Annotated in this window: 109 protein-coding genes (1 of these 109 only partly in view); 51 read left to right on the plus strand and 58 right to left on the minus strand. The window is 74.0% G+C overall.

The features are described 5' to 3' along the window. Positions 1-234 precede the first annotated feature (234 nt). A complete protein-coding gene (locus ACIA8R_RS20040) occupies positions 235-3,183 on the minus strand; it encodes an AfsR/SARP family transcriptional regulator (protein WP_397039665.1) in 2,949 nt (982 codons plus the stop codon). A 277-nt stretch (positions 3,184-3,460) separates the two neighbouring features. Between ACIA8R_RS20040 and ACIA8R_RS20045 the strand changes: the two genes are divergently transcribed. The 5 genes from ACIA8R_RS20045 (at position 3,461) to ACIA8R_RS20065 (ending at position 14,947) form a co-directional block, all read left to right on the plus strand. Beyond that, the gene (locus ACIA8R_RS20045; protein ID WP_397039666.1) at positions 3,461-6,676 is read left to right on the plus strand and encodes a DNRLRE domain-containing protein; all 3,216 of its coding nucleotides are present in this window, start codon (positions 3,461-3,463) and stop codon (positions 6,674-6,676) included. A 13-nt stretch (positions 6,677-6,689) separates the two neighbouring features. After that, the gene (locus ACIA8R_RS20050; RefSeq protein ID WP_397039668.1) at positions 6,690-12,776 is read left to right on the plus strand and encodes an RHS repeat-associated core domain-containing protein; all 6,087 of its coding nucleotides are present in this window, start codon (positions 6,690-6,692) and stop codon (positions 12,774-12,776) included. After that, positions 12,773-12,931, plus strand: coding sequence for a hypothetical protein (locus tag ACIA8R_RS20055; RefSeq protein ID WP_357709501.1), 159 nt, complete (start codon positions 12,773-12,775; stop codon positions 12,929-12,931). The genes ACIA8R_RS20050 and ACIA8R_RS20055 overlap by 4 nt, the downstream gene beginning before the upstream one ends. A gap of 97 nt (positions 12,932-13,028) precedes the next feature. After that, complete coding sequence (locus ACIA8R_RS20060) at positions 13,029-14,504, plus strand: MFS transporter (RefSeq protein WP_357709504.1); 1,476 nt, start codon at positions 13,029-13,031, stop codon at positions 14,502-14,504. Further along, entirely contained in the window at positions 14,501-14,947 is a 447-nt protein-coding gene (locus ACIA8R_RS20065) for a MarR family transcriptional regulator (protein WP_357709507.1), read from the plus strand. The genes ACIA8R_RS20060 and ACIA8R_RS20065 overlap by 4 nt, the downstream gene beginning before the upstream one ends. Before the next feature lie 2 nt (positions 14,948-14,949). On the opposite strand, the gene ACIA8R_RS20070 is transcribed toward ACIA8R_RS20065, so the two are convergent. After that, positions 14,950-15,510, minus strand: coding sequence for a GNAT family N-acetyltransferase (locus ACIA8R_RS20070; protein ID WP_364103645.1), 561 nt, complete (start codon positions 15,508-15,510; stop codon positions 14,950-14,952). A gap of 26 nt (positions 15,511-15,536) precedes the next feature. Further along, positions 15,537-15,950, minus strand: a complete 414-nt coding sequence (locus ACIA8R_RS20075; RefSeq protein ID WP_364103648.1) for a MerR family transcriptional regulator — start codon at positions 15,948-15,950, stop codon at positions 15,537-15,539. 54 nt (positions 15,951-16,004) lie between these two features. Here ACIA8R_RS20075 and ACIA8R_RS20080 point away from each other — a divergent pair, with 54 nt between their 5' ends. Next, positions 16,005-16,955, plus strand: coding sequence for an SDR family NAD(P)-dependent oxidoreductase (locus ACIA8R_RS20080; RefSeq protein ID WP_397039670.1), 951 nt, complete (start codon positions 16,005-16,007; stop codon positions 16,953-16,955). A gap of 90 nt (positions 16,956-17,045) precedes the next feature. On the opposite strand, the gene ACIA8R_RS20085 is transcribed toward ACIA8R_RS20080, so the two are convergent. Continuing rightward, complete coding sequence (locus ACIA8R_RS20085) at positions 17,046-17,480, minus strand: peptidase inhibitor family I36 protein (protein WP_364103653.1); 435 nt, start codon at positions 17,478-17,480, stop codon at positions 17,046-17,048. 125 nt (positions 17,481-17,605) lie between these two features. Between ACIA8R_RS20085 and ACIA8R_RS20090 the strand changes: the two genes are divergently transcribed. The 8 genes from ACIA8R_RS20090 to ACIA8R_RS20125 all read left to right on the plus strand — a co-directional run bounded on the left by ACIA8R_RS20090 (position 17,606) and on the right by ACIA8R_RS20125 (position 24,879). Then, the gene (locus tag ACIA8R_RS20090; RefSeq protein ID WP_397039672.1) at positions 17,606-18,091 is read left to right on the plus strand and encodes a MarR family winged helix-turn-helix transcriptional regulator; all 486 of its coding nucleotides are present in this window, start codon (positions 17,606-17,608) and stop codon (positions 18,089-18,091) included. 79 nt (positions 18,092-18,170) lie between these two features. After that, the gene (locus ACIA8R_RS20095) at positions 18,171-19,610 is read left to right on the plus strand and encodes an MFS transporter (RefSeq protein ID WP_397039674.1); all 1,440 of its coding nucleotides are present in this window, start codon (positions 18,171-18,173) and stop codon (positions 19,608-19,610) included. A gap of 30 nt (positions 19,611-19,640) precedes the next feature. Further along, entirely contained in the window at positions 19,641-20,120 is a 480-nt protein-coding gene (locus tag ACIA8R_RS20100; protein ID WP_397039675.1) for a TIGR03618 family F420-dependent PPOX class oxidoreductase, read from the plus strand. A gap of 68 nt (positions 20,121-20,188) precedes the next feature. Continuing rightward, positions 20,189-20,527 carry a hypothetical protein gene (locus ACIA8R_RS20105; RefSeq protein WP_397039677.1) on the plus strand — a complete coding sequence of 113 codons (339 nt, stop codon included), beginning with the start codon at positions 20,189-20,191 and terminating at the stop codon, positions 20,525-20,527. A 55-nt stretch (positions 20,528-20,582) separates the two neighbouring features. Further along, positions 20,583-21,665 (plus strand): dihydrodipicolinate reductase, encoded by a 1,083-nt coding sequence (locus ACIA8R_RS20110; protein ID WP_357709534.1) that lies wholly within the window; start codon positions 20,583-20,585, stop codon positions 21,663-21,665. Next, entirely contained in the window at positions 21,662-22,198 is a 537-nt protein-coding gene (locus ACIA8R_RS20115) for a carboxymuconolactone decarboxylase family protein (protein WP_357709537.1), read from the plus strand. The genes ACIA8R_RS20110 and ACIA8R_RS20115 overlap by 4 nt, the downstream gene beginning before the upstream one ends. A 1-nt stretch (position 22,199) precedes the next feature. Then, on the plus strand, positions 22,200-23,798 hold the full coding sequence (locus tag ACIA8R_RS20120) for a GMC oxidoreductase (RefSeq protein WP_397039679.1): 1,599 nt from the start codon (positions 22,200-22,202) through the stop codon (positions 23,796-23,798). 97 nt (positions 23,799-23,895) lie between these two features. Continuing rightward, the gene (locus tag ACIA8R_RS20125; RefSeq protein WP_357709543.1) at positions 23,896-24,879 is read left to right on the plus strand and encodes an alpha/beta hydrolase; all 984 of its coding nucleotides are present in this window, start codon (positions 23,896-23,898) and stop codon (positions 24,877-24,879) included. Positions 24,880-24,927: 48 nt separating this feature from the next. Here ACIA8R_RS20125 and secD read toward each other — a convergent pair whose 3' ends face one another. The 3 genes from secD to ACIA8R_RS20140 form a co-directional block, all read right to left on the minus strand. Continuing rightward, positions 24,928-27,165, minus strand: a complete 2,238-nt coding sequence (gene secD, locus ACIA8R_RS20130; protein WP_397039680.1) for a protein translocase subunit SecD — start codon at positions 27,163-27,165, stop codon at positions 24,928-24,930. A gap of 39 nt (positions 27,166-27,204) precedes the next feature. Further along, the gene (locus ACIA8R_RS20135) at positions 27,205-27,582 is read right to left on the minus strand and encodes a hypothetical protein (protein ID WP_357705425.1); all 378 of its coding nucleotides are present in this window, start codon (positions 27,580-27,582) and stop codon (positions 27,205-27,207) included. Between the two features lie 80 nt (positions 27,583-27,662). Beyond that, positions 27,663-29,279 carry an amidase gene (locus ACIA8R_RS20140; RefSeq protein ID WP_357705426.1) on the minus strand — a complete coding sequence of 539 codons (1,617 nt, stop codon included), beginning with the start codon at positions 29,277-29,279 and terminating at the stop codon, positions 27,663-27,665. 189 nt (positions 29,280-29,468) lie between these two features. Here ACIA8R_RS20140 and ACIA8R_RS20145 point away from each other — a divergent pair, with 189 nt between their 5' ends. Continuing rightward, positions 29,469-31,331, plus strand: a complete 1,863-nt coding sequence (locus ACIA8R_RS20145; protein ID WP_364103680.1) for an ABC transporter ATP-binding protein — start codon at positions 29,469-29,471, stop codon at positions 31,329-31,331. 3 nt (positions 31,332-31,334) lie between these two features. Here ACIA8R_RS20145 and ACIA8R_RS20150 read toward each other — a convergent pair whose 3' ends face one another. Both ACIA8R_RS20150 and ACIA8R_RS20155 read right to left on the minus strand, forming a co-directional pair. Beyond that, positions 31,335-32,144 (minus strand): SGNH/GDSL hydrolase family protein, encoded by an 810-nt coding sequence (locus ACIA8R_RS20150; protein ID WP_397039682.1) that lies wholly within the window; start codon positions 32,142-32,144, stop codon positions 31,335-31,337. Beyond that, on the minus strand, positions 32,141-32,359 hold the full coding sequence (locus ACIA8R_RS20155) for a hypothetical protein (protein WP_397039684.1): 219 nt from the start codon (positions 32,357-32,359) through the stop codon (positions 32,141-32,143). The genes ACIA8R_RS20150 and ACIA8R_RS20155 overlap by 4 nt, the downstream gene beginning before the upstream one ends. 234 nt (positions 32,360-32,593) lie before the next feature. Here ACIA8R_RS20155 and ACIA8R_RS20160 point away from each other — a divergent pair, with 234 nt between their 5' ends. The 8 genes from ACIA8R_RS20160 (at position 32,594) to ACIA8R_RS20195 (ending at position 39,671) form a co-directional block, all read left to right on the plus strand. Next, on the plus strand, positions 32,594-33,595 hold the full coding sequence (locus ACIA8R_RS20160) for an ABC transporter substrate-binding protein (RefSeq protein WP_397039685.1): 1,002 nt from the start codon (positions 32,594-32,596) through the stop codon (positions 33,593-33,595). Continuing rightward, a complete protein-coding gene (locus ACIA8R_RS20165) occupies positions 33,592-34,632 on the plus strand; it encodes a methyltransferase (RefSeq protein WP_364103692.1) in 1,041 nt (346 codons plus the stop codon). The genes ACIA8R_RS20160 and ACIA8R_RS20165 overlap by 4 nt, the downstream gene beginning before the upstream one ends. A 160-nt stretch (positions 34,633-34,792) precedes the next feature. Then, on the plus strand, positions 34,793-35,875 hold the full coding sequence (locus ACIA8R_RS20170) for a hypothetical protein (RefSeq protein WP_397039687.1): 1,083 nt from the start codon (positions 34,793-34,795) through the stop codon (positions 35,873-35,875). Beyond that, positions 35,872-37,161: a hypothetical protein gene (locus tag ACIA8R_RS20175; protein ID WP_397039688.1), complete on the plus strand. Its 1,290-nt coding sequence runs from the start codon at positions 35,872-35,874 to the stop codon at positions 37,159-37,161. The genes ACIA8R_RS20170 and ACIA8R_RS20175 overlap by 4 nt, the downstream gene beginning before the upstream one ends. Continuing rightward, positions 37,158-37,544 carry a FixH family protein gene (locus ACIA8R_RS20180; protein WP_397039689.1) on the plus strand — a complete coding sequence of 129 codons (387 nt, stop codon included), beginning with the start codon at positions 37,158-37,160 and terminating at the stop codon, positions 37,542-37,544. Before ACIA8R_RS20175 ends, ACIA8R_RS20180 begins: the two co-directional genes overlap by 4 nt. 48 nt (positions 37,545-37,592) lie before the next feature. Next, positions 37,593-38,201, plus strand: a complete 609-nt coding sequence (locus tag ACIA8R_RS20185) for a helix-turn-helix domain-containing protein (RefSeq protein ID WP_364103704.1) — start codon at positions 37,593-37,595, stop codon at positions 38,199-38,201. Continuing rightward, complete coding sequence (locus tag ACIA8R_RS20190; RefSeq protein ID WP_357705436.1) at positions 38,198-38,398, plus strand: ferredoxin; 201 nt, start codon at positions 38,198-38,200, stop codon at positions 38,396-38,398. Before ACIA8R_RS20185 ends, ACIA8R_RS20190 begins: the two co-directional genes overlap by 4 nt. A 1-nt stretch (position 38,399) precedes the next feature. Continuing rightward, on the plus strand, positions 38,400-39,671 hold the full coding sequence (locus tag ACIA8R_RS20195; protein ID WP_397039691.1) for a cytochrome P450: 1,272 nt from the start codon (positions 38,400-38,402) through the stop codon (positions 39,669-39,671). Positions 39,672-39,683: 12 nt separating this feature from the next. On the opposite strand, the gene ACIA8R_RS20200 is transcribed toward ACIA8R_RS20195, so the two are convergent. Together ACIA8R_RS20200 and ACIA8R_RS20205 are read right to left on the minus strand one after the other, a co-directional pair. Next, positions 39,684-40,457, minus strand: a complete 774-nt coding sequence (locus ACIA8R_RS20200) for a methyltransferase domain-containing protein (protein WP_397039692.1) — start codon at positions 40,455-40,457, stop codon at positions 39,684-39,686. 175 nt (positions 40,458-40,632) lie between these two features. Beyond that, on the minus strand, positions 40,633-41,745 hold the full coding sequence (locus tag ACIA8R_RS20205; protein ID WP_397039694.1) for a methyltransferase: 1,113 nt from the start codon (positions 41,743-41,745) through the stop codon (positions 40,633-40,635). 310 nt (positions 41,746-42,055) lie between these two features. Between ACIA8R_RS20205 and ACIA8R_RS20210 the strand changes: the two genes are divergently transcribed. Further along, positions 42,056-43,132, plus strand: a complete 1,077-nt coding sequence (locus ACIA8R_RS20210) for a hypothetical protein (protein WP_397039695.1) — start codon at positions 42,056-42,058, stop codon at positions 43,130-43,132. Between the two features lie 25 nt (positions 43,133-43,157). Here the strand turns inward: ACIA8R_RS20210 and ACIA8R_RS20215 are convergent, their stop codons facing one another. The 8 genes from ACIA8R_RS20215 to ACIA8R_RS20250 form a co-directional block, all read right to left on the minus strand. Then, entirely contained in the window at positions 43,158-43,613 is a 456-nt protein-coding gene (locus tag ACIA8R_RS20215) for a MarR family transcriptional regulator (protein WP_364097995.1), read from the minus strand. Between the two features lie 7 nt (positions 43,614-43,620). Then, a complete protein-coding gene (locus ACIA8R_RS20220; RefSeq protein WP_397039697.1) occupies positions 43,621-43,830 on the minus strand; it encodes a hypothetical protein in 210 nt (69 codons plus the stop codon). Further along, entirely contained in the window at positions 43,827-44,516 is a 690-nt protein-coding gene (gene narI / locus ACIA8R_RS20225; protein WP_364098000.1) for a respiratory nitrate reductase subunit gamma, read from the minus strand. The genes ACIA8R_RS20220 and narI overlap by 4 nt, the downstream gene beginning before the upstream one ends. After that, positions 44,516-45,130, minus strand: a complete 615-nt coding sequence (gene narJ / locus ACIA8R_RS20230) for a nitrate reductase molybdenum cofactor assembly chaperone (protein ID WP_364098003.1) — start codon at positions 45,128-45,130, stop codon at positions 44,516-44,518. Before narJ ends, narI begins: the two co-directional genes overlap by 1 nt. Further along, positions 45,127-46,707, minus strand: coding sequence for a nitrate reductase subunit beta (gene narH, locus ACIA8R_RS20235; protein ID WP_397039699.1), 1,581 nt, complete (start codon positions 46,705-46,707; stop codon positions 45,127-45,129). Before narH ends, narJ begins: the two co-directional genes overlap by 4 nt. Further along, entirely contained in the window at positions 46,707-50,384 is a 3,678-nt protein-coding gene (locus ACIA8R_RS20240) for a nitrate reductase subunit alpha (RefSeq protein ID WP_397039701.1), read from the minus strand. The genes narH and ACIA8R_RS20240 overlap by 1 nt, the downstream gene beginning before the upstream one ends. A 274-nt stretch (positions 50,385-50,658) precedes the next feature. Beyond that, positions 50,659-51,075, minus strand: a complete 417-nt coding sequence (locus ACIA8R_RS20245) for a MarR family transcriptional regulator (RefSeq protein ID WP_357705447.1) — start codon at positions 51,073-51,075, stop codon at positions 50,659-50,661. Positions 51,076-51,420: 345 nt separating this feature from the next. Beyond that, positions 51,421-52,200: an SAM-dependent methyltransferase gene (locus ACIA8R_RS20250; protein ID WP_357705564.1), complete on the minus strand. Its 780-nt coding sequence runs from the start codon at positions 52,198-52,200 to the stop codon at positions 51,421-51,423. Between ACIA8R_RS20250 and ACIA8R_RS20255 the strand changes: the two genes are divergently transcribed. The 9 genes from ACIA8R_RS20255 (at position 52,120) to ACIA8R_RS20295 (ending at position 60,570) form a co-directional block, all read left to right on the plus strand. Beyond that, positions 52,120-52,296 carry a hypothetical protein gene (locus tag ACIA8R_RS20255; protein WP_357705571.1) on the plus strand — a complete coding sequence of 59 codons (177 nt, stop codon included), beginning with the start codon at positions 52,120-52,122 and terminating at the stop codon, positions 52,294-52,296. The genes ACIA8R_RS20250 and ACIA8R_RS20255 overlap by 81 nt on opposite strands. Before the next feature lie 168 nt (positions 52,297-52,464). Then, the gene (locus ACIA8R_RS20260) at positions 52,465-53,670 is read left to right on the plus strand and encodes a CoA transferase (protein WP_397039702.1); all 1,206 of its coding nucleotides are present in this window, start codon (positions 52,465-52,467) and stop codon (positions 53,668-53,670) included. Positions 53,671-54,072: 402 nt separating this feature from the next. Beyond that, entirely contained in the window at positions 54,073-54,756 is a 684-nt protein-coding gene (locus ACIA8R_RS20265) for a hypothetical protein (RefSeq protein WP_397039704.1), read from the plus strand. Between the two features lie 5 nt (positions 54,757-54,761). Then, entirely contained in the window at positions 54,762-55,550 is a 789-nt protein-coding gene (locus ACIA8R_RS20270; RefSeq protein ID WP_357705450.1) for a glycosyltransferase family 2 protein, read from the plus strand. Then, positions 55,547-56,710, plus strand: a complete 1,164-nt coding sequence (locus tag ACIA8R_RS20275) for a 2-phospho-L-lactate transferase CofD family protein (RefSeq protein ID WP_397039705.1) — start codon at positions 55,547-55,549, stop codon at positions 56,708-56,710. The genes ACIA8R_RS20270 and ACIA8R_RS20275 overlap by 4 nt, the downstream gene beginning before the upstream one ends. A gap of 5 nt (positions 56,711-56,715) precedes the next feature. Next, a complete protein-coding gene (locus ACIA8R_RS20280; protein WP_397039707.1) occupies positions 56,716-57,351 on the plus strand; it encodes an HAD family hydrolase in 636 nt (211 codons plus the stop codon). After that, the gene (locus tag ACIA8R_RS20285) at positions 57,348-58,094 is read left to right on the plus strand and encodes an NTP transferase domain-containing protein (RefSeq protein WP_397039708.1); all 747 of its coding nucleotides are present in this window, start codon (positions 57,348-57,350) and stop codon (positions 58,092-58,094) included. Before ACIA8R_RS20280 ends, ACIA8R_RS20285 begins: the two co-directional genes overlap by 4 nt. Beyond that, on the plus strand, positions 58,082-59,335 hold the full coding sequence (locus ACIA8R_RS20290) for a lipopolysaccharide biosynthesis protein (protein WP_397039710.1): 1,254 nt from the start codon (positions 58,082-58,084) through the stop codon (positions 59,333-59,335). The genes ACIA8R_RS20285 and ACIA8R_RS20290 overlap by 13 nt, the downstream gene beginning before the upstream one ends. Then, positions 59,332-60,570 carry a glycosyltransferase family 4 protein gene (locus tag ACIA8R_RS20295; protein ID WP_397039711.1) on the plus strand — a complete coding sequence of 413 codons (1,239 nt, stop codon included), beginning with the start codon at positions 59,332-59,334 and terminating at the stop codon, positions 60,568-60,570. Before ACIA8R_RS20290 ends, ACIA8R_RS20295 begins: the two co-directional genes overlap by 4 nt. Positions 60,571-60,573: 3 nt before the next feature. On the opposite strand, the gene ACIA8R_RS20300 is transcribed toward ACIA8R_RS20295, so the two are convergent. The 7 genes from ACIA8R_RS20300 to ACIA8R_RS20330 all read right to left on the minus strand — a co-directional run bounded on the left by ACIA8R_RS20300 (position 60,574) and on the right by ACIA8R_RS20330 (position 67,488). Next, positions 60,574-61,545 (minus strand): glycosyltransferase family 2 protein, encoded by a 972-nt coding sequence (locus ACIA8R_RS20300; RefSeq protein ID WP_397039713.1) that lies wholly within the window; start codon positions 61,543-61,545, stop codon positions 60,574-60,576. 71 nt (positions 61,546-61,616) lie between these two features. Continuing rightward, the gene (locus tag ACIA8R_RS20305) at positions 61,617-62,618 is read right to left on the minus strand and encodes a hemolysin family protein (protein WP_397039714.1); all 1,002 of its coding nucleotides are present in this window, start codon (positions 62,616-62,618) and stop codon (positions 61,617-61,619) included. Then, the gene (locus ACIA8R_RS20310; RefSeq protein ID WP_397039716.1) at positions 62,615-63,925 is read right to left on the minus strand and encodes a hemolysin family protein; all 1,311 of its coding nucleotides are present in this window, start codon (positions 63,923-63,925) and stop codon (positions 62,615-62,617) included. The genes ACIA8R_RS20305 and ACIA8R_RS20310 overlap by 4 nt, the downstream gene beginning before the upstream one ends. Before the next feature lie 111 nt (positions 63,926-64,036). Beyond that, positions 64,037-64,465 carry a pyridoxamine 5'-phosphate oxidase family protein gene (locus ACIA8R_RS20315; protein WP_364098042.1) on the minus strand — a complete coding sequence of 143 codons (429 nt, stop codon included), beginning with the start codon at positions 64,463-64,465 and terminating at the stop codon, positions 64,037-64,039. 43 nt (positions 64,466-64,508) lie between these two features. Next, positions 64,509-65,201, minus strand: a complete 693-nt coding sequence (locus ACIA8R_RS20320) for a sigma factor-like helix-turn-helix DNA-binding protein (RefSeq protein WP_357705460.1) — start codon at positions 65,199-65,201, stop codon at positions 64,509-64,511. Further along, complete coding sequence (locus tag ACIA8R_RS20325; protein ID WP_397039718.1) at positions 65,171-66,289, minus strand: hypothetical protein; 1,119 nt, start codon at positions 66,287-66,289, stop codon at positions 65,171-65,173. Before ACIA8R_RS20325 ends, ACIA8R_RS20320 begins: the two co-directional genes overlap by 31 nt. Then, positions 66,286-67,488: a sensor histidine kinase gene (locus ACIA8R_RS20330; protein WP_397039719.1), complete on the minus strand. Its 1,203-nt coding sequence runs from the start codon at positions 67,486-67,488 to the stop codon at positions 66,286-66,288. Before ACIA8R_RS20330 ends, ACIA8R_RS20325 begins: the two co-directional genes overlap by 4 nt. A gap of 284 nt (positions 67,489-67,772) precedes the next feature. On the opposite strand from ACIA8R_RS20330, the gene ACIA8R_RS20335 reads away from it, so the two are divergent. Continuing rightward, positions 67,773-68,537 carry a SpoIIE family protein phosphatase gene (locus ACIA8R_RS20335; protein WP_364098051.1) on the plus strand — a complete coding sequence of 255 codons (765 nt, stop codon included), beginning with the start codon at positions 67,773-67,775 and terminating at the stop codon, positions 68,535-68,537. Between the two features lie 61 nt (positions 68,538-68,598). Here the strand turns inward: ACIA8R_RS20335 and ACIA8R_RS20340 are convergent, their stop codons facing one another. Then, the gene (locus tag ACIA8R_RS20340; protein ID WP_397039721.1) at positions 68,599-69,132 is read right to left on the minus strand and encodes a hypothetical protein; all 534 of its coding nucleotides are present in this window, start codon (positions 69,130-69,132) and stop codon (positions 68,599-68,601) included. Positions 69,133-69,177: 45 nt separating this feature from the next. Here ACIA8R_RS20340 and ACIA8R_RS20345 point away from each other — a divergent pair, with 45 nt between their 5' ends. The 3 genes from ACIA8R_RS20345 to ACIA8R_RS20355 all read left to right on the plus strand — a co-directional run bounded on the left by ACIA8R_RS20345 (position 69,178) and on the right by ACIA8R_RS20355 (position 72,833). Then, positions 69,178-70,782: a PucR family transcriptional regulator gene (locus ACIA8R_RS20345; protein WP_397039723.1), complete on the plus strand. Its 1,605-nt coding sequence runs from the start codon at positions 69,178-69,180 to the stop codon at positions 70,780-70,782. 151 nt (positions 70,783-70,933) lie between these two features. Next, entirely contained in the window at positions 70,934-72,304 is a 1,371-nt protein-coding gene (locus tag ACIA8R_RS20350) for a diaminopimelate decarboxylase (RefSeq protein WP_397039724.1), read from the plus strand. Between the two features lie 184 nt (positions 72,305-72,488). Next, entirely contained in the window at positions 72,489-72,833 is a 345-nt protein-coding gene (locus tag ACIA8R_RS20355) for a WGxxGxxG family protein (RefSeq protein ID WP_364098061.1), read from the plus strand. A 123-nt stretch (positions 72,834-72,956) separates the two neighbouring features. Here the strand turns inward: ACIA8R_RS20355 and ACIA8R_RS20360 are convergent, their stop codons facing one another. After that, positions 72,957-73,766 (minus strand): putative protein N(5)-glutamine methyltransferase, encoded by an 810-nt coding sequence (locus ACIA8R_RS20360; RefSeq protein ID WP_397039726.1) that lies wholly within the window; start codon positions 73,764-73,766, stop codon positions 72,957-72,959. A 385-nt stretch (positions 73,767-74,151) separates the two neighbouring features. Here ACIA8R_RS20360 and ACIA8R_RS20365 point away from each other — a divergent pair, with 385 nt between their 5' ends. Next, positions 74,152-76,224, plus strand: a complete 2,073-nt coding sequence (locus ACIA8R_RS20365) for a prolyl oligopeptidase family serine peptidase (RefSeq protein ID WP_397039727.1) — start codon at positions 74,152-74,154, stop codon at positions 76,222-76,224. A gap of 37 nt (positions 76,225-76,261) precedes the next feature. On the opposite strand, the gene ACIA8R_RS20370 is transcribed toward ACIA8R_RS20365, so the two are convergent. The 10 genes from ACIA8R_RS20370 to ACIA8R_RS20415 all read right to left on the minus strand — a co-directional run bounded on the left by ACIA8R_RS20370 (position 76,262) and on the right by ACIA8R_RS20415 (position 83,557). Continuing rightward, the gene (locus ACIA8R_RS20370; RefSeq protein WP_397039729.1) at positions 76,262-76,603 is read right to left on the minus strand and encodes an ArsR/SmtB family transcription factor; all 342 of its coding nucleotides are present in this window, start codon (positions 76,601-76,603) and stop codon (positions 76,262-76,264) included. 19 nt (positions 76,604-76,622) lie between these two features. After that, the gene (locus ACIA8R_RS20375; protein WP_364098064.1) at positions 76,623-77,129 is read right to left on the minus strand and encodes a DUF1707 domain-containing protein; all 507 of its coding nucleotides are present in this window, start codon (positions 77,127-77,129) and stop codon (positions 76,623-76,625) included. Further along, positions 77,126-77,929: an ABC transporter permease gene (locus ACIA8R_RS20380; RefSeq protein ID WP_357705471.1), complete on the minus strand. Its 804-nt coding sequence runs from the start codon at positions 77,927-77,929 to the stop codon at positions 77,126-77,128. Before ACIA8R_RS20380 ends, ACIA8R_RS20375 begins: the two co-directional genes overlap by 4 nt. Beyond that, positions 77,926-78,891: an ATP-binding cassette domain-containing protein gene (locus ACIA8R_RS20385; protein ID WP_364098067.1), complete on the minus strand. Its 966-nt coding sequence runs from the start codon at positions 78,889-78,891 to the stop codon at positions 77,926-77,928. The genes ACIA8R_RS20380 and ACIA8R_RS20385 overlap by 4 nt, the downstream gene beginning before the upstream one ends. 17 nt (positions 78,892-78,908) lie before the next feature. Beyond that, positions 78,909-79,847: a DUF4097 family beta strand repeat-containing protein gene (locus ACIA8R_RS20390; RefSeq protein ID WP_397039731.1), complete on the minus strand. Its 939-nt coding sequence runs from the start codon at positions 79,845-79,847 to the stop codon at positions 78,909-78,911. After that, positions 79,847-80,413 carry a toxin-antitoxin system HicB family antitoxin gene (locus ACIA8R_RS20395; RefSeq protein ID WP_397039733.1) on the minus strand — a complete coding sequence of 189 codons (567 nt, stop codon included), beginning with the start codon at positions 80,411-80,413 and terminating at the stop codon, positions 79,847-79,849. Before ACIA8R_RS20395 ends, ACIA8R_RS20390 begins: the two co-directional genes overlap by 1 nt. A 67-nt stretch (positions 80,414-80,480) precedes the next feature. Further along, positions 80,481-80,870, minus strand: coding sequence for a hypothetical protein (locus tag ACIA8R_RS20400; protein WP_364098076.1), 390 nt, complete (start codon positions 80,868-80,870; stop codon positions 80,481-80,483). Positions 80,871-81,105: 235 nt separating this feature from the next. Beyond that, positions 81,106-81,612, minus strand: coding sequence for an FBP domain-containing protein (locus tag ACIA8R_RS20405; RefSeq protein WP_357705476.1), 507 nt, complete (start codon positions 81,610-81,612; stop codon positions 81,106-81,108). Beyond that, a complete protein-coding gene (locus tag ACIA8R_RS20410) occupies positions 81,609-82,988 on the minus strand; it encodes a DHA2 family efflux MFS transporter permease subunit (RefSeq protein ID WP_397039735.1) in 1,380 nt (459 codons plus the stop codon). Before ACIA8R_RS20410 ends, ACIA8R_RS20405 begins: the two co-directional genes overlap by 4 nt. Continuing rightward, entirely contained in the window at positions 82,985-83,557 is a 573-nt protein-coding gene (locus ACIA8R_RS20415; protein ID WP_397039828.1) for a TetR/AcrR family transcriptional regulator, read from the minus strand. The genes ACIA8R_RS20410 and ACIA8R_RS20415 overlap by 4 nt, the downstream gene beginning before the upstream one ends. 131 nt (positions 83,558-83,688) lie before the next feature. Between ACIA8R_RS20415 and ACIA8R_RS20420 the strand changes: the two genes are divergently transcribed. From ACIA8R_RS20420 to ACIA8R_RS20430, 3 genes are read left to right on the plus strand one after another with little or no spacing between them, the layout of a single operon-like run. Continuing rightward, positions 83,689-83,889, plus strand: coding sequence for a ferredoxin (locus ACIA8R_RS20420; RefSeq protein WP_357705478.1), 201 nt, complete (start codon positions 83,689-83,691; stop codon positions 83,887-83,889). Beyond that, positions 83,882-85,258, plus strand: coding sequence for an NAD(P)/FAD-dependent oxidoreductase (locus ACIA8R_RS20425; RefSeq protein WP_397039737.1), 1,377 nt, complete (start codon positions 83,882-83,884; stop codon positions 85,256-85,258). The genes ACIA8R_RS20420 and ACIA8R_RS20425 overlap by 8 nt, the downstream gene beginning before the upstream one ends. A gap of 16 nt (positions 85,259-85,274) precedes the next feature. Next, positions 85,275-86,522, plus strand: coding sequence for a cytochrome P450 (locus ACIA8R_RS20430; RefSeq protein ID WP_397039738.1), 1,248 nt, complete (start codon positions 85,275-85,277; stop codon positions 86,520-86,522). A gap of 112 nt (positions 86,523-86,634) precedes the next feature. Here the strand turns inward: ACIA8R_RS20430 and egtE are convergent, their stop codons facing one another. From egtE to ACIA8R_RS20470, 8 genes are all read right to left on the minus strand, one after another. Next, positions 86,635-87,807, minus strand: coding sequence for an ergothioneine biosynthesis PLP-dependent enzyme EgtE (gene egtE / locus ACIA8R_RS20435; RefSeq protein ID WP_397039740.1), 1,173 nt, complete (start codon positions 87,805-87,807; stop codon positions 86,635-86,637). Beyond that, positions 87,807-88,787, minus strand: a complete 981-nt coding sequence (egtD, locus tag ACIA8R_RS20440; protein ID WP_397039741.1) for an L-histidine N(alpha)-methyltransferase — start codon at positions 88,785-88,787, stop codon at positions 87,807-87,809. Before egtD ends, egtE begins: the two co-directional genes overlap by 1 nt. 19 nt (positions 88,788-88,806) lie before the next feature. Then, a complete protein-coding gene (gene egtC / locus ACIA8R_RS20445; protein ID WP_397039743.1) occupies positions 88,807-89,517 on the minus strand; it encodes an ergothioneine biosynthesis protein EgtC in 711 nt (236 codons plus the stop codon). Continuing rightward, positions 89,518-90,813, minus strand: coding sequence for an ergothioneine biosynthesis protein EgtB (gene egtB / locus ACIA8R_RS20450; RefSeq protein ID WP_364098097.1), 1,296 nt, complete (start codon positions 90,811-90,813; stop codon positions 89,518-89,520). Continuing rightward, positions 90,810-92,075, minus strand: coding sequence for an ergothioneine biosynthesis glutamate--cysteine ligase EgtA (gene egtA, locus ACIA8R_RS20455; RefSeq protein ID WP_397039744.1), 1,266 nt, complete (start codon positions 92,073-92,075; stop codon positions 90,810-90,812). Before egtA ends, egtB begins: the two co-directional genes overlap by 4 nt. 96 nt (positions 92,076-92,171) lie before the next feature. After that, positions 92,172-92,411, minus strand: a complete 240-nt coding sequence (locus ACIA8R_RS20460; RefSeq protein ID WP_397039746.1) for an anti-sigma factor family protein — start codon at positions 92,409-92,411, stop codon at positions 92,172-92,174. A gap of 40 nt (positions 92,412-92,451) precedes the next feature. Next, positions 92,452-93,045, minus strand: a complete 594-nt coding sequence (locus tag ACIA8R_RS20465) for a sigma-70 family RNA polymerase sigma factor (RefSeq protein WP_357705487.1) — start codon at positions 93,043-93,045, stop codon at positions 92,452-92,454. Positions 93,046-93,274: 229 nt separating this feature from the next. Further along, positions 93,275-93,673, minus strand: coding sequence for a VOC family protein (locus ACIA8R_RS20470; RefSeq protein WP_364098104.1), 399 nt, complete (start codon positions 93,671-93,673; stop codon positions 93,275-93,277). Between the two features lie 67 nt (positions 93,674-93,740). Here ACIA8R_RS20470 and ACIA8R_RS20475 point away from each other — a divergent pair, with 67 nt between their 5' ends. Further along, positions 93,741-94,229: a DinB family protein gene (locus ACIA8R_RS20475; RefSeq protein ID WP_397039748.1), complete on the plus strand. Its 489-nt coding sequence runs from the start codon at positions 93,741-93,743 to the stop codon at positions 94,227-94,229. 15 nt (positions 94,230-94,244) lie between these two features. Here the strand turns inward: ACIA8R_RS20475 and ACIA8R_RS20480 are convergent, their stop codons facing one another. Together ACIA8R_RS20480 and ACIA8R_RS20485 are read right to left on the minus strand one after the other, a co-directional pair. Next, complete coding sequence (locus ACIA8R_RS20480; protein ID WP_397039749.1) at positions 94,245-95,108, minus strand: SMP-30/gluconolactonase/LRE family protein; 864 nt, start codon at positions 95,106-95,108, stop codon at positions 94,245-94,247. 37 nt (positions 95,109-95,145) lie between these two features. Continuing rightward, entirely contained in the window at positions 95,146-96,054 is a 909-nt protein-coding gene (locus ACIA8R_RS20485) for an EamA family transporter (RefSeq protein WP_364098113.1), read from the minus strand. Positions 96,055-96,131: 77 nt separating this feature from the next. Here ACIA8R_RS20485 and ACIA8R_RS20490 point away from each other — a divergent pair, with 77 nt between their 5' ends. Next, the gene (locus ACIA8R_RS20490; RefSeq protein ID WP_364098116.1) at positions 96,132-96,629 is read left to right on the plus strand and encodes a MarR family transcriptional regulator; all 498 of its coding nucleotides are present in this window, start codon (positions 96,132-96,134) and stop codon (positions 96,627-96,629) included. A 250-nt stretch (positions 96,630-96,879) separates the two neighbouring features. Beyond that, the gene (locus ACIA8R_RS20495) at positions 96,880-97,641 is read left to right on the plus strand and encodes a hypothetical protein (protein ID WP_397039751.1); all 762 of its coding nucleotides are present in this window, start codon (positions 96,880-96,882) and stop codon (positions 97,639-97,641) included. A 162-nt stretch (positions 97,642-97,803) separates the two neighbouring features. Here ACIA8R_RS20495 and ACIA8R_RS20500 read toward each other — a convergent pair whose 3' ends face one another. The 6 genes from ACIA8R_RS20500 to ACIA8R_RS20525 all read right to left on the minus strand — a co-directional run bounded on the left by ACIA8R_RS20500 (position 97,804) and on the right by ACIA8R_RS20525 (position 102,990). Further along, positions 97,804-99,051, minus strand: coding sequence for an MFS transporter (locus ACIA8R_RS20500; RefSeq protein ID WP_397039752.1), 1,248 nt, complete (start codon positions 99,049-99,051; stop codon positions 97,804-97,806). A gap of 44 nt (positions 99,052-99,095) precedes the next feature. Then, a complete protein-coding gene (locus tag ACIA8R_RS20505) occupies positions 99,096-99,575 on the minus strand; it encodes an Rrf2 family transcriptional regulator (RefSeq protein ID WP_357705495.1) in 480 nt (159 codons plus the stop codon). 31 nt (positions 99,576-99,606) lie between these two features. Continuing rightward, positions 99,607-100,494, minus strand: a complete 888-nt coding sequence (locus ACIA8R_RS20510) for a pentapeptide repeat-containing protein (RefSeq protein ID WP_364098125.1) — start codon at positions 100,492-100,494, stop codon at positions 99,607-99,609. A 44-nt stretch (positions 100,495-100,538) separates the two neighbouring features. After that, a complete protein-coding gene (locus ACIA8R_RS20515) occupies positions 100,539-101,306 on the minus strand; it encodes a GNAT family N-acetyltransferase (RefSeq protein ID WP_397039754.1) in 768 nt (255 codons plus the stop codon). 27 nt (positions 101,307-101,333) lie between these two features. Continuing rightward, positions 101,334-102,305: a small ribosomal subunit Rsm22 family protein gene (locus ACIA8R_RS20520; protein WP_364098131.1), complete on the minus strand. Its 972-nt coding sequence runs from the start codon at positions 102,303-102,305 to the stop codon at positions 101,334-101,336. Positions 102,306-102,426: 121 nt separating this feature from the next. Next, on the minus strand, positions 102,427-102,990 hold the full coding sequence (locus ACIA8R_RS20525; RefSeq protein WP_397039756.1) for a TetR/AcrR family transcriptional regulator: 564 nt from the start codon (positions 102,988-102,990) through the stop codon (positions 102,427-102,429). A 57-nt stretch (positions 102,991-103,047) separates the two neighbouring features. Here ACIA8R_RS20525 and ACIA8R_RS20530 point away from each other — a divergent pair, with 57 nt between their 5' ends. Beyond that, entirely contained in the window at positions 103,048-104,007 is a 960-nt protein-coding gene (locus tag ACIA8R_RS20530; RefSeq protein ID WP_397039758.1) for a DsbA family protein, read from the plus strand. 28 nt (positions 104,008-104,035) lie between these two features. Here ACIA8R_RS20530 and ACIA8R_RS20535 read toward each other — a convergent pair whose 3' ends face one another. After that, positions 104,036-104,506, minus strand: a complete 471-nt coding sequence (locus ACIA8R_RS20535) for a MarR family transcriptional regulator (protein ID WP_357705501.1) — start codon at positions 104,504-104,506, stop codon at positions 104,036-104,038. A 78-nt stretch (positions 104,507-104,584) separates the two neighbouring features. Between ACIA8R_RS20535 and ACIA8R_RS20540 the strand changes: the two genes are divergently transcribed. Continuing rightward, positions 104,585-106,024 (plus strand): LLM class flavin-dependent oxidoreductase, encoded by a 1,440-nt coding sequence (locus ACIA8R_RS20540; RefSeq protein ID WP_397039759.1) that lies wholly within the window; start codon positions 104,585-104,587, stop codon positions 106,022-106,024. Here the strand turns inward: ACIA8R_RS20540 and ACIA8R_RS20545 are convergent. Beyond that, the gene (locus ACIA8R_RS20545; RefSeq protein ID WP_397039761.1) at positions 105,948-107,192 is read right to left on the minus strand and encodes an MFS transporter; all 1,245 of its coding nucleotides are present in this window, start codon (positions 107,190-107,192) and stop codon (positions 105,948-105,950) included. The two genes, ACIA8R_RS20540 and ACIA8R_RS20545, sit on opposite strands and share 77 nt — an antisense overlap. A gap of 55 nt (positions 107,193-107,247) precedes the next feature. Between ACIA8R_RS20545 and ACIA8R_RS20550 the strand changes: the two genes are divergently transcribed. From ACIA8R_RS20550 to ACIA8R_RS20570, 5 genes are all read left to right on the plus strand, one after another. Further along, complete coding sequence (locus ACIA8R_RS20550; RefSeq protein WP_397039762.1) at positions 107,248-107,637, plus strand: MerR family transcriptional regulator; 390 nt, start codon at positions 107,248-107,250, stop codon at positions 107,635-107,637. Positions 107,638-107,659: 22 nt separating this feature from the next. Further along, on the plus strand, positions 107,660-108,295 hold the full coding sequence (locus ACIA8R_RS20555) for a GNAT family N-acetyltransferase (RefSeq protein WP_397039764.1): 636 nt from the start codon (positions 107,660-107,662) through the stop codon (positions 108,293-108,295). 69 nt (positions 108,296-108,364) lie between these two features. Next, positions 108,365-108,994: an alpha/beta fold hydrolase gene (locus ACIA8R_RS20560; RefSeq protein WP_397039766.1), complete on the plus strand. Its 630-nt coding sequence runs from the start codon at positions 108,365-108,367 to the stop codon at positions 108,992-108,994. Further along, positions 108,984-109,334 carry a hypothetical protein gene (locus ACIA8R_RS20565; RefSeq protein WP_364098156.1) on the plus strand — a complete coding sequence of 117 codons (351 nt, stop codon included), beginning with the start codon at positions 108,984-108,986 and terminating at the stop codon, positions 109,332-109,334. The genes ACIA8R_RS20560 and ACIA8R_RS20565 overlap by 11 nt, the downstream gene beginning before the upstream one ends. A gap of 142 nt (positions 109,335-109,476) precedes the next feature. Continuing rightward, positions 109,477-110,256, plus strand: coding sequence for a TetR/AcrR family transcriptional regulator C-terminal domain-containing protein (locus ACIA8R_RS20570; RefSeq protein ID WP_357705508.1), 780 nt, complete (start codon positions 109,477-109,479; stop codon positions 110,254-110,256). 16 nt (positions 110,257-110,272) lie between these two features. On the opposite strand, the gene ACIA8R_RS20575 is transcribed toward ACIA8R_RS20570, so the two are convergent. Continuing rightward, the gene (locus ACIA8R_RS20575; RefSeq protein ID WP_364098159.1) at positions 110,273-111,403 is read right to left on the minus strand and encodes a pyridoxal phosphate-dependent aminotransferase; all 1,131 of its coding nucleotides are present in this window, start codon (positions 111,401-111,403) and stop codon (positions 110,273-110,275) included. Continuing rightward, on the minus strand, positions 111,400-111,605 hold the 3' portion of the coding sequence (locus tag ACIA8R_RS20580; protein ID WP_397039768.1) for a transcriptional regulator. It continues 421 nt past the right edge of the window; only the last 206 of its 627 coding nucleotides appear in the window; its start codon lies off the right edge, out of view; the stop codon is at positions 111,400-111,402. Before ACIA8R_RS20580 ends, ACIA8R_RS20575 begins: the two co-directional genes overlap by 4 nt.

Consider the following 111,605-nt stretch of genomic DNA (forward strand, 5'->3'; position numbering starts at 1 on the left):
GCCTGGCGTCGGCTCCGCCGACCATCGCTCACGGCCACACCGCAGACACGCGTCGAAGCACCGAGTGGCCGTCTCACGCGCGAACTGGCCGGCTGAAGCGCTCAGTCATACATCGGGCGGCAGTTGATCTTCGGCTTCGTACTGTCACCTTCGATGACGCAAACGCTGATGCCTCGATGTCCACCGAACTGACAGTGCTCTTCGCTGCCTCCAGACACCGCCGTTCGGGGTGGGTCAGCGGGTCAGGCGGGTTCTGACGTCCGCGGCGGAGGGGTGGTCGAGGTCTTCCAGGAGGGTGAGGGCCCGGCGCCACTTGTCGGCGGCGGCGTCCGGGAGGGCGGCTGCGTGCAGGGTGTCGCCGAGGCGGGTGAGCGTGTCGGCCTGGTGGTAGCGGTTGCCGGCCTCGTGGAACAGCTCGACCGCGCGCTCGTACCAGGAGACGGCCTCCTCGTGGCGGGCCAGGCGGTGGCAGGCGTAGCCGAGGCTGTCGCACGCGTTGGCCTGGCCCAGGACGTCGCCCAGCCGCCGGTGCAGGTCGAGCGCCTGACGGCAGTGGTCGAGCGCCTGTTCCTGGTCGCCGAGCTGGGCGTGGAACCAGCCGGCCGCGTTGAGCGCGCGGGCCTGGCCGGTCGGGTGGCCGGCCGCGCGGTACAGGGTGAGGGCCCGGGTGGCGTGGTCGAGGGCGTCCCGGTGGTGGCCCTTCCAGCTGTACATCGTGGACAGGTTGCCGTGGACGCGGGCCTGGCCCGTGGGGTCGCCGAGCTCGCCGTACAGGTCGAGCGCGAGCAGGAAATGGGTACGGGCGTCCTTGAAGCGGTCGATCGCGGTGTTGGCCCAGCCGAGGTTGCCGTGGACGCACGCCTGCCCGGACCGGTCGCCGCCGCGCCGCGCGGCGGCCAGCGCGGCGGTCTGGACGGCCAGGTGCTCGTGCCGCATGCCGCGCCGGTCGAGGAAGTCGGCCAGGGTCCAGGCGAGCTGCCAGGCGTGGGTGTCGAACCCCTGGGCGGCGGCCAGGTTGACCGCGGCGACGAGCACGGCGCACTCGGCCGCGAACCAGGCCGACGCCGCCTCCCGGTCCACCGGCCCCCCTTCCGGAAGAACCGACCCCCCTTCCGGAAGAACCGACCCCCCTTCCGGAAGAGCCGACCGCCCGTCCGGAAGAACCGACCGCCCTTCGGGAAGAGCCGACCGCCCGTCCGGAAGAACCGACCGCCCTTCGGGAAGAGCCGACCGCCTGGGGTCGGGCTCGGCGGGGATGAGGGGGATCGGGTCGCGGTGGGGGTTCAGGAGGATCGCCGCGGCGTGGGCGGCGTGCAGGTAGTGGTCGAGGAGCCGGCGCGTGGCGGCCCGGCGTTCGGCCTCGGGGGTGAGCGCCTGGACCAGCTCGACGGCGTGGGCGCGCAGCAGGTCGTGGAAGCTGTAGCGGCCGGGGGCGTGCTGGCTGAGGAGGTGGGCGCGGCACAGCTCGGCCAGCAGCGGACGCGTCCGCGCGACCGGCAGGCCCGCGAGCCGGGCCGCGGCGGGCAGGCCGAGGTCGGGCCCCGGATGCAGGCCGAGCAGCCGGAACAGCCGCCCGGCCTCGGCGCCGAGCCCCTGGTGGGACCACGAGAGGACGAGGCGGACCTGCGTGCCGGGGCCGTCGGCGTCGAAGGCGTCCAGGTTGTCGTGGACGACCGGCAGCTCCCCGGCGATGGCCGACAGCGGGAAGCCGGGGTGGCCGGCCGCGCGGGCCGCGATGACGGCCAGCGCCAGCGGCAGCCGCGCGCACCGGTCGATGATCTCGGCCGTGGCGCCGGGTTCGGCGGCCACCCGTTCGCCGCCCAGCCGACGGCTCAGCAGCTCCCGCGCCTCGGGCACGGACAGCAGGTCGAGGCGGAGCGGGTGGGCGCCCTCGGCGGCGATCAGGCCGGGGAGCTGGTCGCGGCTGGTCACCAGCACCAGGCAGCCGGGCGCGCCGGGCAGCAGCGGCCGTACCTGGTCGGCGTCGCGGGCGTTGTCCAGCACGATCAGCATCCGGCGCCCGGCCAGCAGGCTGCGGTAGAGCCCCGTCCACGCCTCCGGGGTGGACGGGACGCGGTTCGCCGGCGCTCCCAGGGCGTCGGCGAAGACGCGCATGGCCTCGACCGGCGTCGTCGGCCGGCCGCTCTGGTCGTAGCCGCGCAGGTTCACGTAGAGCTGGCCGTCGGGGAACCGGTCGCGTACGCGGTGGGCCCAGTGGACGGCGAGCGCGGTCTTGCCCACGCCCGCGGTGCCCGTCACGGCGGCGATGACCACGGCGTCCGGCTGCTCACCCGCCGCGGCGAGCAGGGAGTCCAGGCGGGCGAGTTCGGCGGCGCGGCCGGCGAAGCCGTACACGCCGGGGGGCAGCATCGCCGCGACGTACCCGGACACCTGCGCGGCGGGCACGGGGGGCACGGGAGGCACGGGAGGCACGGCCTCGGTCTGGGAACGCAGCAGCAGGTCGTGCAGACGCCGCAGGTCGGCGCCGGGGTCGAGCCCCAGCTCGTCGGCCAGGCGTTGCTGCAGGGCGCGGTAGGCGTCGAGGGCGTCGGCCAGCCTGCCCGCGCCGTGCAGCGCCCTCATCAGCAGCTCGACCAGGGACTCCCGGAAGGGATGCCGCTCCACCAGCTCCAGGGCCTCGGCGATGACTTCGTGGTGGCGGCCCAGCGACAGCTCCAGCGTCAGGCATTCCTCCACGGCGGCGAGCCGGCGTTCCTGCCAGATCCTGGCCGCGCCCTCGAAGGCCCGGCCGCGTACGCCGGCCAGGAAGGGGCCGCGCCACAGCGACAACGCCTCCCGGTATCCGGCGACGGCCGCCGCCGTGTCGGCGCGCGCGGTCTGCCGGGCCGCCGCGGTCAGGCTCTCGAAGGTGCGGGCGTCCAGGCCGCGCTCGCCGGGACGTAACAGGTACCCGGCGCGCTGGGTGGTGATCAGGCCGGGGGCGGCGCCGGCGTCGGCCAGGGTCCGGCGCAGCCGCGTCACCAGGTCCTGGATCTGCCGCCGGGCGGAGGCGGGCGGTTCCTCCCACACGACGTCCACGAGCTGGTCGACGGTGACGACCCGGTCGGCGTCGAGCAGCAGCGCGGCGAGCGTCCTCTCCTGCCGCGGCCCGTGCAGCGCCAGGGGGCGTCCGGCCACCCTGACGTCCATCGGTCCCAGCAGGCCGAACCAGGTCGTGGCCATCGTGTTCCCCCTTGTCCCGGGCCCCGTCAGCTTAGAGATCGCGGCTGTCCGGCAGCGAGGACGCGGCGAGGATCCGACGAGGGTGGATCAAGGATCGGCCGTCCTAGCGTGATGCGCGTGACCATGCCGTGAACCTGCGGCCAATTGACGACGGCCGCGCCGGACCCGAACCCCGTCCGGCGCGGCCGAGCCATGTGACGAACCCCGCCCGCGACTCCCCACGACGGTTCACCCGTGCCCTCGGGGCGCGTGTCCACCCCGCTGAAAGGAACCACTAGTGATCGACAAGCTGAGGGCCGTCGCACGGACCGGCGGGCCCCCGCCGTCCAGGCGCCGGGCCGGGACGCTCGTCCTGGCCTCGGCGCTGCTGATGGCTCCGCTGGCGGCGCCGGCCCCCGCGGCGCTGGCCGAGAGCACGCCCACCCCCACCCCGGCCTCCGCGCCCTCCCCCGAGGCGGCGGCGCTGGCCAAGGCCGGCACGTCAGGAAAGCCGGTCGAGGTGGACGCCGCCCGCACCGAGACCGGCGAGCTGCTGGCGAACCCGGACGGCACCCTGACCCTGCGCGAACACCTGCGCCCGGTGCGGGCCAGGATCGACGGCGCCTGGCGCCCGGTGGACGACACCCTGCGCCGCAACCCCGACGGCACCGTCTCCCCCCGGGCCACGACCTTCCCGATGACGTTCTCCGGCGGCGGCTCGGGCCCGCTGGCCACCCTGGTCAAGGACGGCAGGAAGCTGACGCTGACCTGGCCGTCCCGGCTGCCCGTCCCCGTCCTGGACGGCGACACCGCCACCTACGCCGACGTCCTGCCCGGCGTCGATCTCAAGATCATCGCCGAGCCCGACAACTTCGTGCACCACCTGATCGTCAAGGACCGGGCCGCCGCGGCCGACCCCCGGGTGCGTACCCTGCGGCTGGGCGTGCGCGGCGACGGCCTGAACGTGGGCGCGACCGCCGAGGGCGGGATCATCGCCGCCGACGGCGGCGGCACGCCGGTCTTCTCCGCCCCGGTGCCGCGCATGTGGGACTCCTCCCACAGTGCCTCCCAACGGGCCGCCGCGCAGGGCCTGGCCGCCGCCGAGCCGCACGAGGACGGCCCGGTCCGCAACGCGCCGATGAAGGCCACCGTGGAGCCCGGCGCGGGCGGCGGCACGCTGCGGATCGTGCCCGACCAGGCCCTGCTGGACGACCCGGCCACCGTCTACCCGGTGGTCATCGACCCGATCTTCAACGGCGGTTACAAGAACCACTGGGCCAACGCGGTCAAGAAGGCGAGCAACTCCGGCGTCGCCAACACCGTCTACTACGACGGCGGCAACAAGGTGGGCAGCGAGAACCCGCCGGTGGCCCGGGTCGGCCACGAGAACGACACCGGCCTGACCGCCCGCGCCTACTTCGAGATGAACATCAACGGTCTGCAGGGGGCCCGCATCATCGCGGCCACCTTCAACGTCTTCAACGTCTCCTCCTGGAGCTGCTCGGCCCGCCCGGTGGACCTGGGCTGGACCGGCGGCATCGGCAACTGGGTCACCTGGAACAACCAGCCCGGCTGGATCCGCACCCTGCAGACCAAGTCCTTCGCCCACGGCTGGGGCTCGTGCGGGTCTGCGGGCGAGGACTTCGCCGACGGCGCGGTCGCCGGCGCGGTGCAGGAGGCGGCCGACAACGGCCAGAGCAACATCACCTTCGGGCTGCGCGCCGCCAACGAGAGCGACACCTACGGGTGGAAGAAGTTCAGGGTGGACGGCACCAACCCGGTGCTCCAGGTCACCTACAACCGCGCCCCGCGCCTGGTCTCCAAGACCGCCTTCCAAGGGCCGTGGAACAACAACTCCTCCGACCGGCCGATCCCGTGCAGCGCCACGAACCCCACCTGGGAGGTGGTCGGCAACACCGACGTCACGCTGACGGCCACCGGCAGCGACCCGGACGGCGGCAACCTCGACGTGGCCTTCGGCCTCTGGTTCCACGACGGCCCGGCCGTGCGGTCGGACACCCGCACGGTGGCCAGCGGGTCGACCGCGACCGTGACCGTGCCCGCCGACCAGCTCCAGGACGGCGGCCACTACTGGTGGTACGCCAGCGTCTCCGACGGCGTCGACGGCGACTGGTCCACCAACTCCTGCCCGTTCAAGGTGGACAGGACCGCCCCGACCAAGCCGGTCGTCACCTCCGCCGACGGCCGCCGCATCGACGTGGGCGAGGTGCCGGCCCGCTACACCCGCAAGGTCACGCTGACCTCCAGCGACGCCAACCTGGACGGCTTCTGCTACCGGCTCAACCGCCCGCTGTCGGTCGGCGGCGGCAGGTGCGCGGCCGGCACCTGGGTCAAGGCCGGTCCCGACGGCTCGGCGACCGTCGAGATCTATCCGCACCGCTGGCCCAACAACCGACTGCACGTCGCGGCCATCGACGTGGCGGGCAACGTCTCGCCGTACGACGGGTCGCCCTCGCAGGCCGCGACCAACACCACGCTGATCGTCACGGCGCCGCCGGTGTTCGTGGCCGACCCCGACGGGACGGTGTCCGGCGACCGCGACGGCGACCTGACCGGCGACGGCAGGCCGGACATCCTGGCCACCAACAACAGCGGCACGCTGCGCCTGTACGCCGGCCGCGGCGACGGCACCACCGACGGCGGCACCGACGTGGGCGCCTCCGGCTTCGGCGGCGCGCTGCTGGCCCACCGCGGCGACTTCGTCGGCCCCGAGGACGGCATGGGCAAGGACGGCTACGAGGACATCTTCGTCCGCTCGGCGTCGGGCAAGCTGTCGCTGTACCCCAACGAGGGCACCGGCTGGCCGAACTTCGAGGGCAGGCGGGAGCTGCGGCACCCCGGCGGCGGCGACTGGTCGGCGGCCACCCGGATCATCGCGCCGGGCAACCTCGACGGGCGTCCGGGCGCCGACCTGATCGTGGTCGAGGGCGGCAGGCTCGACCTCTACACCGGCACCGCGTCCGGGATGCTCGCCCTGGCGGGCAACGGGGAGCTGGCCGCGCCGCGCGTCCTCGACGTCCCGTCCGGGGCGGCCGGCTCGGCCCCGCTCGGCCTGGACGGCTACGACGCCTTCGTGCCCGGCGACGTGCTCCCCGACGCCGACGGCGACGGCGCGCCCGACCCGGACAACGCGGCCGACCTCGTGCTGCGCCGGCGTGACAGCGGCGCGGTGACCCTCTACCCGGGCTCGTTCGACGACTCCGGCACGTACGTGCTCGGCGCGCCGCGCCCCTACGGCGCCGAGCCGTGGCCGGCCGGCAGCCACCCGTGGATCGCCGCGCCCGGCGACCTCCAGGGCAAGGTCGTGGACGTCGAGGGGGTCAGGACCTTCCAGCCGGCCCCCGGCAAGGAGGGGCCCGACTTCTGGGTGGCCGCGCAGACGGCGGCGCTCTCAGATGGTTTGTACCTCTATCCCGGCTCGCCCGCAGGCAGGGAGCCGGCGATCAACGTCGGCGGGCCGGGCTGGACCGGCTGGATCACCGGAATCTCCTGAACGGGGCCTCACGATGATGCGAACGACAGTCCTGGCCGTCGTGGCCGCGCTGGCGGTGGGGATGTTGCACCCGTCTCCGGCGCTGGCCGCCCGGCCGGCATTCAAGATCCGTCCGGTGCAGAAGGAGCACTCCGTCACCGGCGGCAAGGTGGGCCGGGACGCCCCGGCGGCGCCGGCCGACTCCCAGACCCGCACGTGGCGGGCCCCGGCCGCCGTGGCCTGGCCCGCGGCGGGCCGGGTGAAGGTGGACCTGCGCGCCGCCGGGCGTCAGGAGGCGCGGGCGGGCACGGGCTCGCCGGGCTGGAAGGGCGTCCGGGCGGGCGGCCTGCCGGTCACCGTGGCCGCGTCGGCCGCCGACGGGCCGGGCGGCGCCGAGGTCGAGCTGTCCACCCGCGAGGACGCCGCCCGGGCGGGGGTGGAGGGCCTGCTGCTGGCCGTCCGGCCCGACACGCCGGGCGCGCTGTCGGTCAAGGTGGGGTACGCGGCCGTCAAGGGCGCTTTCGGCGGTGACTGGGCCTCGCGCCTGTCCCTGGTCGCGCTGCCCGGCTGCGCGCTGACCACCCCCGACCTGCCGCAGTGCCGCACCAGGACCGCCGTCGCGGCGGTCAACGACACGCAGGCGGGGACGCTCACCGCCGACGTGCCCGATCCCGGCGGGGCGGTGCTGGCGGCGGTCGCCGCGCCGAAGGGCGCGGGCGGCACCTACGCCGCCACCTCGCTCGCGCCGTCGGGCCAGTGGTCGGACGGCGGCAACTCCGGCGGCTTCGGCTACACCTACGGCATCGAGGTGCCGCAGGTGCCCGGCGGGCTCACCCCGCCCGTCGAGCTCTCCTACTCCTCCTCCGCCGTCGACGGCCGGGTCGCCGCGACCAACAACCAGCCGTCCTGGCTGGGCGAGGGCTGGGAGTACGAGCCCGGCTTCATCGAGCGCACCTACCAGGGCTGCGCCGACGACCAGGGCGACGGCGCCAACAACAGCACCAAGACCGGCGACCTGTGCTGGAAGTCCGACAACGCCACCCTGTCGCTGAACGGCACCACCACCTCGCTGGTCCGCGACGACGCCTCGGGCGCCTGGCGCCCGGCCCACGACGACGGCTCCAGGGTCGAGCACCTCAACGGCACCGCCGCCGACACCGCCAACGGCGACGACGACAACGAGTACTGGCGCGTCACCAAGCCCGACGGCACGCAGTACTGGTTCGGCCGCAACCGGCTGCCCGGCTGGACCTCCGGCAGGCCGGAGACCGGGTCGGCCTACACCGTGCCGGTCTTCGGCAACCACGCCGGCGAGCCGTGCCACGCGGCCGCCTTCGCCGACTCCTCCTGCGCGCAGGGCTGGCGCTGGCAGCTCGACTACGTGGTGGACCCGCACGGCAACGCCATGGCCTACTACTACGACCGGCAGACCAACTCCTACGCCAGGTCCGGCTCCCCCACCGCGAACGCCGACTACGTCCGCGCCGGCCACCTCAACCGCATCGAGTACGGCCTGCGCGCCTCGGACGTCTACGCCGCGCCCGCGGCCAGGGTGAGCTTCGGCGTGGCCGAGCGCTGCCTGTCCGGCTGCGACGCCTTCGACGCGGCGCACGCCGCCAACTGGCCGGACACGCCGGTCGACCAGAACTGCGCGCGCGGCGCCAAGTGCGCGACGGCCGGGCCGACGTTCTGGACGCGCAAGCGGCTGACGTCCATCAGCACACAGGTGGGCGGCCGGGTCGTCGACTCCTGGGCGCTGACGCAGGACTTCCCCGGCACCGGTGACAACACCGCGGCGGGGCTGTGGCTGGCGAAGATCGTCCGCACCGGGTCCGCGGCGGGGGACGCGATCACGCTGCCCGCGACCACGTTCGCCGGCACGCTCATGGAGAACCGGGTGGACTCCGACGAGGGACGTCCGCCGCTGTACAAGTACCGGATCACCCGGATCGGCACCGACACCGGGGCCGACACCCTGGTCGCCTACTCGGCCAAGGACTGCGTCGCCGGCGCCACCCCGGACCCGACGTCCAACACCCGGCGGTGCTACCCGTCGTGGTGGACGCCGGAGGGCTACGCCGAGCCGGTCAAGGACTGGTTCCACAAGTACGTGGTGACCCAGGTGGTCGAGGACGACAAGGTCGCCGGCTCCGGCTCGGAGTCCGTCGTCACGTCCTACGAGTACCTGGACGGCGCGGCCTGGGCGAAGGACGAGAACGAGTTCACCCTCGACAAGCACCGCACGTACAACCAGTTCCGCGGCTACCGGACCGTGCGCACGAAGGTCGGCGCGTCCGCGCGCAGCCAGAGCGACGCCGTCTACCTGCGCGGCCTGGGCGGCACGGTGACCGACTCCGAGGGCAACCAGGTGAGCGACGACCCGGCGCTGGCCGGGACGACGCTGGAGACCCTCACCTACACCGGGGAGGGCGGCACGCTCGCCTCGGCGTCCGTCTCCGAGCCGTGGCTGTCGCCGGTCACCGCGACCAGGGCGGTGAAGGACCGGGCGGCGCTCACCGCCCGGCGCACCGGCACGTCCGTCAGGCGCAGCCGCACGCTGGTCAGCACGGCGACCGGCGGCACGACCTGGCGGCGCACCCGCGCCGACCTCACCCACGACGACCTGGGTCAGGTGCTCTCGTCCGCCGACCAGGGCGACACGGCGGTCAGCGGTGACGAGGAGTGCGTCACCACCACCTACGCGGCCCGGGACACCGCCGCCTGGCTGGTGTCGTACCCCTCGACAGTGAGGACCACGGGCGGCACCTGCGCCGCGCCCGGCGCGGTGACCTCCGAGACCCGCACCTTCTACGACGGCCAGGCCCTCGGGGCCGCGCCGAAGCCGGGCCAGGCGCACGCCACCCGGACCGAGACGCTCGACCGCCTCGACGGCTCCACCCCCGTCCACGTGGCCACCACCGCGACCTACGACGCCTACGGCCGGACCACCGGCACGACCGACGAGCTGGGCCGTCTCACCACCACCGCCTACACCCCGGCCACCGGCGTCCCGACGGGGACGACCGTCACCGACCCCAAGGGCTTCACCACCACCACGACCCTGGACGGCGTCCGGGGCCTGACGCTGTCGTCGGCCGACGCCAACGGCCGCACCACGTTCACCGACCACGACGCGCTGGGCCGGCTGGTCAGGGTGTGGCTGCCCGGCCACGACCGGAGCGCCGCCGCCGACCTCGTCTTCGGCTACGCCGTCTCCACCACCGCGCCGACGGCGGTGACGAAGAGGGAACTGCTCGACGACGGCTCCTACAAGGCGACCACCACCCTCTACGACGGCCTGCTGCGCGAGCGGCAGACCCAGGAGGACGCCCACGGCGGCGGCCGCCTGGTCACCGACACCTTCCTGGACTCCCACGGCCGGGCGTGGAAGACCAACGCCACCTACTGGAACGCCTCGCCGCCGGACACGTCGCTGTTCGGCGCGCCGGACAACGTGGTCCCCGCGCAGACCGTCACCGAGTACGACGGCCAGAGCCGGCAGACCGCCGAGATCTTCAAGTCGCTGAACGTGGAGAAGTGGCGCGGCACCACCTCCTACGGCGGCAACTACACCGCGACCGTCCCGCCGGAGGGCGCCGCCGCCACGCTGTCCGTGACAGACGTCAGGGGCAGGACGACCGAGCTGCGGCAGTACCCCGGCCGCGTCGCGGACTTCGCCGACTCCCGGGCCGACGTCACGAAGTACGACTACGACCTGGCCGGACGGGTGACCAAGGTCGTCGACCCGGCCGGCAACACCTGGGCCTACACCTACGACCTGCGCGGGCGCAGGACCTCGCTGTCCGACCCGGACATCGGCCTCACCCGCTGGACCTACGACGCCGCCGGCCGCCGCACCGGCACCACCGACGCCCGCGGCGTCACGCTCACGTACGCCTACGACGAGCTGGGCCGCAAGACCTCGCTCGCCCAGGGGGCCGCCAAGCTGGCCGAGTGGGTCTACGACACCCTGCCCGGCGGCAAGGGCCTGCCCGCCTCCTCCACCCGGTACGACGAGGGCGGCGCGTACGTCAACGCGGTCAAGGGCTACGACGCCGCGGGCCGCCAGACCGGTACGACGGTGACGATCCCGGCGTCCGAAGGGTTGCTGGCCGGGACGTACACCGTCGGCACCACGTACCGGCCGACCGGCGGACTGCTCGCCTCGACCTCCTACCAGGCGGCCGGCGGGCTGCCCGCCGAGACCGTCAGGCCCGGCTACACCCGCCTGGGCCGGCTCGCCTCCCTCGACAACGGCTCCCGGACGTACGTCGGCGGCACGCAGTACTCGCCCTACGGCGAGGTGCTGCAGACCGTGCTCGGCGACGTCGGCGCCCGGGTCGTGCGCACCCTGGAGTACCAGGACGCCACCCGCCGCCTGGCCCGGTCGGTCGACGACCGGGAGAAGAGCGGGCCGCAGACCATGGACGACGCGGTGTTCACGTACAACCCGGCGGGCGACGTCACCAGCGTCCGGGACGACCGGGACGACCGGTCCTCGACCGACACCCAGTGCTTCGGCTACGACCACCGGCGCCGGCTGACCGAGGCGTGGACCGCCACCGACGACTGCGCGGCGGCCCCGTCGGCCTCGACCGTCGGCGGACCGGCCCCCTACTGGCAGTCCTTCACCTTCGACGTGGTGGGCAACCGCACCAAGGAGGTCCAGCACGGCGGCGCGGGCGACGTCACCCGCGTCTACACCTATCCCGCGGCCGGGGGGCCGCAGCCGCACACCCTGCAGAAGGTGGAGACGAGCGGCCCCGGCGCCCGTACCGACACCTACGAGTACGACGCGACCGGCAACACCCGGCGGCGCGTCACCGCCCTCGGCGACCAGGCGCTGACCTGGAACGCGGAGGGCGACCTCGGCTCCTCCACGGTCGCGGGCCGGACGAGCACCTTCGTCGCCGACGCCGACGGCAACCGGCTCATCCGCCGCGACCCCGGCTCGGTCACCCTCTACCTCGACGGGCAGGAGCTGACCCTGGCCGGGGGCAAGGTGAGCGGCACCCGCTACTACGAGGGCCCGCAGGCCACGGTGGTGCGCACCGGCGACGGCAAGGTCAACTACCTGCTCGGCGACCGGCACGACACCGAGGAGCTGGTGGTCAACGCCACCACGCTGGCCTACAGCCGCAGGTCCACCACCCCCTACGGCGGGTCCCGGGGCGCCGCGCCGGCGTCCTGGCCGAGCCAGAAGGGGTTCGTCGGCGGCACCGTGGACGACTCGACGGGCCTGACCCATCTGGGCGCGCGCGAGTACGACGTGGCCACCGGCCGGTTCGTCTCCGCCGACCCGGTCATGGACCTGTCGGACCCGCAGCAGATCAACGGGTACGCCTACGCGAGCAACAACCCGGTCGCCTGGTCCGACCCGACCGGCCTGCGCGTCTGCGACGGCCAGGAGTGCAAGGACGCCAGCATCCGTCCCGACGGGAGGCCCATCCAGCCGCCGCCGGCACCGGCGCCGGCGCAGGTGCAGCTCACCAGTGTGAGCTCGCCCGCCCCCGGCCCGACCTCCGGCCGCGGCGCCGGCACCGGACGCAGCGGCGGCGGCACCAGCAACCCCGGCGCGTGCACGAGCCAGTCGTGCATGCTGCGGTACACCGATCCGGCCGCCGCCCAGCGCATCGCCGAGCTGATGGCCGAGAACAAGCGCATCGCCGACGCGCTCGCCGAGGAGCAGGCCAGGCGCAGGCAGGCCGAGGAGGCGCTGCAGAAGGAGAAGCAGAAGAAGAAGCGCGGCTGGTGGGACCGCTGGGGCCGGACGGTGGCGGCGGTCGCCGTCGGCGTCGTCGGCGCGGTGGCCGTGGGCGCGTGCGGCGTGACCGTGGTGTGCGGCGTGGCGCTGGGGGCCGGGATCGGCATGGCGAGCTACTCGGTGCAGAACGCGGGCTCCGACCGGTTCAGCGTGACCGGCCTGGCCTTCGCCGGGCTCACCGGGGCGGCGCTGGGCGGCACCGGCCGCTACCTGAAGGCGGGCCAGGAGCTCGCCAAGGCCCAGGCGGGGGTGAAACTACCGATGGGCACCGAAGTACTGAGAGGGGCGCGGAACATGGCCACACAACCCAAGGCGACCTGGTCGTTCACCAACTGGTTCAAGTTCCACAAGCCATGAGCCGGCTGACGGAGATCCTGCGCAGGCCGCGTACGTGGGCGGTCGTCGGAATGCTGGTCGTGGTGGACCTGCTGGCGGTCCTCCTGCTGCCCGGGGAGGTGTCGGTGTACGCGGTGATCGCGCTGACGATGGCCGCCGCGATGTTCATCGGCTAGCCCGTCCGCGGCACGTTCGGTGATCGGGCGATGGCCGCCGCGTCCCTTTCGGGGGGTGCGGCGGCCATCTGTTTAGTTATGCGAATATAATCGTTATATGCCTATAACCAGCAGGGCGCCCGTCTTGTCCACGTCCGCGCTCAGCCCCCGCCGGCGGCTGCTCGTGCTGGCCATCTGCTGCATGAGCCTGTTCATCGTCGGGCTGGACAACACGATCGTGAACATCGCGCTGCCCGCCATCCGGCGCGACCTGAACGCCTCCATGTCCGGACTCCAGTGGATCATCGACGCCTACACGGTGGTGCTGGCGAGCCTGCTCATGCTGGCCGGCTCGACCGGCGACCGGGTCGGCCGCCGGCGCACGTTCCAGACGGGGCTGGCGCTGTTCACGCTCGGCTCGCTCATGTGCTCGCTGGCGCCCGGCCTCGGCTGGCTGATCGCGGCGCGGGCGCTGCAGGCCGTCGGCGGGTCGATGCTCAACCCGGTCGCCATGTCGATCATCACGAACACCTTCACCGAGCCGCGCGAGCGGGCGCGGGCGATCGGCGTGTGGGGCGGTGTGGTCGGCGTCAGCATGGCGCTCGGCCCGCTGGTCGGCGGCATGCTGGTGGACTCGGTCGGCTGGAAGTCGATCTTCTGGATCAACATCCCCGTCGGGCTGGCCGCGTTCGCGCTGTGCGCGCTGTTCGTGCCCGAGTCGCGCGCGCCGCGTCCGCGCCGGGTGGACCCGGTCGGGCAGGCGCTGGTGATCGTGCTGCTGGCCACCCTGACGTACGGCTTCATCGAGGCGCCGGCCGCCGGCTGGGGGGCGCCGCGCACACTGGGCTGCTTCGCGGTCGCGGCGCTGGCGCTGGCCTTCCTGGCGCCGTACGAGCTGCGCCGCACCGACCCGCTCATCGATTTGCGCTTCTTCCGCAGCGCGCCGTTCACGGGGGCCACCGTCATCGCGGTGTGCGGCTTCGCCGCGCTGGGCGGGTTCCTGTTCGTCAACACCCTCTACCTCCAGGACGTCCTGGGCCTGTCCGCCCTGCACGCCGGCCTCTACACGCTGCCCATGGCCGGGCTGACCGTGGTCTGCGCGCCGCTGTCGGGCCGGATCGTCGGGAACGCCGGGCCCCGCGTCCCGCTGCTGGTGGCCGGGATCACCATGACGGCCAGCGGCCTGATCATGACCGGGCTGGCGGCGGACACGCCGACCTGGCGGCTCATGGCCGCGTACGTGCTGTTCGGGGTGGGGTTCGGCATGCTGAACGCGCCCATCACCAACACCGCCGTGTCCGGCATGCCGCGCGCCCAGGCCGGCGTGGCCGCGGCGGTGGCCTCCACCAGCCGCCAGATCGGCCAGTCGCTCGGCGTCGCGGTCATCGGCTCGCTGGTCACCTCGGCGGTGGCCGGCCCGTTCGCCGCCGGATTCCCCTCGGCCAGCCACGTCGGCTGGTGGATCGTCGCCGGGTGCGGGCTGGCCATCCTGCTGCTCGGTATCCTGACCACGACCGGCTGGGCCCGCCGCAGCGCCACCCGTACCGCCGAACGGCTCGCCCACGCTCCCGACAGAACGGCGGACGCGTCATGACCGACACCTCCGGCCAGGAGGCCGTGGCCCGCGTCTGGGCGGCCATGTACGACCTCGTCCTGCGGCAGGAGGACCGCCGCAAGGAGGTCGCCGAGACGCTCGGCATGAGCTTCTTCCGGGTCAAGGCGCTGCGCCGCCTGCTGGCCGGGCCGATGACCATGCGGGAGCTGACCGCGGAGCTGTCCACCGACAAGCCGTACACCACGCTGATGGTCGACGACCTGGAGCGGCGCGGCCACGTGACCCGCAGCGTCTCCCCCGACGACCGCCGCAGCAAGATCGTCGCCCTGACCCCGGCGGGGACGGCCGCCGCCGAGGAGGCCGAGCGCATCCTGGCCCGCCCGCCGCGCTCCCTGCTGGCCCTCGACCCCGGCGACCTGGCCGCCCTCGACCGCATCATGGCCCGCCTGCGCGCCCCGGAGGAGGCCGCGCGGCAGCGGTGAGGTCAGCCCCCGAACCCGGACAGGGCGGCGACGCCGAGTGTCTGCTCGGCGCCGAACTCCTCGAAGGTGGCGACGGGCCGGAAGCCCAGGCGGGCGGCCAGCCTCAAGGAGCGTCCGTTCGCCGTCTGGGTGACGACCACGACCGGCTGGTCGGGCAGCTCGGCCGCCGCCGCCCTCAGCGCGGCGGACGCGGCCTCGTACGCGAACCCGCTCCCCCACGCGGCGCGCCGCAGCACGTACGACAGCTCCAGCTCCTCGCCGTCGCCGGTCACGTGCCCGGGACGGCCGGCCGCCCGGCGGTCGAGCGACAGCGTCCCGAGGAGCCCGTCCGTGACGAGGTCCGCGATGACGTAGGCGCCCGGGGCGGCCGTCGCTCCGGCGGTCCCGGCGGCGTCGAGGAACCGCTCGACGTCGCCGCGTGGGCGCGGGCCGCCCAGGTGCTCGCGCACCTCGGGGTCGGTCATCAGCTCGACGAGACCGTCACGGTCGGCGTCGCGGGCCTTGCGCAGCAGGAGACGCCCGGCGGCGATCTCGGTGGCGGACAGCGTGGGCAGGCGGCTCATGGAACCTTGATCCTAGGGCCGGCGAACTACGGGGACGGGGACCAGACGCCGGCCGCGGTGCCGTCCTGGACGTGCCGGCGGTAGGTGACGACCTTGCCGTGGATGATCTCCAGGCTCGCCGTCAGGTCGGCTATCCGGTCGCGGACGGCCCGTTCGTGCTCCTCCAGCAGCGCCAGCCGCTCCGGCTCGTTGCCCGGCCCCGACCGCACGAGATGGGCGAACCTCCGCAGGGTGGCGATCGGCATGCCGCTCTCGCGCAGCCGGTTGCACAGCAGCAGCCACTCCACGTCGGCCCGGTCGTAGGCCCGCTGCCCGCCGGCGGTACGCGGGATCGGGCGCAGGAACAGCTCCTCGCGTTCGAAGAAGCGCAGCGCGTGGACGCCCAGCCCGGTGACCCGCGCGACGTCCCCGATGGACAGGCGGTCCGCGTCCCTGCTCATGGCACCTTCCCATAGCTTGACCTAGATTGCACTCTAGATTCTACGGTCGGGGGCATGGCACGTACACACCACAGAATCGGCTCGGGTTTCGGCGCGCACAGCACGGCCGACGACGTCCTGACCGGCGTCGACCTGTCCGGCAGGAACGTCCTGATCACCGGCGGCTACTCGGGGCTCGGCCTGGAGGCGACCCGCGCGCTGGCACGGGCGGGAGCGCACGTCGTCGTGCCCGCCCGCCGTCCCGACGTGGCGAAGGACGCGCTGCGCGACCTCCCCCGCACGGAGGTGCGCGAGCTGGACCTGGCCGACCTCGGCAGCGTCCGCGCCTTCGCCGACCTGTTCCTGGAGACCGGCCGCACCCTCGACGTCGTCATCGGCAACGCGGGCGTCATGGCCTACCCCCACCGGCCCGTCGGCCCCGGATGGGAGGCGCATCTCGCCATCAACCACCTCGGCCACTTCGCCCTGGTCAACCGGCTGCGCCCGGCGCTCGCCGGGGCCCGGGTGGTGTCGGTCTCCTCCTCGGGGCACTTCCTGTCCGACATCCGCTGGGACGACCTCCACTTCCGCCACGGCTACGACCACTGGACGGCCTACGGGCAGTCCAAGACGGCCAACGCCCTGTTCGCCGTCCATCTGGACGCCCTCGGCGCGGCCGACGGCCTGCGGGCCTTCGCCGTGCACCCGGGCAGCATCCTCACCCCGCTCCAGCGCCGCATCCCCCACGCGGAGCAGGTCGCCCAGGGCTGGATCACCTCCGGCGGACGCCGGGCCGACGGCTTCAAGACCCCGGAACAGGGCGCGGCGACGGCGGTCTGGGCGGCCACGTCACCCCTGCTGGAGACGCACGGCGGCGCCTACTGCCAGGACTGCGACCTCGCCGAGCCGGCGACGGGCGACGACATGCTGGTCGGCGGCGTCAAACCCTGGGCCCTCGACCCCGACTCCGCCGCCCGCCTGTGGAAACTCTCCGCCGCCCTGACCGGCCACGACGCCTTCTCCTGACCGCCCGGCTCACCCGCGGCGGCCGGATGGCCGGGAACGGCGACGGCCGGCCGCCGCCGAATCGGCGGGGCCGGCCGGAGGGTTCGAAGGTCAGCCGTGGGAGTCGACGGTCGCGGCGCGCTTGATGGTCAGCTCGTCGCCGCCGATGGAGCAGGCGGGGCCGTTGGGGCCGCCGAAGCGGACGGAGTCGAAGAAGTCGCGGAAGGTGCTGTAGAAGTTGCCCTTGCCGCGCGGGCCGGTGACGGCCGAGCAGCCGCCGTAGTCGGACTCGGAGTAGAGATGGATGAGCGTGTCGGTGCGGTTCCAGTCGGACTTGGCGCGATCGCCCATGCCCAGGGCGGCCAGGCTGGCCGTGCTCGCCTGGAGCTGGACGATGTCCCCGGTGCCGTCGAGGCCGGAGAAGAGGCAGTAGTTGCCTTCCTGGCAGCGGTCGTACCCTGTCGCCGCCTGGGCGGGGGACGCCACTGCGGCCAGGGCGGCCACGGCGATCGGTAATGCCAGAACGTGAAACTTCTTGCCCACCATACCTCCATGGACGAAACTTTCCTTCGGTCCGAACATACATAGTGAGATCAACTTGCGCTAGACCGTCAGGGCGGACGTTCTTCAGCGGATAATCCGCTACGGGATGACTTGGTAGCCTCGATGACATGACTTCGATGGCGCCCTCCCGCACCGAGCACGACCTGTCGTTCCTGCTCGACCACACCAGCCACGTCCTGCGCACCCGGATGGCGGCGGCCCTGGCCGAGCTCGGGCTGACCGCGCGCATGCACTGCGTGCTCGTGCACGCCCTGGAGGAGGAGCGCACACAGATCCAGCTCGCCGAGATCGGCGACATGGACAAGACCACGATGGTGGTGACCGTCGACGCCCTGGAGAAGGCCGGACTGGCCGAGCGGCGCCCGTCGAGCACCGACCGGCGGGCCCGGATCATCGCCGTGACCGAAAAGGGCGCGCAGGTGGCGCGGCGCAGCCAGGAGATCGTGGACGGCGTGCACACCGCGGCCCTCGGCTCGATCCCCGACCAGGAGCGGGAGGTGCTGGTACGCGCCCTGAACCGGCTGGTCACCGGCCACCTGGAGACCCCGGTCGAGGCCCCGCAGCCGGTCCGGCGGGCCAGGGCGCGCGGCTAGATAGTTCCGTCGCATATCGTCTGCAACAGAACTATCTGCTACGGTCTCTCTTGTTGCACCCCTTGAACAGGAGACGACCATGTCCCTCACCTCCCGGCACACCGCCTTGGCCGTGCTGTCGACGTCCGCCCTGATGACCATCCTCGACGGCAGCATCGTCACCGTGGCCATGCCCGCCATCCAGCGCGACCTGGGGTTCTCCCCCGCCGGGCTGAGCTGGGTCGTCAACGCGTACCTGCTCGCGTTCGGCGGGCTGCTGCTGCTCGCCGGCCGGCTCGGCGACCTCGTGGGCCGCAGGACGTTGTTCCTGGCCGGGAACGCGGTGTTCACCGGCGCGTCCCTGCTGGCCGGCGCGGCGGGCAGCGAGGGCATGCTGATCGCCGCCCGCTTCCTGCAGGGCGTCGGCAGCGCGATGGCCTCGGCCGTCGTGCTCGGCATCCTGGTGACCCTGTTCACCGAGCCGCGCGAACGGGCCAGGGCGATCGCGGTCTTCAGCTTCACCGGCGCGGCCGGCGCGTCGATCGGCCAGGTGCTCGGCGGCGTCCTCACCGACGCGCTGAGCTGGCACTGGATCTTCTTCATCAACCTGCCGATCGGGCTGGCGACGATCGCACTGGCGCTGCGCGCCCTGCCCGCCGACCGCGGCCTCGGCCTCGCGCGGGGCGCCGACGTGGCCGGCGCGCTGCTGGTCACCTCGGGCCTGATGCTGGGCATCTACACCGTGGTCAAGGTCGAGGAACACGGATGGCTCTCCGCGCACACCCTGGCGTTCGGCGCGGTCTCGCTGGCCCTGCTCGCCGGTTTCTTCGTACGCCAGGCCACCGCGCGCACGCCGCTGATGCCGCTGCGCGTGCTGCGTTCCCGCAACGTCGCCGGGGCGAACGTCGTGCAGATGCTCGCACTGTCGGCGATGTTCGCCTTCCAGATCATCGTCGCGCTCTACATGCAGAAGGTCCTCGGGTACGGCGCCCTCGGCACCGGCCTGGCGATGCTCCCGGCGGCGGTGGCGATCGGCGGCGTGTCGCTGTTCGTGTCGGCGCGGCTGAGCGCCCGCTTCGGCACGCCCGCCGTGCTGCTGGCCGGGCTGGTGCTGCTGCTGGCCGCGATGGCCTGGCTCACACGGGTGCCGGTGCACGCCGACTACGTCACCGACCTGCTGCCGGTCATGGTGCTGATCGCGGGTGGCGGGCTGGCGCTGCCGGCGCTGACCGCGCTCGGCATGTCGGCCGCCCGCGCGGACGACGCCGGCCTGGCCTCCGGGGTGTTCAACACCACCCAGCAGATCGGCATGGCGCTGGGCGTGGCCGTCCTGACCACCCTGGCGGCCTCCCGTACGCAGGAGCTGCGGGCTGGCGGGGCGGCCGAGGCCGCGGCGCTGACCGGCGGTTACCATCTGGCCTTCGCCACCTCGGCCGGGCTGCTCGCCGCGGCCGTCGTGGTCGCCCTGACCGTCCTGCGCCGGCCCCGGTCCGCCGCGCCCGCCGAGGCGCCCCGGACCGAGCAGCCGGCCGCCCTCTGACACCCCTTTCACGAAACGGAACTGATCATCATGACCGAGCGCACCTACGGCCCCGGACAGGGCCCCGGCGCCCGCCCTCTCACCGAGGACGAACTCCTGCACATCCTCGCCCGCCAGCCCTTCGGCGTGCTGGCCACGCTCAAGCGCGACGGCCGTCCGCACCTGGCCTCGATGGCCCTGCGCTGGGACGCCGCCGAACGCGTCCTGCGCATCTCCTCGGCCGAGGGCCGCGTCAAGGTGCGCCACCTGCTCGCCGACCCGCGGGCGTCGGTGCACCTCCAGGGCGACAGCGTGCTGTCGTACGCCGTCGCGGAAGGGCGCGCGGAGATCTCCGAGCCGTCGCTCACGCCGGGCGACGCGACCGGACGCGAGCTGCTGGAGATGGCCGGCGGCTTCCCCGACGCGGCGGACGAGGCCGCCTTCCTGGAGGAGATGACCAAGGGCCGCCGCCTGGTCATCAGGATCCGGGTGGACCACCTGTACGGCATCGCCCTGGACGCCGCCACCTGACCGGCGGCGGACTGCCGGGAACCGGCGGCACGGGAAGGATGGCGTGATCGACAAGGGAGTGTCGTCGTATGCGGTTCCCGAACCGTCCGCCGGCGGTGATGCCGGCGTCCGTGGCGGTCGCGAGCCGGCCGCCGGTCGTGCGGCCCGAGCGCGGCGACTGCTCGGGGGCGAGCGCCCGTGACTTCGACGGCGACGGCGGCGACGACGTCGCCCTCGGCTACCTGGGCACCACCGGCCGGGTGCACGTGCTGTCGGCGGGCAAGGTCATCCACGTCCCCACCCCGCCGGGCAACAGGATGAAGGGCTTCGGCTGGTCGGTGACCATGGCCCACGTCAACGGCGACCGCTGCGCCGAGCTGCTCAAGACCGCCACGGGAGACCTCTTCATCAAGGCCGTCACAGGCTGACGGCCCCCGGCGAGGGGCCCTGTACACCAAACCAAGCGCTTGCTACGCTCCGCCCATGACGTCCACCGTGGTGTGGGGTACCGGCAACGTCGGCCGCGCCGCCATCAGGGCCGTGGAGGCCCATCCCGACCTCAGTCTCGCCGCCGTCCTCGTGCACTCCCCCGGCAAGGTCGGCCGCGACGCCGGGGAGCTCGCCGGTCTCGGCCGCGACCTCGGCGTCACCGCCACGGACGACGTCGCCGCCGTCCTGGCCGCCCGCCCGCGCGCCGTCGTGTACGCCGCCTCCGGCGACCTGCGTCCCGATGACGCCCTGGCCGACGTCGTACGGGCGATCCGGGCCGGCGCCGTCGTCGTCACGCCCTCCCTGTACGCCCTCTACGACCACCGTGGCGCCCCGCCCGAGCTGCGGGAACAGGTGCTGGCCGCCGTCGCGGAGGGCGGCGGCTCCCTGTTCGCCTCCGGCATCGACCCCGGCTGGGGCAACGACCTGCTTCCCCTGCTGCTCAGCGGCCTCGGCTCGGTCGTGGACGTGATCCGCTGCCAGGAGATCTTCGACTACTCCGGCTACGACCGCCCGGACGCGGTCCGGTACATGGTCGGCATGGGCGAGCCGATGGAGTACGAGCCGCCGATGATCGCGCCCACGGTCCCGTCGATGGTGTGGGGCGGCCAGGTACGGCTGATGGCGCGGGCCCTCGGCGTCACCCTGGAGGAGATCCGCGAGGTCGTGGAGCGGCGCCCGCTCGACCGTACGGTCACCACCGCCCGCATGGGCGTGTTCGAGGCCGGCACCCAGGGCGCGGTGCGGTTCGAGGTGCAGGGCGTCGTGGAGGGCGAGCCGCGCATCGTGATCGAGCACGTCACCCGCATCCACCCCTCCTGCGCCCCCGACTGGCCGCTCCCGCCGGACGGCGGCGACGGCGCCCACCGGGTGATCGTCGAGGGCAGCCCGCGCATCGAGGTCACGATCGAGGCCACCGACGAGGGCGGCAACCGCTCGGCGGGCGGGAACGCCACCGCGGCCGGCCGGCTGGTGAACGCCGTCGACTGGCTCGCCGCCGCCCCGCCCGGTCTGTACGACGCGCTCGACGTCCCGTTGCGACCCGCGTCCGGCCGGCTCGGAAGGAAGAACCCGTGATCGTCGACGTTCCCGGCGGCAAGGATCCGATCGCCTACGTCTGGGGCGAGATGGTCCCCGGCATCGGCACCGCCGCCTCGAAGTTCTCCATGGCCGTCTACGCCCACACCACGCTGGGCCTGCGCGAGTTCGAGGCGGCCCGGCTGCGCATCGCGCAGATCAACGGATGCGTCTTCTGCCTCGACTGGCGCACCGAGCGCGACGGCGTCAAGGTCGAGGACGGCTTCGCCGACGCGGTCGCCGGCTGGCGGACCACCGGCGCCTTCGACGCGCGCACCCGGCTCGCCGCCGAGTACGCCGAGCGGTACGCCCTGGACCACCACGGGCTCGACGAGGAGTTCTGGTCCCGGATGACCGAGCACTACAGCGAGAAGGAGATCGTGGAACTGAGCATGAGCATCGGTTCCTGGTGGGCCTTCGGCCGGCTCAACCACGTGCTGGGCCTCGACACGGCCTGCATGCTGACCGGCGGCCCGTCCCCCTCCGTCAGACCGACCGAGTCTCCGTCCAGCCGACCGAGCGAGGGCCCGTGACATGAACCCCAGCCGCCGCACCTTCATCGCCGGAACCGCCTCCCTCCTGGGCGCCGCCGCCCTGCCCGGCCGCGCCGCCGCCGCTGCCGTCGCCGCCGGCCCGATCGCGGACGGCGCCCGCGTCCCCGCCCTGGTGATCGGCACCGGGTACGGCGGCTCGGTGGCCGCGCTGCGCCTGGCCCAGGCGGGCGTCGAGGTGCACATGATCGAGATGGGCATGGCCTGGGACACGCCCGGCTCGGACGGCAAGATCTTCTGCAACACGCGCGAGCCCGACTACCGCTCGTACTGGCTGCGTACCAGGACCAAGGCGCCGCTCAACTACTTCCTCGGCTTCCCCATCGACCGGGACATCCCTCGCTACACCGGCATCCTGGACGCCGAGGAGTTCGCCGGCATCACGGTCTACCAGGGCCGCGGCGTCGGCGGCGGATCGCTGGTCAACGGCGGCATGGCCGTCACGCCCAAACGGGAGAACTTCGCCTCGGTGCTGCCGTCGGTCGACGCCGACGAGATGTACGGCGTCTACTACCCGCGCGCCAACTCCGGCCTCGGCGTCGGCCTGGTGGACCCGGCCTGGTTCGACACCACCGCGTGCTACCAGTACGCCCGCGTCGGCCGCAAGCACGCCCAGCGCTCCGGCTTCCCGTTCACCTTCGTGCCCGACGTGTACGACTGGGACTACATGAAGCAGGAGGCGGCCGGCACGGCCCCCCAGTCGGCGCTGGCCGGCGAGATCCTGTACGGCAACAACCACGGCAAGAAGTCCCTGCAGAAGACCTACCTCGCGCGGGCGGGCGCGACCGGCAAGGTGACGATCTCGCCGCTGCACCGGGTCACCTCGGTCGCCCCGGCGGCGGGCGGCGGCTACACCGTCCGGATCGACCAGCTCGCCACCGACGGCTCGGTCACCGCCGCCAAGACCGTCACGGCCGCCCGGGTCTTCTTCGCCGCGGGCAGCGTCGGCACCAGCAAGCTGCTGGTCAGGCTGAAGGCCACCGGCGCGCTGCCCGGCCTGAACGACGAGGTCGGCAAGGGCTGGGGCGACAACGGCAACGTGATGTGCGGCCGGGCCAACCACCTGTGGGACCCGACCGGCAAGCTGCAGTCGGCCATCCCGTGCGCGGGCATCGACAACTGGACGGCCGGGGGCGCGTTCGCCGAGGTGGCGCCGCTGCCGACCGGGATCGAGACGTACGCCTCGTTCTACCTGTCGATCACCAACACCCCGCACCGGGCGCAGTTCTCCTGGAACGCCGCGACCGGCCAGGTGGACCTGAGCTGGCAGACCGCCTGGAAGCAGACGTCCATCGACATGGCGAAGACGATCTTCGACAAGATCAACTCCAAGGAGGGGACGATCTACCGCACCGACCTGTTCGGCGTGTACAAGATCTGGGGCGACCACCTCACCTACCACCCGCTCGGCGGCGCGGTGCTGAACCGGGCCACCGACAACTACGGCCGCCTGGCCGGACACCCCGGCCTGTACGTCATCGACGGCTCGCTGATCCCCGGCAACACCACGGTGAACCCGTTCGTCACCATCACGGCGCTGGCCGAGCGGAACATCGAGAAGATCATCGCCACCGACCTTTAGCGCAGGGTTTGCCGAAACGGCAACGGAGTTGGCGGGCCGCGGCACGGGCCGCGCATGATCCTGGTGACAGACCAGGACACACGTGCGTGGAGGAACGATGTCACAGCCCACCCCGGTCGCCGAGGGCGTCCACCGCCTGGCGCCCTCCCCCGCCGGCCGTGTCCATCTCGTGGAGGCGGGGCAGGGGCCGCTGGTGCTGCTGGTGCACGGTTTCCCCGAGTCCTGGTACTCCTGGCGGCACCAGCTCCCGGCGCTGGCCGCCGCCGGGTACCGGGCGGTGGCGGTGGACGTGCGCGGCTACGGCCGCTCGTCCAAGCCGGCGGACGTGGCCGCGTACCGGATGACCGAGCTGGTCGAGGACGGCGTGGCGGTGGTGCGGGCGCTGGGCGAGCGGACCGCGGTGATCGTCGGCCACGACTGGGGCGCCTCGATCGCGGCCCACAGCGCCCTGCTGCGGCCGGACGTCTTCCGCGCGGTCGCCATGCTCAGCGTGCCGTACACGCCGCGCGGCGGGCCGCGTCCCACCGAGGTGTTCGCCGCCATGGGCGGGACGGACGAGTTCTACGTCAGCTACTTCCAGACGCCCGGCCGGGCCGAGGCCGAGATCGAGCCGGACGTCCGGGGCTGGCTGGCGGGCACGTACGCGGCCCTGTCCGCCGGGACCATGCCGGGCCCGGACGCGCCCCACCCGCTGTTCGTGGCCCCGGGCGGCAGGATGCGCGACCGGTTCCCGGCGGACGGCACGCTGCCCGGCTGGCTGAGCGAGGCCGACCTCGACTTCTACGCCGCCGAGTTCGAGCGCACCGGCCTGACCGGCGCGCTCAACCGCTACCGCAACATGGACCGCGACTGGGCCGACCTCGCGCCCCACGACGGCGCGCCCGTCACCCAGCCCTCGCTGTTCGTCGGCGGCGCCGACGACGCCACCACCCGATGGCTCTCCGCCGCGATCGACGCCTTCCCCGCCACCCTGCCGGGCCTGGTCTCCTCCCGTCTCCTGGACGACTGCGGCCACTGGGTCCAGCAGGAGCGGCCCGCCGAGGTCAACGCCATCCTGCTCGACTGGCTCGCCCGGCTCTGACCCGCGACGCCGCAGGCCCGCCCGCGCGAGGCGGGCCCGCGGCGCCGGTCACAACACCGCTCCCGAGCCCTCGCGGGGCCGCCGGGCGGCCTTGGGCGCGGGCGGCTGGGGTGCCGGACGGCGGTCGTACCTGGCCAGGCCGATGGCCACCGGGCCCGCCACGAACGACGAGGTCAGCGTGCCCACGACGATCCCGGTGACCAGCGCGATCGCGAAGTCACGCAGCGAGTCGCCGCCGAAGACGGCCAGCGCGACCAGGACGAACAGCGCGCCGAGCCCGGTGTTGACGGTCCGCGGCACGGTCTGCAGGATCGCCGTGTTCACCGCCTCGGCCAGCGGCGCGGTGCGGCGGGCGGCCCACAGCTCCCGCACCCGGTCGAACACCACCACCTTGTCGTTGACCGAGTAGCCGACCACGGTCAGCATCGCGGCCAGGAACACGCCGTCCACCGGCTTGCCGAGCCAGGCGAACAGCCCGATCACCACGGCCAGGTCCACCAGCAGCGCCAGCACGGTCGCCGTGCCGAACGTCCACCGGAACCGCACCGCCAGGTAGACGAGCTGGGCCGCCACGGCCACGCCGAGCGCGATGACGGCGTTGCGGCGCAGCTCCTCGCCCAGCGTGGGGCCGATGAACTCGTCACGCCGCTTGGTCACCTCGCCGGCCTGCCCCTCCAGCGCGGCCTGGACCTTGGCCGGGTCGAGCTGCCCGGCGCGTACGGCCACGCCGTCGCCGGTGGCCTGCACGACCGCGCCCGGATACCCGGCCTCGCTCACCAGCCGCCGGGCCGTGTCGGCCTCGACCGGCCTGGACGTGCCGAACTCCACGAGCCGGCCGCCGGTGAACTCGACCCCGAAGTCCAGCCCGCGGGTGAACAGCCCGGCCAGCGCCGCGACGGCCAGGCCGCCCGCGACCGCCAGCCACACCTTCCTGGCCTTCATGAGCTGGGGGTTCCGGCGGGCCAGCCACGTCCTGACGGCGCCGGGCGAGGCGAGGCCCGACAGGCGCGGCCCGATCCGCGCGGCGACGGCCTGGGTGAGCACGCGGGTGATCAGCAGGGCCGACACCAGCGAGGCCAGCACGCCGATCGCCAGCGTCACGCCGAACCCCTTGACCGGCCCGGAGGCCAGCCAGAACAGCAGCCCGGCGGCGATGAGCGTGGTGGCGTTGGAGTCGGCGATGGCGCTCCAGGCGTTCTTGAACCCCCGGTTGAGCGCCGGCGCGAGCCCGCGTGCCGGGGCCAGGCCGTACTCCTCCCTGGCGCGTTCGAAGACGAGCACGTTGGCGTCGACCGCCATGCCGATCGCCAGCACGAACCCGGCAAGTCCGGGCAGCGTGAAGGTCGCGCCCATCGCGACCAGCGCGGCGTAGGAGATCAGGCCGTAGCACATCAGCGCGATGGTGGCCAGCAGGCCGGACAGGCGGTAGACCGCGATGATGAACAGGGCGGTCAGCACCAGCCCGACGATCGCGGCCTTGACGCTGGCCTCGACGGCGGCCTCGCCCAGCGTGGGGCCGACCGTCCGCTGCTCGACCAGGTCGAGCGGCACGGGCAGCGCGCCGCCCTTGATCAGCACGGCCAGGTCGCGGGCCTCCTCGTGGGTGAAGGACCCGGTGATCTGGGTGCTGCCGCCGGGGATGCCGGTCCCGCACGCGACGGACGGGTCGAGCTGCGGCGAGGAGATGATCTTCTTGTCGAGCACGATGGCGACGCGCCGCTTCGGGTCGCCCTCCGGCTGGCAGGCGGCCGCGCCGGTCATCTGCTGCCAGGCGTCGGCGTCGCGGAAGTCCACCGTGACCCACCAGCCGGGCCCCTGCTGCGGGTCGCTGCGCTCGGCGGCGTCGCTGACGCCGTCGCCGCTGATCGCCGCCGGGCCGAGCGCGAGCGGGCGGCCGCTCTCGTCGGGCAGCGCGGTGGCGTCGCCGTCCTTCGCCGGGCCGGTGACCGGGTGGAAGGCGAGCTGTGCGGTACGGCCGATGACCTCGGCCGCCTTGCTGGGGTCGAGCACGCCGGGCAGCTCGACGATGATCCGCTTCTCGCCGGAGCGGACCAGGGTGGGATCGACGACCCCCAGCGCGTCCGCCCGGCGGCGGAGCACGTCGAGGGCGCGGTCGGTGGCCGAGGAGTCGGCCTGGACCGTCGGGGAGTCTCTGGCCTCGAAGACGAGCTGGGTACCGCCGCGCAGGTCGAGGCCGAGGCGTGGCGTGGCGGTGAGGGACAGGATGATCGAGGTCGCGATGACGGCCAGCGCCGCCAGCGCGCGCCACATGGGCGCACGTGACATGAAGCCTCCACAGGCTCAGGTGTGCGGAAGAGGGGATCTTCAGAGCACCGTGGAGGGAGGCGCGCGGGCCGCCGCCGCGCCCTGGGGGCGGTCGGCGGCGGCGCGGGAGCCGGGCCGCCGTACGACGGCCGACCAGACCTGCGGCAGGCGGGCCGGGGCGGCCGCGGGCAGCGCCGGGCCGCCCGGCCCCGCCTGGTCGTGCCCGCCGTGCCTGATCTGCGCGAGCGGAGGCGGCGGCGGCGTGGAGCCGAGCTGGACGGCGGCGGCCTGGTCGATCGCCGCCCGGATCGCCGCGACCTGCGGGGCGACCTGGCTGTGCCCGATCCCGGGCCCGGTCCCGTGACCGGCCGCCTGGCCGATCGTGGGAAGCAGCCACGACAGGACGAGAAGAAGGGCGGCGGGCAGCCTGGTGCGCACGTCGCCTCCTTCCCGTCGTGGTGGCCGTGGTTGGCCGTGGTGGCCGTCGTCGTCCCTACCGTAGCCCGCCGCCGGGCCGCTCAGGGCAGGGTGCGCAAGTACGTCGGCGGCCTGCGGACCTGAGCGGCCTGCTCGAAGGCGTACGCGAGGGCGATCAGGGACGGCTCGGACAGGCGCCCGCCGAAGAAGGTGACGCCGAGCGGCAGGACGTCCCTGGCGTAACCGGCCGGGACGGTGACCGCTGGATACCCGGAGATCGCCGAGGGCGCGGAGGAGGCGACGAACCCGGTGAAGTCGTCGCCCTTGGTCAGGTCGGTCAGCCAGGCCGCGTGGTTGGTGGGGGCGAGCAGCGCGTCCAGGCGGCCGGCGGCCATCGCGGAGTCGATCGCGCGGCGGGCCAGGGTGGTGGCCTTGTCCCGGAGGGCGCGGTAGGCGGGGTCGTCCAGGTCGCCGGTGGTGGCCTGCGCCTGCTCGAAGATCTCCTGCCCGAAGTAGCGCAGTTCGGTCCCGGCGTGCCGCCGGTTGAAGTCGATCAGCCCGGCCAGGTCGGCGGGGTGCCGTCCGGGGGTGGCGGCCAGGTAGGCGTTCAGGTCGTGCTTGAACTCGGTCAGCAGCGCGGGGAACTCGGCCTCGCCGGCTTCGTCCATGCCTTCCAGCTCGACGTCCACGACGGTCGCGCCGCGGGCCCTGAGGGTGGCGACGGTGGCGTCCAGGGCGGCGCGCACCTCCTGGTTGTCGCCCGCGACCGAGCGCCACACGCCGACGCGGGCGCCGTTCAGCGCGCCGGGCCGCAGGGCCTTGAGGTAGTCGCGGTCGCCGCCCGGGACGGTCGCGGGGTCGCGCGGGTCCGGCCCCTGGATGGCCGAGAGCACGGCGGCGGCGTCGGTGACGTTCCTGGTGATCGGGCCCGCGGTGTCCTGCCGGGACGACAGCGGCACCACGCCGGCCCGGCTGACCAGCCCGAGCGTGGGCTTGATGCCGACCACGCCGTTGATCCCGGCCGGGCAGACGATCGAGCCGTCGGTCTCGGTGCCGATGGTGACCGCGGCCAGTGTGGCGGCGGCGGCGACCGCCGAGCCGCTGCTCGACCCGCAGGGGTTGCGGTCCAGGACGTAGGGGTTGTTGGTCTGCCCGCCGACCGCGCTCCACCCGCTGGAGGACGGGCTGGAGCGGAAGTTCGCCCATTCCGACAGGTTCGCCTTGCCCAGGATCACCGCCCCGGCCGCGCGCAACCGCTGGACGAGGAACGCCTCCGCGCCCGGCCGGGAGCCGAGCAGCGCCTGCGAGCCGGCGGTCGTGCGCAGCGGCGCGGCGGTGTCGATGTTGTCCTTGAGCAGGACCGGGACGCCTTCCAGCGGTCCGTGCGCGCCGCGGCGGCGACGCCGGTCGCTGGACTCGGCCTCGCGCAGCGCGGCGGGGTTGGTCTGGATGACCGCGTGCAGCAGCGGGTCCACCGCGCGGATGCGGTCGAGGTAGAAGCGGGTGAGCGTCACCGCGTCGAAGCGGCCGCGGTCCATGGCGCGCTGCAGGTCGAGCACGGTGGCGCGGTCGAGGTCCAGGCCGCGCAGGACGGTACCGGCGACGGCAGGGATAGGGGCCGCCTCGCGCGCGTGCGCGGGGGCGGCCGCGGTTAACCCGGCGGCGAGGGCGAGCGCGAGCGCGGCGGCCACTCGGCGGGCGGGCTTCATGAGCGTCATGGCTGTCGAGCCTAGCCAGAATGCTTTCGCTGGAAAATATTCCACTTCGTATATATTCTCGCGGGCTGCCCGCGTGACGCGTCCCTGTCTGGCGGGTCGTGGACAGGCGGCTGGCGTCCGGGCCACCGTCCTGTCACCCTGCCGGCCGCGGAGGCGGAAACCGTCGGTGGCCGCCCGCACACTCAGCGCATGCCCGATGAGCCTCTGGAACTCGGTGAGATCACCATCTCCGACTGGTACGCCCACAACGACAAGATGGCCGAGGTCGGCTTCCTGACCATCGCCAGACGCCTGCCCTCGCTCGTCGCCCAGGCGATGAGCATGTCCTGGCGGGCCGGCCCCCGCGACACCGTGGCCACCATCGCGCTCAACCTCCTCGGCGGCCTGTTCACCGCCTTCGGCCTGCTGGCCACGACCGGCGTGCTGAGCGCCCTGTTCAGCGAGGGCCCGACCCCCGACCGCGTGCTGGCCGCCCTGCCCAGCCTCGTCCTGGTCGGCGCGGCCGCCGTGCTGCGCACGGTGGTCCAGGCCGGCGCGGGCTGGGCCCAGTCACGCCTCACCCCGCAGATCTCCCGCCACACCGAGGAACGCCTCTACGGCCTGACCAGCCAGGTGGAGCTGGTCGCCTACGACGACCCGGAGTTCCACGACAGCCTCGAACGCGCCAACCAGCGCGGCGTCAGCGTGGCCAGCTCGGTGGTCAGCTCGGCCATCAACGTCGTCACCGCGGCCGTCGGCATCGCGGCGGCGGCGGGCGTGCTGGGCGTGCTGCACCCGGTCCTGCTGCCGCTGCTCCTGCTGGCCGTGCTGCCCGACGCGTGGGCCACCGTGCGCGGCGCCCGCATGCGCTACTCGACGATGTACTCCCTCATCCCCGCCCGCCGCCGCAAGTGGATCATCGCCGAGCTGCTGGCCGACCGCGAGCCCGCCGCCGAGGTGCGCTCGTTCACCATGCGCGGCTTCCTGCTGCGCATGTACGACGCGGTCGCCAAGGCCGAGCAGGACGTCCTGCTCGTCCTGGCCAGACGCCAGACCCTGGCCCGCCTGGTCGGCGAGGCCCTCGGCGGCCTCGGCACCGCCCTGGTCTACGTCGCGCTCGGCCTGCTGCTGGCCCTTGCCGCGATCCCGCTGGCGGTCGCCGGCACCGCGGTGCTGGCCATCAGGACCGGCCAGACGTCGCTGGCCAACCTCCTCTACGCCACCAACCGCCTCTACGAGGACGGCCTCTACTTCACCGACTTCCTCCAGTTCTGCGCCGACGCCGAACGCCGCGTGCCCGGCGCCCGCCCGGCGGCCGTGCCCGAGAGGTTCGAGCGCATCGTGGCCGACGACGTGACGTTCACCTATCCGGGCGCCGAGCAGCCGGCGCTGCGCGGGGTGACGGTCGAGATCAAGCGCGGCGAGATCATCGCGTTCGTGGGCGAGAACGGCTCAGGCAAGACCACCCTGGCCAAGATCCTGTCCGGCCTGTACGAGCCCGACTCCGGCGGCGTCTCCTGGGACGACGTCGACCTGACCGACGTGCCCCCCGACGAGCTGCGCCTGCGCACGGCCGTCATCGCCCAGGACCACACCCGCTGGCCGCTCACCGCCCGCTACAACATCACCATGGGCACCGACAAGGGCGAGGCCGCCCTGGTCGCGGCGGCCTCGGTCGCCGGCGCCGACGAGGTGGTCGCGGGCCTGCCCCACGGCTACCGCACGCTGCTCGACCGCCGGTTCAAGGACGGCCAGGAGCTGTCCGGCGGCCAGTGGCAGCGCGTCGCCGTGGCCCGTGGCTTCCACCGCGACGCCGACCTGCTCATCTGCGACGAGCCCACGGCGGCCCTCGACGCCCGCGCGGAGCACGCCCTGTTCGAGCGCATCCGCGATCACTCCGAGGGCCGCACGGTCCTGCTCATCACCCACCGCCTGGCCAGCGTGCGGTACGCCGACCGCATCTATGTCCTCGACCACGGCAAGGTCACCGAGCAGGGCGACCACCAGGCCCTGATGGCGCTCAACGGCCTCTACGCCGACCTCTACACCCTTCAGGCCGCCGCCTACCGCTGATCCTCAGCGGCGCAGCAGCCCGGACGGCACGGCCTCGGCCAGCGCCTTGTACCCCGCCGGGTTCAGGTGCAGGCGGTCGCCGACGTCGTAGGCGGGCAGCAGGTTGCGGGGGGCGGCCGGGTCGCGGGCCGCGCGGTCGAGGTCGATCACGGCGTCGAACATGCCGCTCGTCCGGATCCACTCGTCGACCTGCTGCCTGGCCGCCTCCCGGTAGCCGCCGGGGTCGTCGTAGGAGGCGTTGCCGCCGAAGGGGGTGAGGGTGGCGCCGTACACCCGCAGGTCCTGGGCGTGGGCGCGGGTGACGATCTGGTCGTAGGCGGCGATCAGGTCGTCGGCGACCTGGCGTTGCGCGGCCTGGGGGGCGGGGGCGGTGCCGCTGTCGTTGACGCCCTCAAAGACGATCAGCCAGGCCAGGCCGCTCCGGGCGAGCACGTCGCGGTCCAGCCGGGCCAGGGCGGCCGGGCCGAGGCCGTCGTGCAGCACCCGGTTGCCGCCGGCGGCCTGGTTGGCCAGCGCGAGGCCGGGCAGGCGCGGTTGCAGCCGGTCGAGCAGCTGGTCGGGCCAGCGGTCGTTGCGGTTGGTGGTGGAGCCCCTGCCGTCGGTGAGCGAGTCGCCCAGCACGGCGAGCGCGGCGGTGGACCGTCCGGCCCGCACCTCGACCGCGCTGAGCAGGTACCAGTGGTCGACCGGGGTGGCGCCGGTCAGGTCGGCGGCCTCGGTCTGGTCGCCGCGGGCCAGGTAGGAGGTGGTCCTGGAGCCGGGGTGGGAGGTGAGGGCGTTCGACGCCTGCCCGTCGGCGAGATGCACGGTCACCGACAGCACCGAGCGGGGCGCGAGCGCGGGAACGCGACGGAGGCCCGGGTGATGGGCAGCGGCGCGCCGCCGAAGGCGTTGGAGAAGCGCACCCGTACACGTTTGCCGCCGGCCGAGACGCGGACGGTCTGCCGCAGGGTGGTGTCGGCCAGCACCAGGCCGTCCTGCGTGTACGGCGACGGCGGCATGGTGCCCGGCTCGGTGAGCTGCGGCATCGAGGTCCAGGTGTCGACCCAGTGCTCGCCGGGAAGCGCGGCTTTCTTTCGGAAGGTATGCCGAGCCGGGACCCGGGTCAACAGCGGTGCCCGCTTCTGACACGGCGCCATTCCCGTTCTGACCGGACGTTGCAAGGCAGGCGTCCCGGTGGTGCACTCAAGGGCGTTGGTTCCGACCCGTGTCCAGGCCGCCAGCGGGAGCGAGGGCCGGCGGCGGACCTCGAAGGGAGAACCGTGAGACGATTACGTCCGATGTTGCTGTTCCTGCTGGTCACCCTGGCCGCGGGCTGCGGCGGGGCCGCGCCCGGCGCCCCGGGGGTCACCGGCTCCGGCGCGCCGCTGGAGAAGATCAGGATCGGCGTCATCCCGATCCCCGACAGCGCGCTGGTCTACATCGCCCGCGACCGCGGCTACTTCGCCGCCGAGGGGCTGTCGGCCGAGCCGGTGGTCGTGCAGGGCGGCGGCCCGGCGATCGACAGGATGAAGGGCGGCGCCCTGGAGTTCGGGCTGGTCAACTACGTCACCGCGGTTCTGTACCAGCGGCGGGAGCCGGGGCGGCTGAAGCTGGTCGCCGACGCCTACCACGCCGCGCCGGGCGCGTTCCAGCTCTTCGTGGCGCCCGGCAGCCCGATCAGGAGCGTGCGCGACCTGCGGCCGTCGGGCGGCGTGAAGAGGAGCGTCGCGGTGGCCACGCTGCGGTCGGTCGGCACGCTGAGCGCCGAGACCGTGCTCGCCGCGGCCGGGCTGTCGGCGGACGACGTCGCGTTCAAGGAGCTCCCCCTGCCCGACATGCCGGCCGCGCTGGCCGCGGGCACGGTGGACGTGGCCTGGATGACCGAGCCGTTCATCACCGCCTACGCCCGGCAGGGCGGCAGGTCGCTGGGCGACGCCATGGCGAACGTCCCGGCCGGGTGGCCGATCGCCGGGTGGGCCACGACCGCGTCGTACGCGAGCGCCCGTCCACGGGCCGTGGCCGGGTTCCAGCGGGCCATGGCCCACGCCCAGCTCGACGCCCGGGACCGGACGCTGGTCACCGGGGTGCTGGGGACGTACACGAAGATCCCGCGCGAGGTCCTGCCGACGATCACGCTCGGCACGTTCCCCGCCGCGCTGGAGCCCGAAGGGCTGCAGTCGGTGGTGGACACCATGGTGAGGTTCGGTTACCTGCCCGCGCCGCTGCGGGCGGAGAGCATGATCGTCCGGCCGGCCTGGGAGCCGGGGAAGGGGAACCCATGAGCGAGACGCCGGAGCGGGCGCGGGTGCTGCGCCTGGTCGACGACTTCATCCTGTACGCCGCCGTCCGGGCCGCCCTGCGGCTGTCGGTCTTCGACCTGCTGGCCGCCGGGCCGTGCGCCGTGGACGAGCTGGCCGACGAGATCGCCGCGGGCGGGACCGGGCGTCCCGACGAGACGCTGCTGGGCCGCCTGCTGCGCACGCTGGACCACCTGCGGCTGGTCGAGCGGGACGCCCGCGGCCGCTACCTGCTCACCGGCGAGGGCGACCTGCTCACCAGCGGCCGGGACGACTCCCTGGCCCCCGCGGCGCTGATGTGGGGCGAGGAGCTGTGGCGCGACTCGGCCGACCTGCTGCACCGGACGATCACCACAGGTGAGCCCGCCGCCCTGGAGCTCCACCAGGTGGACTCCCCCTACGCCTGGCTGGGCACCCGGCCCGCGGCCGGCGCCCTGTTCAACGAGTTCATGGCCACCCGCAGCGTCACCGTGGCCCGCGCGCTGGCCGGGCAGGACCTGACCGGCGTGGACGCGGTGGCCGACATCGGCGGCGGCACCGGCATCGTCCTGGCCACGATCCTGGCGGCCCACCCGCGGCTGCGCGGCGTGCTGTTCGAGCTGCCCGAGGTGGCGGCCCAGGCCCGGACTCACCTGGACGGCCGGGCGGGCATCACCGTGGCCGAGGGCGACATGTTCGCCGACCCGCTGCCCCGGGCGGGCCTGTACCTGCTGGGCAACATCCTGCACAACTATCCCGACGAGCAGGCCGCCAAGCTGCTGGCGCGGCTCGCCGCCCTGATGGACGGCCGCGCCGAGCTGTGGATCGTGGACGCCGTCCTCGACGACGACCCGCGCCGCTCGCCGACGTCGGCGGTGGCGCTGGACATGAAGATGCTCACGCTGTTCAGCGGCGGCCAGGAACGCACGCTGACCCAGGTCGGGAACCTGCTGGGGGCCGCGGGGCTGCATGTCGCCCGCACCGATCCGCTCCCCCACGGGCTGCACCTGGTGGTGGCCAGGCAGCGCCCCGCCACGGAATGAGCCCCCGCGTGGACCCTTCGCCGTCGCGCGCGTCCGGCGTCCGTCGATGAGACTGGCGGCCACGGGCGGGGGCCCGGGCCGCTCGGTGATGGCGATCTTGGTCTTCCCGCCACTTCGCGGCTTCTGCAAGTATTCGATCATGGAAGAAGGGAGACGCGAAGTGGCAGAGAGCAACACGGGCATTCGGCGATTACTTGCGGACTCTGGGGAGCCGCGCGGCTGGGTCCCGCTCCGGACGGATCTCGTCACCGCGCTGCTGGGGGTCTGGTTCGGCGTCGGGCTGATGATCGACGCGTGGGCGCACAGCAACCGCAGCGACCTGGAGACGTTCTTCACGCCGTGGCACGCGGCCTTCTACTCGGGGTTCGCGGCGGTGTCCGGCTGGATCATCTGGCAGGTGTTCCGCAACGTGCGGCTCGGCCGCCAGGGGCTGGCCGCCGTTCCCCAGGGCTATCTGGCCGGGCTGGTCGCCATCCCGGCGTTCGCCCTCTTCGGGCTGGCCGACATGACCTGGCACACCGTGCTCGGCATCGAGACGAGCGTCGACATCCTGTTCAGCCCGTCCCACCTGGGGCTGATCGTGACCATGCTGCTCATCATCACCACACCGCTGCGCTCGGCCTGGAACGCCCCCGACACGGGCGTGCGGCCCTCGCTCCGGCGGCTGTTCCCGGCGCTGGCCGGGCTCGCGTTCGCGGCCACGCTGGTGTCGCTGTTCCTGTCGTACGGCGACGCCCTCCAGTACCGGTCCGCACACATCGTCGAGGCGTTCTCCAGCGTCGAGGACGCGGGCGCCGACCGTCTGGCCACCGCGATGGTCATCAGCAACGTCATCCTGCTCACCCCGGTGCTGCTGCTGGTCCGGCGGTGGAACCTGCCCTTCGGCGCGGTGACCGTCATGTACACGGTCGCCGTCCTGATGCCCGGCGCGCAGACGGCGTTCGAGAACGTGCCGACGCTGCTCACGTTCGTCGCCGCGGGCCTGGCGAGCGACGTGCTGATCCGGCTGCTGCGCCCGTCCGGCGCGCGGCGGGGCGCCTACTGGGCCTTCGCCGGGCTGTCGGCCTTCGTCACCTGGTCGCTCTACATCGGGGTCGCCTCGGCGGCCGGTGGCGGCCTGCCCGCGGTGCCCGAGCTGTGGACCGGCGCGCCGGTGGTGGCCGGGCTGATCGGCCTGGCGCTCGGTGCGCTGTTCCTGCCGAACGCGCTCCCCGCGGACGCGGCCGACGCCGGACGGGCATGATCCGGCCGCTCCGGGTCCTGTGTCTCGTCGCCGTACTCCTGCTCGCGGGGTCCGCACCGGCCGCGGCTCACAACGTCACGGCCGGTGCGGACCTGCGCTTCGCCCAGACGATCGCCGGCGCCGAGCTGACGGTCGTGATCAAGGGCACGTCGCGGGTGCCGGGGCCGCTGCTGATCGGCGTGATCGCCTACGAGCCGGCGACCGGGCCGCCGGTCGGCCTGGAGGTGCGCTCGGTCGAGGACGGCCACAAGGTGACGGCCACCGCGCAGCCGTCCGCCACCCCGCGGTACGTCAAGCTCCCGGTCGAGCGCACCGGGCCGCACGAGCTCAGGCTGACGGCGGGGGGCGAGGTCGCCGTGCTGCCGTTCCGCGTCCTGGTGGACCGGGGCTCCGCCGGCGAGTTCCTGATCTACGGCGGCCTGCTCGTGGCCGGGCTGCTGCTGGTGGGCGGCCTGCTGACCGGGGTGCTGTCGCGCAGGACCCCGGCGATGCTGCTGGCCGGGGGCGCGGCGGCCGCGGTGACGGTGGCCGCGATGGTCGTCGTGTTCGAGCCCGCGCTGCCGCCTCCGCCGCCCGACGGCGCCGTCCCGACGGTGGACACGCGGGCGGTGGGGGCGCCGGCGGCCGGACGACCCTTCGCGCGGGGACGGGTGACGACCCTCCCGGCCAGTCCGGCCCCCGGCGAGGAGTTCACGCTGCGCCTCGACCTCACCGACGGCTCGACCGGGCACCCGGTGGACGATCTCGTCCTGCACCACGAGGCGCTCGCCCACGTGGTCGTCACCAGCGAGGACGGCGCGTACTTCCGGCACCTGCACCCGCTGCGCACCGCGCCGGGACGGCTGGAGGTCCGGCTGCGCGCCGACCGGCCGGGCCGGTTCCTGGCCTACGCGGAGCTGGAACGCGAGGACTCCGGCGGCCAGCTGCTCGACGGCGCGTTCCGGGTCGCCGGGCACGCGCCTGCCGTGCTACCCACGCCGCCCGCCACGGGGATCACGCCGGTGCTGCGGCCGTCCGTGCCGGTCGCGGGGCGTCCGACGGCGATCGAGGTGGGCATCGGGGTCACGCCGCGGCAGTGGCTGGGCATGTCCGGGCACCTGATCGTGCGCAGCCAGGACGGCACGTTCTTCGGCCACGTGCACGAGATGGGCGTGCCCGCGCCCCGGCTGCGCTTCACCTTCAGCTTCCCCGCCCCGGGCCGCTACCTGGCCTGGGCCCAGTACGCGGCCGGCGACCGGATCGTCACCGTGCCCTTCACCGTCGAGGTCGCGGAGGCTCTCGGATGAGGCGGATCCTGGCCGTCGCCGCCCTGCTCGCGGCGGCCCTGGCGGTGTTCCTGTACGTGCGCGGCTCGGCGCCCGGCCCGCTCACCCTCACCAGCGCCGGCACGCGGTACGCCGTCACGGTCGTGGTCCCGAGGCCGACGACGGGCCGCGTCACGGCCGAGGTCCAGGTGACCTCCGGCGAGCCGCGGACGGTGACGCTGTCGACGGTGATGCCCGGCATGGGCCATTCGACTCCGGAGATCGTCGCCGACGCGCAGGGGCCGGGCCGCTACGTGGCCGAGGGCGAGCTGTTCCCGATGGCCGGGGTGTGGGAGCTGTCGGTCCGGCTGAACGGCGCGGCGGGAGAGGAGGTGCTGGTGGTCAAGGCGCCCATCACGGGATGAAGACGCCCGACTCTTGACGAATGAAATGAACGATCTTTTAATTCGTCCATGGGACGTATCGCCGGCGTCACCGCCGCCGAGACGCGGGAACGCCTGCTGCGCGCCGCCGCGGACGTCTTCGCCAGGCGCGGCTACGACGGCACCCGCGTCGCCGACATCGCCGCCGCGGCGGGGGTGAGCAACGGCGCCCTGTACGCCCACTTCGGCTCCAAGGCCGGCCTGCTCGTGGCCGCGCTGGGCGCGCACGGCCGGCGGCTGCTGGCCGGACTGTTCGCCGACGACCCCGATCGTCCGGTCGCCGACCTGCTCGTCGCCGTCGGCCGCCGGCTCCCCCGTCCCCGGGACGCCGGCGGCGACCTCATCGTCGAGGCGCTGGTCGCCGCCCGCCGCGACGAGGACGTGGCCCTGCCCATGCGCGACTACGTCGGCGAGCGCGCCCACTGGCTGGCCGGCCTGGTCCGCGCCGGCCAGGACGGCGGCGAGCTCGACCACGCCCTGTCACCGGAGGCCGTCGCCCACTTCTGCCTCCTGCTCGCGATGGGCAGCGCGCTCATCGCCCCGGACCCCCACCAGGTGGACGAGGAGGAGTGGGCCAGGCTGCTCATCCGCGTCGTCGCCGCCCTCTCCCCCGCCCCACCGCACGAAGGAACGCCGTGAGAGCACAGATCGACCCCGGGCGCTGCCAGGGACATGGCCGCTGCTACGACCTCGCCCCCGACCTGTTCGGCGAGGACGACGAAGGTTACGGAACGGTCCTCGGCGACGGCGCGGTGACGCCGGACCACGAGCGCACGGCGCGGCTGGCCGTCTCCAACTGCCCCGAGCGGGCGATCGACCTCCTCGGGGAGGCGTGACATGAGCGTGGACGAGCGCTTCGTCAAGAACTTCGGCGAGCCGGGCGACGACGAGGAGATCGGCACCCGCAGCGAGATCGTCACCGGGCCGGTCTCGGACTGGGCCACCGACTTCTCCCACCTGGAGCCGGAGTGGGCCGCCGACCCGTACCCCATCCAGGACGACCTGCGGCAGCGCTGCCCGATCGCGCACACCGACCGGTTCGGCGGCGGCTGGCTGCCCACCCGCTACGAGGACGTCGCCGCCGTCGCCTACGACACCGAGCGGTTCTCCTCGCGCTCGATCATCATGAGCAACTTCCGTCCGCCGCGCGAGAGCGCGCCCGTGGGCGGCACGCCGCCGATCTCGTCCGACCCGCCCTTCCACCACGACGCCCGCAAGCTGCTGCTGCCCGCCTTCACCAAGACGGCCGTCGCCAGGCGGGAGGAGTCGACGCGGGCGCTGTGCCACGAGCTGATCGACGGCCTGGAGGGCCAGGACGTCGTGGACGCGGCCCGCGACTACGCCCAGCACATCCCGATGCGGGTGATCGCCGACATGCTGGGCTTCCCGCCCGAGGACGGCCCGCGCTTCCGCGAGTTCATCGAGAACGCCCTCGAAGGGGTCAACCTGCCGCCCGAACAGCGGACCGCCAACATGGGCCGGCTCTTCGACTACCTGCTGGACCAGATCCGCGACCACGTGGAACACCCGCGCGACGACCTCACGACCTACCTCGTCGAGGCCGAGCTGTACGGCCACAAGCTGGAGGCCGGGCACGTGGCGGGCACGATCGCCCTGCTGCTGATCGCGGGCATCGACACCACCTGGAGCGCCATCGGTGCGTCCCTGTGGCACCTGGCCAAAACCCCCGCGGACCGCGAACGCCTGGTCGCCGAACCCACCCTGCTCCCCACCGCCATGGAAGAGTTCCTGCGCGCCTACGCCCCCGTCACCATGGCCCGGCTCGTCAAACACGACATGCACTGGAACGGCGTCGACATGAAAGCCGACGACTGGATCCTGCTCTCCTTCCCCGCCGCCAACCGCGACCCCGCCCACTTCGACCACCCCACCGACATCCGCATCGACCGCGAGATCAACCGCCACGCCGCCTTCGGACTCGGCATCCACCGCTGCGTCGGCTCCCACCTGGCCCGCATGGAACTCCGCACCGCACTCGACGTCTGGCTCCAACGCATCCCCACCTTCACCCTCGCCGACCCCGACGCCGTCACCTGGGCACCCGGTCAGGTACGCGGCCCGCGCACCCTGCCGCTGCGCATCGGCTGACCCGCCCGACGCTCAATCCACCTCGGCCGTGACCAGGAACAGCAGGGCCGAGGCCAGGAAGGGGCGGGAGGCGAGGTCGTCGAACCACTCCTCGGCGCCGGGTTCGAGGTACCCGGCGCCGGCGGCCCTGACCAGGTTGCGGCGCAGGCCGAGGACCTGGTCGGCGGTGGCCAGATCCTGGAAGACGGGCGCGACCGTCACCACCGACCGCACCGCGAGGCCCGCCTCCACGCACAACCGGGCCAGACGCCGGCCGAGCGTGCCGTGGCGGATCATCTCGGTGGCGATGAACCGGGTCAGCGTGCGGCCCACGTCCGGGCGCGGCGAGTCGATCAGCAGGCCCTCCCAGTCGGGCTCGGCCATGACGATCCGCGCCCCGGGACGGGCCACCCGGCGGAACTCCGCCAGCACCCGCGCCGGGTCGTCCACGTGCTGCAACACCCGGTCGGTACGGGCCCGGTCGATGCTCCCGTCCGCGACCGGCAGCGCGTGCACGTCCCCGGGGCGCACCTCGACCAGCGGCCGTCCGGCCAGGCGGGCGCGGGCCTCGGCGACCATCACCGGGTCGCGGTCGAGGCCGATCACCCGTCCGGCGGGGGCGACGGCGTCGGCCATGGCCGCGAGGTCCGTCCCCGGGCCGCAGCCGAGGTCGAGCACGGTCTGGCCGGGCCGCAGGTCCAGCAGGTCCAGGACCTGCCGCTTGTAGCCCTTGCCGACGTCGGTCGAGGCGACGTGGTCGAGGTAGGCGATCGGGTCGGGGCGGGAGGCGGGGTCGATGTCGATCATGAACCCAGCCAACCAGACGAGTGCGCAGATCCCCGGCACACCAGGTGAAGGTTCCGTGCAGCCCCCGGGCCGCACGGCCCCCGGCCCTCAGAGCAGGAGGGCGGGAGCCGGGCGGTGCGCAGCGGGTGGGTCGGTCCGGTTGCGGCTCGGCGCGGTGCGGACCGGGCAGGGTGGGTCAGGTGCGGCGGAGGCGCCACAGGGAGGTGATCTCGCTCGCGCGGGCCGCGTGCAAGGGGTCGGACGCGTCGAAGGCGCGCGGGTGCCGGGGCCTGGCCTGGAGGCGGCCCACGACTCGCAGGCCCGCCGTCGCGAAGGCGGACAGGAGCTCGGCTCGGGTCCGCAGCCCCAGGCGTTCGGCCAGGTCCGACAGGATCAGCCAGCCCTCGCCCGCCGGTTCCAGGTGCTCGTCCAGGCCGTCGAGGAAGCCGCGCAGCATGCGGCTTCCGGGGTCGTAGACCGCGTGGTCGAGGGGCGAGGCCGGCTTGGCCGGCAACCACGGGGGGTTGCAGACGACGAGCGGCGCGCGTCCGGGCGGGAAGAGGTCGGCGTCCAGGACGTCGACCCGGCCGTCCAGGCCCAGCCGCCGCAGGTTGTCGCGGGCGCAGGCCACGGCGCGCGGGTCGCGGTCGGTGGCCACGAGCCGCCGGACGCCCCTGCGGGCCAGGACGGCGGCGAGCACGCCGGTCCCGGTGCCGACGTCGAATGCCCCGGCGCGCGAGACCAGCGGCGCCCTGGCCACCAGGTCGACGTACTCGCCGCGTACCGGTGAGAAGACGCCGTAGTGGGGATGGACGCGGTCGTTCAGGGCGGGCACCTCGACGCCTCTCCTGCGCCACTCGTAGGCCCCGACGATGCCCAGCAGCTCGCGCAGCGAGGTCACCGACGCCTCCGTCCCGGGGCCGTAGACCTCCGCGCAGGCGCGCCGCACGTCGGGGGCACGCCGCAGGGGGACGGCGTGGTCCGGGTCGAGCGGCACCAGCAGCCGGCCCAGCACGACGGCCCGCTGGGAACGGGCCTGGCGCTGCTGGTGGAAGGCACGCGCGAGCGAGGGGGCGGGCGGGGGTGGGTGGTGGTCGGCGCGCCGTGCCATGGCGCGCAGCAGCCGGCGGGCGGCGTGGAAGTCGCCGCGCCACAGCAGTGCCGTGCCCTCGCAGGCCAGGCGGTACGCGGTGGCGGCGGCCAGCCGGTCGTCGGCGATCACCACGCGCGCGGGCGGCGGCGAACCGTTCTCGGAACGCCAGCGGGCCGACCGGGCCTCGCCGTCTTCGGTCCAGCGGATCTCGAGCACTCAGGGCTCCTCATGATCGAACCAGTGATGGTCATGAAGAGCACTTCGACGCGGTGGATCAGCCTGTGGCGGCCTCCCGCGAGGAAGTGCGCGCCGGGGCGTCGCCGAGAACCATGCCGGGCGGTGGGAACGACATGATCAACCTCCTCGTGGGATCGGGAACCCCCTCATCCTAGGGGGTGGCCCTCACGGGCGCGCGTCGAGCGTTGTCAGGATCCTCTTGACCGCTTTCCCGGACAGATCCGGTCAGGCCGGAATACGGTGGGCCGTTGACGATCGGCCAACGCCCGCAAGCCTACGGAGCATCTCCATGCGTACCGCAGCGGCAGTCCTCTCCTTCGTGCTCGCCCTCGCCCTCCTGCCCGTCCAGCCGGTGACCGCCGTCACCGGCGCGTCCACCGCGTCCACCACGTCCACCGCGACCTCCTCGGCCGCCGCAGCGTCGCTGCCGGGCGGCAAGTCCACCTTCGTCGTCTCGCAGGGCCATCTCCAGGCCGCCTCCCGGCAGAACTGGGTGCGTCTGGGCACCTACCGCTTCGCCGCGAACGGCACGGTGAGCGCCGCCCTGTACCTGTGGTGGCAGCGCTTCCCCAAGGCCAGGCAGCGCACCGGCACCGTGCCCGACCCGAGCTGCACGACGAAGGCCGGCGGCGTCGCCACCCGTCCGCGCGGCTGCGAGGTGCTCACCGCGGGCGGCTACACCGGCGGGCCGAGCGAGACCCGTACGGGGACGTACACGCTGGCGGGCAACGTGCTCACCATCCGGTGGAAGATCGCCCAGACCTGGACCGAGCAGTGGTACGTCCGCACCTCGCCCGACGGCAAGCTGGCCCGCCTCGACCTCAAGGCCAGCAGCCTGGCCACGCACGGCTACGGGTACGGCAGCAACGCCGCGGTCGGCACCCGGCGCGCGATGAGCTCGGTGCGGGCCTTCCCCGGCTCGCTCCGGCAGGACCTGACGAGCTGGGCGAGCGGCACGCTGGTCAAGGCCGGCGACCAGCCGTTCGGCCTCTCCTCCTTCCGCGCCTGCAAGTCGACCACCTCATGCCTGACCTACCTGCAGCCGTCCTCGCGGGGAGCGTGCCAGAAGTCGGGCGGCTGCCCCAAGTTCGGCGGCGGGACGCGGCCCAACGTCAGCTCGATCCAGTACTACCTGACGACGATCTCCAAGTCCGACCGCCGCGACACGCTGTGGCACTGGTGCACGTGCCTGGCGATGGAGCGCGGCGAGTTCTGCTACACGGGCAACTCCCACGTCAAGCCGCTGATGCAGATCATCGACGACACGGGGGCCTTCCGCGGCTGGGTCGGGGTGGAGGCGTCCTTCTCGACCGGCTCGCGGGCGACGGACATGCTGGCGGTGCTGCGCATCTCCGACTTCCGCTGACCGCGAAGCCGGTTCAGGAGCCGGGTCAGGAGCCGGAGCGCAGTTGCTCGGCGGCCTCCTGGTAGGCGCGGGCGGCCCGGTCGAAGTAGTCGAAGAGCACGTCGCGGTGCTCGGCCGGGTACTCCGCGAGGATGTCGCCGATCTTCCGCCGGACGGGGGCCATGACCTCGTCGAGCTCGGCGGGCTTGCCGACCGGCTCGACGATCACCTTGCGGCGGTCGTCGGGGGCGGGGACGCGGCGGACGTACCCGGCCTGTTCCAGCCGGTCGATCAGCCGGGTGGTCGGGCCGGTGGTCAGGCCGGTGCGGGTGCCGAGCTCGCCGGGGGTCATCGGGCCGGCGAGTTCGAGGATGTTCAGGGCGTACAGGTCGGTGGCGCCCAGGCCGCACGCTTTGGCGCCGGCGTGGCCGTGCAGCATCACCGCGCTCAGGTAACGGCGGTAGAGCCGGCCGGCGTCGGACGGGTCCGGGGTGTTCGGCACACGATCCTCACTTCCTGTTCTCCCTCCTGGAGAAGATAAATCCTCCAAGAAGTAACTTCTTCTGTGAAGTTACCGCGGGGGAGGCGCGCAGCCGTCCCAGCGCGAGCAGGACGAGGGTCGTGAGCACCACGGCGGTCAGCAGGACGGCCAGGTTCAGCGGGGTGCGCAGGAAGCCCAGCGCCACGATCAGCGGGGTCGCGGCGGCTTCGGCGCTCATCGGGGCAGGGCGCCACCGCGCGAGCGGTAGACGATGTACGGCCTGGCCAGGTACGCGACGGGGGCGGCGAAGGCGTGCACCAGGCGGCTGAACGGCCACAGCGCGAACAGCGCCAGCCCGAGCAGCGTGTGCGCCTGGAAGACGAACGGCGCCGACGCCATGGCGTCCACGTCCGGCTCCAGTTCGAGCAGGCTGCGGAACCACACCGACACGCCGAGCCGGTAGTCGTAGTGGCCGTACGGCCCGAGCAGGGTGGCGATCAGCCCGGCGAGCAGCACGGTGGCCAGCACCGGGTACAGGACGCGGTCGGAGCGCCCGGACGCCCGCCGCACGGCCCGCACGCGCAGCCGCCGCCACAGCAGCACACCGAGCCCGGCCACGGTGGCCAGCCCGGCCAGCCCGCCGACGACCAGGGCGTTGAGCCGGTACATGGGCTCGGTCACGTGCACGGCCTCGGTGAACCGCTCGGGGACGAGCAGGCCGACCAGGTGACCGGCGATCACGAACAGCAGCCCGAAGTGGAACAGCGGCCCGCCCACCCGCAGCAGGCGGCTCTCGTGGAGCTGGCTGGAACGGGTGGTCAGCCCGAACCGGTCGTAGCGGTGACGCCAGGCCACACCGGCCGCGAACAGCACCAGGACGACGTACGGCAGCACGCCCCACAGGGCGATCTCCAGATGTCTCATCAGCGGACCCCTCCGGGAACCTCGGGCAGAACGGTACGGCCGACCCGCTCGGCGGGCGGGCCGAGCGCCACCCGCTCCCGCACGGTCCGGCGGTCGGCGGACGTGGCGCGGGGCAACGTCATCAGCACGGCCTCCACGACGGCGGCGTAGTGGCTGCGGCGCGCGGTCAGGCCGGTGCGCAGCAGGTCGAGGCCGGGCCGGTGGTCGCGCAGCAGCCGGCCGCCGGGGCCGGGCACGCGGGCGGCGAACTCCAGCATCACCGGCAGGAAGTCGGGCAGCTCCCCGGCGCCGGGCTGCCAGCCGTGGTCGCGGTAGAGCGTCTTGAGCTCCAGGAGGGACTCGCCGCGCCTGCGGGTGTCGCCGTCGCCGTAGTAGGTCATGTGGAGCGTGCGGCGGCCGCTGCGGTCGAAGGTGGCCACGTACGCGGCGCCGGCGTCGAGCGCGGGCTGGGCCGCGGCCTCGGCGCAGAAGCCGCGCAGGCGCTCGGTGGCGGCGCCGCCCCCCGTGTCCAGCGCGGTGCGCACCAGGTCGAGGCGGGCGGCCCAGTCGTCCCCCGGGTAGCTCAGCAGGAGGGAGGCGGCCTGGTGGATCAGGCGGGACTCGTACCGGTTCACTCGCCCGCCTCGCCTTTGGACGGGAACAGGCCGTCGGGTGTGCCCTTGCCGTCCCAGTTGAGGAGGTTGACCCGGCCGCGCAGCCGTTCGTCCTTGGTGACCGGCGGGCTGTGGAAGCCCTCGGCGAGCATGCCGGGGCCGCCGGGGGCGTCCAGGCTGCATCCCGCCTCCCCGGCGTGGTCGGAGGTGACGTAGGCGGTGGGGATGACGTACCGCTCGTCGTACTTGGCGAGGGCGAGCAGGCGGTACATGCGTTCCAGGTCGGCGGCCTCCAGGCCGGTCCCGGCGGCGATGCCGGGGTCCGGCTCGTCGCCGAGGTTGCGGGCCCGCATGTGGGAGCGCATGGCGGCCAGGCGGCACAGCGCGGCCTCCACCGGGGCCGGGTCGCCCGCGGTGAACAGCTCGGCCAGGTAGCCGACCGGGATGCGCAGCGAGCCGATGGCGCCGAACAGGTTGCCCGCGTCCTCGCCGTCGTGGCCGGTCTCGGCCAGCGCGTCGACGATGGGCGACAGCGGCGGGACGTACCAGACCATGGGCATCGTGCGGTACTCCGGGTGCAGGGGCAGCGCGATCCGGAACTCGGTGATGAGCCGGCGCACGGGCGAGCGGCGGGCGGCCTCCAGCCAGTCGTGCGGGATGCCCGCCGCCTCGGCGGCGGCGGCCACCCCGGGGTCGGCGGGGTCGAGGAAGCAGTCGAGCTGCGCCTGGTACAGGTCACGTTCCTCGGGCACGGCCGCGGCCTCCCCGACGCGGTCGGCGTCGTAGAGCATGACCCCGAGGTAGCGCAGGCGGCCGACGCACGTCTCGGAGCAGACCGTCGGCTCACCCGCCTCGATGCGCGGGTAGCAGAACGTGCACTTCTCGGCCTTGCCGGTCTGGTGGTTGAAGTACACCTTCTTGTACGGGCAGCCGGACACACACATCCGCCACCCCCGGCACCGGTCCTGGTCGACCAGGACGATGCCGTCCTCCATGCGCTTGTACATCGCCCCCGACGGGCAGGCGGCCACGCAGGAGGGGTTGAGGCAGTGCTCGCAGATGCGCGGCAGGTGGAACATGAACGCCCGCTCGTAGTCCAGGCGCACGGTGTCGCTCACCTTGCGCAGGACGACGTCGGCGGCGAGCTGCTCCGGGCCGCCGCCCAGGTCGTCGTCCCAGTTCGGGCCCCAGGTGACGGCGGTGGGCCGTCCGTCGATCAGCGAGCGGGGCGGCGCGGTCGGCACGTCGTCGCCGAGCGGCGCGCTGATGAGGTTGTCGTAGTCGTAGGTCCACGGCTCGTAGTAGTCGTCGAGGCCGGGGAAGTCGGGGTTGGCGAAGAGCGTGGTCAGGCGGCGCAGCCGGCCGCCGGCGCGGGGCACCAGGCGGCCGTGGCGCAGCCGCCAGCCGCCGCGCCACCGGTCCTGGTCCTGCCAGCCCCGGGGATAGCCCTGGCCGGGGCGGGTCTCGACGTTGTTGAACCAGACGTACTCGGTGCCCGGCCGGTTGGTCCACGTCTGCTTGCAGGTCACCGAGCAGGTGTGGCAGCCGATGCACTTGTCCAGGTTCATCACCATGGCGATCTGGGCCATAGGTCGCATCAGTAACGCACCTCCTGATCCCTGCGGCGGATGACGGTCACCGCGTCGCGCTGGTTGCCGGTGGGGCCGTAGTAGTTGGGGGCGAAGGAGAGCTGGCCGTACCCGCCGATCAGGTGGGTCGGCTTGACCAGGAGCTTGGTGAGCGCGTTGTGCACGCCGCCGCGCCGGCCGGTGGCCTGCGACTTGGGCACGTTCACCAGGCGTTCCTGGACGTGGTACATGAACACGGTGCCGGCCGGCATGCGGTGGGAGACGACGGCGCGGGCCACCACGACGCCGTTGACGTTGAGCGCCTCGATCCAGTCGTTGTCGGCCACGCCGATGGCGGCGGCGTCCTCGACGCTGATCCAGATGACCGGGCCGCCTCTGGCCAGGGTCTGCATGAGCAGGTTCTCCTGGTACTCGGAGTGGATCGACCATTTGGAGTGCGGCGTGAGGTAGCGGACGTTCACCGCCTTGCCGCCGTCGGGCGCGGCGGGCAGGCTCTCGCCCAGCGCGTCGAGGTCCAGCGGCGGCCGGTAGACGGGGAGCTGCTCGCCCAGCTCGGCCATCCAGTCGTGGTCGAGGTAGAAGTGCTGGCGGCCGGTGAGCGTGTGCCAGGGCTTGCGGTGCTCGGTGTTGATGGTGAACGGCGCGTACCGGCGGTCGTGCCCCTCCGCGCCCGACCACTCGAAGCTGGCCCCGGCGGGCACCGGCCGGACCTGGGTGTCGGAGAACACCGTGCGGTGCCCGGCGACCGACGCGCCCAGCTCCGACAGCCCCGAGCCGGGGCCGCAGCGTTCGGCGAGCCGGTCGAAGCCCTCGGCGGCGATCCTGCCGTTGGTGGTGCCCGACAGCGCCAGCACCGCCTCGCACAGCTTGACGTCGCTGTCCAGCAGCGGACGGCCCTCGGCCGGACCTCCGGCGGCCGTGCCGCAGCGCGCGGCGAGCCAGGCCGACTCGGGGACGGGCCGCACGGTGACGCCCTTGACGGTCATGCCCTGACGCTCGGCCAGCGGGCCGAAGGCGGCCAGCTTGTCGGCGATCGCGGTGTAGTCCCGCTCGACCAGCGTCACGGTGGGCATGGTGCGGCCGGGTACGGGCGCGACGCCGCTCCCCCGCCAGTCGGGGACGCCGCCGCCGGGCTGGGCGATCTCGCCGGGCGTGTCGTGCTGGAGGGCGGTGCTCACCAGGTCGTGGGCGACGTCGAGGCGGCCGGCGGCCAGCTCGCTCAGCTTGCGGGCCAGGGAGTGGAAGATGTCGAAGTCGGTGCGGGCCTGCCACGGCGGGTTGATCGCCGGGGTGAAGGCGTGCACGAACGGGTGCAGGTCGGTGCTGGACAGGTCGTGCTTCTCGTACCAGGTGGCGGCGGGCAGCACCAGGTCGGCGAAGAGCGTCGTGGAGGTCATCCGGAAGTCGAGGGCGAGCAGCAGGTCGAGCTTGCCGCGCGGCCCCTCCCGCCAGGTGACCTCCCGGGGACGGTCGCGCGGCGGCGCCTCCTCGGCGGTGGCGTTGTCGGGCGCGCCCAGCAGGTGGCGCAGGAAGTACTCGTTGCCCTTGGCCGAGGAGCCGATCAGGTTGGCCCGCCAGACGGTGAGCACCCGCGGCCAGTTCTCCGGCGCGTCGGGGTCCTCGCAGGCGAACGCCAGCCGTCCGGCCCCGACCTCGCCGGCGATCCAGCGGGCCGGGTCCTCGCCGCCGTCGTGGATGCGGCGGCCCAGGTCGAGGGGGTTGGCCGCGAAGGTGGGGTAGCTCGGCATCCAGCCCAGCCGGGCCGACTGCGCCACCAGGTCGGCGGTGTGCCGCCCGGCGAACCGGCGGGGCCCGGCCGGGCTGGACAACGTTCCCGCCGAGAACCGTTCGTAGCGCCATTGGCCGGTGTGGACGTACCAGTACGGCGTGCCGGCCATCTGGCGGGAGGGGCGCACCCAGTCGGCCGCGGTGGACAGCTGCTGCCAGCCCGCCAGCGGCCGGACCTTCTCCTGCCCCACGTAATGGGCCCAGCCGCCGCCATTGACGCCCTGGCAGCCGGTGAGCAGCAGCAGCGTCAGGAAGGAGCGGTAGATGGTGTCGGAGTGGAACCAGTGGTTGGTGCCCGCGCCCATCACGATCATCGCCCGGCCGTCGGTGCGTTCGGCGGTGGCGGCGAACTCCCTGGCGATCCTGATCGCCTGCGCGGCCGGGGTGGAGGTGATGCGCTCCTGCCAGGCGGGGGTGCCGGGGGCGTCGGGGTCGTCGTAGCCGGTGGGCCAGTGGCCCGGCAGGCCGGGGCGGGCGACGCCGTACTGGGCCATGAGCAGGTCGAAGACGGTGGTGACGAGCCGGTCGCCGACGCGCCGGACCGGCACGCCCCTGCGGACGACCCCGGGCTCGTCGAAGCGCGGCAGGACCACCTCGGCGCTGTCGCAGCCGGGCACGTGCAGGGTGAGCAGCGGGTCGAGGTCGCCCAGGTCGAGGTTCCAGCGTCCCTGCTCGGCGCTCCAGCGGTCGCCGAGCGTGCCGTTGGGCGCGACCGGGCGGCCGGAGGCGGCGTCGAGGATCATCGGCCGCCACCGGTCCTCCTCTTCCTGTCCGCCCAGGTCGGCCGAGGTCAGGAACTTGCCCGGACGCAGCCCGCCGTCGTCGTGCTCCTCCAGGCCCACCAGGAAGGGCAGGTCGGTGAAGCGCCTGACGTAGCCGGTGAAGTGCGGGGTCTGCCGGTCGGCGAAGAACTCGCGCAGGATGACGTGCCCCATCGCGACGGCGAGCGCGCCGTCGGTGCCGGGATGCGGGTGCAGCCACTCGTCGGCGAACTTGGTGGCGTCGGAGTAGTCGGGCGAGACCACGATCACCTTCTGGCCCCGGTAGCGGGCCTCGGTGACCCAGTGGGCGTCGGGGGTGCGGGTGACCGGGACGTTGGACCCCCACAGCATGAGGTAGGCCGCGTCCCACCAGTCGCCCGACTCCGGCACGTCGGTCTGGTCGCCGAACACCTGCGGTGAGGCGACGGGCAGGTCGGCGTACCAGTCGTAGAAGGACAACATCGGCGCGCCGATCAGCGACATGAACCGGGCGCCCACCGCGTGCGAGGCCATCGACATGGCCGGGATCGGCGAGAACCCGGCGACCCGGTCGGGCCCGTACGTCATGAGCGTGTGGACGTGGGCCGCCGCCGCGATCTCCAGCGCCTCGTCCCATTCGATCCTGACCAGGCCGCCCTGGCCGCGGGCCGACTGGTACCGGTGTCGTTTGCGGGGATCGGTGGTGATCTCGGCCCAGGCCGCGACCGGGTCGCCCAGGCGCGCCCTGGCCTCGCGGTACAGCTCGACCAGGACGCCGCGGGCGTGCGGGTAGCGCACCCGGGTGGGCGAGTAGGTGTACCAGGAGAAGGCGGCGCCGCGGGGGCAGCCGCGCGGTTCGTACTCGGGGCGGTCGGGGCCGACGCTGGGGTAGTCGGTCTGCTGGGTCTCCCAGGTGATCAGGCCGTCCTTGACGTAGACCTTCCAGGAGCACGAGCCGGTGCAGTTGACCCCGTGGGTGGAGCGCACCACCTTGTCGTGCGCCCATCGGCGCCGGTACGGGGAGTCGTTGACCTTGTCCTCGCCGCGGAACACCGCCCGCCGGTCGGGCGTGGTGTCGGCGCGCAGCAACTGGGTGCCCGCCGCCAGCAATCGCGCGGCCGCCGTGTCGGCGGCGCGTTCGGCTCGTGTCAGATGCATGTGTATTCCGCCAGGCACGACACATGACCCCCTTACGTGGAGATGACGCTGTGGGTATCCGCGCCGGTGCGGCGGGGACGGCGCTTCCCGTAACCCCGGAAACCGGCGAATCGACTGAAAGTGATGCGTGCAGTCAGACGACTGTTTCTAGCATGCGACAGTGTCCATATGGAATGTGTTAGTTCCCCGAGAACGTTTCGCCGCCCCCGAAAACACCATTAGGTCTATCGACCGAAATAACGCGATAAAGGGGAAATGTCGGCGGATCAGGCGTTCAGGAGTCGGCCGCCTCGGTCAGCCGCCGTAGCACGTGGACGAGCGTCGTACGGTCGTCCGGGGCCAGCTTCTCCAGCGCCTGGCCGATGCGCTGCCGCCGCGCGGCGCGCAACCGCTCCAGCACCTCCCGGCCGGCCGGGGTCGCGCTGATGCGGATCTCCCGGCGGCTGTGGGCGGCCGGGGCCCTGCTCAGCAGGCCGGCGGTGTCCAGGCGGTCGACGACCCGGCCGGCCGCCGACAACGACATGTCCAGGCGTTCGGCCAGGGAGCGGAGGTTCATCGGGCCGTGCCGGTCGACCGCCAGCAACACCCGCAGGCGGGGCACCGACAGGTCGCCCAGCGCGGCCATGGCGTCGAGCGTCGCCTCCACCAGCACCAGGGACGCCTCCTCGATGTGCCAGGCCGAGTCGTCCATGACCGCACCTTCACGCGGTGTCGTGGAGCGGCCCGGGAAAGCCGAAGCCGCTCGTCCGACATTTTTCCACATAACGGGCCACCTGTTCATCACTGCGCCGACGACCGGAAAAGGAAATTCCTAGCAGCGGCCGGCCCGTGACGCACTCCCGACCGGTACGAGCGTGGACGACACCGCCCGCCCGGCTGAGCGACGGTGTTCACTACCCATTACAGAGGTTTTCCCCGGAGGTTTTCAAATGGTGATGAATTGCGGATGGCCCCTCAAGCCTCAGTGACACCGGTCGGCCCCGCCTGTCACACGGGACACGCGGGAGGACGGGGAGCGGAGGTCGCACATGGAGGGTCAGGGGATGCGGGCCACGGCTCCGTAGTTGCCGGACGAGCCGGGCGCGTCGGCGCAGGTGGGCTCGTCCCCGTCCGGACGCCACTCGGGGACCCAGACCAGGCCGGGCTCCAGCAGGTCGAGACCGTCCAGCAGGTCCGCGACCTCGTCCCGGGTGCGCACGGTCAGGCCGGGCAACGTCATGGCGAGCATGCCCCGCACGGCCGGGGCCAGCTCCCCGGGCACGCCGTCGAAGGTGATGTGCAGCAGGCCGAGGAAGCTGCCCTCGGGGGCGGCGTGCCGCAGGCGCTTGATGACGGTACGGGCGCACTCGTCGTCCAGGCTGTGGGCCGACAGCAGCAGCACCGCGATCGGCCTGTCCCAGTCGAGGAACGTCTGCACCACCGGGTCGCCGAGCATCTCGTCCATCTCCCGCACGTCACCGTCGACCACGCGCACCAGGTCGCAGAAGGGCTCGATGGTGGCCTGGGCCAGCGTCAGGGCCATCGGGTCGCTCTCGACGTACACCACGCGGACGTCCGGGCCGGCGGAGGTCAGGCGGGCCACGTCGTGCAAGCGACTGCCGGCCGACGGGCCGTTCGGCACCCCGCTTCCCACGATCATGAACTGGTCCACGCCTTCGACAGCGGCCAAATGACGGATCACCCGCGACAGGTATTCAAGGACAGCACGGGCCGCGGTGGTGGCGACAGGAGTCACTTGATCGAAATGCCGAACCAGGTCTCTGTCGGCGAGGAAGTTGTTCTTCCCACCGGCGGCGGCATCCAGGATCCGGGTGATCCTGGCGTGCGCCGTGCCAAGCCTGGCCAAATTACGGACAGCACGCTGGCGCATGAGCGTTGCCCCTTTCCCCTCGCCGCCACCTTCTTGCGGTAGGCGATCTTTGGACTTCACTCGTGACTCAGACCATATGTTCCAACAATTCCAGTTAATGACAATGGGGCAGACCGGTTATTTCGGGAAATGTTTGTTACCAGAACTTCCGGCGAGATCATTTGGACGGCGTCCGCGCGTAGGATCGGCGGGGTCGAGGTGGAGGTGGCCGTGCCGGAGGATCATGCAGCGCCGCTGGCCGGGATGCGGATCGTCGAGTTGTCCAGCTTCGTCGCCGCGCCGCTCGGCGGGATGACGCTGGCCCAGCTCGGGGCGGAGGTCGTCCGCGTCGATCCGGTCGGCGGCGGGCCCGACGCGCGGCGCTGGCCGCTCGCGCCCTCCGGCCGCAGCCTCTACTGGGCGGGCCTGAACAAGGGCAAGCGCTCGGTCACCGTGGACCTGCGTTCGGACCGCGGGCGGGAGCTGGTCGCCGACCTGGCCGTCGCGGCGGGCACGGTGCTCACCAACGCGCCGCCGCGGGCCGGGCTGTCGTACGAGGAGCTGGCCGCGCGCCGCCCCGACCTGGTGTACGCGCGGCTGCTCGGCCACCGCGACGGCCGTCCCGCCGTGGACTACACGGTCAACGCCGGGCTCGGCCTGCCGTACATGACGGGTCCCGCCCACCACGACGGCCCGGTCAACCACGTGCTGCCCGCCTGGGACGTCGCCTGCGGCCTCTACCTGGCCGTGGGCCTGCTCGCGGCCGACCGCCGGCGGGCCGCGACCGGCCGGGGACGCCGCATCGACGTGGCCCTGCACGACGTCGCCCTGGCGACCATGGGCAACCTGGGCCTCCTGGCCGAGGCCCAGCTCCGCGGCGCCGGCCGCCCACGCATCGGCAACGACCTCTACGGTGACTTCGGCCGCGACTTCGTCACCGCCGACGGGCGGCGGCTCATGGTCCTGGTCCTCACCGGACGCCACTGGCGCGACCTGGTCGCCGCGACCGGGCTGGGACGCGTGGTGTCGGCGCTGGAGGAGGCGCTGCCCGCCGACTTCGGCTCCGAGTCCGACCGGTACGCCCACCGGGAGGCGCTGGGCGGGCTGCTCGCGCCGTGGTTCGCCGCGCGGACGGCGGCCGAGGCCGAGGAGGCGCTGACGGGCACGTCGGTGTTGTGGTCGCGGTACCGGACGTTGGAGGAGCTGGCCGCGGGCGGGGCGGCGGCGTTGCGGGCCGAGCCGTTGATGTCCCCGCTCGACCAGCCGGGCGTCGGCCCCCACCTGGCCCCCGGCGGCCCCCTTCTCGTGGACGGCCGCCAGGTCCCGCCGTCGCCCGCTCCCGAGCTGGGCGAGCACACCGACGAGGTGCTGGGCGAGCTGCTGTCGATGTCGGCGTCGGAGGTGGCGGAACTGCGCGCGCGGGGCGTGGTCGCCTGACCCTTCGGCCGTTTCAACAGGCCCGAAAACCGAATTACGGGCCCGAAAGATGACAAGTCGCGGGAGCGCTCCCACAGCCCTGAACAGTCCTCTGAACTGCTGCTTTCCGAATACAGTTCAAGTTTCACACAAAAGGAGCCGGACGGAACCTCGTTCAGGCGATTCCGACGCCGGGCCTTGACATCGCAGGCAGGCCCTTTGTGGTCACTCCGGCCGTGAATCGTTCCACCACCCACATATGGGCGCTGAGCTGGTCTTTCAGGCACGCACTACAACCAGTCAGCCGGTCCGCAAGTTCCGGTGCGTCCGTTATCTGATATTGCGGTGGCCGTCACGGGGACAGGTGACATACTGCGTTGGGAGCGCTCCCGTGACCCTTCGATGAGCCCACGAGGACCGGTAGTGAACCATCCCGACCCCCTGCTCGACGCCCCGCGCCCCTGGGCCGCCCACATCTGGTGGATCGCCCTGGCCGTCGGCGCGGCCGGCTTCGCCTTCGTCTGGCTGGCCACCCCGCACGCCCGCGAGATCGACGCGGCCTGGCAGCTCGCCGCCAAGCTGCTCGCCTTCGCCTGCCTGTGCTGCGCGATCGCGTTCTTCCCCTGGGTGTCGCCGCGCCTGCACTGGCTGCTGTACGTGCCGTTCGTGTTCCTGACCGGCTACCTCATCCCGAGGATCAGCTGGTTCTACTACGGCGACGGCGCGCGGGCCCAGGGCGACAACTTCTACACGCACCTGTACCTGCTGCTCTACCCGGGGATCGTGCTGACGGTCGCCGCCGCGTACCGGATCGGGGGCGGCTCGCCGGGCCGGTGCCTGAAGATCATGGCCACCGGGGTGCTGATCGTGTTCTCCGGCTTCCTCGACGTGATGTGGCAGGTGGTCAACCCGGTCGAGCTCCCCGACCGGATCGACGCCCCGCACATCAACCTGTTCACCGGCGGGCCGATCCCGTTCTGGGGGGCGATCGTGTTCACGCTGGCGCACGTCCCGGTGATCGCCGGGATCAACCTGCTTCCGCTGGATCGCTGGATCGCACGCCTGACCGGGGCCGGCGCCGGCACGGACGCCACCCCGAGGAGGTGACCCCCTTGCCGAACAGGCCGGCCGTCGACGTCTCCGTGGCGGCACCCGCGTACAACGAGGCGGACAACATCGCGGCGGCGGTGACGGAATGGCGGGAGTACCTGGAGCGCCACCCGGGGGTGGGCGCGTGGGAGATCGTCGTGTGCGACGACGGCAGCTCCGACGCGACCGGGCAGATCCTGCGGGAGCTGCGGGAGGGCTGCCCGCAGCTCGTCGTCGTCACCTTCGGGCGCAATCGGGGGGCCGGGGCCGCCATCGCCGCGGCCGTGGCGCGCACCCGGCTGGACTGGGTGGTGCTGCTCGACTCCGACGGCCAGTTCCCGATCGCCAACCTCGACGCGTTCCTGGAACGCATCCGGGACGGCGGCGGGCCCGCCTTCTCGGGCGCGCGGGTCAGGAAGGCCGACAGCCTGCCGTACCGGTGGGGGTCGGCGGCCAGCGGCGCGGTCAGCAACCTGCTGCACCACACCCGCTACCGCGACTTCAACTCGATCTTCAAGGTGGTGCGCGGCCCGCTGTTCAGGGCGCTGCCGCTGGAGTCGGCGGGCATGAACTGCTCGACCGAGATCACCGCCCGCGTCGCCGAGCTGGGGCACGCGTGGGAGGAGCTGCCGATCGAGCACCGCGAGCGCGGCGGCGGCAGCCGGGGCTGGCGGTTCTGGCGCGGCGCGCGCGACCGGGCGTTGTTCGTCGGCTATCTCGGGCTGCGACGCTGGCTGCTGCGCCGGGGCGTGCTGCGGGCGCCGCTCGCGCCGTTCCCGCTGGGCCGCTCCTCGCTGGAGGAGGTGCGATGAGCCCGGTGTCGGTGGCCCTGTTCGGCGGCGGGCGCGGCGCGGCCGGCATCGCCCGCGCGCTGCTGCGCACCTCCGGGACGAGCCTGTCCCTGCTGGTGAACGGGTACGACAACGGGCTGTCCACGGGCGCGCTGCGCCGCTGGCTGCCGGGCATGCTGGGCCCGTCGGACTTCCGCAAGAACCTCCTGCTGCACCTCGACCCCGGCGACCCGCGCCACACGCTGCTGGAACGCCGGCTCCCTCCTGGCACCACCCTGGCCGCCCTGGACGCGCTGACCGACGACATCGCCGCGGCGGGCCTCGCGGGGGCGGCACGGGACCTGCGGGTGGTCGCCGAACGCCTGGCCGCCCGGCCCGGCGGGCTCGACCTGGCCGACTGCGCGCTGGGCAACCTCGTGTTCGCCGGGGCGTACCTGCGGCTGGGCGAGGACTTCAACGCGGCGGTAATGGCGTGCGCGCGCACGTTCGGCTCGCCGGTGCGGCTGCTGAACGTGACCGGCGGCGAGAACGCCTTCCTCGTCGCGCTCAAGCAGGACGGCCGGGTGCTGGCCGACGAGGCCGACATCGTCGCGCCGCAGGACGCCGGGGCCATCACCGGGCTGTTCCTGCTGCGCGAGCCGCTGACCGCCGCCGACCGCGCCGCGCTGGCGGGCCGTCCCGCCGAGCGGGTGCGCGAGCTGCTGGCCCGCCGGTCCGCGGACGTCACGCCCAACCCCGAGGCGCTGCGGGCCCTGGCCGAGGCCGACCTCGTCGTGTTCGGCCCCGGCACCCCCCACTCCTCGCTGCTGCCCAGCTACCTGACCCCGGGCCTGGCCGAGGCCGTGTCCGGGAGTCGGGCCGCGGCCCGGGTGTTCGTCGTGAACGTCGGCGGCGACCACGACGTCCAGGGGCTGACGGCCACCGACCTGGTGGATCGCACGCTGGCCTACCTGGGTGACCCGGGCAACGAGCGGGCCACGATCACGCATGTGCTGAGCGGCCGGGGCACGGCCGGGCCCGCCGTGCCGGCCTGCGTGCTGGACCGGGGCTCGTGGGCGGGGGCGCGCTGGATCAGCGCCGACCTGGAGGACCCGGCCAGGCCCGGCGCCCACCGCGGCCCGCGTACGGCCGAGGCGCTGCTCGCGGTGCTCGGCGAGGCGTCGCTGGCGCGGGCCGGGTGAGCCGGATGCTTCCCTGGACGGTCTGGCTGTGCGACCTCGACGGCACGCTGGTGGACTCCGCCCCCGCGCACGAGGCCGCCTTCCGCCACGCCCTGGCCGAGCACGCGCCCGCCGCGCTGGAGACCTTCCGCTACGCCGACCACGCGGGCGCGAGCACCGCCGCGGTGGCCGCCCGGCTGACCGGCGGCCCGGCGGCGGCCGCCCGGCTGGCGCGGCACAAGCAGCGGCTCTACCGCGCCTACGTCGAGGCGGGCCTGGTCCGGCCGTTCCCGGGCGCGCACCGCCTGCTGGACGCGCTGGGCGCGGCCGGCCGGGCGGCCTACCTGGTCACCGGCGGCAGCCGGGCCTCGGTGGAGCGGGTGCTGTCCGCGTGCCCACTGCCGGTGCGCGACGTGCTGACCGCCGACGACGTGCCGGTGAGCAAGCCCGACCCGGGGTTCTACCGTGCGGCCTGCCGCCGCTGGGGGGTGCGTCCGGCCGCGGCCGTCGCGCTGGAGGACTCCGCGCACGGCGTGGCCTCGGCCGTCGGCGCGGGCCTGGCGACGCTGCACGTGCACACCGCCGAGGCCGCGCCCGGCGCGGTCGCGGCGCCGGACCTGGATCACATCGTGTCCCTGCTGGAGAGGTGGTCGGCGAGGTGAGTGAACGGCGGCTGTGCGCGGTGATCCCGGCCGCGGGGCGCGGGACGCGGCTCGGCCACGACCTGCCGAAGATCATGATCGGCCTGGCCGACGGCGTCACCGTGTGGGACGTGCTGCACCGGCGGCTGCGCCCGCCGGCCGGGCACGTGCACGTCGTGGTGTCCCCGGCGGGCGCGGGCCCGTTCGGCGAGCTGGTGGCGGGGACGCCCGGGGTGTCGGTGAGCGTGCAGGAGCGGCCGACCGGGATGGGCGAGGCGATCTTCGGCGCGGCCGGCCACTGGGCCGGGTACGAGACGATCCTCGTGGTCTGGGGCGACCAGGCGAACCTGTCGGCGCGGACCGTGCGCCGGGTCGTCGCCGCCCATCCGGGCGAGGGGCTGACCCTGCCGCTGGTGCCGATGGACGACCCCTACGTGGAGTACGAGCTGGCCGGCGGGGAGCTCGTCCGGGTGCGGCAGTCGCGCGAGGGCGAGGAGTGCCGTCCGGGCGGGCTCAGCGACATCGGCGTGTTCTGCCTGGCCACCGCGGGCCTGCGGGAGGCGTGGGAGCGGTACGCGGCGGGCGCGGCGCGCGGCGCGGCCACCGGCGAGGTGAACTTCCTCCCGTTCCTGACGCATCTGTCGCGGGCCGAGGGCTGGCCGGTGACGGTCGTGCCGGTGGACGACCCGGCCGAGGCGCGCGGCGTCAACACGGCCGACGACCTGGAGTTCGCCCGGCGGGCGTACGCGCGGTGCTCGGGCTGAGAGGGCGCGCGGCGGGCCTCGTCCGGGGCCACCGGTGGGCGGCCGGGCCGACGCTGGTGAGCACGGCGGCCAGCGGCATCGCGGCGGCCACCACGCTGGTCGTCGCGCGCGGGGCGGGGGCGAGCGCGTTCGGGCACTTCACGGTGGTGCTGTCGATCGCGCTGATCGTCACCGTGGCCATGCTGACGAGCCTGCACTACGTCATGCTCCAGGAGCTGCCGAGGACCGCGCCGGGCGAGCGTCCGGCACTGGTCACCACGGCGCTGGCCGCGACGCTGGCGGTGAGCGCCGGGCTGGCCGCGCTGGGCCTGGCGGCCTCTCCCCTGCTGACGTCGGCGCTGAACGTGGACGTCCCGACGCTGGCCTACGGGCTGGCGCTGGCGGTGTCGATGACGGTCAACCAGCTCGCGGACGGCTTCCTGCGGGGGCTGGGCAGGTTCGCGCTGGTGGCCCGGCTCAAGCTGGCGGTCGCGGTCGCCTACCTGGGCGCGGCCTGCTTCTGCCTGCTGGTGCTGGGGATCAGGGACGCCGAGCCGTACCTGGTCGCGCTGATCGTGACGAACGCGGCGTTCGCGGTGGTGGCGACGGCGGGGGCGGGGGTGCGCCCGCGGGCGTTCTCGGCGCGGCTGGCCCGCTCGCTCTACCGGCACGGCGCGTACGTGACGGCCGTCGCCGCGCTGACCGGCCTGCTGTTCGGCGTGGACGTGATCTTCCTCAACCACTGGGCGGCCCCGGCCGACGTCGGCGTGTACTCGGTCTACAACGGCTTCCCCAAGCGGCTGCTCGGCGTGGTGTTCACCGACGGGGTGCTGCTGGTGCTGCTGCCCAGGATGGCCACCGCCGACAAACCGGTGCTGATGCGGCGGATCGCCCGGCTGGTCCCGGCCGTGGCGGGGGTGACGGCGGTCTTCTCCTTCGCCGCGAGCACGGTGTTCTTCCTGCTCATGGGCGGCGAGTACCCGTACTCGACGGGGCTGACGGCGCTGTCGGCGCTGGGCATCGGGGCGCACACGGCGTTCAACCTGTACTCGGTGGCGCTGTCCATGGACGGGGTGCGCGGCGCCCGCGTGCTGATCGGCTGCCTGCTCGCGGGCACGCCGGTGGCGCTGGCCGTGCCGGCCTGGTGTATCCGGTGGCACGGGCTGGCCGGGGGCCTGGCCGGGTTCGCGCTGGCCAACCTTCTCCTGCTGGCCGTCGTGGCCGTGTCGGCCGCGCGGGTCTACCTCAAGGACCTGTCATGAGAATCGCCTGCGTCGTCAACCAGTTCCCGCCCAACGTCACGGCGGGGCTCGGCCGGTACGTCGAGCTGATCACCCCGTACCTGGCCCGCGACCACGAGGTGACCGTCCACACCCTCAACGTCGGCGGCCTGCCCGTGGACGAGCGGGTGGACGGCGTCACCGTGCACCGGCCGCGCGTCCGGCTGCCCGGGACCCGCGGGCGGCGGCTCAACCGCACCCGCCGGGCCGAGTTCCTGCTGCTGACGGCGCAGGTCGTGGCCAGCAACTGGCGGTACGTGCGGCGGCTGCGCCGCGGCGGGCGTCCGGACCTGGTCGCCGTGCACGACTCGACGAACTTCCTGGCCGGCCTGCTCTGCCACTACCTGCTGCGCCTGCCGGTGGTCCTGCACGTGCACACCACCGAGTACGGCGTGGCCGCGCAGCGCACCATCCGCGACCCGCTGAACCTGTTCGCGGCGCTGGAACGCCGGCTGGCCCGGATCTCCCGGCGGGTGGTGGTGGCCACGCCGGAGGTACGCGCGCAGCTGCTCGCCGCCGGGTGGCGGCACACGCCGATCGACGTGGTGCCGCTCGGCGGGACGTACGAGCGGGTCGTCGCCGATCCGGCCTTCGACCGGGACGCGCTGCGGAGGGGCGCGGCGGCGCTGCGGGAGCGGCTGGGCCTGTCCGAGCGCGACCGGGTGCTGCTGTTCGTGGGCCGGATCGAACGCCAGAAGGGCGTCTACCAGCTCCTGGAGGCGATGCGCGCGGCGTCGGCCGCCGTCCCGGGGCTGCGGCTGCTGATCGTCGGGGAGGGCGACGAGGCCGGCGTCCGGCGCATCGTGGAGGCGACCGGGCTGCGGGGACGGGTGCTGACCTCGGGCCGCTTCGTCACGGGCCGCGAGTTGCTGGAGTACTACGAGCTGGCCGACGCGTGCGTGTTCCCCTCGTTGTTCGAGCCGTTCGGGCTGGTGGCGACCGAGGCGATGGCGCTGGGACGGGCGACCGTCCTGGGCGACGGCTTCTCCCGGATCTTCCTCGGGGACGAGCCCGGACGGCCCGCCGTGCGGTTCGTGCGGGCCGCGGAGGCGTCCGACATCGCCCGCGGGGTGATCGAGGTCATGTCGGACGAGGGGCTGCGGCGGTCGCTGGGCGAGCGCGGCGAGCGGTTCGTCCGGGAGGGCCTGAGCTGGGAACGGGCGGCGGCGGCGACGGCGGGGGTCTACCGGGCGGCTCTCAAGCCGCCCGCCTCCTGATCGTCAGGCCGGGCTGCCCCGCAGGACGCGCAGCGAGCCGACGGCGAGCCCGGTGACCAGCACCACGTGCACGGCCAGGTGCACGGCCATGAAGTAGGCGGTGAAGGCGGTGCCGCGCTGCCGGTGGACGAACCGCAGCAGCTCCGGGTCGGCCACCACGAACCACCCGACCAGCACGGCGGGCACCGCGAACAGCACCGGCGCGAACAGGCCGAGCGGCAGGCAGGCCAGCGCCAGCGCGCAGGCGAGGATGCCGGCGCGGCTGTTGGCGTTCTCCGGCTTGGCCGCGCCACGCCTGGCCGTGGCCAGCGCGAGCGGGATGAGCGGCAGCGCCCGCCGCCACTGCTCCGACAGCACGGGCAGGAACCGGTGGCCCTCGTCGTGCCGGCCGACCACGGTGTCGGTCAGCACGATCCGGGTGCGGACGGCCAGGCGGCTGCTGTACTCGACGTCCTCGCAGTCGCGCAGGCTCTCGTCGAGCCGTCCGGCCCCGGTCAGCACCTCGCGCCGGATGGCGGCCAGGGCGAACACGACGCTGTTGACCTCGCCGAGGTGCCGGCGCCGCCAGTGGACCTGGTGCAGCAGCCGGTACCACTCCACCGGGCCGTCGTCGATGAGCGGCTCGGTGTCGTAGACGCCGTGCACGCAGCCGACGCCCGGATCGGCCTCCAGGACGGCGACGGCGTTGGCGACCGCGTCGGGCCGCAGCGCCACGTCGCTGTCCAGGAAGAAGATCACGTCGCCGGTCGTGTGCTCGACGCCGGCGTTCCTGGCCGCCGACACGCCGCGGTTCCGCGGCAGGCGGACGACCCGGCAGCCCAGCTCCTCGGCGATGGCCGCCGAGCTGTCGGAGCCGGCGTCGTCCACGACCACGATCTCGTCGGGCAGCCGGGTCTGGGCCAGCACCGACTCCAGGCACAGGCGCAGGGTCCTGGCCGCGTTGTAGCACGGCACGATCAGCGAAATCCTCGTCACGAGCGTTGCCCTTCGGCGAGTTCCCCGGCCGCGCGGCGGCCCTCCTCCATGATCTCGCAGAGACCCCGTCGTCAGCCAGTCAGGATGCCGCCGAGCACGTCGTCCAGGGTGACCACGCCGAGCACCTGGCCGGAGTCGTCGGCGACGGCGGCGAGCTGGGCGCGCCGGGCGCGCATGACGGCCAGCACCTGGGCCAGGGTGGCGGTGGCGGGCACCTGCGGCAGGGCGCGCAGGGGCAGCGGCTCGCGGGCCCCGTGGCCGTTCAGGGCGTCCAGGACGTGCAGGTAGCCGCGCAGCTCGGCGGGGTCGTCGCCGTGCACGGGGAAGCGGGAGTGGCCGTGGCGGCCGGCGTACCGTTGCAGGCCGGCGCTGTCGATGGTCTCCGGCACGCTGACGACCTCGCTCATCGGCACCATCACCGAGCCGACCGGGCGGGCGTGCAGGGCGAGGGTGGCGATCAGGCGGTCGCGTTCGTCCTGGCGGAGCAGGCGGTGGCGGCGCGACTCCTCGATGAGCACGGGCAGCTCGCCGGAGGTGTAGACCGTACGGACCTCCTCGGCGGACGGGACGCGCAGCAGCCGCAGCACCACCCCCGCCATGGCCTTGACCAGCGTCAGCACCGGCCGCGTCGCCCTGGCCAGCACGAACAGCGGCGGCACCAGCCACAGCGCGGCCACGTCGGGCGCCGACAGCGCCAGGTTCTTCGGCACCATCTCGCCGATGATCACGTGCGCGGCGACCACCAGCAGCAGCGCCAGCGCGAAGGCGACCGGATGGGCCAGGCGCTCGGGCAGCCCCAGGGCGGCCAGCGGCGGCCGTACGGCCTCGGCCACCACCGGCTCCCCCACCGCGCCGAGCACGAGCGAGGCCAGCGTCACGCCGAGCTGCGCCGCCGCCAGCATGGTGGGGACGGCGTTCATGGCGGCGAGCACGGCCTGCGCCCGCCGCGAGCCCTCGCGCGCCCGCGGCTCGATCAGGGTGCGGCGGGCGGAGATGAGCGCGAACTCCGCGCCCACGAAGAAGCCGTTGACGGCCAGCAGCACCACGATGACCAGCCCTTGGGCGAGGCTCACGGCCGCTCCCCCGCCTGGCGCGGCGCGGTCAGCGTGACCTGCTCGATCCGGCGGCCCCGCATGGCCTCCACCCGCAGGACCCAGTCGCGCACCGCCACCTCGTCCCCCGGGTCGGGGATGCGGCCGAGCGCGGCCATCACCAGCCCGGCGAGCGTCTCGTACGGGCCCGGCGGCATGCGGAAGCCGGTGCGTTCCTCGACCTCGTCGGCGCGCAGCAGCGCGGGCAGGCCCACCGAGGCGCCCGGCGGGAGCAGCACCGGCGAGGGCTCGTCGGACTGCTCCTCGGGCAGGTCGTACTCGTCGGCGATGTCGCCGATCAGCTCCTCGGCCAGGTCCTCGACGGTGACGACGCCGGCCAGGCCGCCGTACTCGTCGATCACGACGGCCATCTCGGCGCGGGCCGTGGCCAGGCGCTCCTGCACGACCTCCAGCCGCAGCGTCTCGGGCACCTGGAGGGCGGGCCTGGCGATCGCGGCCACCTGGGTGGTGTCGCGTTCGGACGGCGACACCGCGCAGGCGCCGGGGACGCTGGCGATGCCGAGGATGTCGTCGCGTTCCGCGCCGCAGACGGGGATGCGCAGGTGGCGGCGGCTCCTGGCCAGCTTGAGGAACTCGGTGACGCTGGTGGTGCCCGGCACGGTCACGCAGTCCGTACGCGGTGTCATGGCCTCACCGGCGGTCTTGCCGCCGAAGCGCAGGGCCCGCTGGAGCATGGCGGCGGTGCCGGGCTGGAGCACGCCGGCCTCGGCGGACAGGCGTACCAGCAGGCCCAGTTCCTCGGGCGAGCGGGCGGAGGCCAGCTCCTCCTGCGGCTCGGCGCCGAGCCGGCGGACGATCGCGTCGGCCACCGCGTTGCACAGCCGGATCAGCGGCCCGCACGCCGCCGAGAACGCCCGCTGCGGCGGCGTCGCCAGCCGGGCCACCGCGAGCGGCCTGGACAGGGCGGCGTTCTTGGGCACCAGCTCGCCCAGCACCATCTGCGCCACCGTGGACAGCGCGATCGCCAGCACGACCGGCACGACCGGGACGCCGCCGAGCAGCGGGTCGAGCAGGTCGGCGATGGCGGGCTCGGCCACGACGCCGAGCAGCAGGGAGGTGACGGTGATGCCGAGCTGGGCGCCCGACAGGTGGAACGACAGCCGTCGCAACGCGGCCTCGACGCCCTGGGCGCCCCGGTCGCCGTCCTCGGCGAGCTGGCGGACCTGGCCGCGTTCGACGGTGACGAGGGAGAACTCGGCCGCGACGAAGACGCCGTTGGCCAGGATCAGGGCGAGGGCCGCGAGCAGGTAGACGGCGTCGAGGAGCACGTCAGCCCGGGCCCTCGGGTAACGCCGCGGGCGGCCGGTCGTACTCAGACTCCACGGGCGAAAGCTAGCATCCGCCTCGGGCGCGCGGAAGTCATGACGAACCGCCGTTGATCAGACGTTGCCCAGCACGCGCGTCACCTGGATCTCCAGCACCACCCTGGACGGGTTGGGCCGGGGCGGCTTGTAGCGGGCGGCGTAACGGCGTTCGGCGTCGGCGACCTGCTCGGGCGCCGTGCGCACGACGGCCCGCCCTTCCAGCGTGGACCAGCGGCGGCCGTCGACCTGGCACAGCGACACCGGCGCGCCGTCCGTGCCGATCAGCCGGGCCTTGTGGGAGGACCCGGAGGTGATCACGCGGGCGGTCGCGGTGTCCAGGTCGAGCGTCACGCCCACGGGCACCACGTGCGGTGGGCCTCCGTCGCGGGCGGTGGCGAGCGTGCACAGGTGCCGCTCCCGCCAGAACGCGGCGAACGCCTCGCCCAGCTCGGCCAGGTCCACGATCCTCCTCAGGGACTCCTCGGGGTTCCGGGCGAGCGACATCGTACAGCGCCCGAGGAAGGGGACCGGTGAAGGGGCCCGAGCGTCAGGAGGGCGGGCCCTGGCGGGCGTGGGAGGTGTAGATCCCGACCTCGTCGGGGCGGATCAGGCCGTCCTGGATGGCGCAGATGAGCAGTTTCTCCTTCGTCGGCGCGGGCCGGCCGGCCGCCGCGTACTTGACCCTGGCCCGGTCGATGTACTGGCGCACGGTGCGTTCCTTGATGCCCATGCGGGCCGCGACCGACGCCTTCGACATCGACTGGAACCAGAACAGCAGCGCCGCCCGCTCCTTGTCCGAGAGCTGGGGGCGGTGCGGGCCCTCGTCCGTGGCGATGGCCTGGGCCATGGGCAACGTCACGGACGGCCGGTCGGCGGCCACCTCCATGATCGTCTCCAGGCAGGACTCCCGGGTGGCGCGTCCCTTGCCGATGAACGCCGACGCGCCCGCGTCCAGCACCGCGCGGACGATCTCGGGCTCCTCGTGCTCGGAGAAGACGATCACGCGCTGGCCGTCCGCGCACAGCCCGCCCACCCGGTCGGCGACCATCGTGCCGTTGAGGTTGAGGTCGAGCAGCAGCACGTCGGCGGGCACTCCGCGGACCGACTCGATCGTGGGCCCCTGGGCGACCAGCTCCACGCCGCTGCCCGGCCCGAACCAGGAGCGCACGCCGTCCACCACGACCTGGTGGTCCTCGACCAGGGCGACCGTCACGGGCGCTGCCAGATGCTGTTGACCCATACCTCCCCTCCCTGGCGCTGGTAGGTGACCACGACCCCGCTGGGCTCGCGCACCGGGGTGGGGCTGACCGGCAGGTCGTCGTTGTCGGCGACGACGGCCACGCTCACCATGGCCGACATCGCCGACACGGTGACCCTGGCCCGCGAGCGGGCGCCGTCCAGCGCCAGGACGGGCGCCCTGAGCAGATCCTCCCGCACGCCCTCGGGCAGCGCGGGCAGATTCTCGCCGAACGGCGGCGCGGTCACCAGCACCTGGCGCCGCTCGGCCGCGTCGATGTGCTCGCGCAGGGCGGCCACCAGCGCGTCGGGCACGTCCTCGCGTTCGGTGATCAGGCGGCGCAGCCGCATGGCGCCGGCCGTGCAGTCTTCGCGGACCCGGGGGTCGCCGGGGTCGGCGCCGTCGGCGAGCCGCTGGAGCAGCGACTCGGCCACGTCCCTGATGGCGGCGTACCTGCGGATGCGGTCGGCGTGGATGCTTCTGGCCGACTCCCGCCAGGCGTCGTCGGCGGCGAGCCTGCGGGCCAGCAGCACGGCGTCCTCGGCGCGGGCGCGCAGCAGGGCGCAGCCGGCGGTGTAGCCGAGCTGCATGGTGACGCCGCCGACGATGACCACCAGGTACTTGGCGACCGAGACCCGGTCGAGCGTTCCGGCCACGGCCATCGCGGCCAGCATGACGGCGGCGTTGACGGCGAGGAACGCGCCCAGCTCCGCCCGCCAGCGCGGCCGGTTCCAGGCCAGCATGACGCCCAGCCAGCCGACCGACCCCCATCCCCAGTCGCTGATGCCGAGCAGGTCCTGCGGGCGGCAGGCCACAATCACCGCGACGTCGGCGGCCAGCGCCGCGACGGCCAGGCCGAGGATGCGGTCCGGGCCGCGCGAGGTGCGCGCGAGCGACAGCCCCGCGATCACGCCGACCACCGTGTAGACGGCCCAGGCGGCCCCGGCGAGCGGCGGCCAGCGGAAGGAGCTCCAGCCGGTGACGGTGACGGTGAGGTCGTAGCCGGTGTGCCAGAACCCGGCGATGACGGCCGCGCCGAGCGCGGTGTAGCGGGCGTAGCGCTGGGCGACCTGCTCGATGTCGTCGGTCACGGCCGCCACCACATGCTCACCCGCGTGCCGGTGTCGCCGGAGGAGATCCGGGCGCCGCCGCCGCGCAGCGCGTTCATCGTGTCGAGGATCGAGCCGCGCACGCCGAACCGGTCGGGCGGCAGGCGGTCCTGGTCGAACCCGTGGCCCGCGTCGGCCACCTCCACCCGGACCTCGCCGTCGTGCCCGCTGGAGACCAGGACGGCCTCGGCCACGCCGGCGTGCCGCGCGACGTTGGCCAGGGCCTCGGTGACGGCGCGGGCGAAGTGCTCGGCGACGTCGCCGGGGACGGTCTGCGGGGTCAGCCGGCGGCGTACGTCCAGGCCGGGCACGCGGCCGGCCACCTCGTCGAGCAGGCTGTCCAGGGCGATGGGGGCGGCCTCGGGGCGCGGCCGGTCGCGCAGCCTCTCCAGGGCGGCGAGGTCGGTGCGCACCTGGGCGCGCAGGGTGGACGAGGGCTCGTCGTAGATGCCGAGGCCGACCATGGTCAGGGTGTGCAGGGCGGTCTCGTGGATGCTGGCGACCTGGCGCAGCTCGTCCTCGCGGCGCAGGCGTTCGACCATGAGGGCGATCTCGGCCCGCGCGCTCCCGCGCAGGAACGCGTCGGCGGAGGCGGCCGAGCGGCGCAGCAGCGTCATCAGCATCACGATCGCCAGGAGCTGGACGAGGTGGATGCCCAGCGTGCCGGCCACGTCCTGGGACGGCGCCGCGAGCCGCACCCCGGCCAGGTACGCCCCCGCCACGGCCAGCCCGGCGGGCACGGCGACCCGGGGCCGCCAGGTGACCCCGGTGACGATGATCGTCATGGTGACCATCCCCGCGATCCAGCTCGACCCGGCGTCGAACGCCTGGACGGGCACGAGGTGCCCTTGGGCCAGGCAGGCCGCCACGGTGGTCGCCGCGTCCCCGGCCACCAGCCAGTGCGGCAGCGGCTCCTCGCGGCGCAACCGGCGCAGGTACAGCCCGGTCCACACCAGGCCGGCCGCCAGGACGGGAGCCAGCCACGCGGCCGAGACCGGCGGGACCGCGCCGAGCGCGGCCGAGACCACCGACACCAGGCCGACGGCGCCGCGCGCGCCCGCGGCGGTACGCGCGACGGCCTTGTCCAGTTGCCGGGTCGCGGAGTCGTATCTCGTGTCGAGCCTCTTGAGCGGCCACTTGGGGAGCCACTTGAGCAGACTCGTGGAACCGGGGTGAGCCATGTGCGATCCGCCCGCGAAGAGAGCACAGGACGGATCTCACAATATCGACTTTGAACAGGCTTGTTCCCGTTATGACGGTCAGCTGTTTCCATGGCTCTTCCTCGGGGGCCGGCGGCTCTCCGGGCACGTTCGCCGCCCGCCTCACTGTGGGCCGCGCGGCCTGCGGCGGACATGACGGCTGATCGGCCGTCGTGCCGCCACGACGGCCGATCAGCCGTCAGTCACATCCGCCGCACAAGGGATGTACTGGACAGGTGTCGTCGCGCGCGACCGGAGGGACGATCATGACTGTTTTCTCGATCTCGATTCTGCTCGGCTGCCTCTCCGTGATGGCGGTACGCGGTCGTCGCGGGGGCTGGCCGCCCGGCATGCCCGCGGCGCGGCCCCGCCTGGTGACCGCGGGCGGCACGTACGACGGCTCGCACGGCCACCCCTCCGACGCCTACGTCGTCCAGGAGCGGCTGATCGCGCTGGCCGACGGCCAGGGCGGCACGGAGGTCGCGCACACGGCGGCGGCCCTGGCCCTGGGCGCCGTGGTCGCCGCCCGCCCGCAGCACACCGTCCGGCGGGACGAGGACATGGACGAGTGCGCCCAGGCCGCCCACCGGGCCGTTCGGCGGGCGGCGGTGCGCACGCCGTCCAGGCCGGCGCTGGTCACGACGATGGACCTGCTGGTGCTCGTCCCCGGCGAGACGCCGTGCCTGCGCTTCGCCCACGTCGGCAACGGCGCGATCTGGCACTGCGCCAAGGGCGGCAAGCCGCGCCGGCTCACCACGTCGCACTCCTTCGACGACGGCCCGCTGCTGCGCGGGATCGGCCTGGCCTCCACGCTGAACCCCGAGCTCGGCACCGTGCCGCTGCGGCCGGGAGACCGCGTGGCCGTCGTCACCGACGGCGTGCTCAAGGCGCTGGGCGAGCACCGCCTGACCGAATTGCTGGCCGTCGGCCCGTCCCCCGCCGCGTGCCTGGACCGGCTGTACGACGAGGTGGCCGCCGCGGCCCCGAAGGACGACGCCACGATCGTCGTCGCGGACTTCGTCACCGCCTGACCTCCGGCCGTCCCTGGAACGTGCCACCCGGCACAAAGGCGGGGGCCGGGTGGCACGGAGGTCAGGCCAGGCGCTGGTAGAGGCCGTACACGAACAGGGCGCGGCGGGGCGTCCCCGCGCAGGCGAAGTCGACCGCCCAGTGGTGGGGGGCCGACCCCTCGCCCTGGGCGCTCACCGGGAAGCTCGCGCCGACGTCGGCCACGACGCACTCCCACGGGGTCAGGTCCGCGAACGACAGCCGCCGGTCGCCGCCGGGCCGCACGAACCACAGGTTCCACACCTCGCCGCCGGGCCCGGTCAGCGCCTCGAACTCCAGCTCCGGCCAGGACGGCAGCCGCCAGCGGGTCACGTCGCAGGTCAGGCTGCCGAACGGGGTCGTGCCGGCGTACGCGGGCGGGCCGAGGGCCATCCGCAGCGCGGCCCGGCCCTTGGGCGCGGTCGCGGAGTGGGCCAGCCGGGTCCAGTGGGTGTGGGCGGCGCGCAGCTCGGCGCGGGAGGCGTCCAGGTCGGCCAGCGCCTGTTCCACGCGCTGCGGGTTGAGGTCGCGCATGCGGTGCATCAGGGCCAGCTCGAACTGGCGTACGCCGAATCGCATGGCCCCCAGCCTGCCAGGTGGCGGCACCTGCGTATGCTCCCCGTCATGAACAAACGGGGGCAAATCACCCTCCGCGAGCTGCTCGCCTTCGACGAGGGCGGCGTGCTGCGGCTGCTGCTCGCGCCCTCGGGCCAGGACGTCCACGTGTCCGGAATGATCATCGGCGACGAGGGGCCCGCCCGCTCGTACGCGGGCCGGATCGTGCTGGCCGCCGGGCTGTTCCACTCCACCGGCGCGGCCACGGCCTCCATCCGCGAGGCGGCGCGGCGCGGCGCCGCGGCGGTGGTCGTGCGCGCCGGCGAGGACCTGGCCGACGACGCGCTCGCCGCGGCCGAGCAGGTCGGCATCGCCCTGCTGGCCCGCGCCGAGTGGGCCGACTGGGACGACGTGGCGACCCTGCTGCGCTCGGCCGCCGCCTACGGCGAGGCGGGACGCGGCGACCGCATGGCCGAGGCCACGGCGGGCGGCGGGCTGGCCGCGCTGGCGTCGGTGGTCGCCGAGTTCACCGGCGGCTCGATCACCATCGAGGACACCCAGTTCCGCGTGCTGGCGCACTCGGCCACCGGGCCGGAGGCCGACGAACTGCGCCGCTCCACCATCCTGGGCGGCCGGGTGCCCGACTGGCGGGTGGACGAGCTGCGGCGCAGCGGCCTGCTGCGCACCTTGTGGTCCTCCGGCGAGGTGATCCACCGGCCCGCCGACGGCGGCACCCCCGAGCGGCTGATCATCGCCATCCGGAGCGGCCGGGAGATGCTGGGCTCGATCTGGGCCGCCGCCGACGGCCGCAGCCTGTCGCCCAACGCGGCCAGCGCGCTGAGCCGGGCAGCGGAGGTGGCGGTGCCGTACCTGGTGCAGCACCGGCTGCGGGAGAGCGGCGCGCGGCTGCGCGAGGAGCACGCGCTGCGCGGCCTGCTGACCGGCGAGGGCGACATGAGCACCCACGCCTGGACCCTCGGCCTGCCGCCCGACCAGCGCTGCGCCGTCGTGATCGCCGAGGCCGGCCCCGACGGCGAGGGCGCGGCGGCCCGGGGGTCGGCCGGTGAGCGGGTGATGGAAGTGCTCGCGCTGCACGCCGCCTCCTACCGCCCGGGAGTGCGGGTCCTGCGGGAGACCGGGCGGGTGCTGGCGCTGGTGCCGGTGCGCGGCGGCGACGAGCGGGACGTGCCCGGACTGGCCCGCGAGCTGGACGGGCTGGCCGCCTCGACGCCGGGCGCCGCCCCGGTGTGGGCGGGGGCGGGCTCGGTGGCCGCCTCGCCGCTGGTCGCTTCGGGCTCGCGGGAGGAGGCCGACCTGGTCGTCCGGGTCCTGCGCGCCCGCGCCGCCGGCCCGCGCCACGCCCTGGCCGCCGACCTCGGCCCCGCCCTGGACGTGCTGCGCGTGCTGGACGCCGTCCGCCCGGTGTGGGAGCGCGGCAGCGGCCCGGTGTACGACCTGGTGCGCACCGACCTGGCCGCGGGCGGCGAGCTGGTCCGCTCGATCGCCGCCTACCTCGACGCCGCCGGGGACGTCGGCCGGGCCGCCCGCCGGCTGGTCCTGCACCCGAACACCCTGCGCTACCGGCTGCGCCGCGTCCGCGAGCGCTTCGGCGTCGACCTCGACGATCCCGACACCCGCCTCCTGCTGACCCTCGCCGTCCGCCTGGCGGGCTGACCTGGGGCTCCGGCTTTTCCTTGGCCGGACGGACAAAGCCGGAGGCGGGCTTTGGCCCACCGGATGAAGACTCAGCCTGCGGTCATGCCCGAATCTCGTCTGGCCCCCCTCCGAAACTCCCTCTTTCCCGATGCACCCAGGAGCCTTGGACGTGATCCAGAGCAGTGCCACGCTCGCGCCCGCCCCTGCCCGCGGCACCACCGCCGAACGCGCCGCCCACGTGCTGCGCCACGCCGTGCGCGCCGGCGCGCTCGGCCCCGGCGAGCCCGTCGCCGGGTTCCTCGACACCGCCGGCGTGCGGGACTCGGTCAGGGCCCTGCACGAGGCGTTCGGCGAGGTTCCGGACGTGCTGCACACCTTCGCCGCCAAGGCCGCGTCGCTGATCCCCGTCCTGCGGCTGCTGGCCGCGTCGGGCATGGGGTGCGAGGTCGCCAGCCCCGGCGAGCTGCGGATCGCGCTGGACGCCGGGTTCGCGCCGGGCACGATCGTCTTCGACTCCCCCGCCAAGACCCGCGAGGAGCTGCGCCAGGCCCTCTCGCTGGGCGTCGCGGTCAACGCCGACAGCCTCGACGAGCTGCGCCGCATCGACGAGCTGCGCGCGCCGGACTCCTCCTCGGTGCTGGGCCTTCGGGTGAACCCGCAGGTCGGCACCGGGACGATCGGCGCGATGAGCACCGCGACCGCCACCTCCAAGTTCGGCGTCGCGCTGCGCGACCCCGGGGCGCGCGAGGCCGTCGTCCGCGCCTTCGCCGAACGGCCCTGGCTGACCCGCCTGCACGCGCACGTCGGCTCCCAGGGGTGCCCGCTGGAGCTGATCGCGGCGGGCATCGCCGAGACGTACCGGCTGGCCGAGGAGATCAACGCGACGATCGGCGCGCGGCAGATCACCAGCATCGACATCGGCGGCGGCCTTCCGGTGAACTTCGACGACGACGAGGTGACCCCCACCTACGCCGACTACGTCGCCACGCTGCGCGCGGCCGTCCCCGGGCTGTTCGACGGCCGGTACGCGCTGGTCACCGAGTTCGGCCGGTCGCTGCTGGCCAAGAACGGCTTCGTCGCGGCGCTGGTGGAGTACACCAAGGACGCGGGCGCGCGGCGGGTGGCGATCACCCACGCGGGCGCGCAGGTGGCCACCCGCACGGTGCTCATGCCGGACGCCTGGCCGCTGCGGGTCGGCGCGTACGGCCCGGCGGGCGACCCCAAGGACGGCCCCCTGCTCGCCCAGGACGTCGCGGGCCCGTGCTGCTTCGCCGGCGACGTGGTCGCGCACGCCAGGGAGCTGCCGGAGCTGGCCGAGGGCGACATCGTCGTGCTGTACGACACCGGCGCCTACTACTTCTCCACCCCGTGGGCCTACAACAGCCTGCCCTATCCGGCCGTGCACGGCTTCACCGTCACGGCGGACGGCGACGTGCGGCTGAGCGAGGTCCGCCCGGCGCAGACCCTGGACGAGATCGCGGCCTCCAGCGGGCTCGCGCAGGCCGACGCGCTCACCGGCCTCCTGGCGGCCATCGGCTGACGCCTCGCGTCCCGAATGCGGCGGTATGCCCCGGTTTGAGGGGATTGTTTTCGCGGGTGAGGGTATGTCTACCGGCGAGTATGGAGTTCTCGCTCCATTTCGGGGGAACCTTCCGGGCCGTCGCCCGGGAGGCGCGACAGGCGGCCTCTCCGCCTTGAGAGCCGCCGGATCCGGGGGAACCCACATGCGCAAGACGCTCACCGGCCTGGGGATGGCATTCTGCTTGGCGCTGGCCCCGGCCGCCACCGCTGTGGCGGACACGCCCGTCGTCCAGAGCCAGGCGACGCCGAGCCCGCAACCGACCGAGACCAGACACGAAGAGGGCGGCGGCAACGGCGGTCTGTGGGGCCTGCTGGGGCTGCTCGGCCTGCTGGGGCTGGCCGGCCTGCGCAAGGGCCGCAACCCGGTGGGGACGGCTGAGCACATGTCCACCACCCGCACCACCGGCACGACGGGGACCACCGGCACGACCGGCACCACCGGCACGACGGGGACCACCGCCAACCCCACTCGCCCGCAGCGTCCGTAAGGAAGGACGCGGGCGGTGCCCGGCACGCTCCGGCGCGCCGGGCGCCGCGCTGCCCGCGACGACGTCTCCCCGCCAGAGCCCTTCAGGCGGGAGGGGTACCGGGCGACTTCCCGCCAGGACCCGTCAGGCGGGAAGGGTGCCGACGACGGCGGTGGCGTCCAGCTCCTCCGAGACCGTGGCGCGCGCCGAGAGTCCGGCGGCCACGGCGGCCTCGACGGTGGCCGCGGCCTGCCGTTCGCTGGTCTCCACCAGCAGGTGACCGCCCGGCGCGAGCCAGCCGGACGCCCCCGCGATCACCCGGCGCACGACGTCGAGCCCGTCGTCGCCGCCGTCGAGCGCCATCAGCGGTTCGTGCAGACGGGCCTCGGGCGGCAGCAGGCCGACCGACTCGGTGGGCACGTAGGGCGGGCTGGCGATCAGGATGCCGACGCGGCCGCGCAGCGAGGCGGGCAGGGCGTCGTACAGGTCGCCCTGGTGGACGTGGCCGCCGGGCAGGTTGCGCCGGGCGCAGCGCACGGCGGCGGGATCGAGGTCGGCCGCGTGCACCTCGGCCTCCCCCAGCGCCGCCGCGACCGCGGCCCCCATCGCGCCCGTGCCGCAGCACAGGTCGAGGACGACGGGCGGACGGCCGATCCGGCGGGCCAGCGCGACGGCCTGACGGATGAGGAACTCGGTGCGCGGACGCGGCACGAACACGCCGGGCTCGACGGCGACGCGCAGCCCGCAGAACCGCGCCCAGCCCAGGACGTGCTCAAGCGGCAGCCCGCCGGCCCGGCGCTCGACCATCTCCGCCAGCTCGGCGGCGGTACGCGCGGTGGAGACCAGCAGTTCGGCCTCGTCCTCGGCGAAGACGCAGCCGGCGGCGCGCAGCCGGGAGACGACGGCGGACATGGGGATCGGGGAGGAGTGCATGGGGATCGGGGAGGGATGCATGGGGAGCCTTTCGGGATGCCGATGGGCGCTCCCCGCGGTCACCTGGCCCCGGCGGGCCGCACGTGCGCCGGAAGGGAGCCCCAGCCTGACGAAGCGGTAATGGGTCTCACCTCCCAAGGACGATCTCGGCCAGAGACCGTCACAGTACCAGAGCCGATTTCGCGGAAACGTGGGGGCCTCCCGGGGATCCACCCGCTCGATGATCATGCAGTAGAATGCTTCTGAGCTCGACCGCAGGCATCGTCCCGGCGAGCGGGAAGCGGCCGCGGGAGCCGCACGACAGCATCCCGCCGATCATCTGACACAGACGAAGCGCACACCGCCATGGTGTGCGCTTTTTGCTGTGCCCGAAAACCGGACCGCAGTGAGAGGAAACCAGGCACGCATGCAGCACGACGACGACAAGATCAGCCTGCCCCGGCAGTTCGCCCGCACCCGGCGGTTCACCCTGGGCGCCCCCTCGGCCTTCACCGTCTCCGCGGACGGCTCCTTCGTGCTGTTCCTGCGCAGCCGCGCCGGCGACGACCCGGTCACCTGCCTGTGGGCCCTGGACGCCGCCTCCGGCCAGGAGCGGCTGCTCGCCGACCCCGCCGCGCTGACCGGCGGCCGTGCCCGCGGGATCGCCTCCTACGCCACGGACGACGCGGCGTCCCTGGCGGTGTTCACCCTGGCGGGCGGGCTGTGGGCGGTGGACGTCGCCACCGGCGTCGCCCGCGCGCTGCCGGTGCCCGCCGGGGCCCGCGACCCGCGCCCCGACCCGTCCGGGCGGCTGGTCGCCTACCTCTCCGGCGGCGCGCTGCGGGTGATCGGCGCCGACGGCGCGGACGACCGCGCCGTGGCCGAGCCCGACGGGCCGGACGTGCGGTTCGGCGTCGCCGAGTACGCCGCGTCCGGCTCCATGGGACGCTCCCGGGGCCACTGGTGGTCCCCCGACGGCGCCCGCCTGCTGACGACCCGGGTGGACGAGTCCCGCGTCGCGCTCTGGCACGTGGGCGACCCCGCCGAACCCGCGCGCCCTCCCCGTGCCGTGCGGTACCCGGCGGCCGGCACCGCCAACGCCGACGTCACCCTCTGGATCGCCCGCCCGGACGGGGAACGCGTGGAGGTCTCCTGGGACCGGACCGCCTTCGAGTACGTGACGGCGGCCGGCTGGGACGCCCACGGCCCCTACCTGTCGGTGCAGAGCCGGGACCAGCGGACGGTCCGGGTGCTGGCCGCCGCCCCGGACTCCGGCCGGACCCGGCTGCTGGCCGAGCAGCACGATGCGCGCTGGGTCCAGCTCGTCCCGGGCACGCCCGCCCGTACGGGCTCCGGCCGCCTGGTCGCCCACGCCGACCTGGACGGCACCCGGCGGCTCACCGTCGGCGGCGTCCCGGTCACGCCGCCCGGTCTGCAGCTGGAGGCGGTCCTCGGCGTGGACGGCGACGACGTGCTCTTCACCGCCTCCGACGACCCCGTCCAGACGCACCTGTGGCTGCACACCCCGGCGACGGGCGTCCGGCGGCTCAGCGTCGCACCGGGCGTGCACGGCGGGACGCGGCGAGCGGGCACCCTCGTCCACGTCACCCGCACCGCCGAGCACCCGGGCGAACGCACCCACGTGATCCGCCAGGACCCGCCCGCCGCGGCGTCGCAGGCCGGACAGGCTGGGATCGAGGTGGTGTCCGTGGCGCAGCGGCCCGTGTTGACGCTGCGCCGCCTGTCGCTCGTCACCACCCGGCGCGAACTGCGCAGCCACCTGCACCTGCCCTCCTGGCACCGCCCCGGCGACCCGGCGCTGCCCGTCCTGCTGGACCCGTACGCGGGGCCGGCCGCGCGCCGCGTCACCGACGAGCAGGCGCCGATGATGTTCGTCTCGCAGTGGTTCGCCGAGCAGGGGTTCGCCGTCCTGGTCACCGACGGGGCCGGCACGCCGGGCCGCGGCCCCGACTGGGAGCGCGAGGTGCACGGCGACATGTTCGGCCCCGTGCTGGAGGACCAGGTGGCCGCCCTGCACGCGGTCGCCGAGCGCCACCCCGGGCTGGACCTGCGCCGGGTCGCCATACGCGGCTGGTCGTACGCGGGCACGCTGGCCGTCATGGCGGTGCTGCGCCGTCCCGACGTCTTCCACGCCGCCGTCGCCGGGGCCGCCCCGAGCGAGCAGCGCCTGTACGACACCCACTGGCGCGAACGCTTCCTCGGCCACCCCGACCGCCACCCCGAGCGCTACGACGCCTGCTCGACGCTGGTCGAGGCGCACACCCTGTCCCGGCCCCTGCAACTCGCCCACGGCCTGTCCGACGACAACGTGTTCCCGGCGGGCACGCTGCGCCTGTCGTCCGCACTGCTGGCCGCGGGACGCCCGCACGAGGTGCTTCCGCTGTCCGGCGCCTCCCACGCCCCGACCTCCGACGAGGACGTGTTCGAGGGCCTGCTCCTCCTCCAGCTCGACTTCCTGCGCCGGCACCTGGCCCCGTAGCCCGCCGAGCCCCGCTTTCAGCGGCCCGGCTGCGCCGTCAGGAGGGGGTTCGGCCGGTGAGCAGGCCCGCGCCCAGGTGGGTGAGCTGGTGGATGACCATGTTGGCGTGCCGGGTGCTGGCGATCAGGCCCGCGCGGTGCAGCACCTGGGCGTGGGCGCTGGCCGACGACAGCGAGGTGCCGGTACGGCGGGCCAGCTCGCTGGTGGTGCAGCCGGTGGTGGCGGCGACGCAGCGCAGGATGCGGGCCCGGTTGGCCCCGAGGAGGTCGGGCAGCGGGTCGCCGGGGCCGGGTTCGGGGGCGCGGCGCGGCGCGGGGCCGGGAAGATCAGGACGGGAGGCAGGCTGGGGTCGGCCAGCGCGACCGGGGTGCAACGGCATGGCGGACGCCCGGCCTGGGTCATCGGCGGGCGGGGCGGATGACGAGGCGGCCGTGGGGCAGGTCGCCGGTCACCTGGACGTGCGGATGACCGGGGTTCGGGCGGCCGGGGACCTTGCAGGTCACGCGCCCCCATTCGGAACGCACCCCGTCGGTGTTCGCCGTGGCGCCCACCGGCAGGATGATCGTGGCGCTGCCGTAGGCCAGCTGGAGTTCGATGTCGATCCGCGCGTAAGGGACGTGGGCCCGCGACAGGTCGAGCCGCACCTTGCCGTACTTGGAGTCGACGCGCAGCCGTCGCGGGACCTCCCAGTCGCCGGTGCGTGTGACGCTGCCGCCGGTGGAGGACAGATGGACCGCCTCGTCCGGCAGGTCGCCGACGATCGGCGCCAGCTCGTGGGAGGAGGTGGCGGTGAGCGCCAGTTCGAGCCGGCGTTCCAGCTCGGCGGGGTCGAGCCGGCCGTCCGCGTACGCCTGCTGGACCAGCTCGACCGCCCGCTCGCGGTCAGCGCCCGAGACTGTGTTCATCGGCTGACGGCCCTCTTGTACAGCCGCGTCGCCAGCGGCACGAACACGACCAGGAGCAGGACCGACCACAGCAGCGACACCGGCACGGCGTGCCGCAGCGGCCAGGCGCCGGGCTGGGGCAGGGCGGCGCTGGTGTTGCCGAACAGCTCACGCGCGGCCTGGACGAGCGTGGAGACCGGGTTCCATTCGGCGATCGGCCGCAGCGGGCCGGGCAGGCGCGAGCTGTCGGCGAACGCGTTGGACAGGAAGACCAGCGGCAACGACGTCAGCGTGGCGATGTTGTTGAACACCTCGGGCGTGCGCAGGGCCAGCGCGACCGTGGCCGTCACCCAGGAGAAGGCGTAGGCGAACAGCAGCAGCATCGCGAACCCGAGGGCCGCCTGCGCCGGTGAGCTGTGGACGCGCCAGCCGACCAGCAGGCCGACGAGCGCCATGGTGGCGATGCTGGTGACGTTCATGATGACGTCGCTGAGGGTCTGGCCGGTGAGCACCGCCGTCGGGGACATCGGCAGGGTGCGGAACCGGTCGAAGATGCCCTTCTGCAGGTCCTGGGTCAGCGTGTAGCCGGTGATCTGCGCGCTGGTGACGATCGTCATGACGAAGATCCCGGGGAGCAGGTACTCGCCGTAGGACATACCGGGCAGCTCGATCATGCTGCCGAAGACGTAGGTGAACAGCACCACGAACACGATGGGCAGCATGATCACGCCGCCCAGCAGGTCGGGGGCTCTGCGGATCTTCAGCGCGTTGCGCTTGGCGATGGTCAGGCCGTCGGCGGCGGCCAGCTGGAGGGCGTTCATCGGACGGTCTCCTTGGTCTTCTCGTCGGCCTGGCGTCCTGTGAGGGTGAGGAACACGTCGTCGAGGGTGGGCCGGCGCAGGCCGGCGTCGCGGACGGCGATCCGCTCGGCGGCCAGGTGGCCGAGCGCCTGGGTCAGCGCGGCCGCGCCACCGGTCACCGGGATCGTCATCCGCAGCGCGGCGGCGTCGATCTGCACGTCCCCCAGGGCCAGCGGCGCCAGGGCGCGGGCGGCGGTCTCCAGGTTCGCCGCGCTGGTCACCGAGACCTGGATGCGGTCGCCGCCGACCTGGTCCTTCAGCTCGTCGGCCGTGCCTCGCGCGATCACCCGCCCCTGGTCGACCACCGCGATGCGGTCGGCCAGCCGGTCGGCCTCCTCCAGGTACTGGGTGGTCAGCAGGACGGTGGTGCCCTCCCGGACGAGCTCGGCGATGACGTCCCAGAGGCTGATCCGGGCGCGCGGGTCGAGGCCGGTGGTGGGCTCGTCCAGGAAGAGCACGGGCGGGTTGGCGACCAGCGCGCCGGCCAGGTCGAGGCGGCGGCGCATGCCGCCGGAGTAGCCGCGCACCGGACGGTCGGCGGCGTCGGTGAGGTCGAAGCGCTCCAGCAGCTCGCGGGCGCGCTCGCGGCTGGGCCTGGTGCCCAGGTGGTAGAGGCGGCCGACCATCTCCAGGTTCTCGGCGCCGGTCAAATGGTCGTCGACGGCGGCGTACTGGCCGGACGCGCCGATGCGGGCGCGCAGCCGGTGGGCGTCGCGCACGACGTCGAGCCCGGCCACCGTGGCGTGGCCGGCGTCCGGTCGCAGGAGCGTGGTGAGGATCCTCACCGTGGTGGTCTTGCCGGCGCCGTTGGGGCCCAGCAGGCCCAGCACCGTCCCTTCGGGGACGGTCAGGTCCATCCCGTCGAGGGCGGCCACGTCGCCGTATCTCTTGGTCAGTCCTTCGGCCACGATCGCGTCAGGCATGTCGGTCTCCTAGCTCGTCAGGAACGGTGGATGACGATGTCCCCATGGGTGGTGTGGGCGCGGACCTCGACGATCGCCGCCCCGTCGCCGGGGTCGTCGCCCGGGTCGAGGGTGACGTCGACCGTGCCGTACCTGGAGCTGACGTCCAGCCAGGCGGCGGTGCCCGCCCGGACGCCGAGGTCGAGGCCGCCGCCGGTGGTCTCCATGACGACCGCGCCGGAGGACATCTCGTGGATCTGCACGCCGGCGTAGGCGGTCTTGGCGACGACTCCGGCCAGCGGGCGGTCGACGGTGATGTCGCCGTGGGCGCTGTTGAGCCGCAGCTCACCGGTCACCACGCCGAGGCGCACATCGCCGTGGGCGGTCTTGACCGCGGCGGCGCCGTCGATCTCGCCGACCCGGATGTCGCCGTGGTTCGTGGTGATCTCGGCGTGCCCGCGGGCGCGGGTGACGGAGACGTTGCCGTGGGCGCTCTTCAGGCGCAGCCGGCCCGCCTCCTCGACGCGGATGTCGCCGTACGTGGTGGCGACGGTCACCTCGCCGAGCAGGCCGCGGCAGGAGACGCCGCCGGGCGTCTTGGCGTCGAGGCGGGATCCGGCCGGCAGCTCGATCGTGACGTCCACCGAGCCCGTGCCGAGCAGCAGCGAACGCGCCCAGTCGGCGGGCGACTCGACGAGCTTGCCGAGCGAGAGCCCCCAGCCGAGGACCGGCGCTCCCTGCTCCTTGTCGGCGGCCACCGTGAGCCTGCCGTCGGCGTGATGGACCTGGACGTGCCGGGCCGCCTGCACGTCGGCCTCGTTGTGCTCGTCGCTCGGGCGGACCTCGACCACGGTGTCCGCACGGTCGCCCGCGACGACACGGACGGCGGCGGTCCCCAGGTCGAGGAGGACGACGATGGGTCGGGGCGTGTCGAAGACCGGCATTCCGGACTCCTTGTCGTCGGTCGGCATGGTCATCAGCGCACCCAGCCGCTGTAGCGGTTGCCGGTCTGCCGGGCGGGGCCGCGGGGGGTGCGGCGGGCGGCGTCGCCGGGGTCGAGGGCCGCCGAGACGGCGCGGACCAGCCAGGCGTTGACCGACAGCCCTTCGCGCGCGGCGGCCTCCTCGATGCGCGGCTTGAGCGCCTCGGGGACCCGGAGCGAGATCCGGGACGTACCACCCTCGTCGGCGTCGGAAGGCGTCGGCGCGGGCGGTTGCGGTGGCGGGTGTGCGCCCGGCCCTGCCGCACCCATGGCACCACCCGCGACGGCTTCGCCCTCCTCCGCGAACGGATGGGCGGCGGGCGGTGGCGTCACGACGAAGGCGGGGTCGCGCCCGCGCAGGCGCACCTCGACCGACCCGGGCGCGAGGTCCTGGGTGATCTCGTCCGCGGCGGCCGACAGGGCCTCCAGCAGGGCGAGGCGGGCGGCCGACGCCAGCGTCGCGGAGAAGTGTTCGGCCAGCGCACGAGCTTCCTCGCCGCCCGTCCCGGCGGCGAGCATGAGCTCGCGCCGGAGTTGGTCCACATACGGCGCAAGGTCCATGACGCCATCATGACATGCAGGATGACGCCATTGCAACCACGCTATGACGTCACTATGGCGTCACGCCTCAGCCGGGCAGGGACGGGGACAGCGCGGTGACGACGCGGTGACGCAGCAGCTCGTACTCCTCCCGGCAGCGGCGCGGCGCGTCGGGGGGACGCTGCTGGACCTGGGGGTTCACGACGACCTCACCCGGGTGGAACTGGTCCCCGGCGAAGTCGATCTCGGTGCCGTCGGGCAGGCGGTTCCAGTAGTGGTGACCGACCTTGACGCCATCGGCCTGCACCTCGGCCAGGATCAGGTCTCCCCCGAGCAGGTCATGGACCACCAGGGCGGTCGTGCCGCACTGCCCTCTGGCGGGGTTGGCGGGCCGCCATTCCTCCCGCGCGGCGGTGTCGCAGGTGTCGGGCCCCCACGCGGCCCGTATCACCGGACGCAACAATTCCAGTATCAACATCGGGGCAGTGTCGCAGGCGGGTCCGACAGTCCACCGTTCTCCGGCGGGCGCCCATCGGGAAGGACGCCGGTTCCGGAACCGGGGAACCGGGCGGCCGTCGCGGGGGTCCAAGTCGAGGGCGGCGTTCCGCGCCGGCGTCGGGCGCCTGAGGGCGCAGACGTGTCGGCCGACGCCGCGGGTGGCCCTTCCCGCCCTGCGACGCGAGCTGGACGCCGCCCCTCCAGCTCCCTCCCCGTCAGGCGAGGGCGCCGTCGAGCACCTTGTCGAGGAAGGCGTCCAGGTTGACCGCGGCGCGGGCGACGCGCTCGGGCACGGTCAGCGACTCGAACCGGACGCCCAGCTCGGTCTGCTTCAGCTCCCGCACGTACAGGGAGCAGGCCAGGTCGGAGCACATGTACGCGCCCACCGTGTTGCCCTGCCGCCCCGCCGCGCCGACCCGGGGCGCGGTGAACAGCGCGACCCCGGTCCCGGCGTGCGGGGTCACGCAGATCGAGCACAGCGTGCTCTTGGTGAAGCTCCTGCGCACCTCCTGGCCGAGCCGCAGCGCGACGCCGACCGCCGCGCCGCCGCGCTCGGCCACCAGGTACGCGCGCTCGGGCGCCCCCGGATCGCGCCAGCCCAGGAAGTCGAGGTCGGGCCAGGGCAGCTCGGACAGCCCCCGGGGGACGGCGAGCCTGCGGGCCTCGCCCTTGGAGCAGTTGACGAAGGACGAGCGGATCTCGTTCTCGGTGACGGGGTTCATGACGTGCCTGCTTTCGAGGACGGGAGGAACAGGGCGGGCAGGAGGCAGAGCGCGGCGGCGGCCAGCGCGACCCAGAAGGCGGGCCGGTAGCCGCCGTGCTGGAGCAGCACGGCCACACAGGCGGTGCCGGCCGCCGCGCCGACCTGCTGGCCGATGGCGTTGGCGGTGGTCGCGGCGGGCACCTTGGCCGGCGGCAGCGAGTGGTAGAGGGTGATCATGGTGGGTGAGACGGCGAGCGCGGCCCCCACCCCGCGCACGAACAGCGCCACCGGCAGCAGCGCCGTGCCCGTGCCCGGGTCGGCCAGCGCGAACGGCAGCGTCCCGGCCGCCAGCAGGACCAGGCCCGTGACGACGATCCGGCGCGGGTTGCCGTTGAGGTCGATGAGCCGGCCGGCGGCGAGCACCGCGACGAGCATGCCGAGCCCCTGCGGCGCGAGGACCAGCCCGGCGCCGAGCGCCCCGGAGCCTTCGGCCGTCTGGAAGAACAGCGGCACCAGGAACACGGCGGCGAACAGGGAGAAGTTCGCCAGGAAGGCCAGCGCGGCGGAGGCGGCGAAGGCCCGGTCGCGGAACAGGCCGGGCTCGACGATCCGCGGCCCGGAGGTGCGGGCGGCCCGCCACAGACAGCCGGCCAGCAGCAGCGCGCCGGCCGCCGCGGTCAGCGCGGCGACGGGCTCACCGGCCCCGCTCAGCCCGTGGAGCAGCAGGGTCAGGCCGCCGCTCACGCCGAGCAGGCCGGCCAGGTCGAGGCGTTCGGCCGGGCCGTCAGGCCGGGCGGTGCGGACGTACAGGGCGGAGAGGACGACGCCGGCCGCCACGAACGGGACGTTGACCAGGAACACCCACCGCCACGACAACGCCTCCAGCAGCACGCCGCCGACGACCGGCCCGAGGACGGGCGCGAACACGGCGGGTACGGCCATCAGCGCCATCATCCGCCCGAGCCGGTCGCGCCCGGCCAGCTCGACGACGATGATCCGGCTGAGCGGGAACAACATGCCCGCCCCCGCCCCCTGCACGACGCGGAAGGCGACGAGGCTGCCGAGCGACCAGGCCGACCCGCACAGGATCGAGCCGGCCAGGAACACGCCGAGCGAGACGGTCCAGGCCGTTCCCGCGCCGAACCGCTGGGCGGCCCACCCGGTCGCCGGGATGACCGCGGCCAGGGCGAGCAGGTAGGCGGTGGTCACCCATTGGGTGGCCGCCAGGTCGGCGGAGAACGTGCGGGCCAGGGTGTGCGTGGCGACGCCGACGACGGTGCCGTCGAGCAGCGCGGTGAACGCGCCGAGGGTGAGCACCCCGGCGACCGTCACCAGCCGCCGGTCGAGGCCGGGCGGAGACCCTGCGGTGTGCGCGTGCGCGCTTGTGCCGGTCATGGGGACACCTGCCAATGCCTGAGGGCGCTGTCGAGCGCGTCGATGATCGCGTCCCACGACTGCCGGACGTCGCGGGAGGCCTGGAAGCCGCCGCGGGCCTCCAGGTTGGTGAAGCCGTGGAAGGTGCTGCGGAGCAGCCGGATGGCGTCGGTGTGGGCCGGTTCGGGCAGCCCGTACGCGGCCACGACGGCGTTGGTGGTGGTGAAGATGCGCTGCACGTCGGCGCACGCGGCGACGATCTCGGGGTCGAGCCGGAGCTGGGTGGCCTCGTACAGGCCCGGGTGGGCCAGGGCGAAGTCGCGGTAGGCGGCGGCGAAGGCGGCCAGCGCGTCCTTGCCCGCCTTGCCGGCGACCGCCGCGGTCAGGGCGTCGGCCTGGATGCGGGCGGCCCGCAGCGCCACGCGTACGCGCAGGTCCTGGAGGTTCCTGACGTGGGAGTAGAGGCTCGCGTCCGCGACGCCGAAGCGGCGCGCCAGCGCCGAGACCGTCAGGTTGTCGAACCCGGCCTCGTCGGCCAGTTCCCCGGCCGCCTCCGTCACGCGGTCCGCCGTCAGACCCGCCCGAGCCATCATGCTCCACCTCCATAGCAGCAAACCTAACCTTCCTAGGTTTTATCCTAGGGCTCCTAGGTTTGGCAAATCAGGAAAACTTGGGATCAGGTTGGAACGTGGCTGGAGCAGCCGTTCGTAACCTGGCGGACATGAGAGTGCTCGTCGATCTGAACCGCTGCCTGAGCTACGGGCAGTGCGTGTTCGCGGCGCCGGCGGTCTTCCGCTTCCACGGCGCCGAGTCACTCGAGTACGACTACGCCCCCGCCGACGCGATGCGCGAGCAGGTACGGGAGGCCGCCGCGGCCTGCCCGGTGCAGGCGATCAGCTACTCGCCGGACGACCGTGCGTAGCGCGGTGATCGTCGGCGCCTCGCTGGCCGGGCTGCGGGCCGCCGAGACGCTGCGCGCCGAGGGCTTCACCGGGGAGCTCACCCTGATCGGCGACGAGCCGTACGAGCCCTACGACCGGCCGCCGCTGTCCAAGCAGGTGCTGGCCGGACGGGCCTCGCCCGCGCACACCGCGCTCGTCATGGCCGAGGACCTGCGGGCGCGCTGGCTGCTCGGCGAGCCCGCCACCGGCCTGGACCTGCGCACCCGCCAGATACGCCTGTCCGGCGGGCGGGAGATCGGCTTCGACCGGGTGCTGATCGCCACCGGCACCCGGGCGCGGCCCTGGCCGGACCCCGCCGAGGCGGCCCTGGACGGCGTCTTCACGCTGCGCGGACGCGACGACGCGGCGAGCCTTCAGGCCGCGCTCGCCGCCGGGCCGAGCCGGGTGCTGGTCATCGGCGGCGGGTTCACCGGCTCGGAGATCGCCTCCGTCTGCCGCGAGATGGGCCTGGCCGTGACGGTCGCGGAACGCGGCCCGGCCCCGCTGGCCGGCGCCCTGGGCGCGGCGGCAGGGAGCGTGGCCGCCCGGCTGCACCGCGAGCACGGCGTGGACCTGCGGGTGAACACCACGGTCATGGCCCTGGAGGGCGACGCGGACGGCCGGCTGCGCGCCGCTCACCTGTCCGACGGCGACGTGCTGCCGGTCGAGGTCGCGGTGGTGGCGCTCGGGGCCGTCCGCAACACCGAGTGGCTGGCCGGGTCGGGCCTGGCGGCCGACCCGCGCGGGGTGGTGTGCGACGCCGCCTGCCGGGCCTTCGACGCCGACGCGATCGTCACCTCCGACGTCTTCGTGGCCGGGGACGTGGCCCGCTGGCCGCACCCGCACTACGACGGCCTGCTGCTGGCCGTGGAGCACTGGGACAACGCGGTGCGCCAGGCGTCCACGGCCGCGCACAACATGGTCGCCGACCGGCCGCGCCCGCACCGGGGGCTGCCCGCGTTCTGGTCCTACCAGTTCGGCGTCAGCATCAAGTCCGTCGGGCTGCCGACGATCGCCGACGAGGTGGTGGTCACGCAGGGTTCGGTGGCCGAGCGCCGCTTCGTGGCCTGTTTCGGCCGCCAGGGCCGGTGCGTGGCGGCGGTCGCGGTGGACGCGCCGCGCGCGCTGCCCGCCTACGCCGACCTCATCGAGGCGGCCGCGCCCTTCCCGCCCGACCTGCGGGCCGCCGACGGGCCGCGCGCGCTGCTCCCGGTGCCCGCCGGCCTCGCCGTGGACGGCCAGTCCACCCACAGCCCGACGGCCGCGGTGACCGGGCCCGGCCCGACCGCGCGCGAGGTGCCGCGCGAGCGCGACCCCCGCTCGCCGCTGACCGCGCCGCCGCTGGAATGAGAGCCGGAGGACGACCATGGCCCACCAGGTGACGCAGAGCCTGTTCGCGCAGGTCCTGGACGAGGCGAGCCGCCCGGACCCGTACCCGCTGTACGCCCGGATGCGCGAGACGCCCGTCGCCCGCCAGGGGGACGACCTGTACGCGGTGAGCACGTACGCCGAGATCGTCTCGCTGCTGCACGACCCGCGGATCAGCTCCGACGAGCGCAAGAGCAGGAGCGGCTCCGGCTCGTTCGGTGCCTCCGGCAGGCTCATGGCCGCCCAGAACGCCGAGGACGGGCAGGACTCGCGGAAACCGGCGTTCATCTTCCTCGACCCACCCGACCACGACCGGCTGCGGCGGATCGTCATGCGGCACTTCACCCCCGAGCGGATCAACCGGCTCGGTGAGGACGTGGTGTCGCTGGTGGCCGAGCTGCTCGACCGCCGCGCCGGCTCCGACTCCATGGACGTGGTGGACGATTTGGCCTACCCGCTGCCGGTCACGGTGATCTGCGAGCTGCTCGGCGTGCCCAAGGAGGACGAGCCGCGCTTCCACGACTGGGCCTCGGCGCTGGCCCGTACGCTGGACCCGCCCGAGGGGCTGTCGGAGGAGGAGGTGCGGCAGGCCGAGGCCGCCGCGCCGGAGCTGCGCGCGTACCTGATCGGCCTGGCCGGAGAGCGGCACGCCCGCCCGTCGGACGACCTGCTGTCGGCGCTGCTCACCGACGGCGAGGCCGAGCGGATGGATCCCCAGGAGATCATCGCGACGATGGCCCTGCTGCTCATCGCCGGTCACGAGACGACCGTCAACCTGATCACCAACGGCATGCTGACGTTCCTGCGCAACCCGGAGGCGCTGGCGCGGCTGCGCGCCGACCCCGCGCTGATCGTGCCGGCCGTCGAGGAGGTGCTGCGCTACGACCCGCCGGTGCAGTTCCGCACCCGCACGACGCTGGCCGACATCGAGATCGCCGGGGTCACCATCCCCCAGGGCGCGGACGTGGCGCTGCTGCTGGCCTCGGGCAGCCGGGACCAGGCCCGCTTCCCCGGCGCCGACCGCTTCGACCCGGCGCGCCGGGACAACCAGCACCTGGGGTTCGGCGGAGGCGTCCACTACTGCGTGGGGGCGCCGCTGGCCCGGATCGAGGCGCGGGCCGCGCTGGGGGCGCTGGTGACCCGGCTGGTCGGGCCGGAACTGGCCGCCGACCCGCCGCCGTACCGGCACAGCGCGTCGCTGCGCGGCCCCGCGCACCTGACGGTGGGCTTCGACCGCCTGCTCTGACACCCGCCGCCGACCGCCTGCTCTGACACCCGCCGCCGACCGCCTGCTCTGACGCCCGCCTTCGACCGCCCTCTTCGACCGCCTGGTCCGGCGTCCGTCTTCGACGGCCGCTCTAGCGCCCGTCGAGGAGGCGGGCCAGGGCGTCCAACGTCTCCTGCCGGGTGCCCGGGGGCGGGGAGACGCGCAGTACCGGCTCGCGCAGGTCGAGCGGGGCGCGGGCGACCGGCGCGACGCCCACCAGCAGGCCCGCCCCGGCCGCCGCCGCCGCGGTCCTGGCGGCGTCGCCGCCGTCGGGCGGGCGCAGGGTGACGACGGCCGTCGGCTCGTCGTACGGCTCCACCACCCGCCAGCCGCCCCGGCCGTCGAGCGTGCGCCGGGCCGTCGCGCCCAGGTCGGCGAGGTGGCCGCGGACCGCGTCCGGCCCCAGGTCGTGGTGCTCCAGGACGGCGACGCCGAGGCCGACCCGCGCCGCGACCGCCGACTCGGCGCTCTCGTAGCGCGCGGCCCCGGGCAGCGGCCCGGTGCGCGGCGGGTCGTCCAGCCATACGTGACCGCCGAGCGTGGGGGCCGCCGCGTCCATCTCCTCGGTGAGGCCGGGCACGATGAGGAAGCCGACGCCGCGCGGCCCGGCCAGCCACTTGCGGGAGGTGCCGACGTAGGCGGTGGCCATCGTGCCGGTGACGTCCAGGTGGCCGAGCGACTGGCACACGTCCAGGACGAGGGGCACGCCGGCCTCCCGGCACAGGCGGCCGATCTCCCTGACCGGCTGCGCGGTCCCCCGGTGGGAGGGCAGGTGCGGAAGGGTGACCAGGTCCAGGCCGCGGCGCAGGGCGGCGGACAGGGCGTCGAGGTCGAGGCGGGCGTCGTCGTCGGCGGGCAGCTCGCCGAGGGTCCAGCCGCGCTCGGCGGCCAGGCGGCGCAACAGCATGAGCGTGCTGCCGTACTCCGAGCGGGTGAAGCCGACCCGGGCGCCCGGCGGCAGGCGCCAGCCGCCGAGCAGCGCCGCCATCGCGGCCGTGCCGCTCTCCAGGAAGGCGACGTCGGCGGCGGCCGCGCCGGTCAGGGCGGCCAGCGCGGACCTGGGCCCGGTGAGGCCGGGCACGGCGGCGTACCCGCCGCGCTCGCGTTCCCGTTCCAGGTGCTCGACCGTCGCGGCCAGCACGCGGTCGCTGGGCACGTTGCAGCCGGCCGCGTCGAGGTGGCCGGGCGGCCCGGCCGAGCGCGCGGCCCGCCAGCGTTCGGCGATCACGTACCGGCCGGCAGCAGCCCGCCGGTGTTCGGCCATCACGTACCGGCCAGCAGCAGCCCGAAGTCGCCGTCGGGGTCGGTCCACGAGCGCAGGACGGTGAACCCGGCCGCGGCCAGCTCCTCCCCCAGCGGCTCCAGCCGGAACTTGGCGCTGATCTCGGTCCGCATCTCCTCCCCCGCGGTGAAGTCCACCGTCAGCCCGAGCGCGCCGACCGGCACCCGCATGTCCCGGGTGGCCCGCAGCCGCATCTCGATCCACTCGTTGCGCTCGTCGTACAGGGCGACGTGCTCGAACGCCTCCGGCTCGAACCCGGCCGCCAGCTCCCGGTTCACCACGCGCAGGACGTTCCTGTTGAACGCGGCCGTCACCCCGGCGGCGTCGTCGTAGGCGGCGACCAGCCGCGCGGTGTCCTTGACCAGGTCGGCGCCGAGCAGGAACGTGTCGCCGGGCCGCAGGGTGGCGCGCAGTTCCTTGAGGAACACCTGGCGGGCGGCCGGTTCGAGGTTGCCGATCGTGCCGCCGAGGAAGGCCACCATGCGCCTGCCCGAGCGCGGCAGCAGCCGCAGGTGCCGCTCGAAGTCGGCGCACACCGGCCGCACCTCCAGCCCGGAGTAACGGCCGCCCAGCCGGCGCGCGGCCGCCTCCAGCGTGACGGCGTCCACGTCCACCGGCGTGTAGGCGCGCAGCGTGCCCGCCGCGGTGAGCGCGTCCAGCAGGATCACGGTCTTCTCGCTCGTGCCCGACCCCAGCTCGACCAGCGTGTCGGCGCCGCTCGCCGCGGCGATCTCGCCCGACCGCGCGTGCAGGATCGTCAGTTCGCGGCGGGTCGGGTAGTACTCGGGCAACCGGGTGATGCGCGAGAACAGGTCGCTGCCCGCCTCGTCGTAGAACCACTTGGGCGGCAGCCACTTCGGCGTGGCCGTCAGCCCGGTCCTGACGTCGTGTTCGAGCGCCTGGCGCAGGTAGCCGGGGTCAAGATGGTTGATCACACGGACGGTCGGCTGGGTGACGGGCACGAGATCCTCCTTCAGAAGGTCACAACGGCTGGACGCGTACGTCGTCCGGCGTGGCGGTCAGCAGGCTGTGATCGGGCACCGCCTGCCAGCCCGGCCGGTCGTCCAGCGGCTCGCTGGCCACGTACACGCCGTCCTGGTCGGCGTGGAAGAAGAGGGTGTCGCCCCAGACGGTCGCGGCGAGCGCGGTGCCGTCGCAGGCGAGCAGGTTCAGGCGGGCGGCGGGGTCCTTCTCCCCCGCGCGCACGACGACGTCGGCCAGCGCCGCGGCCAGGCCGAGCCCCGCGCTCCCGCGGGCGAACACGGCGGCGGCCAGCCAGGCCGAGTCGCAGGGGCTCTCGGGCAGGTCGTCGGCCAGGTCCATGACCGCGTCGCGCTCGACCCGGCCGTTGTGGCTGAGCAGCCAGCCGCCCCCGGCGAACGGCGCGGTGGCGCTCTCCTCGACCGGCATGCCGGTCGTGGCGCACCGCACGGCCGCCAGCAGGCAGCGGGAGCGGGCGATCTCGGCGAGGGCGGGCAGGTTGGCGTCGGCCCAGATGGGGATCGCGCGGCGGTAGCGCACGGGCTCGGTCCTGGCCGGGTCGTACCAGGCCATGCCGTAGCCGTCGGCGTTGACCGTGCCGTGGCGCTGCCGCCGGGGCGCGTACGACTGGGCGAGCAGGCCGTGCTCCGGCTCGTGGATCAGCGTGGTCAGCGCCCTCGTCACGCCCAGCCAGGCGGCGTGCCGGCACATCTAGGCCCGCTCGGCGTCGCGGGCGCAGCGGAAACCGGTGAAGATCTGCCGCCTGATCGGGTAGTCCCAGTTCCGGAACGTCGTCCGCACCGCCGCCGGGTCGGCCGCCCACGAGCCGCCGCGCAGCACCCGGTACTCCTGCCCGAAGAAGACCTCGCTGTACTCCTTGTACGGGAAGCTGCGGAATCCGGGATAGGGCTGGAACCACGACCCGGTCCACTCCCACACGTCGCCGACCATCTGCTCGGCCCCGTACGCGCTCGCCCCGGCCGGATAGGCGCCCAGCGGGGCCGGCCGGGCCGCCCGGTGACCGAGGTTGGCCAGGTCCGGACGGGGATCCTCGTCGCCCCACGGGTACTTGCGGGCCCGTCCGGCCGCCGGGTCCCAGCCGCAGGCCTTCTCCCACTCGGCCTCGGTCGGCAGCCGCCGGCCCGCCCAGCGGGCGTAGGCGTCGGCCTCGTACCAGCTCACGTGCTGGACCGGCTCGTCCATCGGGACCGGCTCGGCGCGGCCGAAGCGGGTGCGCCACCAGGTGCCGCCGTCGCGGGTCCAGAACAGCGGCGCGGCGGCTCCGCTCCGCTGCCGCCAGCGCCAGCCGTCCGGGTGCCACCAGCGCGGGTCGTCGTAGCCGCCGGAGTCGACGAACGCGGCGTAGGCGGCGTTGCCGACCGGCAGCCGGTCGATCCAATAGGCGGGCAGGTCGACCTGGTGGGCGGGGCGTTCGTTGTCGTAGGCCCACGGCAGGGTGCCGGTGCCCATCTGGAAGGGTCCGGCGGGGACGTGCACCTCGTCGGAGCCGGCGGCGCGGCCCGGCGGCAGGTCGCCGTCGCGGATCAGGCCGGGCTGCCCGGACAGCTGCCAGGTGGCCAGCATCGTCTCGTCGTGCTGGTGCTCGTGCTGGATGACCAGGCCGAACACGAACCCGTCGCGGTGCAGCGGCGCGGCGGACTCCAGGTCGATCGCGTCCAGGACGTCGAGCACCCGGCCGCGTACGCCGCCGATGTACTTCCTGGCCTCCTCCGGGCCGAGGATCGGCAGGGTGGGACGGTCCTTGCGGGGGTGTTTGAAGGCGTCGTAGATGTCGTCGATCTCGGGGCGCAGCGGCGTGATCCCGGCGGCCTCGCGCAGCACCCACAGCTCCTCGTAGTTGCCGACGTGCGCGAGGTCCCACACCAGCGGCGACATCAGCGGGGAGTGCTGGCGCAGCAGCAGGTCGTCCTCGGCCTCGGTGTAGGTCAGCGAACGGTCGCGTACCGCGGTCAGCTCGGCGGCGATGCGCTGCTTGATGTCGTTCATGCCTGTCCTTCTCCGCTCAACCAGGCCGGCAGCCGCCGTACCGGGTCCGTCATCAGGTCCATCAGGTCGGCCGCCGGGGAGCGGCCCGCGCTCACGTACCGGGCGGCGAAGCCGGACACCTCGGCGGCCAGGCCGGGGGGCACGCCGAGCCGGGGCAGCGCCTCGACGGCGGCGCGGAAGGCGGCCTCGGCGGCGCGGGCGAGCCGCGGGTCGGTCAGGCCGCACCTGGCGGCCACCTCCGCCAGGCCCGCGACGGGCTCGGCGGCCGCCAGGGCGGCGTCGGCGGCGCGGTCGTCGGTGATCAGCGCGTGGGTGACCGCGACGCACACCGGCCAGTCGTCGGGGTGCTGGGCGTCGAGGTAGCGGATCTCCAGCCAGCCGCGCGGCCGGACCGGCGGGAAGAGCGTGGTGGCGTGGTAGGCCAGGTCGTCAGGGGTGGGCGGGCGCTCGCCCGCACCGTCGAGCCAGTCGCGGAAGGTCGAGCCGTCGCCGACCGCGCGGTAGCGGCGCTCGTCCTCGCGGACGAGCATGAGCCGGGCGTCGAGCAGGTACGCCGCCCAGGCCGCCGCCGGGTCGCCGGAGCCGTCGACGGGGGCGGTGCGGGTCGGGTCCAGGTTCTCCCAGACGGCCTGGCGGCCCGACATCCAGCCGCAGGGGCGTCCGTGGCTCAGCGGCGAGTTGGCGAAGGCCGCGGTCAGGACGGGCGCGAGCAGCCGGGCGCGCTCCCACCGGGCCGCCGGCCGTTCCCCCAGGTCCACGTTGACCTGGACGGACGCGGTCGAGCACATCATCAGCGGCCCGTACGGGCGGCCCAGGAACTCGGCCATGGCGTCGTAGCGCGGCTGGCGGAGCTGCCGCCGGGCCGGGCGCAGCGGGTCGAGCCCCACCCCGGCCAGCACCAGCCCGGCCCGCCCGAGCGCCGCGCGTACGGCGGCGACGTCGGCGGCCAGCCGCCCGACGGCCTCGGCGAGCGGCCCGGCCGGGCCCGACAGCTCGATCTGGCCGCCCGGCTCGTACGTCACCCGGCTCCCGCCGGCCAGTGCCGGGACGGCCCGCTCGACCCGGCCCATCGGCACCTGCCGCGCCGGGTCCGCCCGGTCGAAGACCAGGAACTCCAGCTCGGCCCCCACCCGGTCACCCGGGGCGGGGGCGAAGCACCTGCGTGCGAACTCCTCGACCTCCGGCACGCCCCGCAGCGGCCGGCCGGCCGCTTCCGAGGCGCCGGACCCGCCGGCCACCGGGCCGGTCATCGCGTGGCGCATGTGGATACAGACCCGCGAGGCCCGCCAGCGTTACGCGAAATCTGATGATCCGCCTAAATTTGCCCCTTTCGCACCCTTCGCGCGGGAGCGTCACCCTCAATGGCGGCGGGCCCTGAAGGCGGACATCAGGCGGTCGCGGGTGCCGTCGGACAGCTTGCGCTCCGGCGGGAACTGGCCGAGGGCCCGGATGGTCTCGCGGAACTGGTCGAGCTGCCGCCCGCAGTCGGCGCAGGACGCCGCATGCGCCTCGAACCCCTCGCGTTCGGGCCGGTCAAGAGCGTCGTCAAGATAGGCGGTGATGAGTTCCACCAGCTCGTCGCACGTGAACCGCTTCACGACGTTGACCGCCTCACCTCTGAACGTTGAACCGTTTAACCTATTCTGACCGCTTCACGGACTGGTAGTAGCCTTCGAGCCGATCTCGGACCGTGGCCCTTGCCCGGTGCAGGAGCACTCGTTGGTTGGCGGCCGAGATCTCCAGGATCTCGCAAACCTCCTCGGACGTGCATCCCTCCAGGTCACGCAGCGTGATCACGACCCGCTGCCGGGGCGGCAGCCCGGCCAGCGCCTCCCCGATGAGGCCGCGGGCCTCCGAGGCCAGCACCGCGCCCTCCGGCGTGGGGCCGTGCTCCTTCTGGGCCGGCCCGGCCGGCGGCTCGAACGCGCTCCACGGCAGCGTGCGGCTCTCCCGCAGGCCGCGCTTCTTGGCGGTGTTGACCAGGATGCGGTAGACCCACGTCTTGACCGAGGAGCGTCCCTCGAACCCGTCGATGGCGCCGATGACCGCCAGCCACGTGTCCTGCACGACCTCCTCGGCCGAGTCGTCGGTGGACACGTAGGACCTGGCCGCCCGCAACATCCCCCGCGACCAGGTGTCGAGGAGCGCGGCGAACATCGACTCGTCCCCGGCGCGCAACGCCGCCACGACGACGTCGTCCGGGGGCAGCCCACCGCCCGCGAAAGGCCCCACGATCGTTTCCTCCCGGTCGAGCGTCGGGGACATCATGACATCGGGCCGCGCGTCGTCCACGCCCGGCCGGCCGCCGGGCACGTGCGGGACTCACGCTCCAGGCTAGCCCTCGCCCCCTCGTACCTGAAGATCGCACACCGGTCCGCGCCCGCACGTCGTACGGCGGCACCGACAGGGGACCTTCCCCGGCGGAGGCCGTCCAGCCGCGCGGGACCGGGATCGCCGCAGGTCAGTCGCGGTCGTGGTGGCAGACGGCCTCCAGCATGACGCCGTGCGGGTCGAGCCAGAACGCGGCGTGGTAGGGCGGCGGGTACTCCGGGAACTCCTTGGGCTCGTGCAGCACCTCCGAGCCGAGCTCCACGGCCCGCGCGTGCGCCTCCGCCACCGCTGACCGGCTGGGCACCATGAACGCCAGATGTTGCAGCCCGGTGCGGTGCCGCGAGTAGCCGCCGGGCTCCTGCGAGCGGTAGAGGAACAGGTACGTGCCCGGCTTGTCGTTCGCCGGCATGTAGCCGATCTCCTCCTCGCTGTCGAAGAACTCCTTGTAGCCGAGGAGGGGCAGGAGGGCGTCGTAGTATTCCTTGGCCGCCCGCATGTCGGGGACGTTGATGCCGATATGACCGATCATGCACGGAGTATCGCGGCCCCCGGCCCGCGGCGGCAACGTGTCGGACCACGCTGTTACGGTCGCGGGCATGGGAAGAAGAGTGCCTCCGTCCGGTGGCGAGAAGGAGAGCCTGCACGCCAGCCTCGACCGGCACCGCGACGTCATCGTGTGGAAACTCCAGGGCCTCGGCGAGGAGCAGGTCAGGCGACCGATGACACCGTCCGGCACGTCGCTGCTCGGCATCGTCAAACACCTGGCCGCCGTCGAGTACGGCTGGTTCTGCTCGACGTTCGGCCGCGAGGTCGAGCCGCTGTGGTTCGCCCCCGAGGACGACTTCGAGATCGGCGAGCGGGAGACCACCGAGCAGATCGCCGCCTTCTACGGCCGGGCCCGCGCGGCCGCCGACAAGGCGATCTCCGACCTCCCCCTCGACGCGCCCGGCACCTCGTGGGCGGGCGAGCGGGTGACGCTGCGCTGGGTGCTCATCCACATGATCGAGGACACCGTGCGGCACGCGGGCCACATGGACATCCTGCGGGAGCTGATCGACGGCGCCACCGGCGACCGTCCCCGCTGACCGTCACCGCCCTCGTCACAGGGCGGCGGGCAGCACCGGCCGGCCGCGCACGCCGGGGTCGGCCGCGAACAGGGCCCCGGCCTCCGGCTGCTCCCGGGCGTCGACCCCGAGCCTCGACGTGGTGACGAACAGCCGGTCGAGGCTCGGGCCGCCGAACGTGACCGCGGTGACCTTGCCGACCGGCAGCCCGACGACGGCGTCGAGCCGCCCGTCGGGGGTGTACCGGTGCACGGCGTGCCCCTGCCAGAGCGCCACCCACACGCCGCCCTCGGCGTCGACCGTGAGCCCGTCGGGCGCGCCCTGGGCGGGATCGATCGTCACGAACGGCCGGCGCCCGGTGAGCCCGCCCGCCGGGTCGTGGTCGAGGACGTCCACCCGGCCGGTGGCGGTGTCGGCGTAGTAGGCCAGGCTCTCGTCGGGGCTGAAGTCGAGGCCGTTGGAGACGGTCACGCCGGTCAGCACCGGGCTGAGCGCGCCGTCCGGCCCGGCCACGTAGAGGGAGCCGCGTCCGGGGGTCTCGTCGTAGGGCATGCTGCCGATGTAGAAGCGGCCCTGGGGGTCGCAGCCGCCGTCGTTCATGCGCACACCGGGGTCGCTCCACGCCTGGCCGAGCGAGCGCAGCGGCGCGTCGAGGTCGTCGGAGTCGGCCAGCAGCAGCTCGCGTTCGCCGGCGACCACGTAGCCGCCGGACACGCGGGGGCGCAGGGCCGCGGCGACCTCGCCCACGTGCCGCCGCCGCACGCCGCCGGAGTCGTCGAGGGCGAGCACGTCGCCGGCGAGCATGTCCACCCACCGCAGCCCGCCCCAGCGGCCGGACCACACGGGCCCCTCGCCGTGCTCGGCCACCGGATCGGTGACGGGGTACGCCTTGATGCTCATACCGGCCTCCTCGCCCCGATCCTAACGGCGTACGCGATCACCGTTTGTCGCCGGCGGGCACGGGGGCCAGCGGCTCGGGCGCGGCGCGATGCCGTACGGGCTGGAGCTGCGCCACGACGAGGGCGGCGAGCACGACGACCGCGCCGATCACCTGCGCGAGCGTGAGCCGCTGGCCGAGCACCAGCCAGCCGAGCGCGGTGGCGACCACGGGGCTGAGCAGGCCGAGGAAGGTGACCTTGGTGGCCGACAGCTCGCGGATGCCCCGGAACCACAGGGTGTAGGCCAGGGCCGAGCCGATGATCGCGAGGTAGGCGTACCCGGCGAGGTTCTCGCCGGTCAGGTGCGCGGGCGGCGGCCCCTCGACGAGGAGCGTGACCGGGGCGAGCAGCAGGCCGCCGGCCGTGAGCTGCCAGCCTGTGGTGGCCAGCAACGGCGCGGGCGACTTCCAGCGCTTGCTGAGCACGACCCCCACCGCCATCACCACCGCGCCGCCCAGCGCGGCGGCCACGCCCAGCAGGTCGAGCCGGGCGTCGGCGCGCAGCACCAGCAGGCTCACCCCGGCCACGCCCGCCGCCGCGGCGAGCGCGACGCGCCAGGTCACCCGCTCCCCCAGCAGTCCCGCCGACAACAACGCGACCAGCAGCGGCTGGATGGCGCCGACGGTCGCTGCCACCCCACCGGGCAGCCGGTACGCGCCCACGAACAACAAGGCGAAGAACAATCCGATGTTGAGCGCCCCGAGCACCAGGGCGCGCCACCACCAGCTCCCCTCGGGCAGCCGGCGGGTGATCGCGATCAGGATCAGCCCGGCCGGCAGGGCCCGGATCAACGCGGCCAGCAAAGGGCGGCCGGGCGGCAGCAGTTCTGTCGTGATCAGATAGGTGGTCCCCCAGATGGCGGGCGTGAGGGCGGTCAGCAGAACGGTTCCCGTTCGATTACTTAGCACTAAGACAAATTAACCTAACTCCGGACGTTCCAGCCAGGTGATTTTCCTCACCGCTAAGACACTTGTAGGCTGCGGACGTGGCTGACCAGGTTGACTCCATCCTCAGGCAGTGGCACGCGCAACGCCCTGACCTGGACGTCTCCCCCATGGCGGTGATCGGACGGCTGTCGCGGCTGTCCCGGCTGATCGACGCCGAGCTGAGCCGCACGTTCGCCGGGCACGGTCTCGACCGGGCCTCGTTCGACGTGCTGGCCACGCTGCGGCGCAGCGACCCGCCCCACCGCCTGACCCCCGCCGCCCTGATGCGCGCCTCCATGGTCACCTCGGGGGCCGTCACCCAGCGGCTCGACCGGCTGGAGTCGCGCGGGCTGGTGCGGCGTACGCCCAGCGACTCCGACGGGCGCGGCGTGCACGTGACGCTCACCGCCGAAGGGCTCGCGCTGGTCGACCGCGCGCTGCCCGACCACCTGGCGACCGAGCAGCGACTGCTGGCGGCGCTCACCGGACGGCGGCGCGAACAACTGGCCACCACCCTGCGCGACCTGCTCGAATCCCTCGGCGACAGCACCCCCTGACACGGGCGGCGCGGTGGCCCGCCGGCGCCTGATCGATGTGACGGACGCCGTCGCTTCTGATCCATGGCACTTCTGCGACTGAATCTTGCCGGTCACCGGGAATGCGTTTCCGGTGTGGCGTCGATAAGCGATTCGGGGCAAGTGTAAACATCGTACCGGTCTAAATGCCCTGCTCGCCGAACGGAAAGGCCGCATTCCGGTCTACGGGTTCGGGTGGCGACTTTGGGCTACATTCCGAAAGGAACGGTACATGTTCTCACCCGATAGGCGAACAAAAGCCGTCATCAACCCCTTCCGATCGACAGCACGTCGTCTTGGGCGCACCACGACGCGAGCGGTCGCGCGGGGTTCGCTCTCGACGGCCCTCGTCCTCGCCCTGGTCCCTCCGGCGGCACACGCGGACGACGGCGGGCCCTGTGACGAGCACACCTTCTTCAAAATCCACTCCCTCTCGCCGAGGAACTTCTTCATCCCCCGCACCCGCTACATTGACGGCCCCGGCGGGACCATCACGGTGACGGTGACGCGGGAATACGAAGTGAGGGCGTTCCGGGAGACGGAGAACGAGCGGCAATCCTCGATCACGACCGGAGATCTGGTAAACAATCTGCGCAAGATGGGCCTGCCGCACCTCGAAGTGCGGCATATGGTTTTCACTGGCCATGAATACAGCCGGACCATCAGCAAAGGGATGTACGGCAATATGTGGTACCGCGTTTTCGGCTACCGCATCGGCTGGTCGGCCTGGTCGGTGCTCGGCACCTGCCGGAACGTCGAGGTCGGCGCGGGGATAGCCAACGTGCCCGCCAGGGTGGAGGGCTGGCGGTACTGGGAGTCCAAGCACCCCACCTTCAAGGGCCGCATCCTGTCCATCGACGGCGCGGATCCCGCCGAGGGCGGCGGAGAGGTGAAGAGGCCGGACTGGAACGGGCCGTCGACGGAGCCCCTGACGAGACCGTCGTTGCCGCGCAAGGTTCCGACGGACGTACGGACCAGGCCACGCAGACGCTGACCCACCGCCCCCGGCCCGGCCACCGGCCCGCCGAGCCCGCCGGGACCGGCGGGACCGGCGGGACCGGCGGGACCGGCGGGACCGGCGGGACCGGCGGGACCGGCGGGACCGGCGGGACCGGCGAGAGGACGGAAAGGTCCGGCAGGTAGGGCGCGGTGGTCGTCATGGCCGGTCCCGGTCCCGGTGGCGGGTGGCCAGGGCGTACGCCAGGGCGACGGCCGCCAGCGCCGCGCCGGTCCCGTACGTGAGGGCCGCGCCCGACGGCAGCGTGAGCCCGCCGAGCAGCGTGCCCGCGCCGATCCCCGCGTAGATCGCCGAGGAGTTGAGCGAGACCACCAGCGGCGCTTCCAGGGGCGCGGCGGCGATGAGCCGGTGCTGCTGCGGCGGCGTCTGGCACCAGCTGCTCGCGCCCCACGCCAGGACCAGCACCCCGACCAGCACGCCTGACGGCATGCCGGACACCATGCCAGACACCGTGCCGGACGGCGTACCGGACAGCGCGCCGGACGGGGCCGCCGCGCCGGGCGCCGCCATCCAGCCGAGCAGCCCCAGGCTGACGGCCATGACCAGGTACGCGGCCGGGAGCACCCGGTGCGCGCCCCACCGGTCGGTGGCGTACCCGGCGGCCAGGTTGCCGAGGACGGCGCCGAGCCCGTACAGGAAGAGCAGGCCCGCCGTCCCCTCCACGCCCACGGCGCGCAGAGCGGGCGTGCTGTAGGCGTAGACGGTGTAGCTGGCCGCCATCCCGAGCACCGTGAGCGGCAGGATGGCCGTCACCGCCGGGCGCCTCAGCACGTCCAGCCTGGCACGCAGCGGCACCGGCGGCGCGCCCGGCAGCACCGGCATGACGGCGCGCACCCCGGCGGCGACCGCCAGGCAGGCCACGGCCACCGCGCCGAGCGCGTACCGCCATCCGAGCCGTTCGCCGGCCAGGTCGCCGAGCGGCACGCCGAGCGCCGTCGCGACCGTCAGCCCGCCCACCACCACGGCCAGCGCCCGCGCCCGCAGCTCGGGCCGCACCAGAGCGGCCGCCACCGCGCCCGCGCCCGGCGTGTACGCCGCCGCCCCCGCCGCGGCCAGCACCCGGGTGACCACCAGGACGGGGAACGACGGCGCCAGCGCCGACCCCAGGTTGGCCAGCCCGAGCACGACCAGCGCCGCGACCAACAGGACCCGCCGCGGGACCCGCGCGGCGACGGTGGCCAGGACGGGCGACAGCACCGCGTACGCCGCGGCGAACACCGTCACCGACTGCCCGGCCGCCCCCTCGGTGACGCCCAGCGACGCGGCCAGGTCCGGCAGGAATCCGGCGACCACGAACGCGTCCGTGCCCACCGCGAACGTCCCGAGCGCCAGCACGAGCGTCGGGGCGAGCCCTCGGGGCTCCGTCTCATTCGGGACATTCGACATCCCGATTCTCCTTAAACGTGTGCGCCCTGTGGGCGGGGTCGGATTCAGCCGCGAAGGCGTTCGTAGTGGCGGCGCGCGCGGTCAGGGGCGTTCGCCGGAGCCGCGGCCATGAGGTCGGCGACCGTCTGGGCGGCCAGCTCGCGCCGCCAGGCGAGCTCGGCCCGGCGCATGGCCGCCGCGACCCCGCAGGGGTGGGCGAACTCGCGGGCGGGCGCCTCGGCCCCCGCGCCGCGCTGCCGGATCTCAGTGCACCTGAACGCCTCGTCCGGGCCCTCGACCGCGGCCACGACGTCCATGAGCGTGATCCGGCCGGGCGGCCTGGCCAGCCTGAACCCGCCCTGCGCGCCCGGCACCGAGGCCAGGACGCCCGCGCGTACCAGCGCCTGGAGCCGCTTCTTGAGGTAGACGGGCGGCAGCTCGAACAGCGCCGCCAGCCGCCCGGTGGGCAGCGGGGCCTCGTCCTCCAGCCACGCCAGCACCAGGCAGCAGTGGAGCCCCCATTCGACGCCTTCACCCATGCGCATGAAAGGGGATACTACATGTCCCTTTCGGGTGTCAGCCGCGGCGGCCCTGCCGTCCACGGGAGCCGGCCCTGTCGCGGCGGCCGCGGGGCGCCGGCTCGCCGGCGGTGGCCGTCCAGTGGTCGGGGCGGGCCAGGGAGGCGGGCAGTTTCGTGGCGGGGGTGCCCTTGGCCGCGTTGACCTGGGCCTGGGTGAGGAAGACGCAGCCGGTGAGGTCGGCCCCGGACAGGTCGGCGCCGCGCAGGTCGGCGCCGATCAGGTCGGCCAGGCGCAGGTCGGCCCCGCGCAGGTTCGCGCCGATGAGGTAGGCGCCGCGCAGGTTGGCCGCGCACAGGTCGGCGCCCTTGAGGTTGGCGCCGATCAGGTCGGCCCCGCGGTGCTCCCTGCCCCGCCGACCGGCCCTGACCAGCTCGCTCGTCCGCAGCAGCAGCGTGTTGACCTCACCCCGGTGGGCGGCCACGTCGAGCCGCTCCAGGACGCCGGGGCTCTCGCGGGTCAGGCGCTCGGTCGCCTCGTACGCCGCCCGCAGCTCGGGGGCGATCTCCGCGGCGGCGTCGAGGGTCAGCGCCTCGGCGAGGTACCACAGCAGCTCGTGGAGCTGCCGCATGACCGGGAACACGGCGAACATCTGCCCGGACGTCTCGGGCGCGGCACGCCAGTCGCGGCCCTCGAAGGTGACCTGGGAGACCTTCTGCCCGGCGCCGAAGCAATCGAAGACGGTGCAGCCGGGGAAGCCGCGCTGCCGGAGCTGGGCGTGGATGCCGCAGCGGAAGTCGTCGCGCAGGTTGACGCAGGGACGGCCGGCGTCCTTGGCGACGGCGAAGTCGGCCGAGGCGGCGAACGGCAGGGCGACGCAGCACAGGGCGAAACAGCTCTCGCAGTCGGCCAGCAGGCCGAGCTCGCGCGGGTTCCTCTCGGGCAACGCTCTCCTTGTCACGACGGGGTGTGCCCAGGGTACCGGCGAGGTCAGGGCCGCACGTACGGCGTGGTCGTGGTCAGCGGGACGAACCCGAGCCCGAGCAGGATCGGCCGGCTCTGGTCGGAGGCGTCGACCTGGAGGTAGTCGTAGCCGCGGTCGGCGGCCCGCCGCGCCCGCCAGGCGATCAGCGCCCGGTAGAGCCCGCGCCCCCGCCAGCCCGGCACGGTGCCGCCGCCCCACAGCCCGGCGAAGCTCGTGCCGGGGGTCAGGTCGAGCCGGGCCGCGCTCACCGGCCGCCCGTCCGCCACCGCCAGGACGGGGACGACGGTGTCGTCGGACAGTCGTGCCAGCAGGTGGTCGCGGAGTCGGCCGCTGTCGGTGCCGAAGGCCAGCTCGTGCACCTCGGCCAGCGACTCCACGCCCGCCACGTCGGTGACCGGCACCAGGCGCACGCCGTCGGGCGGCTCGACCGTGGTGTCGAGGTCGGTGATCCGGGCCACCATCACGGTCTCGGCGGGCTCGGCGGCGAACCCGGCTGCCAGGAGCCGGTCGGCCAGGTCGGCGGGCCGGTCGTGGGCGTACAGCTTCCACTCGAACCCCAGGCCGAGGTCGCCGAAGAAGCGCACCTGGCGGGCGACGGCCGCGTCGGCGCTCTCCTCGTCGAGGCCGGACCACAGGACGCCGTTCCACGCGTGCGGCGGCCCGACCTGGCGGACCACGTCGCCGTCGCGCTCGACCCTGGCGCCCGGCCCGTCGGGGCGCGCCTCCCGCCGCGACTGCCGGTCGAACAGCGCCAAAACCTCGTCATGGTCCATTTCGCCGACCCTACCGCCGGGCGGCGGTCAGTCGGCGGCCGGCCAGTCGTCGCCCCAGTCGACGTCGCGGGCCAGCCGGTACAGCTCGCCCTGCCGCTTGGAGACGACCACGTCCCGGACCTCGTCGCCGGTGCACAGGCGCAGCGACACCATGCCCTTGCGCTTCTGCGGGTGGCGCAGGACGCGGGCCGCCGCCCGCGGCCACTCCCCCCGTACGGCGGCCACGTAGGAGAACTTCTCGTCCTCGAAGCCGAGCGTGCCCGACTTGACGCGGCGGTGGAGAGAGGTGCGCGGCAGACGTACGGAGAAGTGGCACCAGTCGCCGCCCTGCCGGATCGGGCAGGGGCCGTCGTGCGGGCAGGGGGCGACGATGGTCAGGCCGCACCCGGTCAGCGTCTCCCGGGCGGTGGCGATGTTGGCGTAGCCGGCGGGGGTGCCGGGCTCGATGACGATCACCATCGTCGCGTCCCCGGCCAGCCAGCGCACGACGTCGGCGTGCCGCTGCGGGGGCAGCTCGTTCAGGGCGTAGGACATGGTGACCAGGTCGGCCGCGGGCCGGTCGAGCCCCGGGTCGATCGAGGCGCGTCGCCAGGTGACGTCGCGCACGGGCGCGGTCCTGGCCAGCCGCCGGCCGAGTTCGATGATCTGGGGGTCGTGCTCGATGACGGTGACGCGCTCCAGCGAGGGCCAGACCGGCCCGGCCGCCCAGACCGCCGCGCCGGTGCCGCCGCCCACGTCGAGCTGCGTCCGCGGCGCGAAGCCCGGGGTCATCGCGGCGGCCCGGCGCATGGCGGTGCCCGCGGCGGCGTACGTGGCGGGCATGCGGTAGGCGGCGTAGGCCGCGATGTCGGCCGGGGTGCGCAGGTGCGGCGCGGCGGCGGACGGGCCGGTGCGGTAGCGCTCGGTGAGCTGTTCCGTCGCGCGGGACAGGTCGTGCGGCGCGTAGCGGGCCAGGGCCGACTCCAGAGCGGTCCTGAGCTCGTCGGGGAGCATGGTCATCGTGTCGTCCTGGCGGTCTGGGCGGTGTCGGGGAAGGGCGGTGTCGACCTCGGCGAGGGGCCGGTGAACTGCCGTCCGTCCAGCGATGTCGCGACGCAGCGTATCAAGGGGGCGGCGGAGCTCAGCCGGGAAGCGGGGGCCGGAACAGCCGCCAGAACGACTGGGCCGCGCCGGCGTCCCGGCGGCCGCCGCACACCCAGTGCGTGATCACGCCGATGAGCGCCCCGGCCAGGAAGGCGGCGTGCACGTCGGCGGGCACGTCCTCGAACCCCGCCGGACGATTGCCCGCGGCGAACCGGCCGGTCAGCTCCTCGGTGAGCCGCTCGCGCATCCGGGCGGCGAAGCGGGCGCTGCCCTGGCCGCCGAGCATGCGCTCGTACAGGGTGGCGTTGGCGGCCACGTGGTCGAACAGCTCCGCCAGCGGGGCTGGCGGCCGGTCGCGGGGGGCGTCGAGCGGGCACAGGGCGGCCGCCCGCGCCACGGCGGTGACGGCGTCCTCCATGGCGTCGGTGACCAGCGCGTCGACGTCCGGATAGTGGAGGTAGACCGTGGCGCGGTTGACCTCGGCGTGCTGGGCGAGCGCGGACATGGTGATGCTGCCCAGTTCCTGCCGGGCGGCCAGCTCCAGCACGGCGGCCTTGAGACGGGCACGCGTACGCCGCGCGCGCGGATCATCCGGGTTCACGCCGCCACTATACGACATGTGTTGACTAATCGACAGTTGTCGCATAGATTGCCTGCCATGCGAATCGAAGTCTGGGCGGACATGGTCTGCGGATGGGCCCACATCGGGAAGCGGCGGCTGGAGAAGGCCCTCGCGTCCTGGGAGGGCGAGCCGGTCGAGGTGGTCTGGCGGCCGTACCAGATCGATCCGTCGGCCCCCGCGAAGGCCGAGCCGCTGGCGGAGGCGCTGCGCGACCCGATGACCGACGAGGCGCTGCAGGCCTGCTCGCCCGGCCTGTCCCCGGCCGACAACCGGGTGCGGGTGGCGGGCATCGCCGCCGACGAGGGGCTCGGGGAGCAGTGGGGGGCGGCCTGGCGGCCCAACACGCTGGAGGCCCACCGGCTGATCGCCGTGGCGTACGAGACGGGCGGCACGGCCCTGCAGTCGGCCGTGGTCGAGCGGGTGTTGTCGGCCCACTTCGTCGAGACCCGCGACATCGGCGACCCGGCCGTGCTGTCGGCGATCGCCGCCGAGTCCGGAGTGCCGTGGGACGGGCGGGGCGCCGCTCTGGTGCGCGAGCTGCTGCTCACGGGCAAGGCCAAGGGCGTGCGCACGTCGCCGACCATCGTGGCGGGCGACCGCGCCCTGGCCGGGGCCCAGCCGCCGGACGTGATCAGGGAGTTCCTGGCCGACGCCGCCGGCCACCCGGTCAGGCGGCTGCCCGCCGAGGTGGAGCGCCTGCGCCTCGCCGAGTCGCTGCTCGACCAGCGCGACCCGCTCGGCGCGCTCACGCTGCTGCGCCCGCTGCTCGACGAGCACGGGACGGATCGCGGGGTGCGGCTGCTGGCCGCCAGGTCGTACTTCGCCTCGGCCCAGCTCGGCCGGGCACGTACGGCCCTGGAGAGCCTGGTCGCCGAGGCACCCGACGACTCCTACGCCCGTCACCTCCTCGGCCGCACCCTCCACCGCCAGGGCCACCCGGAGCAGGCGGCCCCGCACCTGACCCTGGCCGCCGCCATGACCCCCGACTACGCCTGACGCCGAGCCACGGCGGCCGGCCGGCCGGTCAGCGGCCGGGCTCGGGGGCGGCCCAGGCGCGGCCCGTACGGGCGGTGTCCTCGGTCAGGATCGTCCCGATGGTCCCGGCCAGCAGGTCGCGGTGCGGCGCGGGCAGACCGGCGGCCAGCGTCTCCAGGCGGGCCGTCACCCCGTCGTGGGCACGCACCGCGATCTCCGCGCCCGCGCAGGTCAGCTCGATCAGGCAGGCGCGGCGGTCGCGCGCGTCGCGCACCCGGGCCACCAGCCCGCGTTTCTCGGCGCGGTCGACCAGCCCGGTCAGGCTCGACTTCTCCAGGTGCAGCGCCCGGGTCAGCCCGGTCATCCCGATGGGCCCGTCGACCAGCAGGCACAGGAGCTGGGCCTGCTGCGGGGTCAGGTCGTGTTCCCTGCTGACCTCGCCGTAGACCTGATGGACCAGGTGCGCCAGGCGGACGAGCGCCTCGGTGAGGCTCAGGCCGGGCGCTTCGGTGGCGACCATGCGACCAGTGTAATTGACAGTAGTTGGCGGCACGAACTAAATTTACTTCGCGACACAAACAGTTCGTACAACCAACTAATGGGTGAGCCCCTCATGCCCGACTACGGACACGACCTGATGTTCAGCGCCAACCTCGTCCCGGCCGCCGGGCAGGCGGACGAGGTCGTGGCCCTCGCCCAGCTCGCCGAGCGCGCCGGGCTGGACCTGGTGACCTTCCAGGACCACCCCTACCAGCCCGCCCTCCTCGACACCTGGACGCTGCTCGCCTTCGTCGCCGCGCGCACCGAGCACATCCGGCTGGCCGGCAACGTGCACCCGCTGCCGCTGCGCCCGCCGGCCGTGCTCGCCCAGGCCGCGGCCAGCCTCGACCTGCTCAGCCACGGCCGGTTCGAGCTGGCGCTCGGCGCGGGCGGCTACTGGGACGCCATCGAGGCCATGGGCGGCCCCCGGCACACACCGGCCCAGGCCGTGGACGCACTGGAGGAGGGAATCGGGATCATCCGCGCGAGCTGGGACACCGGCACGCGCGGCGGCATCCACCACCGCGGCGAGCACTACCGGGTGGACGGGCTCAAGCGCGGCCCGCGACCGGCCCACGACATCGGGATCTGGATCGGGGCGTACAAGCCGCGCATGCTCCGGCTCACCGGGCGGCTGGCCGACGGCTGGCTGCCCTCGCTCCCCCGCCTCACGGACGCCGCCGCCCTGGCCGAGGGGAACGCCGTCATCGACGAGGCCGCCACCGAGGCCGGACGGTCGCCGTCCGACGTGCGGCGGCTGCTCAACCTGGCCGAGCCGCTGCCCGCCGAGCAGCTCGCCGAGCTCGCGCTCGTCCACGGGGTGAGCGGCTTCATCCTCATGTCCGGCGATCCGCGGCAGTTCGAGCGGTTCGCCGCCGAGACCGCCCCGGCCGTACGCGAGCTGGTCGCCGCCGGGCGCGGACGGTCCCCGGAGCCGGAACGCCGCCCCGAGACCCGCGTCTGGGACGAGGCCACCCGCCCCACCGCGCCCGACCCCGACCCGGGCCGCCGCTACACCCCGCAGGAGCAGGCCGCCGGGCAGCACCTCGTGGACGTGCACGACCACCTGCGGGCCGAGCTGGCCCAGCTCCGCGACCTCGTCGAGCAGGTGGCCGCGGGGACGATCGACGCGGGCGCCGCCCGTTCGCACATCGCGACCATGACGATGCGGCAGAACAACTGGACGCTGGGGGCGTACTGCGAGTCGTACTGCCGGCTCGTCACCATGCACCACACCGGCGAGGACAGCATGGTCTTCCCGAAGCTGCGCCGGGCCGAGCCGGGGCTCGCGCCCGTGCTGGACCGCCTCCAGGAGGAGCACGAGGCGATCCACAAGATCATCGAACGGGTGGACCGCACGCTGGTCGCCTTCGTCGGCGAGCCCGGCGGCCTGGACGACCTGCGTACCGCCGTCGACCTGCTCAGCGACGCGCTGCTGTCCCACCTGTCGTACGAGGAGCGGGAGCTGGTGGCGCCGCTGTCGAGGCACGGTTTCTGACCGTGGGGCCGCCGGGCGCCGGGAAGGCGTACCGGCGGGCGGCGGCCACGATGGCCAGGGCGGCGACGGCGGCCGGGAGCGCGGTCCACGGCAGCGCGCCCGCCCCCGCGCCCTCCAGCACCAGCCCTCCGGTGAGCGATCCGGCCGCGATGCCCGCGTTGTAGACGGTGGTCTGCATGGACGTGGCCACGTCGGCGTTGTCCGGCCCCGAGGCGGTGACCAGCGCGGTCTGCAACAACGTCGGCGCGCCCCCGAACGCCATGCCCCACAACGCGACCGCGCCCAGCAGCACCGCGGCGGACCCGGCGTACAGGCCGAGGGCCGACATGGACGCGGCCACCGCCGCCAGCACCGCGAGCAGGGTCGCCCGCGGACGCCTGTCGATCACCGCGCCGACCACCCAGATCCCCGCCACCGTGGCCACGCCGAACACCAGCAGCACGGTCCCCGGCCGGCCGAACCCCGCCCGCTCGGCGAACAGCGCCAGGTACGTGTACATCGCCTGGTGCCCCAGCAGCACCAGGACCGTCACCGCCAGCACGGTCCTGACGCCGGGGATGACCGCGACCCGCCGCAGCGGCACCCGCCGCGCCGCCGGCTCGCCGGGGAAGGGCGGCACCTTCCACATGACCCAGCCCACCAGGACCACCGCCACCGCCGACAGCGACCCGAACGCCGCCCGCCATCCGACGGCCGCCGCGAGCTGCGTCCCCGCCGGGATGCCCGCGCACAGCGCCACGGTGATCCCGGCCGAGACGATCGCGATGGCCCTCCCGCGGCGCTCGGCGGGGACCATGCGGGCGGCGTACCCGACGAGCATGGCCCACAGGATGCCGCCCATCGCCCCCGCGCCGACCCGCGCCCCGAACGTCACCGCGTACGACGACGACACCGCCGTGACGGCGTTGAGCAGCGCGAACCCGCTCAGCGCGGCCACCAGCACCTGCCGCCTGGGCAGCCCGCGCAGCAGCGCGGTCAGCGGGATCGCGGCCAGGAAGGAGGCGACCGCGTAGGCGGTCACGAGGAAGCCGGCCGTTCCCTCCGGCACGCCGAGGGCGCCGGAGAGCTGCGGCAGCAGGCCCGCCGGGAGGAGTTCGGTCATCACGGCCGTGAACGCCGCCGTGAACAGCGCGAGCAGGCCCGCCCACGGGAGTTTCGCAGGAGACATGCCGCCTATGCTGAAACCTTCACATCAGTGTGAAGGCAAATCACCCGAGGGAAGCATGAAGATCGGACAGTTGTCCCAGCGTACGGGCGTGCCGACGCGCATGCTCCGCTACTACGAGGAGCAGGACCTCCTGCACCCCGACCGCGCCGACAACGGCTACCGGGACTACCCCGAGTCGGCGGTCTACCGGGTCCAGCAGATCCGCGGCCTGCTCGACTCCGGCCTCACCACGGAGATCATCCGCCGCATCCTGCCGTTCCTGACCAGGCCGGACGAGATCCACCTGCATCCGGCGTGCCTGACGTCCGAGCTGGCCGAGCTGTTGCAGGCCGAGGCTGGCCGCATCCAGCAGCGCATCGAGTGCCTGTCCCGCAACCGGGACGCCATCCACGCCTACCTGGCCGCCGTGCGGTCCGCCGCGGACGAGGGCGCGGCCTCCGCTTGATCGTTCTGCTGGAATGAGGGGCATGGAGACCTTGGCCGACCTTCTCTCGGACGCGGCGTCGGGCCGCCCGCCCGCCCCCGACGGCACCGTGACCGTCCTGCCCCAGCCGTCGGAGCGCGACGCGGGGATCATCGCCTTCACCGCCCACACGATCGTCTTCGCCGACGTCGAACCGGCGCGGGTGCACGCCCTGCTGCCCGCCGGCGACCTGTCGGCCCCGCTCATGCCCGCGTTCCTGACGGCGATGGAGGCCGCGACCGGCCGGCGGACCGGCAACCTCGACCTGCTCGCGCTGGCCACCCCGCTCCCCGGGCCGCCTCCGCTCCCGCTGGAGGAGCTCGCCGCCGCCGACCATCCGCGGGTCGTCCGGGCCCGCCGCCACCGCGACGCCGTACGGGTGTGGGTCACCGTCGACGGCGGCGGCCTGGTCACGCTGGGACGCGGCGTGGCCGGACGCTGGGAGGCGGCCGTCGAGGTGGAGCCGGAGCACCGCGGGCGGGGGCTCGGCAGGTCGCTGGCCACGGCGGCCAGGCACCTGACGCCCGGCCCGCTGTGGGCGCAGATCGCGCCGGGCAACGCCGCGAGCGTACGGGCCTTCCTCGCGGCGGGTTACCTCCCGATGGGCGCCGAGGTGCTGCTTCTTCCGGAAGACGGCTGAACGAAGGTGTCTGTCCCGGCGGGTCCCGTTCGTCGGGAGGGCATCGGAACACAACGGGAAGGGACAACGATGAACACGGTCATCTCCGGTGACGGCACCCGCATCGCCTACGACCAGGCAGGCGAGGGGCCCGCCGTCGTCCTGGTGGACGGAGCGATGCGCTTCCGCGGCTCGGGGCCGGGCGGGCCGCTGGCGGCCGAACTGGCCCGCGGCTTCACCGTCCTCACCTACGACCGGCGCGGGCGCGGCGACAGCGGCGACAGCGGCGACGACGCCGGGCTGGGCGACGAGCTGGACAGGCTGTTCAAGGAGGGGCGGCGCGGCGCGGCGGTCGAGGCGTTCCAGCTCTCGGTCGGCATCCCGCCCGAGATGGTGGCGGCCATGGCGGGGTCGCCGTCCCGTCCGGTGCTGGAGGGCATCGCGCCCACGCTCGTCCACGACCTCCGGCTGACCGGCACGGCCACGCTGTCCCGGTACGCCGGCCTCGCCGTGCCCACGCTCCTCATCGACAGTGAGGACGGCGGTCCGGCGGCCCGCGTTCCCTTGCCAGGCCGGGGCCGCCGGCGTCCTGGAGTTTGCTGGTCGGGGGCCCGCTGTTGGGGGAAACCGGGTGTGGCGCTGCGGAAGCCGTCCAAGATCGCTACGTATAGTGATGGCCGATGTCACTTCGTGATTACAGGGGGAGCTCATGAGAGGTAACCTCATCGCCGCCGGCGGTGCGCTGCTCGTCGCGGCCACGGTGTTCAGCATGGCCGGCGTGGCCGCCGCGGACACCTGGAACGACGAGAGGCACTGGTACCCGGACAACTGCAGCCTCGGAACGAACGACGACTCCACGTACCACCACGTCACGAAGGAGGGCAGGTTCGCCGGCACCCGTGACGCCGACGCCTGCAAGGGCGGTGAGCACGGCTTCGACGGCGACGACGAGGGCTGGGGCTGGAAGCACAAGGACCACGGCCGCCACAACTGGCCAGGCAGCGGCAACGGCAACTGGATCGGTCACGGCTACGGCCCGGGCGCGGGCGTCGGCGTCTAGGACCGGCCCCCTCACACACCTCGATCCCGGCGCCCCGCGAGGGTGCCGGGATCGGCGCGTCCCCGCGGCGGCTCCCGGGCAGGCCCCCGGCCGCTGATATCTTCTGCCGTAAAGAGATCCACGGCAGAGGAGAGTCGGTACTGTGGTCGTCTTCGCCGGGCAGGGGGACGCGCGCCGTTCGATGGCGTTGCTGTGGCGGACCGAGGAGCCGGGCGAGTCGCGTCCCGGCCCCAAACCGGGCCTGAGCGTGGACGTGATCGTCGACGCCGCCATCGCCGTCGCCGACGCCGAGGGCATGGCCGCGCTGTCGATGCGCAAGGTCGGCGAACGGCTGGGCCGCACCGGCATGGCCCTCTACACCTACGTCCCCAGCAAGGGCGAGCTGGTGGACCTCATGTACGACAAGGCCCTGGGCGAGCTGCCCACCGCCTACGACCTGGCCGGAGGCTGGCGGGCGGCGGTCACCGCGTGGGCCGAGCACCTGTGGCGGTTCTACCAGCGCCACCCGTGGCTGCTCCAGGTGTCGCAGGCCCGGCCGGTGCTCGGCCCCAACGAGTTCGCGCTGCTGGAGAGCCTGGTCGCGATCCTGCGCGAGACCGGCCTGCGCCCGCCCCGGCTGCGCGGCGTGGTGTCGCTGCTGTTCGACTTCGTCCGCGGCGCGGCCAGGACGGTCGCCGAGTCCCGGCAGGCCCCCTCGGCCACCGGCGTGTCGGACGAGGAGTGGTGGCTCACCCGGTCGCGCCTGCTGGAGGAGGTCGCGCCGGGGTTCGCGGCCCGCTTCCCCATGGTGGCCTGGGTGGAGAGCGAGGGCGGCGTCCCCGGTGAGGGCGAGCCGTACGTGGAGCACAAGGTGAACGAGGCGTTCACGGTCGGGCTCACCGTGCTGCTCGACGGCGTGGAGGTCGCCGTCGGGGCGGGCTGACCCGCGCCCGCCGGGGTCAGCGCCTCCTGAGGAAGGACGCCCAGGCTTCCAGGGCCGGCCCGGGGTCGCTGCGGCCCACGCCGAGGCGGAACCGGTCGTCCGGCGTGGGCGTGAGCTCCGACCGGTAGACGCTCGCGGGAAGCAGCAGCACGCCGGCCCGTTCGACCAGCTCGGCGCAGAACGCCTCGACGCCGTCGGCGCCCAGGTAGCGCGGGAACGTGACGCAGCCGCCGTCGGGCGCCCGCCACTCGAACAGGTCGCCGAACTCCCCGAAGAACGCCTCGAACCTGGGCAGGTTGGCGGCGATGATCCCGCGGTTGCGCTCCAGGATGGTCTCCCGCGCCTTGATCGCGATGCGGGCCAGGATCTCGCTGGGCGCGGAGTTGCAGATGGTCGTGTAGTGCTTGGCGCGTTCGAGGCGGGCGCGCAGCTCGCGGTCGCGGCAGGCGATCCAGCCGATGCGCAGGCCGGGCAGGCCGAGGGACTTGGAGGTGACGTTCAGCGAGAGCGCCGTCGGCGACAGGTCGGCGGCCTGCGGCAGCGTAAGGGCGGGGTCGAGCTCCAGGCCGCGGTAGACCTCGTCACTGAACAGGTGGACGCCGCGCTCCTCGCACAGCTCGGCCAGCCGGGCGAGGTCGGCGGCGCCGATGACCTTGCCCGTCGGGTTGTTGGGGAAGTTGACCGACACCACGCGGGTGTTCGGCCGGATGGCGGCGGCCACGGCGTCGAGGTCGAGCGCCCAGTCGCGGTCGGGATCGAGCGCGACGCCGGTGACCTCGCACAACGACGCCGGCACCGTCTCGGCGGACTGGTAGCAGGGCGTGACCACCACGGCGTGGTCGCCGGGGCCGAGCAGCACCTGCATGGCCAGGTACAGGGCCTCCTCGGCGCCCGCGAAGACGATCACGTCGTCCGCGGTGAGCTGCTCGTAGGTGTCCGCGACGGCCTGGCGCAGCCCGGGGTCGCCGAAGGTCTCGGTGTAGCCGAGCGACAACGTCTCCCAGGCGTGCCGGTCGTCGTCGCCGGCCAGGGCGAGCAGGCCGGACATGGTCATGGTCTGCGCGTCGGAGGCGGCCATGTGGTGCCGGGCGGTGAACTCCCAGCGAGAGAAGTAGACCTCCAGCCGGAAGTCGGGCAGTCGGGTCACGGTCGGCTCCTCCTGAGCTCGGCGAGCAGGGCGTAGAGGGTGGAACGGGAGGTCCGCAACGCCCCCGCGACGACGGCCGTGGCCCGCCGGACGGCGAAGACCCCGGCCAGTTCGAGCTCGGCCACCACGGCGAGCCGGTCCTCGCGGGTCAGCCGTTCCACCGGCCGCCCGTGCTCGCGGACGTAGGCGCCGACGATCCGCT

It is taken from the genome of Nonomuraea sp. NPDC051191 (genome assembly GCF_044455665.1).
In the GTDB taxonomy this organism is placed as follows: Bacteria; Actinomycetota; Actinomycetes; order Streptosporangiales; family Streptosporangiaceae; genus Nonomuraea.

Bases quoted from the DNA above. Each gene is read 5' to 3' on its own strand.
- ACIA8R_RS20040 (WP_397039665.1), bottom strand. From the start codon at position 3,183: ATGGCCACGACCTGGTTCGGCCTGCTGGGACCGATGGACGTCAGGGTG.
- ACIA8R_RS20050 (WP_397039668.1), top strand. From the start codon at position 6,690: ATGATGCGAACGACAGTCCTGGCCGTCGTGGCCGCGCTGGCGGTGGGG.
- ACIA8R_RS20055 (WP_357709501.1), top strand. From the start codon at position 12,773: ATGAGCCGGCTGACGGAGATCCTGCGCAGGCCGCGTACGTGGGCGGTC.
- ACIA8R_RS20060 (WP_357709504.1), top strand. From the start codon at position 13,029: ATGCCTATAACCAGCAGGGCGCCCGTCTTGTCCACGTCCGCGCTCAGC.
- ACIA8R_RS20065 (WP_357709507.1), top strand. From the start codon at position 14,501: ATGACCGACACCTCCGGCCAGGAGGCCGTGGCCCGCGTCTGGGCGGCC.
- ACIA8R_RS20070 (WP_364103645.1), bottom strand. From the start codon at position 15,510: ATGAGCCGCCTGCCCACGCTGTCCGCCACCGAGATCGCCGCCGGGCGT.
- ACIA8R_RS20075 (WP_364103648.1), bottom strand. From the start codon at position 15,950: ATGAGCAGGGACGCGGACCGCCTGTCCATCGGGGACGTCGCGCGGGTC.
- ACIA8R_RS20080 (WP_397039670.1), top strand. From the start codon at position 16,005: ATGGCACGTACACACCACAGAATCGGCTCGGGTTTCGGCGCGCACAGC.
- ACIA8R_RS20085 (WP_364103653.1), bottom strand. From the start codon at position 17,480: ATGGTGGGCAAGAAGTTTCACGTTCTGGCATTACCGATCGCCGTGGCC.
- ACIA8R_RS20090 (WP_397039672.1), top strand. From the start codon at position 17,606: ATGACTTCGATGGCGCCCTCCCGCACCGAGCACGACCTGTCGTTCCTG.
- ACIA8R_RS20095 (WP_397039674.1), top strand. From the start codon at position 18,171: ATGTCCCTCACCTCCCGGCACACCGCCTTGGCCGTGCTGTCGACGTCC.
- ACIA8R_RS20100 (WP_397039675.1), top strand. From the start codon at position 19,641: ATGACCGAGCGCACCTACGGCCCCGGACAGGGCCCCGGCGCCCGCCCT.
- ACIA8R_RS20105 (WP_397039677.1), top strand. From the start codon at position 20,189: ATGCGGTTCCCGAACCGTCCGCCGGCGGTGATGCCGGCGTCCGTGGCG.
- ACIA8R_RS20110 (WP_357709534.1), top strand. From the start codon at position 20,583: ATGACGTCCACCGTGGTGTGGGGTACCGGCAACGTCGGCCGCGCCGCC.
- ACIA8R_RS20120 (WP_397039679.1), top strand. From the start codon at position 22,200: ATGAACCCCAGCCGCCGCACCTTCATCGCCGGAACCGCCTCCCTCCTG.
- ACIA8R_RS20125 (WP_357709543.1), top strand. From the start codon at position 23,896: ATGTCACAGCCCACCCCGGTCGCCGAGGGCGTCCACCGCCTGGCGCCC.
- secD (WP_397039680.1), bottom strand. From the start codon at position 27,165: ATGTCACGTGCGCCCATGTGGCGCGCGCTGGCGGCGCTGGCCGTCATC.
- ACIA8R_RS20140 (WP_357705426.1), bottom strand. From the start codon at position 29,279: ATGACGCTCATGAAGCCCGCCCGCCGAGTGGCCGCCGCGCTCGCGCTC.
- ACIA8R_RS20145 (WP_364103680.1), top strand. From the start codon at position 29,469: ATGCCCGATGAGCCTCTGGAACTCGGTGAGATCACCATCTCCGACTGG.
- ACIA8R_RS20155 (WP_397039684.1), bottom strand. From the start codon at position 32,359: ATGCCGCAGCTCACCGAGCCGGGCACCATGCCGCCGTCGCCGTACACG.
- ACIA8R_RS20165 (WP_364103692.1), top strand. From the start codon at position 33,592: ATGAGCGAGACGCCGGAGCGGGCGCGGGTGCTGCGCCTGGTCGACGAC.
- ACIA8R_RS20175 (WP_397039688.1), top strand. From the start codon at position 35,872: ATGATCCGGCCGCTCCGGGTCCTGTGTCTCGTCGCCGTACTCCTGCTC.
- ACIA8R_RS20180 (WP_397039689.1), top strand. From the start codon at position 37,158: ATGAGGCGGATCCTGGCCGTCGCCGCCCTGCTCGCGGCGGCCCTGGCG.
- ACIA8R_RS20185 (WP_364103704.1), top strand. From the start codon at position 37,593: ATGGGACGTATCGCCGGCGTCACCGCCGCCGAGACGCGGGAACGCCTG.
- ACIA8R_RS20195 (WP_397039691.1), top strand. From the start codon at position 38,400: ATGAGCGTGGACGAGCGCTTCGTCAAGAACTTCGGCGAGCCGGGCGAC.
- ACIA8R_RS20200 (WP_397039692.1), bottom strand. From the start codon at position 40,457: ATGATCGACATCGACCCCGCCTCCCGCCCCGACCCGATCGCCTACCTC.
- ACIA8R_RS20210 (WP_397039695.1), top strand. From the start codon at position 42,056: ATGCGTACCGCAGCGGCAGTCCTCTCCTTCGTGCTCGCCCTCGCCCTC.
- ACIA8R_RS20220 (WP_397039697.1), bottom strand. From the start codon at position 43,830: ATGAGCGCCGAAGCCGCCGCGACCCCGCTGATCGTGGCGCTGGGCTTC.
- narI (WP_364098000.1), bottom strand. From the start codon at position 44,516: ATGAGACATCTGGAGATCGCCCTGTGGGGCGTGCTGCCGTACGTCGTC.
- narH (WP_397039699.1), bottom strand. From the start codon at position 46,707: ATGCGACCTATGGCCCAGATCGCCATGGTGATGAACCTGGACAAGTGC.
- ACIA8R_RS20240 (WP_397039701.1), bottom strand. From the start codon at position 50,384: ATGCATCTGACACGAGCCGAACGCGCCGCCGACACGGCGGCCGCGCGA.
- ACIA8R_RS20245 (WP_357705447.1), bottom strand. From the start codon at position 51,075: ATGGACGACTCGGCCTGGCACATCGAGGAGGCGTCCCTGGTGCTGGTG.
- ACIA8R_RS20275 (WP_397039705.1), top strand. From the start codon at position 55,547: ATGAGCCCGGTGTCGGTGGCCCTGTTCGGCGGCGGGCGCGGCGCGGCC.
- ACIA8R_RS20280 (WP_397039707.1), top strand. From the start codon at position 56,716: ATGCTTCCCTGGACGGTCTGGCTGTGCGACCTCGACGGCACGCTGGTG.
- ACIA8R_RS20295 (WP_397039711.1), top strand. From the start codon at position 59,332: ATGAGAATCGCCTGCGTCGTCAACCAGTTCCCGCCCAACGTCACGGCG.
- ACIA8R_RS20315 (WP_364098042.1), bottom strand. From the start codon at position 64,465: ATGTCGCTCGCCCGGAACCCCGAGGAGTCCCTGAGGAGGATCGTGGAC.
- ACIA8R_RS20320 (WP_357705460.1), bottom strand. From the start codon at position 65,201: ATGGGTCAACAGCATCTGGCAGCGCCCGTGACGGTCGCCCTGGTCGAG.
- ACIA8R_RS20330 (WP_397039719.1), bottom strand. From the start codon at position 67,488: ATGGCTCACCCCGGTTCCACGAGTCTGCTCAAGTGGCTCCCCAAGTGG.
- ACIA8R_RS20335 (WP_364098051.1), top strand. From the start codon at position 67,773: ATGACTGTTTTCTCGATCTCGATTCTGCTCGGCTGCCTCTCCGTGATG.
- ACIA8R_RS20340 (WP_397039721.1), bottom strand. From the start codon at position 69,132: ATGCGATTCGGCGTACGCCAGTTCGAGCTGGCCCTGATGCACCGCATG.
- ACIA8R_RS20345 (WP_397039723.1), top strand. From the start codon at position 69,178: ATGAACAAACGGGGGCAAATCACCCTCCGCGAGCTGCTCGCCTTCGAC.
- ACIA8R_RS20355 (WP_364098061.1), top strand. From the start codon at position 72,489: ATGCGCAAGACGCTCACCGGCCTGGGGATGGCATTCTGCTTGGCGCTG.
- ACIA8R_RS20360 (WP_397039726.1), bottom strand. From the start codon at position 73,766: ATGCATCCCTCCCCGATCCCCATGCACTCCTCCCCGATCCCCATGTCC.
- ACIA8R_RS20365 (WP_397039727.1), top strand. From the start codon at position 74,152: ATGCAGCACGACGACGACAAGATCAGCCTGCCCCGGCAGTTCGCCCGC.
- ACIA8R_RS20370 (WP_397039729.1), bottom strand. From the start codon at position 76,603: ATGCCGTTGCACCCCGGTCGCGCTGGCCGACCCCAGCCTGCCTCCCGT.
- ACIA8R_RS20375 (WP_364098064.1), bottom strand. From the start codon at position 77,129: ATGAACACAGTCTCGGGCGCTGACCGCGAGCGGGCGGTCGAGCTGGTC.
- ACIA8R_RS20380 (WP_357705471.1), bottom strand. From the start codon at position 77,929: ATGAACGCCCTCCAGCTGGCCGCCGCCGACGGCCTGACCATCGCCAAG.
- ACIA8R_RS20385 (WP_364098067.1), bottom strand. From the start codon at position 78,891: ATGCCTGACGCGATCGTGGCCGAAGGACTGACCAAGAGATACGGCGAC.
- ACIA8R_RS20390 (WP_397039731.1), bottom strand. From the start codon at position 79,847: ATGACCATGCCGACCGACGACAAGGAGTCCGGAATGCCGGTCTTCGAC.
- ACIA8R_RS20395 (WP_397039733.1), bottom strand. From the start codon at position 80,413: ATGGACCTTGCGCCGTATGTGGACCAACTCCGGCGCGAGCTCATGCTC.
- ACIA8R_RS20400 (WP_364098076.1), bottom strand. From the start codon at position 80,870: ATGTTGATACTGGAATTGTTGCGTCCGGTGATACGGGCCGCGTGGGGG.
- ACIA8R_RS20405 (WP_357705476.1), bottom strand. From the start codon at position 81,612: ATGAACCCCGTCACCGAGAACGAGATCCGCTCGTCCTTCGTCAACTGC.
- ACIA8R_RS20410 (WP_397039735.1), bottom strand. From the start codon at position 82,988: ATGACCGGCACAAGCGCGCACGCGCACACCGCAGGGTCTCCGCCCGGC.
- ACIA8R_RS20415 (WP_397039828.1), bottom strand. From the start codon at position 83,557: ATGGCTCGGGCGGGTCTGACGGCGGACCGCGTGACGGAGGCGGCCGGG.
- ACIA8R_RS20420 (WP_357705478.1), top strand. From the start codon at position 83,689: ATGAGAGTGCTCGTCGATCTGAACCGCTGCCTGAGCTACGGGCAGTGC.
- ACIA8R_RS20430 (WP_397039738.1), top strand. From the start codon at position 85,275: ATGGCCCACCAGGTGACGCAGAGCCTGTTCGCGCAGGTCCTGGACGAG.
- egtE (WP_397039740.1), bottom strand. From the start codon at position 87,807: ATGGCCGAACACCGGCGGGCTGCTGCCGGCCGGTACGTGATCGCCGAA.
- egtC (WP_397039743.1), bottom strand. From the start codon at position 89,517: ATGTGCCGGCACGCCGCCTGGCTGGGCGTGACGAGGGCGCTGACCACG.
- egtB (WP_364098097.1), bottom strand. From the start codon at position 90,813: ATGAACGACATCAAGCAGCGCATCGCCGCCGAGCTGACCGCGGTACGC.
- egtA (WP_397039744.1), bottom strand. From the start codon at position 92,075: ATGCGCCACGCGATGACCGGCCCGGTGGCCGGCGGGTCCGGCGCCTCG.
- ACIA8R_RS20470 (WP_364098104.1), bottom strand. From the start codon at position 93,673: ATGATCGGTCATATCGGCATCAACGTCCCCGACATGCGGGCGGCCAAG.
- ACIA8R_RS20475 (WP_397039748.1), top strand. From the start codon at position 93,741: ATGGGAAGAAGAGTGCCTCCGTCCGGTGGCGAGAAGGAGAGCCTGCAC.
- ACIA8R_RS20480 (WP_397039749.1), bottom strand. From the start codon at position 95,108: ATGAGCATCAAGGCGTACCCCGTCACCGATCCGGTGGCCGAGCACGGC.
- ACIA8R_RS20495 (WP_397039751.1), top strand. From the start codon at position 96,880: ATGTTCTCACCCGATAGGCGAACAAAAGCCGTCATCAACCCCTTCCGA.
- ACIA8R_RS20500 (WP_397039752.1), bottom strand. From the start codon at position 99,051: ATGTCGAATGTCCCGAATGAGACGGAGCCCCGAGGGCTCGCCCCGACG.
- ACIA8R_RS20505 (WP_357705495.1), bottom strand. From the start codon at position 99,575: ATGCGCATGGGTGAAGGCGTCGAATGGGGGCTCCACTGCTGCCTGGTG.
- ACIA8R_RS20515 (WP_397039754.1), bottom strand. From the start codon at position 101,306: ATGGACCATGACGAGGTTTTGGCGCTGTTCGACCGGCAGTCGCGGCGG.
- ACIA8R_RS20520 (WP_364098131.1), bottom strand. From the start codon at position 102,305: ATGACCATGCTCCCCGACGAGCTCAGGACCGCTCTGGAGTCGGCCCTG.
- ACIA8R_RS20530 (WP_397039758.1), top strand. From the start codon at position 103,048: ATGCGAATCGAAGTCTGGGCGGACATGGTCTGCGGATGGGCCCACATC.
- ACIA8R_RS20535 (WP_357705501.1), bottom strand. From the start codon at position 104,506: ATGGTCGCCACCGAAGCGCCCGGCCTGAGCCTCACCGAGGCGCTCGTC.
- ACIA8R_RS20540 (WP_397039759.1), top strand. From the start codon at position 104,585: ATGGGTGAGCCCCTCATGCCCGACTACGGACACGACCTGATGTTCAGC.
- ACIA8R_RS20545 (WP_397039761.1), bottom strand. From the start codon at position 107,192: ATGTCTCCTGCGAAACTCCCGTGGGCGGGCCTGCTCGCGCTGTTCACG.
- ACIA8R_RS20550 (WP_397039762.1), top strand. From the start codon at position 107,248: ATGAAGATCGGACAGTTGTCCCAGCGTACGGGCGTGCCGACGCGCATG.
- ACIA8R_RS20555 (WP_397039764.1), top strand. From the start codon at position 107,660: ATGGAGACCTTGGCCGACCTTCTCTCGGACGCGGCGTCGGGCCGCCCG.
- ACIA8R_RS20560 (WP_397039766.1), top strand. From the start codon at position 108,365: ATGAACACGGTCATCTCCGGTGACGGCACCCGCATCGCCTACGACCAG.
- ACIA8R_RS20565 (WP_364098156.1), top strand. From the start codon at position 108,984: ATGAGAGGTAACCTCATCGCCGCCGGCGGTGCGCTGCTCGTCGCGGCC.